Raw genomic sequence first — 107893 nt, 5'->3', positions numbered from 1 at the left:
AAAATAGAATTGATTGGTAGCGGGAGCTGGATTTGAACCAACGACCTTCGGGTTATGAGCCCGACGAGCTACCAGACTGCTCCATCCCGCATCAACAGAGTTTTGCTGCATACACCAACTTATGTTCTGGATTATAAGTTGGTGCGGAAGGGGGGACTTGAACCCCCACGCCCGAAAGCACTACCACCTCAAGGTAGCGTGTCTACCAATTCCACCACCACCGCAGCTGTGACGCATTCTAGTCGCAACACGTCAAAAAAGAAAGTGCTAAATAAATTATTCAGCGCTTTTTGGTGCAGTTGGCGAAGTTTCAGCCGATTTTGCAGGCGCAGTCGGTACTGAAGAAATCGCATTCAGACTATAAGCATCTGTCGTTTGTTTCTTTGCAAACACAGCAAGTGTCAAGCTCGTAACGAAGAACAAAGCCGTTAAAATCGCAGTCAAACGGGTCATAAAGTTACCCGAACCCGATGCACCAAATACAGTTGCAGCACCGCCGCCACCAAAAGATGCACCCGCATCTGCGCCTTTACCATGCTGAACTAAAATCAGCACGATCATTAAAATCGCTAAGATAATATGTACCACCAGCACAAACGTATGCATGCTGAACTCCTAATTATTTTGTATTTGCAAATGCTTGAGCAATTTTATAAAACGACTCTGCATTTAATGATGCACCACCGACCAGCGCACCATTGATATCCGGACAGGCTGCCAACTCTACTGCATTTTCAGGTTTTACACTACCACCATAAAGAATCGCAGTATGAAGTCCCATTGGGGTGATTTGGCTTAAACCTTCACGAATTTTAGCGTGCATCGCTTGCGCATCTTCAGGTGACGCTGTTTTACCTGTGCCAATAGCCCAAATTGGCTCATAAGCTACCACAATTTGTTTCCACTGCTCTGCTTGTACAACAGCAGCAATATCACATATTTGTTGTAACACAATCTGTTCTGCTTGGCCGCTTTCACGTTGTTCTAAGCTTTCACCCACACAATAAATCACAGTCAAACCTGCGTTTAATGCATTTTTTACTTTTTCATTAATGATATGCGGTTGATCAGCGAATATTTCACGGCGTTCCGAATGACCAATCAGCACAAATTCAACACCATAATCTTTTAATAGCTCAGCACTGAGTTCACCCGTATATGCACCTGTACCTGCAACGCGAGAAACGTCTTGTGCAACGGTTATGATGTTACGGCTAGCTTGTGTTAATTCATTTTGCACCGTGGTCAGAGCAATAGCTGTTGGTGCAACCCCAATATGACATGCCGCTTCAGCAATATTTTGTTCATCTAATAATTGCTTAAAATTCTTAAGAAGTGCGCCAGCATCGGCTTGCAATGGGTTCATTTTCCAGTTACCCACTACCCAAGGCGTAATCGTCGAACCCGACATATTTATCCCACATGACAAAGATGAAATCGGGCACATTCTACACGTAATTCATAATTTTGAAGATAAATTTCAACACATTTGCAAGTTCGAAGCACGCCAGTCACTCCAAGATCTTCACTTTTCTGTAAAAAAATTAAGCAGATTTAAGGACTGGTTCATGCTTTTTACCAATTCTTAGCTAGTGACAACACTTTAAGATATGGTATTTTTGTGCAACAAAAGTATAATTTTGCTATACCAATTATAAACAGACTGAAGCATAGGCAAGTAAAAGCATGACAGCAGTTCAAGGTTCTTCAAGATTTACGGGGTTTATTCGTCGCTTAGTTGACGAAGGGCATCTGTCTGCCGAAAAAATGCAAGCAGCGCTGCAAAATTCAAAAAAGGCTCATCAAGATATCGTGCCGCATTTGATTCAGGAATATCGCCTTTCAGCACGCCTGATCGCAGAAACCATTTCGATAGAGTTCGGTGAACCGGTTTTTGATATTTCAACTTATGATACGTCTTTAATTATACGTGATGAATTTGAAGATAAACTCATTACCAAGCATCGTATTTTGCCTATTTTTAAACATGGCAATTTATTATTCGTTGCGATCAGCAATCCCACTAATATTGAAGCTGTAGATGCCATCCGATTTGGTAGTAAGCTGAATACCGAAACCATTATTGTTGAACATGACAAACTTGAAAAGTTAATTGAACAGAACTTCGCTGAAGAAAGTACTTTTGACTTTGATGATGACTTTGATCTTGATTTAGATAGTGAAACACCCGATCCATCTCAAGAAGATGAAGATGAAGCAACGGGTGATGAAGCGCCGATTGTTAAGTACATCAATAAACTACTAGTCGACGCCATTCGCATGGGTGCATCCGACTTACATTTCGAACCCTATGAAAAGTCTTACCGCGTCCGCTACCGTGTCGATGGCGTATTAAGAACAATTACCAATCCGCCCTTGCAGCTCGCGACTCGACTTGCTTCGCGTTTAAAAGTCATGTCACAAATGGACATCTCGGAAAAACGTATACCTCAAGACGGTCGTATCAAGTTAAAGCTGTCAAAGAACAAAGCAATCGACTTCCGTGTGAACTCTTTGCCGACCTTGTTTGGTGAAAAACTTGTTCTACGTATCCTTGACCCTTCTAGTGCGATGTTAGGGATTGATGCGTTGGGTTATGAACCGGATCAAAAAGAACTGTTCATGCAGGCTTTAGAAAAACCACAAGGCATGCTGCTCATTACCGGTCCAACGGGTTCCGGTAAAACAGTATCTTTATATACAGGTTTAAACATTCTCAACCGTGAAGATACCAACATTTCAACGGCCGAAGACCCTGTGGAAATTAACTTAGAAGGCATCAATCAGGTCAACGTAAATAATAAAGTCGGCCTCACCTTCTCTGCGGCCTTAAAATCATTCTTACGTCAAGACCCTGATATTGTGATGGTCGGTGAGATTCGAGATTTAGAAACGGCTGAAATTGCCATTAAAGCAGCTCAAACGGGTCACATGGTGATGTCTACACTGCATACCAATAGTGCACCTGAAACACTTACACGCCTACGCAATATGGGCGTGCCTTCATTTAACATCGCGACATCCGTGAACCTTGTCATTGCGCAGCGACTTGCACGTCGCCTATGTTCACAATGTAAAGAAACAGTAGAGGTACCAAAACAAAGTCTACTGGAACTGGGTTTTACCGAAGACGATTTAAATACACCAGAATTTCAAATATACCAACCTGTTGGTTGTGCCGAATGCCGTGAAGGCTATAAAGGCCGTGTCGGTATATATGAAGTCATGAAAGTGACACCTGAAATTTCAAGAATTATTATGGAAGATGGCAATGCCTTACAAATTGCCGAAGCTTCAAATCAAGCAGGTTTTAACAATTTACGCCGTTCAGGCTTAATTAAGGTCATGCAGGGGGTGACTTCACTTCAAGAAGTCAATCGTGTGACCAGTGAGTAAGTGAATTAGTATTTAAAAATAAGGATAAATTCATGGCTGTAAAAAAAGCGCAGATGATGCCAACCTTCAGTTATGAAGGCGTGGATCGCAAAGGGGCGAAAATTAAAGGAGAGTTGCCTTCGCGTAATATGGCTTTAGCTAAAGTCACTTTACGTAAGCAAGGCATTACCATCCGAACCATTCGAGAAAAACGTAAAAACATTCTCGAAGGCTTGATGAAAAAGAAAGTATCCACTTTGGATATCACGGTATTCACGCGCCAACTTGCAACTATGATGAAAGCCGGGGTACCGCTCGTTCAAGGATTCGAAATCGTAGCGGAAGGCTTAGAAAACCCAGCCATGCGTGAAGTGGTTTTGGGGATTAAAGGTGAAGTTGAAGGCGGCAATACCTTTGCAGGTGCACTCCGTAAATATCCGCAGTATTTCGACAACCTATTTTGCTCTTTGGTTGAATCTGGCGAACAATCGGGTGCACTTGAAACCATGCTGGATCGTGTTGCCATTTATAAAGAAAAAAGTGAATTGCTTAAGCAAAAAATCAAAAAGGCCATGAAATACCCAGCCACAGTTATTGTGGTCGCGATAATTGTGACCATTATTTTGATGGTGAAAGTTGTACCCGTATTTGAAGGCCTTTTCAGTTCATTTGGTGCAGAACTGCCAGCTTTTACTAAGATGGTTGTCAATATGTCAAATTGGACTAAAGATTATTGGTTTATCATGCTTGTGGTTATTGCAATATTAATTGGTGGGTTTCTAGAAGCAAAAAAACGTAGCAAAGCTTTCCGAGACTTCTTAGACAAAGCTGCACTAAAAGCACCAATTTTTGGTGATTTGGTTTATAAAGCGATTATTGCCCGCTATAGCCGTACCTTGGCAACCACCTTTGCCGCAGGTGTACCTTTAATCGATGCACTAGAATCAACTGCAGGTGCAACCAACAACGTGGTCTATGAAACAGCGGTCATGAAAATTCGTGAAGATGTCGCGACTGGTCAGCAATTGCAATTCGCCATGCGTGTTACCGATAAATTTCCACCTATGGCAGTCCAAATGGTCGCTATTGGTGAAGAGTCTGGTGCTTTAGATGCCATGCTAGATAAAGTGGCGACACATTATGAGAATGAAGTAGATAATGCCGTTGATGGCTTAACCTCGATGATGGAACCCTTAATTATGGCTATTCTCGGGATTTTAGTAGGGGGGCTTGTTGTCGCAATGTACCTCCCAATCTTCCAAATGGGTTCAGTGGTTGGTTAAAACCAAGAAAAGGAAATATTTTGTTTACTGATTTTTTTAGCTACTTAATCAACAACCCAACTGCGATGTATATCGCAGTTGGGCTTTTTAGTCTTTGCATCGGCAGTTTTTTGAATGTGGCGATTTACCGCACGCCGAAGATGATGGAACAAGAATGGCGCACGGATTGCCAACTGTTTTTACATCCAGACCAACCGATTATTAATGAAACAAAGATTACCCTAAGTATTCCTGCTTCAACCTGCCCAAAATGTAAAACGCCCATTCGTTGGTATCAAAACATTCCGGTTATCAGTTGGATTGTTTTACGCGGAAAATGTGGAAGTTGCCAAAATCCAATCAGTAGCCGTTATCCACTGATTGAATTACTCACCATGATCTGTGCGCTGATTGTTGTTGCAGTTTTTGGTCCAACTATCCAAATGCTATTTGGTCTAGTGCTGACTTATGTATTGATTGCCTTAACATTTATTGACTTTGACACCCAACTTTTACCTGACCGCTATACCCTTACTTTGGCTGCACTCGGGCTTGGCGTGAATAGCTATGCCATTTATACCTCTGCAACCTCAGCCATTTGGGGGTATATCATCGGGTTCTTATGCCTATGGATTGTTTACTTTTTATTTAAAATCATCACTGGCAAAGAAGGCATGGGCTATGGTGACTTTAAACTTTTAGCTGCCTTGGGTGCATGGATGGGCCCTTTCCTGCTCCCACTGATTGTATTACTCTCTTCACTGGTAGGTGCAATCATTGGCATTATTTTGCTCAAAGTTCGTAAAGAAAACCAACCTTTTGCATTTGGTCCCTATATTGCCATCGCTGGATGGATCGCCTTTTTATGGGGTGATCAAATTATGAAAATTTATTTGGGTCAGTAAGGTCGTTGTATGACATTTGTCTTGGGTTTAACAGGTGGTATCGGTAGCGGAAAATCTGCTGCAAGCAATTGGTTTGAACTCCAAGGCATCCAAGTCGTCGATGCTGATATCGTTGCTCGCGAGGTTGTCGAACCGGGGCAACCCGCACTGATTCAGATTCAACAACAATTTGGTGATTGGGTTTTACTTGCGAATGGTGAGTTAAATCGGCGTGCATTACGTGAGCATATCTTTAAAGATCCTACAGCACGTCAAGCACTTGAAGCCATTACCCATCCTGCAATACGTCAGTCCATTACCCAACAGTTAAATGAAGCCACCAGTCCCTATGTCATCTTGGTTTCGCCGCTGTTATTTGAAACCAATCAACATGAATTAACCAATCACACCTTGCTTATTGATGCCACGGAACAATTGCAAATTCAGCGTGCATCACAGCGTGATGGTCAAACTATCGAGCAAATCCAAAAAATTATTCACGTACAAATGTCACGTCAGGAAAAGCAAAAAATCGCCGATGATATCGTGCTGAATGATGGTCATTTAGATCATCTTTATGCGCAGCTTCGGCCATTGCATCTTAAGTACTTAGCGCACGCTGAAAAAAGCTAAATAAAAAGCAGTCTTACTCAGACTGCTTTTTTTGTTGTTCGAGTTGCTGCTCTAGACTGTCCTTTCGTCCCAACCATTTCCAAGGTTGAATCGCTCCAATCCCCATCCCGACCAATCCACACACAATTGCAAAACTTAAGGGTTCATTCAGCAGCGGTACCGCTAAAATTGCAGCAATAAAAGGTGCCAAAGTTACGATACTTCCGGCTTTAAATGCACCCAGACGCTTGATCGCCTCTACATACGTTAAAGTCGCAATAATCACCACAAAAATACCGTGAAAGATAACTTGTCCAATGAGTTGCAATGGCTCTGGGTCAGACCAATGTTTAGGGAAAAATAGTAGATAAATAGGCACGAATACCACGGCAGACCAAACCGCAACCCCCGCCATGGCATGCCAAGCAGAGAGCCTCCATTGCTTAAGCAATACCGTAAATATCCCCCACCAAATGGCACTGATAAAAAATAGCAAATCACCTAAACCAAATGCCACACCAGTCTCGACGTACATTAAATAGCTCATTAAGCTAATGGCAGAGACCATAATCACCACACTGATCCACGTATGCTTATCGATCGGCTGTTTGAAGATCAGAAACGCGGCTATGGCTGTACATAAGGGAATACAACCATTGAGAAAAATTGCAGCATGGGCCGCAGGAGCATAATGAAACGCACTATAGGCCGTTAAGCAATAGGTCACCCCGCCGAGCATGGCAAGGATAAAAGGCTCTTTCTTCCATAAAAAAGCCGTATCTTTTTTATAAATCAAAATTGGCATTAATATACAAAATGCCAAAGCAAACCGAAGTGCGGTAATGTCCCAAGCACTGATTCCCCAATTGGCGCTTAAACGTGCTGTTAAGGTGAATCCGCCCCAAATACACATGGTAATGAAGACATATAAATAACCTTGCTTTTGGGGAGACATCATCACTTCTATTTCAATTCATTATTACGTTGACGACATGCTTCATACAATGCCATACCGGTTGCGACACTGACATTTAAGCTTTGCAAGTTACCAGCCATTGGAATGAAAACAGTTTGATCACATTGCGCCTGCGTAATAGGACGCAAACCTGTATCTTCAGCGCCCATCACCACACATACACCCGTACCAGTGAAGTCAAATTTTTGAATCGGCAACGCTTTTTCATCTAGCATGGTGCCGACCACACGCACGTTAAAATCTTCTTTGATTTGAGCCAATGTACGTGCCAAGTTGGTCACCTGAATAAACTTCACTTTTTCAGCACCACCAGCAGCAACTTTACGGGCTGTTGGGGTAAGTGTCGCTGAACGATCACGCGGTGCAATCACGGCTTCAACGCCCATAGCTGCCGCTGTACGGATACATGCACCAAGGTTATGTGGGTCTGTAATATGATCTAAAGCCAATAGCAACGCATTGGGATTGGCTTGTAATAAAGCCTCTAAATCTTTTTCGTTTAAGACTGGATGGGGGCGTACAGCCGCGACCACACCTTGATGGAACGGTTGTCCCGCAAGTTTTTCCAAACTATCACGGCTAGCTTTTTGAATGCTGACACCAAACGGTTCTGCCAACTCAAAAATACGTTTTAAACGCTGATCATCACGTCCTTTTAACGCAAATAAAGTTAATACGCGTTCTGGCTCAAGTTCCAGTAATGACTCCACTGAATGAACACCATAATAATATTCCGGTTTCGCCATGAACGACCTCTAATTTGCAAACTTCGATAAACTTTTAAACAGGGTATGATCACCCAGCGCACAGCTTAGGTTATCAAAAAGAAAAATCCTGCAAAGCAAGCTTTACAGGATTTATGCTATGACACATAGTTTAACCGATTTGAAGTTAAAAAACTGTGCCTAAATGGATTGAATTATTAGCCTTCTAAGTGGCACACATAATCCAAGACTTCATCTGTTTCAATTTTAAAACGGCTATTACCTGGCACGTAGAATGATTGACCCGCACGGAATAGTTCGCTTTCTTCGCTATCAGCAATTTGAACACGACATTCACCTGAAATAATTTCCATACGTTCAGGTACATGGGTTTCAAAAGTCAGCGCTTGTTCAGTTGGAAGCAACACACCCAGTGTTTTCTTGGTTCCATCTTCAAATTGCACAGTGTGGCTGATACATAGACCGCCAAAATAAACATTTGATTTTTTGATGACTGATACATGATCAAACTGTGCTGACATGCGTTTTCTCCAGATAAAGCATATTTATAATATTTTGATCAAAGTAGTTTAATTGTGCTGCAAAAACTAATCAATCAGTGTTGAAAATTTTGAGATAGATAATTACAAAAATCTGAGAAGTGGATATGTCCCAATACCATCTCACTATCTTGACATTGAGAATCTAAAACAAACTGTACTTTTGTACAAAATACTTTTTTTATTTCATCCACTAAAGTCCTAGTTAGGGTCTATAGAAACGCTGCAAAATCATTTCACAGATATACATGGATAATGAATTATATGGACGGATTTAAGAGACCAAATCATGACGTTTTAAGGCAATAACACTTTAGATTAGATACAAGAATACATACACAAACGTGTTTTGTGAGAACTTAGCAAAATGTTGGATGGTTTAAGCTCACGTTATGCAAGATCATTTACTCTTTGCATCACTACACTGCGTACTTACGGCAGATACGAAACTAATTTCTTATTAAACTGAAATTTAGGATAGAATTATGAGGTTTTTCGTCATCTTAAAATAAAACTTATCTTGTGACCAAAACAAAACTTAATTATCTTTAACTAGAACTTTTCGCAGCTCGGATGCGTGTATGCTGACACATTTAACTCTGATCAATTTTGCATTAGCCGACCATTTAGCCATCGACATTGAACAAGGCTTTAACGTCCTGACGGGTGAAACAGGTGCAGGTAAATCTTTGCTGCTAGACGCACTATCAGCATGTTTAGGTGAACGAACAGACACCAACTATGTGCGCTATGGATCAGACAAAGCCGATGTGACAGCGACCTTTAGCTACCAAGAGCACAGTCCTGAAGCGCTTTGGCTCAAAGAACACGAACTGGATGATGAGTCTGGAGAAATCCATTTACGTCGCGTGATTTTTGCAACAGGTCGTAGCAAAGCATGGATTAATGGACGTCCGAGCAGCTTATCTGAGTTAAAAGAAATTGGCCGCTTATTGGTACAACTCTATAGCCAACACAGCCAACAACAACTCTTAGAACCGCCCTATCCAAAACATTGGCTAGATCGCTATTACAATTTTTATCAGCCGGCTCAAGCCGTTCGTGATGCCTATGGCAAGTGGCAAAAGGACATTCGACAGCACCAAGCAGCACTCGACGCCCAAGCCACACGTAAGCAACGGATAGAAACGCTTGAACTTCAATTGGAAGAACTTGAAGACCTTGTGCAAACGGACTACAAAGAAATCGAGCAAGAATTTGACCGTCTCAGTCATCATGAACATATCATGCAGGATTGTAGCTATGGTCTAAATGCCCTCGATGACGCCGAGCAAAATATCAATCAAGAAATGGGCGCGATCATTCGTCGAATTGAATCGCATGCAGGACGTAGTGAACAACTTTCTGAAATTTATACGTCGCTACTGAACGCTCAAAGTGAAATTGAAGATGCCACCGCAAATTTACGTCAGTTTATTGATCGTCAAAGTTTCGATCCTGAACGTATGGACGAATTAAATACCAAACTGGAAGTTTTTCATCGCTTAGCGCGTAAATATCGTACTCAGCCTGAAGATTTAAAACAAGAATACGAAGCGTGGCAACTTGAGTTAGAGCAACTGCATCAGCTGGAAGATCCTGAAACGTTGGCAGAACAAGTGGAAGTGTCTCATCAAGACTTTTTAACCAAAGCACAGCATTTGGATGATATTCGTCGTGAAGCATCTACCCCATTGGCGAAGCAGTTGACTGAACAAGTGAAGCAGCTCGCGCTCCCAGAGGCTCATTTTGAATTTAAATTTGAGCCTCTAGAACAAGCTTCAAGTGAAGGTTTAAGCTTTATTCAGCTGTTATTCACAGCCAACAAAGGGATTCCTGCTCAGCCTCTAGCACGCGTGGCATCGGGGGGTGAATTGTCACGTATCGCCTTAGTCATGCAAGTGATGAATGCTGAAAAAACCGAATCCGAAGTGTTAGTCTTTGATGAAATTGATGTCGGGATCAGTGGCGGAACGGCAGAAATTGTCGGGCGTTTATTGGCAGACCTTGCGCAGCATGTTCAAATTTTATGTATTACTCACCAAGCCCAAGTCGCTGCCCAATCTGACCAACATCTCTTGGTGAAAAAACGTCAAACGGATCCTGCAAGCAGTACCATTATCGAATTAGAAGAAGATGATCGGATCCAAGAGCTGGCTCGAATGACTGGTGGTGTGGAGATTAGTCAAACGACTTTACAACACGCAAAACAGTTGCGACAATTAAAATTTCAACATAGTTAATTTTTGATGCTTTCAAAAAAGCCTGTGTATTCAAAGTACACAGGCTTTTTTCTTAAATACACTATTTGACAATCCCCTGATACACAAAGGCTTTCGAGCCTAAGCTATAGCGTATATATTTATACTGCGGCTGATGTTGTTGATTGAGTAACATAACATCCACGTGTTTCGGACTGATTTTGAGATATTCATTACCGCTACGACGATCAGTTTCATAATGGCAGTCATAATCTACCGAGATTTGATCTAGTTTCTTTTGCTTAGTTTGAAATACATAAGATTTAAGTAACTGTTTTGGTCCAACTTCAACAGCTCTTAGATGATGTAGTCCACTGCAATTATCACCTTTATAATAACTCTTCACCAAATATACGGTTTTATTTTGGATGTTGACCGGCAAAATTTGATTGATATGGCCTGAGTCAAATTGATCTAAATGTTGCGTTTTTCCCGTTGCATATTGCACATAGCTGCTCCACTCCCCCATGGTGCCTCCACCAGACACATCAAAACTATAAAATTTAAGTTTTTTATCTGGTGAATATTGCACATGAACAAAACCTTGCTTTTCGAGTTGCGTAAATCCGTAGTGAAAACTGCTCGGATCTGCCGCAATGACATCCACAATTTCACGTTCTATCGCTTCATTGACCTCATAAAAATTTAAGTTTTTATATTTTTTAATCACCTGAGATTCATGTTTTTGTAAGTCAGCGCTTCCTGCAAAGCCTGAAATAGGTAGGCTTGCACAGAGTGCCATCCCTATTATTTTTGAATAATGTGTCATTGTTTTACCCTCAGTTTATCCTGCTATTTTAGGCAATCTCAGTCATCCATCACGTATATCTTCTCCTCACTTTTGTACTGCTGTTGTTCAAATCACCAATCATCGCTTCACAATTCACCACATTGCAGACCCGCCTGCACGATGAATATTTTTAGCATGTCCCTCACTGGTCGAGCATGACAAATATTGAATTTGCAGAAAAACTCATTGTTGAAAACTTGTGAGTCTAGTATGTTGATAAATACAACGTTATTCGAATGCAATTCCCCCCAAGAATCAAACTTACCCCAATAAGGAGAAGCCATTAGGTGACTAAACAATACCTCACACACCGCTGCCTGATTGCTCCACCCGAAATGAACGATGAATTCTTTGCCAATACGGTGATTTATTTAGCGCGACATGATGAAGATGGCGCTCAAGGCATCATTATTAATCGTCCTTCGGGCTTGCAGATCAAAGAACTATTGAATGATTTAGAAATTGAGGCAGATAATGTGCATCCTCATGAAGTGTTGCAAGGTGGTCCTTTGCGCCCAGAGGCAGGTTTTGTTCTTCATACCGGTCAACCGACATGGCATTCGTCTATTGCTGTAGGTGAAAATGTCTGCATTACCACGTCTAAAGATATTTTAGATGCGATTGCACACAATGAAGGTGTTGGTCGTTATCAGGTGGCTCTAGGCTATGCCAGTTGGGGTAAAAGCCAATTAGAAGAAGAAATTGCTCGGGGTGATTGGCTCATTTGTGACTCAGACATGGATTTAATATTTAACTTACCTTATGACGACCGCTGGGACGCTGCCTATAAAAAAATGGGCGTAGACCGCACGTGGTTATCATCTGAGATTGGACATGCCTGATTTACCACAATATCAAATGATTATGGCCTTTGACTTTGGCACACAAAAAACAGGAATAGCTGTGGGACAAGCCTTGATTGAAAGTGCAAATCCCCTGCCACTCTTTCCCATGAAAGATGGCATTCCCAATTGGGATAATCTACTCAAGATTGTGAAACAGTATCAGCCGGATTTGTTCATCGTGGGTCTACCGCTCAATATGGATGATAGCGAATCTGAACTCTCCACACGTGCGCGTAAATTTGCACGACGCCTTCGCCACCAAACCAATATTGAAACCTTGATGGTCGATGAACGCTTAACGACACGTGAAGCGCGTGATGAATTAGATCATTATCAAGCCCAAGGCCGTGCGAAGAATCTTTCTGCCGACAGCCTTGCTGCAGCATTGTTTATTGAAAGTTGGTATCGAAATCCAGTTGGACTGAAACCTTAAGCGCTTTCAACAAACAGGCAAATAAAAAAGCATCCAAAAGAGGATGCTTTTTTATGCGCAAGATTGATCACTCAATGCTGCGCAAATGAAATGATTGGGGATAACTTAGTTTTTATCCACAATATGAATCGTGGTGGTTCGACCCGCGACAAAAGCCAACTGATCATGCGGCACTTCATCCAGTACAATTTTCACTGGTACACGCTGTGCCAAACGGACCCAACTAAAGGTTGGATTAACATTAGCAAGCAAACCATCAGTCGATGTACGTTCACGGTCTTCAATCCCTGTTGCAACGCCTTGTACATGGCCTTTATAAACTTCAGAACTTCCCATCAGTTGGATTGTTGCAGGTGCGCCAACATAGATTTTATCCAGTTTGGTTTCTTCAAAATATCCCACAACATACAATTGTTGACGGTCAATTAAGGCCGCTACGGCTTGGCCTACTTTGACATAACTCCCCTCTTTGAGTTCAAAGTTAGACAAAGTTCCATCTGTTGGGGCAACCACTTCCGAACGTTTTAAATTCAACTCAGCCAAATGTAAACTGCTATTCGCTGCTTCAATTAGGGCTTTTTGCTGCACCACACTGGCTTTGGCTTGTTCAATCGCGGCCTGAGTTTGCTCATGTTCTGCATGTGATTGATCACGTACTGCAAACATTTGATCTTGTTCTTGTTTTGAAATCGCACCGTCCATCAAACTTGCATAACGATTTGCATTTTTATCTGCAAGGTTGATATTGGCTTGTGACTTCACTAGATTGGCTTTGGCTTCAGCAAGCTGCGCTTCAGCCCCTGCCAGTCCTGCTTTGGCTTTCGCCAGGTCAGATTTGGCTTGCTCAACATCCAACGCTTGACGTGCCACATCTATACGAAATAACACTTGGCCTTTTTTCACTTGTTGGTTGTCTTGAACCAAAACGTCTGTGACCAAACCTGAAACATCCGATGACACTTGAATTACATCACCACGTACCCGTCCATCACGCGTCCATGGTTCCGAATTGTAATAGTCCCAAATATGTTTCAGCGCAAGTAATGCGCCAGATAGCACAATTATTAGCAATACAGGCCGAATATATTTTCGGACATTCAAATTGGTCATACGATTACCTCAATCATTTCATTTTTTTAGGGGCTTAGAACTGGCAGAAAATAAAGATTTCATGCACCAGCCAAAGCAACATCACAAATACACCCAAATAAAAAATATTGGGCATCGGCACCCAATCTTGCGCCATCCATCGGTCAAGCAAACGCATGATGACCCGCAATAACAGATAGGCCAATACCGCTTGAATCAATAGAATGGGCACATAAATGCCATATACATTTAGCTCACCCATGTTGTGCCTCGACCTGTAAATGATTTGGAGTCTGCTGTGTTAGAACATGACACAAACTGCTTTGAATATTGTTCAGTGAATACTGAATTCGATGCATAACATCGTCGTTTTCAATACCCTGAACGGCCTGATTCAATCGTTGAATTCGCTCTACAATTTGCTGTTTCAAGCTCATATACACATTCTTTTGCCCTTGTTCCATGGCCCGAAAATAGTCATCTAAATCTTGTTGTAACTCTTCGAGTTCGCTGACCAGTGCATCATTCGGATCGAGTTTATTCATCAGCTCTTGTAAGCGGGTCAAATCAATCACCGAACTAGCTTCCACCAAAGCCCACTCGATCTGTTGTTTCAAATTTCCTGATTGCACCATTTTGCTGTTTAGGATGCCGATTCGGTCCAACATACTGCGTAAATGCACCCGAAACGGTAAGCCGTACGGTAGATATAAAGCCTGACGCAGTGCCTTATAATGCTGTGAAAGTATGCGTTGGGCCGTCATATCTGGTGACATTGCACGCACTAAATGAATAATAAACACCGAAATAATGGGTCCCAAAACCGTTCCAATCGATGCATCAAAGAAAAACACCTGATCGAGGCTAAAGCGGTTTTGAATATTCAGTCCCATAATCGCCCCCATCAGTAATGGCAAGCTAATTCCAATTAAAGGTGGATGTAAAAACAGCATCAGACAGAACATCACAAACGGTGCTAGCACCACGATCAACTGCCAAAAGGCGGTCACATGCGGGAAAATGCCATAGGCGTAGATAAATACCACGACCGCTGCATACATATTCGCGCGAATAAACATTTTCAATGCAGGAACAGGATTATCCATTGCAGTTAAAATACAAGCACTGATCGCAGCCATTTCAGCCATCATAAATCCAGCTTTCCAACCACTGGCGATCCAAAAACCCGTAGAAATTAAAATAATCAAACATGCAGACACCCCGCCACGAATAGCAACCCCCGCATCTCGGTGCAAAGTCGGATAATGACTATTGCCCAAGGCAGTCAGTGTAGCTGGTAAAGTGGAGTCGCCTTGTTGTACCCGCTGCCAAAGCAGACGAATCGCACGAATATTCTGAATAAAATGGCGAATATCCATTTTTAGACTGCCCAAAATCACCTGTTGTGATGGCAATGCCTGTGCCTGAATCTGTTGAAAATCTTGCTCAAACTGTTCAGGCAATTGATTAAGTTTACTTTCCTCAATCTGATGTTGATCTAATAAAAACGCGGCAATATGTTCATGGGCTTGCTTGAGTGCCGTCCGATAATGTGTGTCCAGAGCGTCTAATTGTTTCATCCGTTCAGACATGGCCACCAAGTTACTGACCAACAAACTCAACTGATGCAAGATTTCCTGCAACGGACGTGTCATGCCTTTTAAGGTGGATTTTTCATATGACAAATGCACCGCCATGACATGTATATCCGCGATATCTCGTGCAATATTGCCGAGATTTTTTGAATAATTTTCTAGTTCGGCAGGCTCTAATAAAATCTGATCAAAAATTTCTTTGGTATCGGCAAAGGTTTTGCTCACCCGTGTTTCGACTGCAGGACCAATATGCATTGGAAATAATGTCGTAGTCACGATGGCACTACATACCACACCCACCGTAATTTCGAGAAAACGCCCCAAGGCCATATCAAAAATCGAAGCGGTATCAATAAAATACACCACGTTAAAACAGATGATGACCGTGGTATAACCCGCCAACATGGAAACATAACTACGAGGCGTACGGTCTAGTAGTGACAAATACAGACAAAACCCAACCCAAACCGCCAAAAACACTGTAAACAGTACTGGCATATGGATGAGATGTGGCAGTGCCACCACCGACACTGCCGCCCCTAAGAACGTCCCTAATACACGATACAAACTTTTTGAAGACGTCATGCCTGAATATGGATTCGCGATCACGAAAACGGTGCCAATCGCCCAAATCGGATAAGCCAAATTCAGTACAAAGGCCACATACAATGCCAACATGCCCGCGATGAACGTTTTGGTCGCAAAAATCCAGTCCATTTTATTGGGCCGAAAAGCGAGTATTTGTTTCGTCAGCAGCATGATTGATCTCATCGGTTTGCTTCTTTTTAGTGAAAACGGCCTCGTATCGAATGCTTAAACATTCGACAGCACAACCTGTATCACGGCACAGGAATGACTAGAAATTTCAATAAGTAAAGAAGCGATTCAAATCGTGTTTCAAACTATTTGAATACAAAAAGTAATGTGCAACATTGCCTGCGCTTCGAAATAATGGGCAATATTTATTCAATATAGGATATTTTCACAACAATTTTGCTAAAAAAACAAATTAAAGTCAATATTAATATCTTATTTTGATAATTTACCTATATTTTAAATGCGTATTTCAATTTTTTATTATGCTTTTATCAGAATAACCCAAGAAACCCTGTGATATTTCAGATTTGTTTCATTTTCAATGTAGAAAAGCGCAACATCAGGCCGAGCAATTTGTTATAAAGTAACTTAACGATTCATTTTTATTGTGACCAAGCAGGTTCTTATGGCGCTTTCCAGTTTTGGTAAAATTCTCACCGTACTCGACTTATTTTCAGTTGCTCGTCCCATCATCAATGTCGACATTATTAGTGAAGAATTAGGCTTATCTAAACCAACGAGCTATCGCTATTTAAAAGAACTGGTTTCTGCTGAATTATTGCAGCGCCTCAGTGGGACTTCTGGCGATTACACACTGGGTTCAAAAATTGCTGTGCTTGATTTTATTTCTCGCACCACCGATCCATTGGTGCAAATTAGCATTCCCTTCATGAAAGAAATTGTGGAACGCACAGAGTCTTGTTGCTTATTGACGCATCTGAATATCGACTCATGTATTGATGTACATCATGAACTGTATAAGGACTATACTGCCTTGGCATATGGTCGAGGTAGCCCACGTCCAATGTACAAAGGCTCATCGTCTAAAGTGATTTTGTCGCAGTTACCTAAGCAACGGATTTTAGATTATTACCACCGTTTTGCGGACGAGTTATCTCAAGTTGGTTTTGCGCATAATGAAGAAGAATTTATGCAGCAAATGAAAAAGATTAAAAAGCAGGGTTACTATTTTTCCAATGGTGAAGTTGACCCGAATATGTCGAGCTTATCGATTCCGATTAAATTTTCCAGTAAAGAACCCCCGCTTGCTTTGACCCTATTGGCGTCTAAAAATCGTTTTGAATTTATGAATTTTCAAAAAGTCGTAGAAATGATGCAAGACTGTACAGCGCGTATTGAGAAAAAATACAGCAGTATGATGGAAGAATCGGACGCCATTTAAATCTGATCAGATTGCGCACAACTGATGCGATGTTGTAAAGATAATATTTAATTAATCTGATAAATTCATATTATTAATTGAATTTATTAATTATAAATATTAGATAAATTATCATAATATGATTATTGTTCTTTAGCAGTCATCTCAACCATGTGTTCCATGATTTCAGTTGATTGTCGCTATACTCTTCCTCAGAGAAAGAAAAAAGCTCATCTAGATATGGGCTTTTTTTACGGCTGTTGATCATAGAAATAACGAAAGGTTAAATTCACCCTCGGCTCGGTCACTTTCATCGACTTCATTAGGGCATGTTTCCAATACCGTTGGGTTTGCCCACGCATCACAATCAACTGTCCACTTTGCAGTAAAAGCTGTACTTTCTCTTGAGTGCTTTTATGTTTAAAGCAAAACTTTCGGCTTGCACCAAAACTCAAAGATGCGATCACCACCTGCTGTGTGGGTGAAAGCAAAGATGGCTCATCATCACTATGCCACCCCACCGCTTGCGTACCATTTTCGTATAAATTGGCCAAACAGGAATTAAACGTCTGACCCACCCGTTGCTCAATATATTTCTTTAAGCGCAGTAAAGCTGGATTCCAGATCAATGCCTGCTTTTGCATGCCTGAATAGTGATACTCATAATGAGCATCTCCATACCAAACCACTTTTCGTTCCGTTTGAAAATACTGTCCATGCAAAATGACTTCATCATGCTGCCAAGCCAACTGCGTGAGGAAATAGTGTAAATATTTTTCACTGTCTTCAGCATTGAAGATCAATCCATAATCTTCAACTTCACCATCATAGGGCAACAGATTTGCATGCGGTTCAGGCGTAAATAATTCAAAATTCATCGGTTCAACTCAACACTGTTTGGCACAGCAGCGTGATGCTGATGTCGTGAGCACATTTAAAAAATATCTTAGCCGAAAAACTCTCGTCACAAATCAAAACATTGTCATTACTTGTCGCATAGAATTTTCAGTCTTAGACTAAAGCTCATATTCACAATAAAAATAATTGCTTATGAACCTGTGGCAGCTTTTCCAAAAATTACGTCCATTCGTACAGCCATACCGCTGGCTGGTGGTCGTGACGCTGATCTTGACCTTAATTGGCTCACTCACGGCACAGGTGAATGCCCTGACACTCAAATATGCCGTAGACAGCATCAATCAGCTTTTACAGCAAGGCCTCGGTCTAGCCAATGGTTGGCATATATTAATCACCATCACCGTAGTTTTACTGGGAAAAGAAGTCATCAATGCCATCGTGCAATTTGGACAAAAATCGTTTGGTGAAAAATTACGTATTTTAATTTCTCAGGATTTGTCCCAAGGCATTATTGAAAAATTTATCACCTATCGATTGGCATTCTTCGATCAACAAGACAACCAAGCAGGTAAGCTCCAAACTCGAATTGATCGGGGTGTCAGCTCGCTCACACGACTAGTTCAAATCTTTTTTATTGATATTTTACCGCTTTTTACCAGTGCGATTATTGCACTGGGCTTAATGTATTATGCCAATGTTTGGGTTGGCGTGGTGGCCACAATTATCGTGCCGATTTATTTTTGGCTGACCTTTAAACAATCACAAAAACTGGCAGGCAAACGCCGTGCCCTACGCGATAATTTTGAAAAGAAAAATCAGGGTATTCTGAGTATTATCAATTCGATAACGGTCATTAAATCTTTTAACAAAGAAGCCGTCGAATCGAAAAAGCAATTAAATCTGCAAAAGTCGCTGACTGAAAACCAGATGCAGACACGGCAAACCAGTTATATCTTTGACGGACTCAAAACCTTTATTGAACAGGTCGGTGTAGTGCTGATCATCATTCTGACGGCCTATTTTGTTTTGGATGGGCAAATGAGTATCGGGATGATTATGTATCACGTGTTGTTATTTAATAATGTCTCTGCCCCGATTCGCTCGCTGCATCGTATCTATGATGAAATTAACTCTGCGATGATTTATTCAGAAAGCTTCTTTAACATCTTAGAAGCGGATCATGAAATTGAAACCAGTGGTACTGCCCAGCCTCCGATTCAAGGTCAATTTGAATTGAGCAATGTCGACTTTAGTTATCCCAATGGTTTTCAGGCATTACACCGTATCAATATGACCATCCAACCGAACAAAATCACCGCCTTGGTTGGTTTATCTGGGGCTGGTAAATCGACATTAATTAGCTTACTGGATAAGTTTTATCATCCTCAAGCGGGCAATATCAAACTCGATGGCATCGATTTAGAACAGATTGATACGCAGTATTTACGTGAAAATATTGGTTTGGTTTTACAAAAAAATCATATTTTCCCAGGTTCAATTTTTGAAAATATTCGCTACGGCAAAAGTACAGCTACAGAACAAGAAGTCTTTGATGCAGCACGAAAAGCCTCGATCCATGATCAGATCTTAAAACTTCCGCATGCCTATGAAGCAGATGCCTTACTGCTTTCGGGTGGACAGCAACAGCGCATTGCCTTGGCACGCATGTTCCTGAAAAATCCGCCGATTATTTTCTTGGACGAACCAACTGCAAGTTTAGATGCGATCGCGGCTGAACAAATTAAAAATAGTCTGGATCAAATTAAGCAAGGGCGTACCGTCATCATGATTTCGCATAGTTTGTCACAAATTATCGATGCTGATTACACCTATGTGATGAAAGACGGACAAATCGTAGAACACGGGGAGCATCATGATTTGTACCATCAAGAAGGTGCCTATAAGCAAATCTTCGATGCGATGGCGAAAAGTTTAAATATTGACAAAATTGCCCGTACTTTTGAAGAAGACGAAGAAACACATAGTTAATTTAGACCGAAAAAAGCCCATCATTTGATGGGCTTCGTTCATCTTGATGTTAATCAATTAACGCTGAACTTTTTGCTCAATTTCTTCAACACTGGTGTGACGGACATCTAGACCTTTCACCATATAAATCACTTGTTCAGAGATATTTCGAGCATGGTCACCAATACGTTCAAGTGAACGCAGCACCCAAAGTACATTCATGACCCGAGTAATGTGGCGTGGATCTTCTATCATATACGTCATGAGGGTACGGGTTGCCGATTGGTACTCGCGGTCAATATCAGCATCGGCCAAAAGGACACGTAAAGCCTGATCTACATCCAAACGTGCAAAGGCATCAAGCGCATCATGAATCATCACGCGGACTTGGTTGCCAATATGCCGTGTTTCCATATAACCACGCGGTGAACCACCCTCTTCACACAAGCTTTGTGCAATACGGGCAATTTTTGCCGCTTCATCACCAATCCGTTCTAAATCGGTGTTGGCTTTCGACATCGCAATCACCATGCGTAGATCAATCGCAGCAGGATGACGGCGCGCCAAAATCAGGGTAAGCGCTTCATCAATTTCAGTTTCCATACGGTTCACCGTATTGTCTTGAAATTGAACATCGATCGCCATCGTTGCATCCGTATCCAATAAGGCATGAATGGCATTTGCAACCTGCTGCTCCACTAAACCACCCATGGTCATAAATTTGGTATGCACATCCTGCAATTCTTCATTGAATTGCGAAGAAATATGATGGTTTAAAACAGGATTATTAGGCAAAGCGAGTCTCCACTACAACGTGAATCGGCAGATTTTAGTGCCATATTAAAGCATATTGATTGTGAAACTTTTATGACCATGGCCTATTTCTTTAGTAGGATCGATGGCTGATTTTTCTGATCGACCAACCATGCATTCATTTCCACTAAATCAGCTTCCGTTAATTTCCCAACGGAGGCTTTGAGTTGCAGTACATGTAATAAATAATCGTACTTAGAATTCAGATAATCTTGACGGGCTGAAAAGGCATTACGCTGTGCCAGTAGCACATCAACCATAGTTTTCAGACCTTCTTGGTACTGGGCTTGTGAGGCCAATGACACTTGCGCGGAAGAATCCATCGCGGCTTTACGTGCCTGTAATTTACTTTGATCCGTTTCGACTTGCATATAAGATTTTTTTACATCGGTTTGTGCTTTTCGAATTGCTGCATCCACCTGTGCTTGGCTTTTTTCAACATTGATCGCCGCTTGCTTAATGGATTTCTGTGTCCGTCCACCATTAAACACATTCCAGTTCATTTCAATCCCCACCTGATCAAATTGACCATCTTGCGACATGATGGATTGTGGACTTTGCTTGTTATACCCATAGGTCCCTACCGCTTCAATCTGAGGATATAAGGCAGCTTTTTCGACGCGTTTGCCATCTTCCGCATAACGTTGTTGCATACGCGCTTGTAAAATGCCTAGGTTCTGCTCCTGAGCCAGTTCTTCCCACGCTTGTACATTGTTTGGAATCGGTTTTTCAAACTGAAAATCTTCACGTAACACCGCCAAATTTTCTCGATATGGCCCAATCAACTGTTGTAATTGTTCCTGCGCCAAAACCAATTGAACATTAGTCGCCATGCGGTTGGCCCGAGCATTTTGATATTGAGCATTGGCTTCGCTGACATCACTTTTTGCCACCAAACCTTCTTTTAATTTAGCATTCATCATGCGCAGCTGTTCAGAAAGCGCCTGTTCTTCTTGTAAGTTGGCAACCGTCAATGCTTGCTGACGTAGGACATTAAAATAAGCTTCAGAGACATTTAAAATATGATCTTGTTTTTGAATCCGCAGATTGATTTCACTTAAATTAATCGAGGTCTTGACTTGCTTCAGCCCTTCCCATGCATCCCAACGAAAAATGGGCTGACGGGCAGTGAGCGCAATTTGTCTTGTTGTGGTGCTGTCTGGCATGATCAGCCCGGCTTGAGCGCCGCTTTGGTTGGAATTTTGATTTTTTCGGGTCACATTTCCGGAGATTGTTACCGTCGGGAGTAAGTTCCCATTGGCAATCCCCAAATTCAATTTATCCGCTTCATATTGTAGTTTATTGGCTTGCCAATTGGGGTCTTCTTGTTTTGCACGTTCATAAGCTTGCACAAGATCTAGCGCACACGCCCATTGACTCGTGAAAAGCAAACAAAGACCCACCACAACTTTTTTGTTCATTTTTTTTGTAAATTCCTAATATTCAAATGCCCGAGATTGAATATTCAAGCCTAAAACTAAGCAGATACTAATCATATCCTTGCAAATTTCCGTATGATTTTTATTAATTTTTTATATCAAATGCGACAAAACCGGATAATTTCAGTCGTTTTCGGACACTACTCACAACGCTATAACAAAGAACTGTACAATAGTACACATATTGCACGTGTTTCATCTATAAAATAGTCGACATTCCATCGGACAATACCACTTCTATAGCGCATCGAGTTCCTGTGTCAAAATTTTTTCAGCTGCCTGCAAAGTTTAGTGCAATGTTTTTATGTTTCAGTATGTTGAATGGATGCCAACAACAGCCTGAACCTCAACCTGCACCAGAGTTTCCCAACAATAAGACTGTTCAAAAAGAAGCAGTCGATTTGTCTTTGCTGTGCCAAAAACTTGAAAAAAACATGCTGGAAATAGACGATCAACGCACAACTTTCGCTTTAGAACAAATCAACCAAGATCTCAAAGTCTGCTTACCGCTGTTAAAAGCGGACGAACAAAAAAAATTACTGCGTTTGTCCAATCAAATGTATCGTAACTTTTTACATGTTGAACGTACAGCTCAACAGCAAATGGCGTTCGAACAATTTGCCTTTGATATGGCTCAGCATCCCACCATTCAACAAAATCATTATGAGCAGCTCACTGCCCGAGATCAGTATTTACTGAAACATAAAGGCCAAGCTTATGTGGAGTTGTTCGATGCAGGTGAAGGACAGTTACGCTATCGCCGCAGTCCTGAATATTTAGCCAAAATTTTTGCGCCTTATATGGAAGAACCTGAGCAGGTCTTCATTGAAAAACTGGCTGAACAAAATGCACAACCCGCCTTGCTACAAAAAAGTTTAGCCATTGAGCCGCAAGAGATTGCAACACGTGCTATTTTTTGGGAAGACTATCTGAAACAATATCCAGATAGCCCCTACAAAAAAGATGCACAACAATTGCTATATCAATATAGCCAGTTGTTATTTATTGGTTCGGCACATAGTCCCGTTTCTAATGATTTTTCAGACCGCCTCAGTATTCAAGCCAGTTCTTTAGAAGAAATTGAACGCTTGGCTCAATTAAAAAACTCCAAATTGGCAGATCAGGCGCGTTTATTTTTAAAATTATTAGATCAAAATACTGCTGCATCTAATCAGCGATCAGAAGCGCAGCTGTTGAATTTAATTGGTGTCCGCAATCCTGATCCGCATTATAAGAAAGACTGTTTTAGTGACGCCATCTGTGTAAATCAGTCCTCTACTTAGCCAATGCAAGTTCAATTGCACACGGGCCTTGCCAAAATTCTGCACTTGAAAATCGATGAAAAATAACACTGTTTTAAAACAGCCTTCATGCTAATATCCGCACAAAGCTTGACGGAGCGCAGGTAATTTCCTGCTGAGATCATCTAAATTTAGTTCGCTAAATTTAAGGATGAGTACCGTTGAACCTGATCAGGTTAATACCTGCGTAGGAATCAAGCCATCTAAAAACTTAAGCCCTTCTTATCTCTTGGTTTTACGCCTTTATTTTCAGGTGAATCCATCAGATAAACTGCCACGTTTTTGGTCGTGCTTGATTCGTTGATGTCATTCATAAGGATCATTGCAATGAACCAATTAACGAATCTCACCGCTTCAGATCGCGCTGCTCAGCATGAACAAGATGCTAAAGATCTCACTCGTATTCTCCCCGCGTCAAAGAAAGTCTATATCCAAGGCTCACGTCCTGATATTCGCGTACCAATGCGTGAGATCAGCCTTACAGATACGCCTACAGGTCTGGGTGGAGAAAAAAATCTACCCATTATGGTCTATGACACCTCTGGTGCTTATACCGACCCCAATATTCAAATTGACCTGAATCAAGGTCTACCTAATGTCCGTGAATCTTGGATTGAGTCTCGAAATGATACGGAAATACTCGATACCTTAACTTCAAAATTTGGACAAGAGCGTCTTCGAGATATTCGTACTGCAGAGATTCGTTTTGCGCATATTTCAAAACCGCGTCGCGCTCGTCGTGGACACAATGTCTCTCAAATGCATTATGCCAAACAAGGCATCATCACCCCTGAAATGGAATACATTGCGATTCGTGAAAATCAGCGCCAGCGTGAAGGTGTTGATATGCGCCAACATGCCGGTCAAAATTTTGGCGCACGCAATTTAACTGAAATCACCCCAGAATTTGTACGTCAAGAAGTGGCTGAAGGTCGTGCCATTATCCCTGCCAACATTAACCACCCTGAATGTGAACCGATGATTATTGGTCGTAACTTCTTGGTGAAAATCAATGCCAACATTGGTAACTCAGCACTTGGTTCAAGCATTGATGAAGAAGTGGCAAAAATGACTTGGGCAACTCGTTGGGGCGCTGACACCATCATGGATTTATCGACAGGTAAAAATATCCATGAAACCCGCGAATGGATTATTCGCAACTCCCCTGTACCGATTGGCACCGTGCCAATTTACCAAGCTTTAGAAAAAGTTGATGGTGTCGCAGAGGACTTAACCTGGGAAATTTTCAAAGACACACTGATTGAACAAGCCGAGCAAGGTGTCGATTATTTTACGATTCACGCAGGCGTACTGCTTCGTTATGTTCCACTCACCGCCAACCGTTTAACAGGGATTGTGTCACGTGGCGGATCCATCATGGCGCAGTGGTGCTTAGCGCATCATGAAGAAAACTTCCTGTATACGCATTTTGATGAAATCTGCGAAATCATGAAAGCCTATGATGTGTCATTCAGTTTAGGTGATGGTTTACGTCCAGGGTGTATTCAAGATGCCAACGATGAAGCTCAATTTAGTGAATTACGCACCTTAGGTGAATTGACTCACCGGGCATGGGAACATGATGTACAAGTCATGATTGAAGGCCCGGGCCATGTCCCAATGCATATGATCAAAGAAAATATGGATCTACAACTCGAGGTATGCAAAGAAGCGCCTTTCTATACCCTTGGACCACTCACCACCGATATTGCCCCGGGCTATGACCACATTACCTCTGCGATAGGTGCAGCAATGATTGGTTGGTACGGCACCGCGATGCTGTGTTATGTGACCCCGAAAGAGCACCTTGGTCTACCAGATAAAAAAGACGTCAAAGATGGCATTATCACCTACAAAATTGCAGCCCATGCGGCAGACCTTGCCAAAGGTCATCCCGGTGCGCAGGCTCGTGATAATGCATTATCCAAAGCACGCTTTGAATTCCGCTGGGAAGACCAATTTAATCTGAGCTTAGACCCTGATACAGCGCGTAGCATGCATGATGAAACTATGCCGAAAGAAGCACATAAATCAGCCCATTTTTGTTCGATGTGTGGACCTAAATTTTGCTCGATGAAAATCACACAAAATGTGAGAGATTATGCAAAAAATCAGCAAGATATGCAGCTTTCTTCAGAATCTAATCCTGAAATTGAAACAGGTTTACAAAGCATGAAAGCGGCCTATCATGAACATGGTCAAAAGTTGTACCACAAAGTGTAAAGCTTAAAAAAAATCTTTTGTATTCAACAAAATCTCGGTTAGGATGAAATGGAAGATTTCATCCTAATTAGCGCTTATGAATATTATTAAACAGGCCACATATAACAAAAAAGATTACAGCATTGAAGGGCGTGAACATCTTTATAAAGGCTTTATTCAAGTTGAAAAAGTTCAGCTTCGACACCGCTTATTCCATCAAGACAGCATGATTCCAACCATTCAGCGTGAATTGATTCATCGTCCTGAAGCAGCAGGTGTGCTGATCTATAGTCATCAACAACAAAAATTTGCCTTAATTGAACAATTCCGCATTGGGGCGATTGATGATGAAACTTCGCCATGGCAACTAGAGATTATTGCCGGCGTGCTCGATGGTGATGAATCTGCTGAAAGCTGCATCCGCCGTGAAAGTTTGGAAGAATCAGGCTGTGAATTAGATGCACTACAGCATTTATTTAGTTTTTATCCCTCTGCGGGTGCCTGCGCGGAATTATTCCACCTTTATAGTGCTGAAGCTGAACTTCCTGAACATGGCGGAGTCTTTGGCATGCCTGATGAAGGAGAGAATATTCAATTGCATATCTTAGATTATGCTGATATTCCTGAATTATTAACCAATGGTCGGCTAAAAAATGCACCTGTCATTATGGCCTTGCAATGGTTACAACAACAAATACATACTACAAGGAATGTCTAAGGGGAAGGACATGACTTTAAGGGATACACCACAATACGACTGGACACTGATCCAGATCTCGGACACACATTTAATGGATCAGGAAGATCTTGAATTTGTCCGCATGAATCCAGAGCAGAGTTTTCACGATGTGATTCAACAAATTCAGTTGAACCATCATCACATCGATACGCTTGTCCATACTGGCGATCTTGCACAAGTGCCGGTAGAGCGTACCTATGCGCGTTATCTCGAATATATGCAACAGCAGCCGTTTCCGTTTTATCAGATTCCGGGGAACCATGACGAAGCGTCTTGCTTCCCATTTCATCAACAGAAAGATCGTGCTCACTGCATCGCATTAGGCAATTGGTGTCTGATTTTACTGAACAGTGCGGTCAAAGGAAAAGTCGATGGTTGGGTATCACAACAGCAGTTGGAACAATTAGATCAGTTGCTCACAGCACACCCACAGCAACATATCATTGTGGCATGCCACCACCACCCTTTTGCCATGCAATCGCATTGGATTGATCAGCACAAATTAAAGAATGCTGAACATCTGATGGATGTGCTTTCACGCCATGACAATGTCAAAATTGTACTATGCGGACACGTACATCAAGACTCGTCTAATCAATGGCGCAATATTCAGTTTTTATCGACGCCTTCGACCAGTGTTCAGTTCAAACCGCATAGTGAAAATTTTGCCTTAGATGAGGCTTTACCAGGGTATCGTGCACTCTATCTGAATGATAATGGTGAATTTAAAACTGAAGTTGTTCGGGTCAAATTAAAACAACCTCAAATTAATGTTGAAATTTCAGGTTATTAACTTTTCAATTTGATTTTTTTGCTTTACTTTATGGCTTCTAAAGGAAAAGTGATAGTTAGAATCCAAACATCAAAGACTATCAATAAGCAGAAAAAGTCTATATGATGACGACCCCCACAGAAGGAAACTCTGTGTTGGGTGGATAAAAAACTTGCATATCACCATATTTTTTGCGTATAGATATATGCATATGATGAGGAATGCCCTACATGGCGAATGACAACCAAAATCAAGTCTTAGACGAACAAACTGATGTAGTAGACGAAAAGTCTACCAAACGCGTGCGCAAATCAAAGCCAAAGGCGACTGAAGGTGGTTCTACTGCAAGCTTATTTGGTATTGAACCTTATCAGCCTAAAAAGAATGAAGAATACATGTCTGAAGGGCAACTTGAGCATTTCCGTCACATCTTATTGGCGTGGAAAGCTGAGTTAATGTCTGAAGTAGACCGTACTTTGAATACCATGCAAGACGAAAATACTGCGCTTCCAGATGTGAACGACCGTGCAACGCAAGAAGAAGAATTTGCGATTGAACTTCGTACACGTGACCGTGAACGTAAACTGATCCGTAAAATTGAACAATCAATTGAAGCGATTAAAAATGATGACTACGGTTTCTGTGAAACGTGTGGTATCGAAATTGGCTTACGTCGCCTAGAAGCACGTCCAACAGCAACTTTATGTATCGACTGCAAAACACTTGCAGAGATCAAAGAGAAGCAAAATAACGGTTAATTCTGTGTTGAGTAATTCCTCTCTAGCCCTCCCTTTAGATAAGGGAGGGAAAGCTGCAGAGCATTACGTGGGTCGGTTTGCGCCATCGCCAACCGGCCCTTTGCATTTTGGCTCTTTAATTACAGCAGTCGCAAGCTACTGCGATGCCCGTGCCCATCAAGGGCAATGGGTCGTTCGTATCGAAGATACCGACATTCCACGTATATTTCCCGGCAGCGAAGAACATATCTTACGTTGTATTGATGCATTTCAATTCGAACCAGATACCGAGATCATTTTCCAAAAAGACCGCCTCGAAATTTATGAGCAAGTCATTACGCATTTGCATGCCCAAGACTTGGTCTATGCTTGTCAATGCACCCGAAAAATGCTCGGTTCGAATCATATCTATCAAGGTACATGTCGTAATCTTGGCCTTCCTCTTCAGGATCAGGCCATTCGAATCAAAGTCGATGCACAGAACATTTGTTTTACCGACCGCTTACAAGGGATGCATTGCTCCAATCTGCAACAGGATTTGGGTGACTTTGTCTTAAAACGCCGTGATGGCATTATCAATTATCAACTTGCTGTCGTGGTTGATGACTACCTACAAGGGATGACCCATGTTGTACGTGGGGCTGATCTTTTGGACAATACCGAACGTCAAATTTGGCTCGGACAAGTTTTGGGTTATCCGCGCCTTGAATACATGCACTTGCCATTGGCAATGAATGATCAGGGACAAAAACTGTCAAAACAGAATATGGCTCAAGCTCTTGATTTAAGCCAAGCGGCACCTTTATTACAACAAGCATTACAAGCCCTACACCAACCGCCAGTCGACTTGGATACGCCACGTATTATGCTACAACAGGCGATTGCGCAGTGGGATATTCAACAAATTCCCCATGGCACAGCATTGCCTCAAATCTATCAATAAACCCACATCCCTATCTGAGCCAATCACTCGATATTCAATTGAATTATGCTTTAATAAAGTGATCAATCGACCATTGGAGAGTCTAATGTTTTTTATTTGTGGAGTTGGTCCGAAAACCAAAGTCATTGAAAAGAGCCAATTTACTTGCCCTGTGTGCCGCAGCAGAACTCAGTATGAGTTGAAACAGCAACGTAATTATTTTTCTTTATTTTTTATTCCATTGATTCCACTATCTAAAGCCAAGGCGAGCTTGGTCAAATGTCTCCATTGTGGAACGGAGATGCCGGCGAGTGTACTGCACCATGCATCTCCCGATCCGCAACGAGATACGAATTTAGAAGCTTGATTCTTCTTTACTTGGGTTCACTTCTTTGGTCGTCGCATCGATCTTTAAGATCAGACTCACCATAACCGCACAGATAATCAGAGAAGACCCCCCATAACTAATAAACGGTAAGGTCAAACCCTTGGTAGGAAGCATGCCCATGTTCATGCCGGCATTCACCAAAATTTGCAGCAAGAAGATAATACTAATGCCATAAGCCAAGTAGCCTGCACGTAAGTATTGATGACGTAAAGCACGATGACCAATGCGAATACAGCAGATCAACATCACAAATGACAGCGTCAATACGGTCAAAATCCCAAAGAAGCCAAATTCTTCGCCCAAAACCGCCAACATGAAGTCAGTATGAGCCTCAGGTAAATACGACATTTTTTGAATACTATGACCCAAGCCGACACCAAACCATTCACCGCGACCAAAAGCCATTAATGCATTCGACAACTGGTAGCCTGCGCCTAATGGATCATTCCATGGATTTGAGAAGGACATCAAACGTTCTAAACGGTAAGGTTCAAATAAAATCAAGAACACAAAGGCCATAATGATCGCACCAAAGGCAATTGCGAACTGAATCAACGGTGCTCCTGCGAGGAAGAATACCCCTAGCATGGTTAAGGCAATCACCACCGTCGCCCCTAAATCGGGCTCTGCCATGACCAAACCGACAGTTGCAGCCATAATCACTGCCAAACGCACCAAGCCCTTAATATTATTACGGACTTCTTCGGCACGCCGTACCACATAGTCCGCGGTAAATATCGCCATCATGACTTTGGCGACTTCCGAAGCCTGTAAGGTGAAACCAGCAATACGAATCCAACGTTTAGAACCATTGACCTCTGTCCCGACAGCCAATACAGCAGCCAGTAAGATAATCGTGATAATCCATAAAAAGAAGGTGTTATTAAACCAAACATTCAACGGCACTTTATAGGCGATATAGGCGGCGGCGGCGGCAGCGGCAATCGAAATACCGTGTCGTGAAATGTAATGAAAGGCATTTTCATGCATGCGTTCTGCATAAGGCATAGATGCAGATGCCACCATGATCGAACCAATACACAACAATGCCAAAACACAGAACACCAGAACATTGCGCACGTTGACCTCGGCAGGTAACCGAGGAAGCCAACGCTCTACAACTTCATTTATTCTATTTATGGTCGTCTGAGCCAACCCAGCCATACAACTTTCCTTATCGTTCTTTTAAACGAGTGCATTCACACAATCAACAAATTGGTGTCCACGCTCACTGTAGCCTTTAAACATATCAAAACTTGCGCACGCTGGAGACAATAACACCACATCATTGGCTACCGCATTTTGTTGGCACAGCTCAACCGCTTGTTTCAAACTTTCAGCATGAATCAGCGTGGTTGTCCCTTCAATCGCTTTTTCAATAATTGGACGATCTTCACCAATCAATACCGCAACTTTGGCATATTTTGAAAGTGAATCACGCAGGGCAGTAAAGTCCTGCCCTTTGCCTTGACCACCTAAAATAATCGCCACTTTACCGCCTTTGGCTTCAATCGCAGCACCTAGACCATCAATCGCAGCTAAAGTCGCACCAATATTGGTACCTTTAGAGTCGTTATAATAACGAACGCCATTCACTTCTTTGACAAATTCACAGCGGTGCTCTAAACCTTTAAAGGTTTTCAAAGTTTCCAACATGCCTGCTAGTGGCAAACCAATCGCTTCACCCAAAGCCAAACATGCCAAGGCGTTTGCCACATTATGAGTCCCTTGAATATACATATCTGCACTTTTCAGTAAACGCTCACGACCACGTGCCAACCAAATTGTGCCATCAGTATCGCGTAAAATACCAAACTGATTCATATCCGGTGCATTTAAGCCAAAGCTTTGCATTGGAGTAGCATCTGGAACCAATGGACGTGTTAATGAGTCATCACGGTTATACACCACTTTTTTCACCGCTTGGAAAATACGATGCTTCGCAGTGTGATAGCCCATCATATCGCCATGACGGTCCAAATGGTCTTCACTCATGTTCAACACAACAGCCACTTCTGCTGCCAAGTTCGACGTGGTTTCTAATTGAAAACTTGAAAGCTCTAAAACATAAAGCTCTGGATCATCTTTGGTGAGATCCAAAGCTGGACGGCCCAAGTTTCCACCCACTGCCACTTTTTTGCCTGCATCTGCTGCCATAAGACCAAATAAAGTCGTTACGGTACTTTTCGCATTCGAACCTGTAATCGCGACAATTGGCTTATCCGTCGCACGACGTAAAATTTGAATTTCTGAAACCACAGGAATGTTGGCTGCAATGGCCGCCTGAATTTGCGGTAATTTTGGATCTAGCCCCGGGCTGATAATAATTTCTTCTGCTTGGAGTAATAAATCTTGATCCAACTGACCGAAACTAGTTTGTACATCATTTGGAATTTGATCATGACCCGGTGGGACTGCTCGTGAATCGGTGACTGCAACGCGGTAGCCATGGCTATGTAAGAAATTCACTGCGGAAACACCAGAAATCCCTAATCCGGCAACAACCTTCAATCCACCACGCTGTATTAACATTTTCGCCCCATTTTTTAGTCGGTTTTTAAATCTGACAAAATGTTAGCACTTTGCTGTTTTGAATGCTTTTTATGTTTTCACTTTCTCGCAGTTTTTTTGTGTCCGCTCGTAAAAAAACCGCCCATCTTGGGCGGTTTCTTCACGCAACGGGCGGTGAGCTTATTTCCACTTCACCGCTTGTACTTCAGCTTTTTTTGCAGATGAATTATCCGAAGCTGAACATCCACAACCGCCTGCACAGCCTGCGGCCATTTTTGGCTTTAACCATTTGGCTAAACTGTTCCAACCACGGTTTGCACAGTGCCCAGATAAAGTTGTGAAGACTGAGTTCGATGTTTTTGGAAATACCTTCTTAAACACCACGACAGCACTCCAAATCACCAATACCGCAATAATTATTGATTCAAGCATGTCTCTCTCCTTTGTTCAGCTTTTGCCATTCAAGATTCACTATCCAAAATAGCGTGTTGCAATTTGATACGTGATGAATGCCATTAGATAAGCCAAACCAAATAAATAGATAGTCATGAAACTCACCGTTTTCAAGGAGCCAGTTTCACGTTTAACTGTCGCCAGTGTCGCCAAGCAATGTGGCGCATAAATAAACCACACCAATAATGATAGACCGGTTGCCAATGACCAACCCAATGACCCATCGCTACTAATTAAATTTGCCAGACCTTGAGACATGGCATCCTCATCTGTTGCAGACAAGGCATACACCGTACCCAATGCCGCTACAACAACTTCACGTGCCGCCATCGCTGGAATTAAGGCAATACATATCTGCCAGTTAAAACCTAATGGTGCAAAAATCGGTTGTAGCACATGCCCAAGCATACCTGCCAATGAATAATCAATATCCGGCAAGGTTGCGCCTTCTGGCGGTTGCGGGAAAGTACACAAGAACCATAACAAAATCGATAAAGCAAAGATGATGCCACCGACACGTTTCAAGAAGATCTTGGCACGGTCCAGTAAACCAATCCAAACACTCTTAATATCTGGGAAACGGTAGCTTGGAAGTTCCATCAATAAGGCATGCTGTGATTTATCTTTTTGGAAGAATTTCAGCACTGTTGCCACAATTAAGGCACTCACAATCCCTGCTGCATATAATGCAAATAACACCAAGCCTTGTAAGTTAAAGACGCCCCAGACCATTTGCTGTGGAATAAATGCTGAGATCAGCAAGGCATAAACCGGTAAACGTGCCGAACAGGTCATCAATGGCGCAACTAAAATCGTTACCAGACGATCTCGAGGGTCTTGAATACTCCGGGTTGCCATGATGCCCGGTACAGCACAGGCAAAGCTCGATAGCAGAGGAATAAAAGCACGACCACTCAGACCCGCTTTAAACATCAACTTATCTAGTAAGAACGCTGCACGTGGTAAATAACCTGATTCTTCTAAAACCAAAATAAAGAAGAATAAAATTAAAATCTGCGGCAAGAACACCACTACACCGCCTGCACCCGCAATGATCCCATCAACCACCAAGCTGTTCAGTAGTGGATGTGAAATATGTTCACCAACCAATTCACCGAACCAACCGAAGAAGGTTTCGATACCATCCATAAACGGCGCAGCCCACGCAAATACCGCTTGGAAGATAATAAACATCATCACCGCTAAGGTAATTAAACCAAAGACTGGATGTAGAAAAATTTTATCGAGGAAGTCTGAGCGTTTATCTTCATGATCAACAAACATCACCACGTCTTTTAAAATTTGTTCAATTTTTTCGTGGTTAGTCCCAGAAAGATTGGTATCACTTAATGACGCATCTGGTTTTCTGAAACCTTCAGCATCCAAAGCACCCATTAAGTTTTCAATACCCGCATTACGTACAGCAACTGTTTCTACAACAGGCACACCCAAACGCTGAGACAGCTTTTGGGTATTGATTTGCATGCCACGACGGCGTGCTTCATCCATCATGTTGAGGACAAGTAAAATTGGACGACCCAAATCGATCATTTCCATGACCAAACCGAGGTGCAATTTTAAGTTTGTCGCATCAACTACACATAAAAAGACATCTTGATGCCCTTCTTCTGCAATTTTACCTTGCACGACATCACGCGTAATGGCTTCATCAGGACTCGTCGCTTCTAAGCTATACGTCCCCGGCAAATCCAAAACTCGAACAGATTTACCCGATGGCAACGTAAATTGACCCACCTTTCGCTCAACCGTTACCCCAGCATAGTTTGCAACTTTCTGACGTGTGCCCGTTAAATGATTGAATAATGAAGTTTTACCACAGTTTGGATTACCAACGAGGGCAATACGTAACGCATCACTCATGCTGATGCCCCTTCCATTGCTATTTCCACTTTTTCAGCTTCTACTTTTCGCAGTGCGAAACGAGTAAACCCAACTTGAATTAAAATCGGGTCACCACCAAAAATACCTTTGGTAATCACCTGTACTTTTGTTCCGGGAACAAAACCCAAAGTCTCTAAACGGCTAGCGACTAAATCAGCCGGAGCATTGTTGCCATTCTGGTTACGATGTACCTTATGAATGACTGCGCTTTGTTTCACTTTCAAATCAGATAATCGCACGCAACTAACCCTAAAAAATTTTGAACATTATACAAACAAATGAGAATAATTAACAAATCGGATTCGATTTCAATTCTCATTTAACAATCTAGCATCGACACGACTATTTTTTTAAATTACATTGCATTAAACCATTGTGATTTCTTGGTTTAATTTCGAAAATGAGCGGCACATGTTAAATAAAAAACCACGTATTCCTACCCCAGTCCAAATTCCAGAAACACTCAGTTTTTTACACGGATATCGTGATGATTTAATAGCTCAAACCGTCAGTCCACACACTCGAAATGCATATTTATCTGATTTAATTCAATGCAGTGAGTGTCATACGCATGTCATGACTGATTGGAGCAGTGACGACATTTCAGATGTCTTGCTTAGCCTGACTAAACAAGGAAAAAGCCCTCGCTCGATCGCCCGCTCACTTTCTGCACTGCGTTCATTTTTCAAGTTCTTGCGTGAACAAAAAATACGCAGCGACAATCCTGTTGCAATCCATAAAACACCCAAATTGGGTCGTGCCCTACCAAAGGATTTATCTGAAGCAGATGTTGAAGCCCTGATTAATGCCCCAGACCTCAACACCGCATTGGGTCTACGTGATCGTGCCATGCTCGAAGTGCTGTATGCCTGTGGTTTACGTGTCTCTGAGTTATTAAATTTAAGATTAGAACTGATCAATCTTAAACAAGGCTATTTACGAATTACCGGTAAAGGCAATAAAGAACGCTTAGTTCCTTTAGGTCAAATGGCGGTGGAATGGATCGAGAAGTATTTAGCTGAAGCACGTCCCGTCTTATACAAAAGCGCAACCGATGCTTTATTTCTCACTCAACTCGGTGGAATGATGAGTCGCCAAAACTTTTGGTACGCGATTAAACGCTATGCGCTCATTGCAGGCATTCAAGCCGAATTATCACCACATACCTTACGCCACGCCTTTGCCACGCATTTGCTCAGCCACGGTGCCGACTTACGTGTAGTGCAGATGCTGCTCGGCCACAGTGACTTGTCTACCACTCAAATTTATACCCATGTCGCGCAGATTCGTATGCAAAAATTACATGCAGACTATCATCCGAGAGCTTAACGGCAGGAAATATCAGACCAAGAAGTTCTATTGTGCCCGATATTTTTTGCTATGCTTACTCACCTGTTTGATAAAGCTAAAAGAAAAGGGTTGTTTATGTTATTTACCCGTTCAAAAATTTTTCTCGCATCGACACTTGTTGCCAGTATGGCGTTAGTGGCTTGTTCTAATTCAAATAATGACGAAAAGAAAGATGCGACATTAACGGCAAGTACGCCTGCAACTGGTGAAGCTTCGAATTTATCTGAACGTAATGCTCAGCAGCGTTTAATTGATACTTTGCAATCCAATCTGCAAAAAGCCAATATCAATGCCAAAGTCACTGGGGTGAAAGCGACTGAAGTTCCTAATTTGTTTTGGGTAAGCTTTGAAGGCATGCCTGCGGTCTATGCTACAGCTGATGGTAAATACATTTTCCAAGGCGACGTGGTTCGTTTAGGTGAAAAGCAACTCTTTAATGTAGGCGATACCCTACAAGCAGAAGCCAACAAAAAATTATTTGATCAATTAAAAACTGAAGACCTACTGATCTATAAAGCCAAAGGTAAAACCAAACACGTGGTTTATGTGTTTACCGATGTTAGCTGTCCTTATTGCCATAAATTACATGAACAAATGGATGATATTAATGCCCGTGGCATTGAAGTCCGTTATATCGCTTGGCCACGTGGTGAACAACACATGCCAATGATGGAAACTATCTGGTGTAGCAAAGACCGTCGTGCCGCATTTGATAAAGCCATTGCCGGTGAGCAAATCGAGCCTGCATCATGTCAAAACCCTGTGCGCAGCATGTATGAAATGGGTCTAAATATTGGTGTGAATGGTACGCCAGCGATCTATAACGCAGAAGGCAAACACATCGGTGCTTACATGTCGGCTTCCGAACTTGAAAGTGCGCTTAAATAACTAATTTTTATAGGCTAAATGAATGTTTTTTATGGGTAGGAATAAAGTGATTTCTACCCTAGAGTCCGAACGTTTTTTTAGCTATGATCTAAACTCACTTAAAGCAATGATGAAATAAATGGAGTGTGACGTGAAACCAGTTCGTCTGGCAATCCTCGGTCTTGGTACTGTGGGTGGTGGTGCCCTTAAACTACTAAAAGAAAATGCTGCTGAGATTAAACGTCGCACCGGTCGTGAAATTGAAATTACCCATGTGGGTACGCGTCGCCCTCGTCCTGATTTAGAACTGCCTGCTTCAGTGAAGCAAAGTGCTGATTTATTAGATATCGTCCGTCAACCCGATGTAGACGTTGTGGTTGAAGTTATGGGCGGCATTCACCCTGCGTATGAAGTGATTCGTGAAGCAATCGTTCATGGCAAACAAGTAGTGACCGCCAACAAGGCGTTATTAGCTGAACACGGTAATGAATTATTTAAATTGGCCGATGATCATCACGTTCAGATTGCTTATGAAGCAGCTGTCGCAGGTGGTATCCCAATTATTAAAGTCCTCCGTGAGGGTTTGGCAGCCAATAAAATTGACTGGCTTGCAGGTATCATTAACGGTACTGGTAACTTTATCCTGACTGAAATGCGTGAAAAAGGTCGTGCCTTTGCAGACGTTCTCAAAGAAGCGCAAGAACTCGGTTATGCCGAAGCAGATCCAACCTTCGACGTCGAAGGGATCGATGCAGCGCACAAGTTAACATTGCTGGCTTCTATTGCTTTTGGTATCCCACTCCAGTTTGACAAAGTCTTCACGGAAGGCATCAGCAAAGTTACTGCACAAGATGTCAAATATGCTGAAGACCTTGGTTTCCGTATTAAACATTTAGGTATTGCACGTCGTGCTGCAACTGGCATTGAGCTTCGTGTTCATCCAACGCTGATCCCTGAAGACCAATTGATTGCCAATGTAAATGGCGTTAAAAATGCCGTATTGGTTCAAGCCAATGCCGTTGGTCCAACGCTTTACTATGGCGCAGGTGCAGGTGCAGGCCCGACAGCATCAGCAGTGGTTGCCGACGTTGTCGATATTGTCCGTGACATCTCATATACCGAAGATGGCGCAGGTACAATTCCACAGCTTGCTTTTGAAGCCCTAACTGATTTACCAATTCTTCCACGTGAAGAAATGACCACTGGATACTACATCCGTATTAATGCCGAAGATCAAACTGGCGTTCTTGCCGATGTGACGACTATTTTAAGCCGTGCAGGAATCAGCATCGATGCGATCATGCAACAACCGCGCTTAAAAGACCTTATTCCTATCGTGATTCTGACTGATCCAGTCAAAGAATCTAAAATGGATGAAGCCCTTCAACAAATTCAAGCATTGCCTGTCATTCATGGCGAAATTGTACGAATTCGTTTAGAATCGCTTGATAATTAATCGGGTCGAGGGGAATATTTCAGTTCCTCTCGCCAAGCTCTACACACAATTGGAACATCATCATGTCTAATGCCAATCGTTATACTGGTTTAGTTGACCGCTATCGCGACCGTTTACCCGTATCTGCAACTACTCGCGCAATTTCTTTGGGCGAAGGTAATACGCCACTGATTAAGCTTGAGAACATTCCACGCATTATTGGCAAAAATGTTGAAATTTATGTGAAGTACGAGGGCTTAAACCCGACTGGTTCATTTAAAGACCGTGGTATGACCATGGCTGTAACAAAAGCAGTTGAAGAAGGCTCTAAAGCAATTATCTGTGCATCTACAGGTAATACATCTGCTGCAGCGGCTGCTTATGCTGCACGTGCAGGCATTAAAGCATTTGTGCTCATCCCAGAAGGCAAAATTGCCATGGGTAAAATGGCACAAGCGATGATGTATGGCGCGGTAACAATGCAAATTCACGGTAACTTCGATGACGGTATGCGTCTTGTAAAAGAAGTTGCAGATCAAGCACCAGTTACGATTGTAAACTCAATCAACCCATATCGTCTGCAAGGTCAAAAAACCATTGCTTACGAAATCGTTGACGAATTAGGTCGTGCGCCAGATTACCACTGCTTACCTGTAGGTAATGCGGGTAACATTACAGCACACTGGATGGGTTATACCGAAGCTGTGGCGAATCAGCCTAAAGAAGAATTTGTACAAGTCGTTTATGATCCTGAAACTGATCAATTCACAGGTCCAAAACCTGCGGGTCTACCAACAATGGTGGGTTACCAAGCTGCTGGCGCGGCACCATTCCTACGCGGTGCACCTGTAGAAAACCCTGAAACAGTAGCAACTGCAATCCGTATCGGTAACCCACAAAGCTGGAACCATGCTAAAGCAGTAGTCCGCGATTCAGAAGGCTGGTTCGATGAACTCCAAGATGCTGAAATCTTAGAAGCACAGCGTCTACTGTCTATGTACGAAGGTGTATTCGTAGAACCTGCTTCTGCAGCGTCTATCGGTGGCGCGATTCGTGACATTAAAGCAGGTAAAATTGCTGAAGGTTCTGTGATCGTATGTACTGTGACAGGTAACGGTTTAAAAGATCCTGACACTGCCATCAAGCAATGCCAAGATGCAGTAATGTTGTCGATTGATGCAACTATGGATCAAGTTCGCGATTCAATTCTGTCAAATATGTAATTCATATGCTGACTAAATAAAAAAGCCCTGCTCTTGCAGGGCTTTTTATATCTTGCATTCACTTCAGCATTTAAACGTTGAGTAAATCCAAATACTGAAAGAATGAAAAATCTGAAATCTTATTAAATACGTTTTGGTAACTGGCTCGCCCAATTCATTAAACGTGTCGCATCATTGGTTCGTGCAACTGAAGAATCCGCACCCAATAACACCACTACCGCTGGACGGTTATTCAATGTGGTATGCATCACTACACAGCGCCCTGCTTCATTAATAAATCCAGTTTTTGAAATATTAATATTCCAACCACCATTACGCACTAAAGCATTAGTATTGTTTGATTTCAACACGCGGTAGCCCAAATTAAAGTCATAACTTGGTGTGGTTGAAAATTGACGAATCAAACCATACTGCGAAGCGGTATTCACCAAAATACCTAAGTCACGTGCCGAAGCGACATTGCCTGGGTGCAAGCCAGTCGATTCTACATAATGAGTCGAGTTCATCCCTAATGAGCGTGCTTTCGCATTCATCGCTGCAATAAATGCAGAACGACCACCTGGATAAGTACGTGCTAATGCCGAAGCCGCTGGATTTTCAGACTTCATTAAAGCAAACAGCAATGCTTCTGCGCGGTTCATACTGTCGCCAGCACGAAGTGTTGAACTTGAGCTTTTACAACCTGAACATGAGAAATCAGACTGTTGTAAGGTAATCTTTTCAGACATGTTTAATCGGGCATCTGAAATCACTACTGCTGTCATGAGTTTGGTAATCGATGCAATCGGTAAAGCGGTATTGCTATTTTTGCTATATAGCACTTCACCAGTTTGACCATCCATAACCAGTGCTGCACGCGCATTTACAGAGGGCTGTCCTGCGTATTGATTGGTATCAATAATACGGACCGTTTTCGATGGTGCTGTCTGTACCACACCGCCTGTACTGCGTACAGAAGTAGTCACTTTCGTTGACCCTTGAGGAGATGGCTCTTCAGCGCTATAAGACACGTCACCGTTGAGTAACTGGTTTGCATCTTCAGATGACCAGCTAATATTTGACTGCTGATTTGCAGCACTATTCATCACAATTTCAGCAGAACTGAAACTGCTCATACTGAATAAAATTGACATGCCCAAAACGTGCATGAAGGATTTATTTAATTTTTTCACCATTGCTCACTCAACTCAGGATACTAAACATTTGCGCAAGACCAGCAATATGCCGTACATTGGTCACAACTACGAACATTTTTTGCTCACACATTGTGTATGAAGTTTTTCATTTCATATAAGAATAGGATTGCTAATTTTGTCGTTTCATTGCAAGCTTATTTTGCTTTATGTAACAAAAAAAACAGATTTTGATTTGAGGGAGAGTGTAGGTGATCACAGTTTTGGTGGTAGATGACCATGAATTAGTCCGTACTGGTATTTGCCGTATGCTCGAAGACCATGCAGATATCCAAGTCATTGGACAAGCCGAATCTGGTGAAGATGCGATTACACTTGTTCGCCAACACCATCCAAATGTTGTTTTATTAGATGTCAATATGCCGGGGATCGGAGGTGTAGAAACCACACGTCGCCTACTTCAAACAGCGCCAGATACAAAAGTCCTCGCAGTCAGTGGACTTGCTGAAGAACCCTACCCGTCTTTATTGTTAAAAGCAGGTGCCAAAGGCTATATCACCAAAGGTGCACCAGTTACTGAAATGGTCCGTGCGATTAATAAAGTGATGCAAGGCGGCAAATATTTCAGTGCAGACATTGCAGAACAACTGGCCAGCTCATATTTGTCTGATACCCAACAATCACCTTTTGACGCCCTGTCTGAGCGTGAAATGCAAGTTGCCATGATGGTGGTCAATTGTATAAGTGCACAAGAAATTTCTGATAAATTATTCGTTAGTGTTAAAACAGTGAATACCTACCGTTACCGCATTTTTGAAAAACTGAATATTGATAGTGATGTCAAACTAACTCACTTGGCAATTCGCTACGGGTTAATCAAACCTTAACACAACGTACATCCTGTTACTTATGACACAGCGTTCAATTCATAGTGAATTGAACCAGTATCATTTGGGTCTTTGGTACAGTGCTTATCGCTTTATCATCAGTGCCTGTCTGTTACTGGTCTTTTTACTGACCTACACTCAATTCACTTCAGATTATGAATACCCACGTTTATACCTATATGTATTGACGATTTATTTGCTGTTTACCAGCATTCAATTCATGTCGCTTGGACGCTTCAAAGTCCGTATTCCAAACCAGCTACTGCTGTTATTCATCGTAGATGTGATTTCGCTGAGCTTACTGACCTTAGCCATCGATGGACCCAATTTACATTTGAGTTTGCTGTTTGTGATTACGATTTTTGCAGCATCCCTGTTATTAGATGCCCAAAAAGCTTTGGTCATCACCCTCATCGCTGTGATTTGCGTGGTGTATCAACTGTTTTTAGGTTCAATTCTTGAATTTACCTCACTCAAAAATTTAACCAACAGTGCGATTTTGGCTTTTTTATTTTGTGTGGTGTATGGCAGTGCGCAAATTGCCGTGAAACGTTTCCAGTTATTGGAAAATCTGAATTTTTCGCAATCCTTAGAGCTCCATCGGCTACAAAACATTAATCGCTATATTTTAGAGCAGATTGACACGGGCTATTTAGTATTGGATGAAAACTGTCATGTAGTGCTGAGTAATCCTGCTGCTTGCCATTTACTCGGCATGCCAAATTCTTATCATCATGACCAATATCCGCTGTATACCACGCAGCCAGACTTATTTGAATTACTCAAATTTGAAGATTTAAAAAGCGGTGAAAAATTCCAATTTGAATCACAACAAAGCCAGTACCACATTCAGGTACTCGTACAAAAACTCGTTGTGCCGCATCAAATGCTGACCTTACTGATTTTACAAGATGCACAAAAACTCAATCAGCAAGTGCAACAACTAAAATTAGCCGCTTTAGGGCAACTTTCCGCCAGTATTGCCCACGAAATTCGCAATCCTTTAGCGGCGATTGTGCATGCCAATGATTTATATCCGCAAAGTGATACCGAACAACAGCACATGTTGAATCATATGATTTCACGTCAAGCAGTGCGGATTGACCGAATTATTCAAGACACCCTAAATATGGTGCGCAATAAGGAAACCCATCCGACTCGTCTGAATCTAGAACAATTTTTACCGTTGTTCCTGCACGAAGATCTGGCAGACATTCAACAGAACATTCGACTCAATGTACAAACCAAAACCTTAATCGATTTTGATGAGGCACAGTTCAGACAAATTTTAATCAACCTAATTCGTAATGCGATTCGCCATAACAATCCGGACATGTCGTATATCGAAGTGGTGGCGCGTATAGATCAGAAAAAAGTCCAGATCGATGTCCGAGATTTCGGCAATGGGGTTGCTTTACAAAACCGCACACAGTTATTTCAACCATTTTTTAGTACCGAAATTACTGGAACTGGTTTAGGATTATATCTTGCTCATAGCTTCTGTGAAGCGAATCAAGCACAGCTTTCCTATGTAGAACAAAAACAGGGAGCTTGCTTTAGGATTGAGTGCTTACAAGCTGTTATTTAATTGTTTTTAGGGGAAAACTGTGGATTCACAACCACTGGTATTGTTAGTTGATGACGAAGAAGACTTATGTATGCTGATGCAAATGTCTTTATCAAGGATGGGGGTTAAAACGCATGTTGCACATCGCCTCGACGAAGCTAAAAAAGCCTTGTCTACCTATAGCTACGATGCCTGTCTAACCGATCTCAACTTACCCGATGGTAATGGTCTACAGCTCTTAGATTGGATGAATGAACACTGTCCTGCCCTTCCAGTTGCTGTGCTAACAGCCTATGGCAACATGGATATTGCCATTGCCGCATTAAAGGCGGGAGCATTCGATTTTGTCAGCAAACCGATCAATCCGAAACATCTTGAACAACTGCTACAAAAAGCCCTGAATAAGCCTTTGGACGAAGACATTACTTCGCAAGATGCTTTAGAACATAAAATGTTGATTGGTGAATCGCTTCCAATCCAGCAATTGCGTCGAACTCTAAAGAAAATTGCACGTTCACAAGCACCAGTTTTTATTACGGGTGAATCTGGTACGGGTAAAGAGGTCGTGGCCAATCTGGTTCACCGTTTAAGCAACCGTAATGAAGGGCCTTTTATTGCCATTAACTGCGGGGCAATTCCCACAGAGTTAATGGAAAGTGAACTTTTTGGCCATAAAAAAGGCAGCTTTAGTGGTGCCACCCAAGACAAGCAAGGTCTGATTCAATCTGCACATGGTGGTAGCTTATTTCTGGATGAAATTGCCGAATTACCTTTAGCCATGCAAGTTAAACTGCTACGTGCGGTACAGGAAAAACGTATTCGCCCCGTAGGTTCAGACTGTGAAATTGATGTTGATTTCCGTGTGATCAGTGCCAGTCATCAGGACTTAGAAGCTCTCGTCCAACAAGGTCGATTCCGCCAAGATTTATTTTTCCGTATCCATGTGATGGATTTAGTGTTGCCTGCCTTACGTGAACGTGGCGAAGATATCCTCTTATTGGCGCAACATTTTATTCAAAAAATTAGCCATGAATGGGAAATTGCCACTAAGCCTCTGACTGAACGAGCGAAAAACTTCCTACTCAACCAATATTATCCGGGTAATGTCCGTGAACTCCGCAATATTATCGAACGTGCCATGACCCTCTGCGATGATGAGCAAATTGATCTTCAACATCTGCAAAGTGCGCCATTAAGACAACCGAGTGCTCAGTTCAATTCCGCTCCAACAACGAATGATTCTGCACAGCTTGCTGCAAACAGCAACGAACAGAGTGTGGTTCCTCGTAAAATACCTGAAGAAGGTTTAGAACTCTTTTTAGAAAATATCGAAAAAGAAGTGCTCATGAATGCGTTGAATTTGACTCACTGGAACAGAACACTTGCCGCCAAAAAATTAGGTATGTCATTCCGTTCATTGCGCTATCGTTTGAAAAAATTCGGTTTAGATACCGAAGACGAAGAGTAAAAGCTTTCCAGCGTATTGCTGTTATTTTTGATTCAGCAATAACTCTGCAACATGATCGACATAGTGATCTTCACGTGCATCATGTTGCAGCGGATAGTTATAGTCTGGCTGCACCCCAATTCCTTCAATCATTTTGCCATTCGGTGTCAGATATTGCGACACAGTCATTTGTAAAGCTGCACCATTACTCAATGGAAATAGTTTTTGAACCACACCTTTACCATAACTTTTCTCACCCGCTACCCATGCACGTTTATGCTCTTTTAATGCTGCGGTAAAGACCTCTGCGGCAGAAGCAGAACGATTGTTGATTAAGATGCCGACTTTCATATTTTGAAATTCAAAACTTGGTAAAGCCTGAAATTGTTGGTCACCTTCAGATCGACTTCGAGTCGACACAATAATGCCCTGATTCAAAAATAAATCGGCAGACTCCACTGCTGCTGACAGTAACCCCCCGGGGTTATTTCTTAAATCAAACAATACAGCTTTGACACGTGAACCATGACTTTCAATTAAACGCTTAATTTCATTGGCTGTATCTTGTTGAAAAACTTTTACGTGTAAGACTAAAACCTGATTATTTAATAATTTAGATTCTATATCTGTTTCAACTTTAGTGTTTCTGACCAAATTGACCGGTTGACTTGCAGTTATCAGCTGTAGATTCAGCGTCGAGCCGATACTGCCTGTGAGCAGGTGTCGCACTTGATCTTGATTAAGTTTTTTGAGTTCTTGATCATCAATTTTAAACACCGCCGCGCCATTTTTCAGACCTAGCTTTGCTGAATCGGCATCAGGCTTTAAATTGGTGATGACCCATTGCTGTAGACCTGCATCAAAGCGCAAATTGAAATCGACACTCGCAATATCCCCTTCGGTGTATTGCAAAAGCTGCTTATAGTCTTCAGGTGAAAGATATCGTGAATAGCGGTCTAAACCACTGACCATACCTTTGGTAGCTTGTTGGAATAATGCATCGTCATTTTTTTCAACGACATAATTTTCTTTGACAATGCCATAGATCTGAACAAATTGTTGGATCGATTCGACAGGTACTTCGGCATAACTTTGTTCATAGCTGCCATCAAATTCATCGAAAGCCGACTTTGCTTTGTCGGCTCCCCATGTCGAATGACTAGAACACAGCAGCAAGGCTGTAAGGCTTACAACTGACGTCCAGTGTGCTTTAGTCATTCATGCTTCCTTACATTTTAAGCTTCAAGAGTAATCAAGTTACGACCTTGCATTTCTGTTGGTACAGGAATGTGCATAAGCGTTAAAAGTGTCGGTGCTACGTCAGCCAAAACACCACCTTCTGCAATTGTTGCATTGGTCGGGCCAACATAGATAAACGGCACAAGTTCAGTGGTATGTTGAGTATGCACCTGACCACTTTGGTAATCCTGCATTTGCTCTACGTTACCATGATCGGCGGTCACGAGCATGTGACCTTTATTTGCCATCACAGCTTCATATACACGGCCTAAGCACGTGTCTACAGCCTCAACCGCTTTGACTGCTGCATCAAACACACCGGTATGGCCAACCATATCACCATTGGCATAGTTCACCACCAGTAAGTCGTACTCACCTGAATTAATTGCGGCAACCAATTCATCAGTGACTTCATAAGCGCTCATTTCTGGTTTTAAATCATAGGTCGCAACGTTTGGTGATGGAATCAAAATACGTTTTTCACCCGGATATTCATCTTCACGACCACCACTGAAGAAGAAGGTCACGTGTGCATATTTTTCAGTTTCAGCAATACGAAGTTGTGTTTTACCCAAATTAGACAGGTATTCACCAATCGAGTTATGCAACGCTTCTGGCATATAAGCCACTGGCGCATCAATTGTTGCTTGGTAACGTGTCAACATGACAAATTTTGATAAAGCGGGAACCACTTTACGTTCAAAACCTGCAAAATCTTTTTCCACAAAAGCTTTGGTAATTTCACGCGCACGGTCAGCACGGAAGTTCATGAAGACAACGCTATCACCATCTTGGATCGGTGCTAAATCACCAATACACGTCGCTTTTACAAATTCATCTGATTCTTCAGCAGCATAAGCCTGCTCTAAACCTTCAACAGCAGTCGCTGCTGTACGCACTGCTTCACCTTCAGTTAAAAGACGATAGGCTTGCTCAACACGATCCCAACGGTTGTCACGATCCATTGCAAAGTAGCGACCAATCATGGTGGCAATACGACCTTGACCCGGATACTGAGCAAACAGTGCATCTAATTTTTCAAGCGAAGGTTGTGCACTTTTTGGCGGTGTATCACGACCATCAAGGAATGCATGAAGATACACTTTTGCACCGCGTTTTAATGCCAATTCAGCCATCGCCACAATGTGATCTTCATGTGAATGCACACCACCTTCAGACAACAAGCCCATGATATGTACAGCACGATTTGCAGCTTTGGCTTTTTCAACCGCATCGACTAAAACGTCATGTTCAAAGAACGCACCGGTACGAATATCTTTGGTAATACGAGTAAAGTCTTGATACAGCACACGTCCTGCACCAAGGTTCATGTGGCCCACTTCAGAGTTACCCATTTGACCATCAGGTAAACCAACGTCTTCGCCAGAGCCTGAAATCAATCCATGCGGATGCTTTTCCTGCATTGCAGTCAAGTTTGGTCGTTTTGCTGCTAAAAAGGCATTGTCCTCGACCGCTTCGCGATGACCCACACCATCCATAATTACCAATACGTGTGGGATTTTGCCAGCAGTTGCATCCGTCATAATGAACACTCTTTCGTTTATAAATTAATCATACTATCTTACCGAATTTTCGGTGAAGACTCTATGTGACAACCATGGTTTATCTAGGTCATCAACATTGTTTTACTCAATCTTGCATGCACTTAACGTGCACGGTGCAGCAGATAGCCACCCGCTACAAACATCAAAATAATTGGTATAAAGACGAACCATGCAGGCGATGGCGCGTACACCAAACTTGCATAACCCAAGAAATCTTGTAAGTAGTAAAAACCCAGTCCAGCAAATAAGGCAATCACCAAGCGGAAACCCATCGACTGTTGACGTAAAGGTCCAAAAATAAATGAACACGCAATTACCACCAAGGCAATTAAAGCAAAGGGCGAACCAAACTTTTGCCAAAACGCCAATTGGTAAGTTTTCGGGACTTGGCTATATTCATGCATATAGCTCATAAAGCTCACCAATTGACTCGGTGATAGGTCTTCAGGGTCAATGGTAACCATATGCACATATTTAGGTTGCAACGCCAATGAAAGCGGCTGTTCAGCATTTTGCTTCGCTACAGCATCACCCGTCGCTAAGAGATCGACTTGGGTTGAATTTTGCAGCGACCAAGAACCATTTTGGACAAAATTCCCTTGCTCCGCATCCAAAGTGCCTCGCAAACGATATTTTTCATCAAAATCAATAACCTGAACATCTTTAATTTGACCTTGCGAATTGGCATAGTCAATATAAATAAAGCGCTGACCTTCACGCGACCAATAGCCTTTGACTTCGCCCAGTTCAGCCGCAGTGCGGTGACTTTTGACGCTTTTGGCTTGTTCATTGGTATAGGGAATGACCCATTCGCTTAATGCAAAGGATAAAACCACCAAAATGAGTGCCGAACGAATCACCCAGCCCACAATCCGCCAAAGGCTGATGCCGACCGAACGCATCACAATCAATTCACTGTTTGAAGCTAGAGTCCCTAAACCCAGTACCGCTCCAATCAAGGCTGAAATTGGTAAAATTTCATATAAATAATTCGGTGAACTCCATAACACATACTGCAAAGCATTCCATGCGTTATAGCCTTCTTTCAGCGAGCCCAATTCACCTAAATAAGTAAAAAGCACTTGTAAGCCAGCCAATACCGCGGTCGCACCAAGCATGGCTAAAGCAGTAGTTTTGGTCACATGTTTTGCAACTATACGACGTGCCAACATTTTAAGACCTCACTCGCTGAATTTGTTTCTTAATTTTGGGCGCTAATTTTTGTTTACGCGAGAACAATGCTGCTGCAATACCGTAAATCACTAAGACCAGTGGATAAGCCCAGATGCCCATTTCATCTTTACTGATCCGCGTTTTGATCGCCATTAAGGCTACGATTAAACTGGCAAAAATAAGTAAAGCTGGGAACAGTTTCAGGTAACGCCCTTGACGAGGACTCACTTCAGACAAAGCGGTAGCGAGTAATAACGCCACCAAAATAGCGAACGGCACAAATATCCGCCAACCGAGTTCACTGGCAACCACAGGATCATGACGGTTATCCCATAACTTCGAGGTTGGTAAAGCTTCTACTTCGGTACTTTCAAATTTTGCTTCTTTATCATTTTCTAAACGTAAACGATAACTTTGGAATTCAGCTTGAGAATAACGCGGTTGCCCCGGATAGATTTCGTAACGGCGGCCTTCAACCAAATCCACCACATTGGCATTATCATTGGGCACTTCGACGCGGGTCGCTTCTTTTGCCAAAATAATGACATCAGGCTTACCCTCCTTTTCTGCACGCTGATAGAAGAAAATATCTTTTAAGTTTTTACGGTCTTCTGACAAGTCCCCTGCATAAATGGTATAGGGCCCAGAGGAAATAAACTCTTTCGGTCGAACCAAGTCAAAGCCTGTTCGTACTGCTTGTGAAGTCGTTAATGCTTCAAACTGACGGATGCCCCAAGGCGAAGCCCACAGCATCAAAAATGCTTGAACAGCCATAAAGACCACGGTCATTGGCACCAATAAACGTGACAATTGATTTCGACTGACACCACTACCATTGAGCACAGCCATTTCATGATCGACATACAGACGACCAAAGACCAACATCAGACCAATAAAGAAACCGAGCGGAAGAATTAAGGTTAAAAATTCAGGCAAACGGTAGCCAATAATGCTAAATAAAATACTTGCATCTAAACGACCCTGCGCCGCCACACCAAAGTACTTGATCAAACGACCACCCATCATGATCAAGGTCAATAAGGCAATCACAACCAGTGATGTCGACACCACTTGCTTGACCAGATAACGCCGAATAATCAAATTAATTCTTCCAAAAATAGGGCCAATAAAAACTAGCGTTAGTTTACCCGAATGTAGAAAATATAAAACCTATACCCTTGTAGCTCATTGAAACTCTATTCATATAAATGTTTCAATGGTTTAATGGTTTATAAATTTAAAAAGGCATAAATACCGCACATGAAACTTTCTATTAATACGTCATTCCAAGCGAATGCGTCCAGCCAATATTTGTTGATATTAGTAGATTCTGAGCACGTTACAAATGCAGCTACTTCATATCAAATCAATGATTTAGATAATTTAATTGACGCGACTCAATTTAAAGCAGCACTCAATGAAAGCCTGCCTTTGGTGGCGAACATTGCCGCTTGTCGCAATAGCGCACTTTTAGGCCTCGGTAAAGTTGCTGAATTACAGGTCAATAAATTTGCAAAAATTGCACAAACCATTATTAAAGCGTCACAAAAAAAATTCAAACAGATCAGTGTCGATATCTCTGCCCTACCACAAGAACAACATTATTTATTTGCACTTAGCCTGACTCAAGCGGCTTATGCATTTGATGAATACAAGTCTAAGAAAAATGAATTTGTTTTGGAGCAGATCCATTTAATCGCTACTGAAAGTCCATTAACCACTGCACAGCTTGAATTAATTTCTGCAGTGCAATCAGGTCAAAGCTTTACCCGTGACCTAGGTAATCGTCCGGGCAATATCTGTTTCCCTGAATATTTAGCCGAACAAGCTCAAGCGCTTGCAGCTGAATTCCCTGATCAACTCAAAGTGACTGTACTCGATGAACAACAAATGGCTGATCTCGGTATGGGTGCTTTCCTTGCTGTGAGCAAAGGTTCTGACCGTCCAGGCCGTATTATTACTATCGAATACCTTTCAAACCGTGAAGAAGCCCCTGTGGTGCTTGTTGGTAAAGGCGTGACTTTTGATACGGGTGGTATCTCACTTAAACCGGGTGCAGGCATGGACGAAATGAAATTCGACATGTGCGGTTCTGCATCAGTTTTGGGTACCATCCGTGCGCTGTGTGAAGCGAAATTACCGATTCATGTGGTCGGCGCAATTGCTGCTGCAGAAAACATGCCGTCTGGTCATGCCACTCGCCCGGGCGACATCGTGACCACCATGAGCGGTCAAACCGTTGAAATTCTAAATACCGATGCCGAAGGTCGTTTGGTTCTGTGCGATACCTTGACCTATGTAAAACGCTTTAACCCTGCACTGGTGATTGATATTGCAACCCTCACTGGTGCATGTGTCGTAGCACTGGGTTCAGTCCTTACTGGTATGTTCACTCCGGATGATGAACTTGCGGCTGAATTGACTGCTGCGGGTCAACACAGCTTTGACCGCGTGTGGCGCATGCCAGTGATTGAAGATTATCAAGAACAACTTGATTCTCCATTTGCAGATATTGCCAACATTGGTGGTCCAAAAGCAGGTTCTGTGACCGCTGCATGTTTCCTTCAACGCTTCACGCGTGAATATCGTTGGGCGCATTTAGACATTGCGGGTACTGCATGGAACTCAGGTGTAAATAAAGGCGCAACAGGTCGTCCTGTGCCATTATTAATGCAATTCTTAGCGAATCGTGCTCAAGCGAATGGCTAAAGTTAGCTTTTATTTATTTGAAAAAAGTCCTGAACGACAAGTCGAAAGCACTTGTCGTTTATGCCGTAAGATCCTGCGTCAGCCTGTACGTATTTGGCTACATTGTGCTGACCCAGACTTACAGCAACAACTTGATGAACGCCTGTGGAGTTTCGATCACACAGGTTTCATTCCCCATGGTATCGATCAACCCCAGGCAACGGTCTGTATTTCTGCCCAATTGCCTGAGCAAACCGACTGGATTGTGTTTAATTTTAACGATCAAGCACTTGAACAGTTCGCAAGTTTTAGTCACATTATCGAAATTATTGAAAATAACGAACCCGCTAAAATTATCGGGCGTGAAAAATATAAACAATATCGACGTTTGGGCGTTCAACCGCAGACCCATAAACTTTAACGTGATATTGGTTTTACCCTATTTGCAAGGAGATGCACCATGGCATTGAATGTCGGTCCAGACTTTAAACAGCGCTGGTTAAAAGTACCTGAAGCTATTCGTCAGACCTTTATTGATGACCTTGGTCGCGTTTGCGATGTACTCAATCCCAGTACAGACATTCAACAATGGCTGGTCAATGACCAACAGCAGCAGCAAGTGTCTTTTGACAAAATTGAGTCTGCCTATGCAGATTTGAAAGCACAGCTGATTGAAGATGCTCGTATTCGCAAACAACTGGCTTTAGAAAAAGCCTTAGAAGAAAAACGTGAAGCTGAACAAGCCTATGCAGAACAACTGAAACGTGACGAAGAGTTACGCTTTGCTGCACAAACGCAAGCGCTCACCATGATGCAGCATAATCTTAATCGTGAAGTACAACACTATGCCGCTCGCTATCATAAAAATCCTGAAACGGGTTTAGCGGGATTAAGTCAAAGCTTATCGGTGAGCAAAGGACAGATGTTGTCAGAACTCGAAAGTGTACGCGTGCGTTTGGAACTTGAGGCAGAAACGCAAATCGAAATGGCCGTCAGTGATTTCCGTGCAAAATTGAAAGCAGCCGCACAAGAAGAAATTGACTATATCTTAGAAAACTCTAATTTTTCGACAGAATCTACATCGTCCCAAGCATCTTAAGCCGTGCATCGAAATCTGGTCACTGTCATTAAACTGACATGTATTTGCAACATGATGTTCATATGACTGAAGCATTGTTCCTCAAAATACAATGCTTCAGGCATCCTAAAAATATAATCATGCATCCAGATGGGAATTCAATATGGACATCATTCACCAGATTACCCAGAAAATATCCTCTCTATCTGCTGGAGAACAATGGGACATTCGTGCCAAAGATCTTTGGCTGAGTCATTCAGACTTTCACAGTATTTCGGTTTATCTCAGCCGTGAATCAGAAAAAGGTGGTTTTAGCATTCAGCAACCGCCCCACAGCTCGATTTTTCAAACCCTTGATGTAGTGACCGTTACAAAACACTAAGTGGTCATCTACTCCATAAAAAAAGCCCACAACTGTGGGCTTTTTTTATGTCTAAGTTTGGCTTAGACCAAATCTGCAACTGCAGAAACGGTATGTCCTAGGAAATAACCGATACCGAGTAATAATCCAATCCAGATTAAACCACCTAGCACGTTATAGAACATAAATGTGCCAAGGTTCATGCGTGCAGATCCAGCAGCAAAAGGCGCAAAAGAACGTACAAAGGGTACAAAGCGTGCGACTAAAATCGTTTTACCACCATGCTTCATAAAATATTTATTGGTTTTGACCATATATTCGGGCTTAAAGTAACGTGTGTGCTTATTAAAGTACTTAATGCCTAGCACGCTGCCCGTGTAGTAATTGACGCAGTAGCCCAAGACCGATGCGACAAATAACAGCAGCCCCATAGTGTGTAAATGCACCACTTCCGTCGTTGAGCATAATGCGCCGATGGCAAGCAACAGGCTGTCTCCTGGCAGGAAGAACATAAATACTGAACCCGTTTCTGAAAATATCACCAGAAATAAAATGGCATAAATCCACACACCATAATTTTCCAATAACATGGGTAACCACTGTTCCAGATTCAGTAAGAAATCAATCATTATCACCTGTCTGATTATTCATCATATATGTCATACCGCGACGCATTATCACCAAAAATAAAAAAACAGTCTAATTTTTCAATCAGACTGTTTGGTTTTCTTCGGTATCAACTTATTTCAAGAAGCCATTTTCAGCGAGAAAATCTAAGCTAATTTTAGATTGCGCTGTGGTCTCAGCGGCTTTATCGCCGAGCAATAAACGCTCAATATAACGTGCTAAAACATCCACTTCCAAGTTCACTTTCGCCCCAGCTTTCCACGTACCGATATTGGTTCGTTCAGCCGTGTGCGGAATTAAATTTAAGCTCAGCACATTGCCACGTAAATGGTTAATTGTCAGGCTAATACCATCCACGGTCACAGAGCCTTTTTCCGCTAAATAGCGTGCAATTTCTTTCGGTGCGGTAACTTCAAAATAAATTGAACGTGCATCTGAACGAACTTGAGTGATTTCACCCACTGCATCGACATGACCACTGACAATATGTCCACCAAAACGCGTGGTCGGCAACATGGCTTTTTCCACATTTACTGCCTGCCCTGCTTTCCAGTGTTCCAAAGTGGTCCGATTTAAACTTTCACGTGATACATCAGCTGCATACCAATTGCTACCAAAGTCAATCACGGTTAAGCAAATGCCATTGGTGGCAATCGAGTCCCCCAAATGCACATCCGACATGTCTAAATCTGTCTGGATACGCAAGCGGACATCGCCACCCACGTTTTGAATGCTTTCAACTTTACCTAGACTTTCAATAATGCCTGTAAACATGTTCAATCCCTGAAAAATATGGGGCGATGATTTTTACCACAAATCAAGTTGCGTGCTCACGCCAGAGGTATCGACACCACCTAATTCTGCAAAATGGTGCAATTGACTCAACAACTGACGGATTGGTGGACCTGATTTGGCATGCGTATCCGTGATGACAATAAACTCTAGTACGCGTGCACGTTCAGACTGACGCTGCTTACTCACGCGGTAACGTGGTACATCTTGCGTCAATAAGCTTACTCGGCCACGTTTTAAATTGGCTTGTAACAAATCTGTGGCGCTGATATTACCATCGGTTGAATAGCTCGTCAGGATGTAACGTGCATTGATGGTTTCTAATAATTTTTCATAAGCTTCTTTCGCATGCTTCGAAGAATTATATGGACTTGGACGTTCTTTACGCCATGCACGATCGATTCCGCTCTTAAAACCCTTGGTGTCTGGTGTTGGTAAATCCACCTGATCCCATAACGTTAAGGCATTCAACACATGGTAGTTACTGCTATAAGCATGTTGGTTATATGGTGGATCGAGATAAGCCACATCTACTTCAAAGCCGCTCATTTGATTGGCCAAATGCTGTGCGTCGACACACCACATTTCAGCGGCGGGTTTTTTCGGATCACCAATTTCACAAAAACGACTTGGGGTCAGCCATAACAATGAACCGATACGATCTAAGGCTGCTTGGGTTTTACCGCCCCAACCATGATGGAAACTTTTAAATACACCGCTGGTATTGCTGACAAAACTTGCTGAATACAATAACGGCGCTAACAAAGCACTCATTTCCACATCATCAATCGCGCCTTGAGCTTGCCAAGTTGCAATTTGCTGACGAATCGCATCGATACGCATACCGTTACGGCGTTTAAAGAATAAACGGTCACGTGCCGGATCGTAGATTTCATCATTACGTGGACACAAGTTATGGGTCACCCAACCTTTCACTTCTGGCAAACGGTTCAGATAATCAATCGCTTTCTGATAGCCACCCAACTCTTTAAACGCAGGTGCTTCAACGCAAGAGAGAATCGCGCTGTTCAAGGCATGGCTGTATGGTTCCCAGTCATTGGCAATAACACGATAGCCGTTTTGACGTGCCAACCGTGATACCACACCTGAACCTGCAAAAAAGTCAGCAAATATCGGCGCACGACCATCTTCGCGTTTTAAGGTTCCCGTTTGCTCAAGTGCTTCTAAAATCAGATGTAATAGACGGCGTTTGTTTCCCAAATAAGGAACCAACTGATGGAAAAGATATTCGTCTGTGGTACGAGCCGCATGACGACGTTTGTGATAAACCGTAGACTCTGAATTCATAGCGTCTCTTGAGAAGGGATTAACCTTAAGCGAATGTCATCACCCAATTGAGTGACATCTTTCAGCTTAAATCGAAGCTGCTCTGCCATGCGGTCAAATTCCGCATTAAACATCGCACGTGCTGACTGACCCAACAAGGTCGGTGCAACATAACTGATCATTTCATCGATCAAATGTTCTTGTAAGAAAGCGGTCGAAAGTGTCGCACCGGCTTCCACAAGTACATCATAAATTTGGAACTGTTGAACGCATGCTGCTAACAGATCGGCCAAAGGCTGAATTTCAAATTGTACCACGCCCAAGTCAGCAAGTTCCTGACGATATGGCCCCATGACCATCACGGTTTCAGGTTGCTGTAATATTTTTGCGCTTAATGGCAAGCGGCCTTGACGATCTAGCACGATACGTTTCGGCTGAACCACGTTACGCATGTCAACAGCGTCATCGAGCTGACGTACGTTGAGTAAGCAATCGTCGGCTAATACTGTTTCAATCCCAGTAATCACAGCACCTGATATCGCACGCCAATGCTGTACATCTTGTCGCGCCATCGCACCGGTAATCCACTTAGACTCACCCGAGGCCATGGCAGTACGCCCATCTAGGCTCGATGCGACTTTGAGCCGAACATAAGGCATGCCCGTCGCCATGGCTTTTAAAAAGCCCAAATTCAATTGATGTGCTTCTGCTTCACAAATACCTGTGATCACTTCAATGCCAGCATCACGTAAGATTTGTACACCTTTACCCGCAACCAATGGATTCGGATCGGGACATGCCACAACGACTTGAGCAACACCTGCTTCCACCAAGCCTTTGGCACAAGGTGGCGTACGTCCATAGTGTGCGCAAGGCTCCAAAGTCACATAAGCGGTTGCGCCACGTGCGGCCTCACCTGCATCACGCATTGCAAAGACTTCTGCATGCGGCTGACCCGCTTTTGGATGAAAACCTTCACCAACCAATTGACCGTCTTTGACAATCACACAGCCCACATTGGGATTGGGACGAGTGCTGTATTGCCCCTGCTGTGCCAATGCAATTGCACGCCGCATCCACTGTTGATGCTGCTGCAAAGTCACTTGATCTAACTCAGACATGTAATCACTCATGATAAAAATGGAAGCAGATGTGCATTAGTGCTCACGCTGCTGCATTTGCTCAATTTGACGACGAAAAGCTTCTACATCTTGAAAGTCTTGATACACAGAAGCAAAACGTACATAAGCCACATGATCTAAAGCAAACAAAGACTGCATAACAATTTCACCAATGGTGCGTGATTTCACGTCACGTTCACCCAAACGGCGAATTTGCAATTGAATATCACTGAGTACCGTTTCAATTTGCTCTTGCGTTACTGGACGCTTTTGCAAGGCATGCATCAGCGAGCGGCGGAGCTTGGCCTCATCAAAAGGTTCGCTCTTTGAATCCGACTTGATGACACGCGGCATCACCACTTCATAGCTTTCAAAAGTTGTAAAACGTTCACCGCAACTAATACATTCACGGCGGCGGCGTATCTGACAGCCTTCAGCAGCAAGACGTGAGTCAATCACTTTACTGTCTTCAGCGTTGCAAAATGGACAATGCATAGCGGTTAAATTGAACAAATCCGAATGGATTTAGAGTGTAGCAAAAATTTTGAAATTTGTAGAGCTTTACGCTAGATATGGAAAAAAAACAGCCCTTTCGGGCTGTTTTACACAATATATTGATTTACTGTGATCTTATTATTCTACACGTTCACCATGTTGACTTAAGTCTAGACCCATACGTTCGTCATCAGCTTCAACACGGATGCCAATCACTAGATCAATCACTTTCAAGATAATGAATGTCATCACAGCTGAGTAAGCGATGGTCGCTAGTACACCTTCGACTTGAACCCATAATTGATGCATTAAGTTGCTTGGTGCTTTATCACCCATGATGAATTCGCTGGCAAAGAATGCTGTAAGGATCGCACCCACGATACCACCGACACCATGTAGACCAAACGCATCCAAAGAGTCATCCGCTTTCAACGCACGTTTCAGCGCAGTAATACCCCAGAAGCAAACCACACCACCGATCAGACCCATCGCTAAAGCGCCGCCAACGGTTACGAAACCTGCCGCAGGTGTAATCACCACAAGACCTGCTACCGCACCAGAAGCACCACCCAAGACAGACGCTTTACCACGAACCACTTTTTCAGTAATTAACCATGCCACTGCTGCTGCAGCTGCTGCAACTTGTGTTACCACCAATGCATAACCAGCTGAACCATTTGCACCTAGTGCAGAACCACCATTGAAACCGAACCAACCCACCCATACAAGGCTTGCACCGATGACGGTTAACGTTAGATTATGTGGCGCCATTGATTCACGGCCAAGCCCCATACGTTTACCAAGCATGTACGCTGCAACAAGACCCGCAACACCTGAGTTGATGTGAACAACCGTACCACCCGCAAAATCAAGCGCACCGTCGTTACCTAACCAACCACCGCCCCATACCCAGTGGGTAATTGGTGCATAAACCACGACGCTCCAAATTGCGATGAAGGCAACGAAAGCACCGAATTTCATACGTTCTGCAATCGAACCGCTAATAATGGCAACGGTAATGATGGCAAATGTCATTTGGAAAATAACAAAAAGAATCTCTGGAATCGTACCGGACAAGGCTTCAGTGGTGATGCCCGACAACATAAATTTGTCTAAGCTACCGATAAAGGCATTACCTTCACCAAATGCTAAGGTATAACCCACAATCACCCACGTTAAGCTTACGACACCTGCCGCAACGAAACTGTGTGCCATGGTGCTGAGTACATTTTTCTTACGAACCATACCGCCGTAAAATAATGCTAAACCGGGAATTGTCATGAGTAACACAAGTGCAGTGGACACTAAAATCCATGCTGTATCACCTGTATCGAGCTTAGGCTCTTCTTCTGCAGGTGCTGGCGCTGCTTCAACTGGAACTGCAGCTTCTGTTGTATTTAGCGTTGTTGTATTTGCAGTATCAACTACTGTGACTTCTTCTGTAGGTGCTGTTGCGCTTTCTTCAGCCCACGCAACAGAACCACCTAAAAGTGCACTGGACAAGCCGAGTGCAATTAGCATCTTTTTCATTCGTATCCCCCGACCTGATTTTCTGAGTTATTAGCTACTCAGCAAACTTCATGCCAATTTTTTAAACGGCATCAGCACCTGTTTCACCAGTACGGATACGGATGACTTGTTCCAGATTGCTTACAAAAATTTTACCGTCGCCAATTTTTCCTGTGCTTGCAACACGAGTAATCGATTCAATTACGGTATCGACCATTTCATCACTGATTGCGATTTCGATTTTTACTTTTGGTAAGAAATCAACCACATATTCAGCACCACGATAAAGTTCAGTGTGACCTTTCTGGCGACCGAAGCCTTTAACTTCAGTGACAGTGATCCCTTGAACACCATTCTCAGAGAGTGCTTCACGCACGTCATCTAATTTAAAAGGTTTTACAATTGCAGTTACGAGCTTCATGTTTTGTTTTCCTTCGGCTTATTTCACCTGTAAGGTTTTATGTTCAATTTTCATGCCAATATGACTACAGTCGGGGGAAAATAGTCAGCTCAGCATGAGATTTCTTTATAACCTATTTTATACGGATAATCTTGCGTATGCTTATAAAAATAGACGTTTTTACTAGAAGAATTACGATTTAACTGATCGATTAAACGCATATTTAAATTAAAGCACTATGGTCATGAATGTGGCGATGTTAAACTGCTGCAACCAATTCACTGAGGATGGTCACAACAATGATTGAAACCTTATTACAAGCGATATTAGAACAAATCGATCAGCCGAAAAAAGACGTCGAACATAATCTTCGCAGCTTACTTAACGAAGCTGTGAGCAAAATGGATCTCGTATCTAAAGAAGAAATCGAACGCCAACGTACTGCACTGAATAATGCCAATTTACGTTTAAATGAATTGTTGAAACACGTCGAAGAACTCGAACAAAAAATTCAGAACAAAAAATAAGCACCTTTTTAGTGCAACAAAAGACGCATAACGATTAAAAATAATGCACCATAACGGAACAATAATATGTCTTTTGCCAAAATCTATACTCGGGGTTTGCTCGGCTTAAATGCACCCCAAATTGAAGTTGAAGTTCATGTCAGCCAAGGTTTACCTTCATTGACCATCGTTGGCCTACCTGAGGCTGCCGTCCGTGAAAGTAAAGACCGTGTCCGCTCCGCAATTATTAATAGTGGCTTTCAATTCCCGACCAAACGTCTGACCATTAATCTTTCACCCGCAGATTTACCCAAAGATGGTTCACGTTTAGATCTCGCCATTGCTTTAGGGATTCTGATCGCGTCGGGACAACTTCCTGAAAATGCAGCAGATGGTTTTGAATTTATTGGAGAATTGGCACTTGATGGTTATTTACGACCTGTCAGTGGCATCTTAAGCATAGCCATTGCCTGTCAGCATATCGGGCATCATCTGATTCTACCTGCACTCAATGCCGATGAAGCAGCGCAACTGCCTGAGTTCCAAGTCTTTCCTGCGCAGCATCTTAAGGATGTATGTGAACATTTAAGTCGTTCAGCCTTAATCAGTAGCCATCCCTCGACATCGTCAGCCAATCAACACAGTTACCCTTTTGATTTATCTGATGTGAAAGGTCAACTCAGACCACGTCGTGCTTTAGAAATTGCAGCTGCAGGCGGTCATTCCCTACTATTTCGTGGCCCTCCGGGCACAGGGAAAACTCTACTCGCCTCGCGTTTGCCCAGTATTCTACCGCCCTTAGATATGCAAGAAAATTTGCAAGTCGCGAGTATTTATTCCATTGCAGGTGCAAATCATCATTTTGGGCAGCGTCCATTTCGTGCGCCACACCATACCGCATCTGCGATTGCCCTCGTCGGTGGAGGATGTCACTTACAAAAATAAAAGCTAGTTTACAAAAATAGAAGCTAGTCAAATATATAAAAATAGACTATTAATAACTCATAATTTCTTTTTTATAATAACCTTTATTAGAGTATATTCTGATATGACCTCTATTGACTCATTTCCTGATGATGAAATCGAACGAGTTGTCTACCTATATAGTTGTTTAAAGTTAAATTCGAGTTCTGAATCTGACAATATATTAATTGAAGTTCTACTTGTTGAGCTTGATGCGGCAAACCCTAATCGTTTAAATGTATCTGAAAATTCTTACAACAAATATGATGTCACTTTTCGAGATTTGGATACAGTACAAATTGGCACAATATGGAAAGGCCAAACACGAATAGAGGGAAGAAAATTCTCTTTTAATAACTGTCTGAGAACAGTTAATTTTGAGTTTGATTTTTCCATTAACGAACCAAAGATCATTAGATTTGATGCTAAGATTCCTGATTCAGACGAATACTACTTATATAATGAAAAAATATTCATTCCTAAAAATGAATACAGTGCAAATGTGCCTTTTAGATATTACCCATTTTTAATGAGTAAATATTGTATTTTAAAATCAAATGATAATATCGAAGTACTTACAAGTTGTATTCATTCACTCCATGCTTTTTATATCCCTGCAAGAAAGGACATTAGAGGCCATATCATCAATGAAAATTACAGTATTTCACATATAGTTGATTTATTTTTAGAAAAATATGAAATTCAAAATGTTGAAAATGTTGAAAAAATATCTGTTGTACTGAAAAAAAATATGGTTAAAACCATAGGAAAAGAAGCGATCACATTTTTGGCAAATCTAGCACTAAACAAAAACACCCAAGAAAAAGTGCTAAATATACGAAATTCGTTAAATGACATAAAACTCGATAAAACTGGAAAGCCATATCCATCTAGATTTCCTAGTGTAATTCCTCCGCATTCAACAACAATGAGCTTAACTGCCGAAGGTATTTGGCTTGAAAATGGAAAACGATTTTTAATTACACACGTATCTAAAGTTTCTCCTATTGCTGATTTTCCTATAGTAGCTTATGCACCTGTAACAGAATCAGAGGAACAGATAGAAACCATTGATAAAGATAAAGTTCATAGACAAGGTCGAAACAAAAAAAAACGCAATAACACTCGTATCAACACCCAAGAAGACCCATCTCACAACAGAGGTGAAAATAAAAAACAGACTGATATTTCAGTAGATTTTACTGATTTCGATATTGAGATTATTGAAGAAGTAATTGAAACTGAATCAAATATACAATATATTGAAAGTAAAGAAAAAAATGAAAATAAAGATGAAGAATCATCAGGCAACCGTTATGGCAATAGAAAGAATAAACCTACAAAATCTGAAAATTCAGAAAAAAAACCGAATAAACTAGATGTAGATGATCTTGCTCTTATATTTAGTAGTTTAAAAAACATTGAAGCTAAAAAAGATTCTACTAAATTAACTAAAGTATCTTGCATTGATCAAAGTGGAAATCTTTCAGACACCTTTTCACTTTTACAGATAAAGCCCATCGTTAAATTCCCTATTCATAATACTTGGATTAACGATGACGTTGGAAGATTACTTTTGTTTTTAAAGTTAGAGTTAGCCGAATTTCATGATCATCTTTACCTTATTGATATTAAGAAAAATAACAAAAATAATGAAGCATTTTGTTTTTTTCTATTTATTACCAAAGAGATGCTTAATGAAAAAAATATAACCATGATTTGTGAAGCAATTGAGGGGAAAAAAGGAACAAAAAAATGGTTCGATATTTGCAAGACTAACTTCAATCAAAAAAGAGCCATGAAGCACATGCATACTGACCAAGCTGATTGGGTTGCAAGTTTTAATAAAATTTTCAAAATATTAATAAAAAAGAAAAAATTATAAATAGAGAATTAAATTTACTAAAATATGCTTCGTATTTATTGAAGAATTACGAAGCAGCTTGTTTTAAAACTTCTACTTCAAAATGATCCATTAGCTTCTTTATTACTTCTTTTTAAATAGATAACTCATATAAAGAATAGTATGAAATATATCTAAAACTTCCAACAGGTTTCTCAATCAACCAATATTAATAAAGTTATTATAAAACAATAATTTAGCTTAACAAAATCAAGTGTTTATTATTAATAATAGTTTCAGCCAAATTAAAATTACTTCCCATTTAACAGTTTTCTCCACACAATCTCCACATAACATTAGCAATTCATAAACACTGCTATTTCAAAATAGTAGCATCTAAAACTCTCTCTGAAAAAACATGCAAACATGTCATCATTTAATAAGTTCAATACTTATTACAACTGTACTTTTGATCGGCTGTACACAATCCAAAGATGCTGAACAGTCCGCAGCAGAAATGCCGCCGGTGGTGGTCAGTACCATCACTGTATTACCGCAATCTATGAATGTAATTGAAAATCTTCCCGGCCGTGTTACAGCTTACCGGATTGCTGAAATTCGTCCGCAAGTAGGTGGAATTGTTGATAAAGTGCTTTTTAAACAAGGCTCTTATGTGCAAGCAGGTCAACCACTTTTTAGATTAAATTCTGAAATCTTTCAGGCAGATGTAAAAAGCAATCAAGCTACTTTAAACCGTGCACAAGCTGAGGTGACACGTTTGCAGGTGCTGTTAAAACGCTACACTGAATTGGTAAAAGTAAATGCGGTTAGTCAGCAGGAATACAACAATACGGAAGCAGATTATAAAAAAGCAAAAGCCGATGTGGCGCAAATGCAAGCTATGTTAAGTAGACAGCAGCTCAATCTTAAATATGCCACTGTCACAGCACCCATCTCAGGAACGATTGGTGAAATCTTAGTGACTGAAGGTGCATTGGTTGGTCAAGGCGATAGCAATGCGATGGCCGTAATACAACAGATTAATAAAGTCTACGTCGATGTAAAGCAATCAATTAGTGATTATGAAAAGCTACAGGAAGCTTTGCAGCAAGGTGACGTGTCAAACATCAAACATACGGTTGAAATCCTGAATAGTCAGGGTAAACCTTATAATGTCACAGGTGAAATCCTATTTTCAGATACTAAAGTTGATCCTGACACGGGTGATGTCACGATTCGTATTCTAGTCAATAATCAAAATCAAAAACTTTTGCCAGGCATGTATGTTCGAGTCAATATGAGCCGAGCTCAAGTTGAAAATGCGCTGTTAGTACCTGAACAAGCGATTCAACATGATATTAATGGTAAAGCCAATGTTACGATTGTTAATCAAAAAGGTTTAGCGCAAAGCAAGCCTATTCAGCTTGGTCAACGTTATCAAAATAGCTATGTAGTAACACAAGGATTACAAGCAGGCGAAAAAGTTATTGTTGAAGGCGCTGATCGTATACAGCCTGAGCAAAAACTAAAAATTAAGCAGTGGCAACCTACAAATACTCAGGAAAGTGGAGGCAAGAAATAATGTCTCAATTTTTCATTAAGCGTCCTGTTTTTGCATGGGTGATCGCTTTATTTATTATTTTGTTAGGTGTACTCAGTATTCCCAAGTTACCTATTGCAAGATTTCCGAGTGTTGCGCCACCACAGATCAGTATTACTGCAATCTATCCAGGTGCTACCCCAAAGACACTGAATGATAGTGTTGTGACATTGATTGAGCGGGAAATGTCAGGTGTCAAGAACTTACTGTATTACAGTTCAAGTTCGGATAGTTCTGGAACAGCAACAATCACCGCAACCTTTAAACCAGGCACAGATGTAGAACTGGCACAAGTTGATGTACAAAACAAAATTAAAGCCATTGAGTCGCGCCTACCCCAAACAGTTCGACAACAGGGGCTGATGGTTGATGCTGCATCATCTGGTTTTTTAATGATGGTGGGGTTGAGTTCACCAAATGGCAAATATAGTGAAATTGATGTCAGTGACTATATGACTCGCTATGTAATTGAAGAATTAAAACGGGTCGAAGGTGTTGGTAAAGTCCAAAACTTTGGTGCTGAGAAAGCCATGCGAATTTGGGTCGATCCAGACCGCTTGGTCTCTTATGGATTGAGTATTCAAGATGTGAATACAGCCATCCAAAACCAAAACTTGCCGATATCACCGGGTCGTATTGGTGATGTTCCTGCGTTGAAGGGGCAACAAATCACCATTCCTTTGACTGCTCAAGGTCAATTAGAAACTGTAGAGCAATTCAAGAACATTAGTTTACGTGCTCAACAAAATGGTGCCATTGTTCGATTATCGGATGTTGCTCGTGTCGAAATTGGTGCGCAAATGTATAACTTTGCGATTTTAGAAAATGGTAAAGCCTCTACAGCTGTGGCGATACAAATGAGTCCTGGTGCCAATGCTGTTAAGACTGCAGAGGGTGTAAAAGCAAAAATTGAACAATTAAGTCTAGCATTGCCTGATGGTATGAAATTCTCTATACCTTACGACACTGCACCTTTTGTAAAAGTTTCGATTGAAAAAGTAATCATGACATTGCTTGAAGCTATGGCTTTAGTTTTTATTGTCATGTTTATTTTCTTACATAATGTTCGATACACCTTAATTCCAGCGATCGTTGCACCGATTGCATTGCTTGGCACATTTTCAGTCATGCTACTTGCAGGTTTTTCGATTAATGTGCTGACCATGTTCGGCATGGTGCTTGCGATTGGGATTATTGTCGATGATGCGATTGTGGTCATTGAGAATGTTGAACGAATTATGGCGACAGAAAGTTTATCTCCAGTTGAAGCCACATCTAAAGCCATGAAGGAAATTACCAATCCGATTATTGGTATTACCTTAGTGTTAGCCGCTGTATTCTTGCCGATGGCATTGGCGTCAGGCTCGGTGGGGATTATCTATCGCCAATTCACCATTACCATGTCAGTTTCCATTTTATTCTCAGCTTTCCTTGCATTGACATTAACCCCTGCGTTATGTGCAACAATGTTAAAACCGATTGATCAAGACCATCAGAAAAAAGGTGTTTTTGCATGGTTTGATCGCAGTTTTGAGAAGCTGAACAATCGCTACGAACGTAGTTTATTTAAAGTAATTAAACATAAAACCCTCGCAATGTTATGTTTCTTAGGCATTGTCATTGTGCTGATTTTTAGTTTTAAACACGTTCCGACTGCGTTTATGCCAGAAGAAGATCAGGGGTGGTTTATGACTTCAATTCAGCTTCCTGCGGATGCAACTCAAGAACGTACCCGTAAAGTCGTTGCTGAGTTTCAAAATCATTTAGACCAAGAAACGGGTATTAAAGACAATATGGCAGTCTTAGGTTTTGGTTTTAGTGGTTCTGGTCAGAATACAGCGATGTATTTTACTAATCTATTGCCATTCGAAGAGCGTACTATTACGGCACAAGAAGTCGTGAATAATGCAAATATAGCGATGGCTGAAAGTTCAGAAGGTCAAACCATGTCTGTGTTACCACCAGCCATTGATGAATTAGGTAACTCATCTGGTTTTTCACTGAGATTATTAGATCGTGGCAATATTGGCATGCCTGCTTTAAGAGAAGCGCAAGATCAGCTTTTAGCATTAGCAGCACAAAGTAAAATCGTGGCGGAGGTCTATCCTGAAGGTTTGCCAGATGGCAGTTCTGTACAGCTTAAAATTGATAGAGATAAATTGCAGGCATTAGGTGTTAATTTCAGTGATGTGACCGATATTATTTCAACCTCAATGGGTTCGATGTACATCAATGACTTTCCAAATCAAGACCGCATGCAGCAAGTCATAGTGCAGCTTGATTCCAAATCACGCATGAGTATTGAAGATATTCTTCAGATTAAAGTGAACAGTCAAAGCGGTAAATTGGTTTCAATGTCTGAAATAATTACACCCATTTGGCAACATTCACCACAACAATACAATCGTTACAACGGTCGTCCATCATTGAGTATTTCTGGCAGTCCAGCAGCAGGTGTATCTTCAGGACAAGCCATGACTGAGATGGAAAATTTGATTAAACAGCTTCCGAAAGGTGTGGGTTATGAGTGGACTGGGATTTCTCTAGAAGAAAAACAGTCGGAATCACAAACCTTGTTTTTATTACTGTTGTCGATGTTAGTCGTTTTCCTTGTCTTGGCAGCACTTTATGAAAGCTGGTCAATTCCATTCTCTGTGATGCTAGTTGTCCCTCTAGGGTTGATTGGCGCCTTTTTAGCAGTAATGTTACGTGGTATGCCAAATGATATTTTCTTTAAGGTCGGCATGATCACGATTATTGGTCTATCTGCAAAGAATGCCATTTTGATTGTTGAGTTTGCAAAAGCATTAAGAGAAGAAGGAATGGGTTTAGTGGAGGCAACCGTTGCAGCCGCTAAATTGCGCTTACGTCCAATCCTAATGACATCTTTGGCATTTACCTGTGGCGTTATTCCTTTAGTCATTGCCAGTGGCGCTAGTTCTGAAACTCAAAAAGCGATTGGTACAGGCGTCTTTGGCGGCATGATCAGCGCAACAATTCTAGCTGTTATTTTTGTACCGATTTTCTTTATTGTCGTCATGAGCATGGTTGAGAAATTCTCGAAACGTAAAGCGGCACATTAAGCATCAAAACTGAGAATAAAAGCTAAATATAAAAGCTGTGGGTTAACGAGTTTAGCCCACAACAAATCTTTCATTTACATCTTTATTTCAGAATTGATTTAATAAACCATCAATATAGGTTTGATCATGAAAGCTACGAATCTTGATCCGAAACGCTGGTGGATATTGCTCGCTGTCGTGCTTGCATTTCTGCCGATTGTGATTGATATGACTGTACTGCATGTTGCGGTTCCATCATTAACCCAATCATTGAGTGCCTCAAGCAACCAAGTCTTATGGATTATTGATATTTATCCATTACTTATGGCTGGACTTTTAGTTCCGATGGGAACTTTGGCTGATCGTGTCGGCAATCGTAAGATTCTGCTGATTGGCTTGGTTATATTTGGAATTGCCTCAGTCCTTGCGGCATTTTCCCAAACGGCTTCTATGCTGATTGCCGCACGTGCTTTATTAGCATTAGGCGGTGCCATGATTATGCCCTGTGTATTGGGTATTATTCGCAGAACCTTCGAAGACAGTCGCGAACGTGCCATTGCGCTGGGTATTTGGGGCACAATCGGATCAGCCGGTGCCGCCATTGGACCGCTCATTGGTGGTGGATTGTTAGAATATTTCTGGTGGGGGTTCAGTTTTCCTCATTAATGTCCCAATCATGTTAGTTGTCGCCCCAATGTGCTATTTCTTATTATCCAAAAATGAAGCTGTAACCTCTGGACATTGGGCATTTGGTCAGGCGCTATTGCTAATTTTCGGTTTGGTTTCATTTGTATATGCGCTCAAAGCAGGCTTAGGCGGTAAACAGTCGTTGTTAATTGTCCTTCCTTTAGTCATTTTTTCTATTGGATTATTAACCATATTTGTACGCAAACAGCTGAATTCTCCTCAACCGATGCTAGATCTTTCACTATTTTCACGCCCTGCTATTTTAGCAGGCATTATTATGGCAATGGTTGCTGCAGGCGCTTTGGCAGGTGTGGAATTAACCTTAGCGATGGAGCTGCAATATGTCATTCGTTTAACACCACTACAAGCTGGTCTTTTTATGGTTCCGATTATGGTTGCTGCTGCTATTGGTGGGCCTATTGCTGGATTTTTATCTAATAAATTCGGACTGCGTCTAGTTGCAACATTTTCATTAATATTGGCAGCAATTGCGTTGATCAGTTTGAGTTATTCAGATTTTCATCATCCGGGAATTATTGTTCCCTTTATTTTAGCTTCAATTGGACTCACTCTAAGTATCGGTTTAACAGCTTCATCCATTGCGATCATGGGCTCAGTACCTGCAGAAAAGGGCGGTGCGGCAGGTTCACTTGAAAGTACAGGTTATGAACTGGGTACAGGACTAGGTATTACTTTATTTGGTGTTTTCATGGCCTATATATTTGGCAGTCATCTTCAAGTGCCGTCAGATTTAACTGCTGTTTTAGCAGAAAAAGCCAGACTATCGATTGGTGATACCTATTTAGTGGCGAGCCAGTTACCCGTTGAACAAGGTACAGCATTGATTAACGCAGGTAAAATTGCCTTCAGTTCAGCTCATGTTAATTTATTATTAACAGCAGGGATTATCATCGGCATACTCTCCATTGTGGTATTTTTTATGTTAGCGAAATATCGAGATGAGAATTCATTGTGATGAAATTTATTTGAGGATCATCAAACAGAATGGTTAAGTTCAGACATCAATTTATCTTAAATTTATGGTTTAAATGAAGCCGTATTGATCTGAACTTAACACATTATAAATGAGTTGATGTCTTACGATTTATACGATTTAGTTGAATAGTAAAACAGCTGCCACCTAAGTTTTTGGATTTAGAATAATAAATATGACCTTGGTGTGCTTCAATAATTGCATCAATCACTGCCAAGCCTAATCCAGTACCGCCATCTAGACGTGATCTAGAGTCTTCCAGACGATAGAATGGCTTGAACAGATGTGCAAGATGCGATTCATCAATACCAGGACCTTCATCTTCAAACATTAATAGCCAATGTTCTGCTGTGGCCATCGTTGTAATATTGATTTGTCCAGCATTCGAATATCTTAGAAAATTAGAAAATAATGCAATAAAGACTTGTTCCATCCTTCTTATATCAACGCAAACCAATTTATCCGTCAAATTTAAAATAATAGTTAAACCTTTAACCTGAAACCGTTCATTAAACATCTGCAGACATTTTTCAATACTATCTTTTAAATTGGTCTTTTCTAGTTCTAAACGTAATTGTTTATTTTCAATAAGTGTCAGTGTCCGTAAATCTTCCACAAGGTAAGATATGCCTTCGACTTGGTTCAATAAGCTTAGGTGTAAAGCTTGATCGGCAATAAATATACCATCGACAATACCTTGCAAGCGACCTTGTAATATTGTCACAGGTGTTCGTAATTCATGTGCAATTGCAGCATTCCAAACAGTTGAATTCTTAACTGATACTTCAAGTTGGTTTGCCATTTCATTGAAGTTCTCAATAAGGGACTTGATTTCATGTGGAATATCATGATGTGGCTGTTTAATTCTGAGTGCTAAATTACCTTGTTGAATTTGTTGAATAACATCTGCTAAATCACTAATTGGCTGTGTATAGCGTTTTCCATATTTAAAGGCGAGGATAGTAGAAAGAAAAAAGCCTGTTAATAGCACTAAAAACAGCCAGATAAAGTCAACAGTGGTAACTGAAAATTCATTTGAATTAATAACTTGCGTATTTAGAAAACCTATTTTTATCGCCCAGCTATAAACAAAATAGCCAATCATGAAAGATAACAGCGTAATGCCTAAATTGAGTAGGCTCATCATGATAATAAACTGGAAGTTAATTCCAACTGAATTTTTAAAAAAGTTAAATTTCATGATTTTGATCTAAGCGATACCCCACGCCACGGACATTGATTAATAAACCATTTACATAATTTTCTTCAAGTTTTTTGCGTAATTTGCTGATATGGCTATCTACAGTGCGATCTAAAGCATCACTTTCAGGCATACAGTTTTGGATCAATTCATTACGTGTAAAGACTTTATTTGGTGTTTTTGCCATCAAAACCAGTATCTTATACTCAGTTAACGTAAGGTTGAGCAGCTGATTTCTTTGACCATTTGAAATGTAAACTTGATGATGATCTGGATTAATTTCAATATTTTTATAACGAATAATATTAGTTATTTCCGTATTTTGGCTTGTACTTCGTCTAAGTACGGCTTGTATTCGCGCAATCACTTCATTTGGGTTAAATGGTTTAATAATAAAATCATCAGCACCCATTTTTAGCCCCATGATCTTATTCACTTGATCATCTAAGGCAGTCAGCATAATGACAGGTAAATGACTTGTTTGACGGATGATTTGTAGAATTTCCCAGCCATTTAGTTTGGGTAATTTAATATCAAGGAGAATCAGGTCTATAGAGTTGGCTTTTAAGCACTCTAAAGCTTGTTGTCCATCCAATGCACGGATGACCTTCATGTTTTCATTTTTTATGTATTTTTCAAGAATGTCACCAATATCATAATCATCTTCTACAACGAGAATTACGCTATTTTCAAAGCTATGTTGTAAGTTCTGATACATACAAGTTATTCGGATAAAATCTTGGTAAGTAAATAGTTTAACAGTTTGAATTGTAAATTTCAGAATAACTGAATTCTACTTCTGCTTACCCAATACATTGAGAAAAATGTACCTGAGCTTCAATTACTCACTAGGTTTCTCATCTTTTTTCTTCTGAATCAAATCCCATATAGAGAAATCAGGCTTAGCTTTATCAGAATGTTCCGCAGGGTTAACTTTAAATGCTTCAAGATTGATTTCTAAAAGTTTTAATTTAAGCTCCTCTGAACCAGTAACTCCTAACTTTTCAAGCTCTTGAATTTCTGTTTTGTACCGTTCATAAGATTTAGCCAATGCTTCTTTATGAGAATATTCTTGCTCTAATTTAGAAAAACGATTTAAATTTATATTCGCAATTGTTGCAATCCAAATCAAAGGTGCGTTGATCAATAATTTGAATAAGAATGTATCCCACTTCATATTCAAAAAATCTGATTTATCAAACAAATAAAAATTAAATCCAAAAATTGCTAATACAACTAATACAAATACAATAATACTGATGAATTGTCCTTTTTTGGCTTCTTGTCCTTTTACAACAAAACCACCTGCAAGCCCTGCTTCACTTGATAATCCAATAACTGATTTTGCTCGCTCCTCAACATTTTTTAAATTTTCTAACCTTTTATCCAAATCTTCACTTAATGCAGTAATGTTTTTTTCTTCATTACCATAAATTTTGTCATAAAAATTTTGGACTCTCGATAACTGAAAATTTATCTGCTCATTTTTACTTTTATTATCAGGATCATCAGAAATAAATAAATCGTCATAGTATGCAACTAACTCATTAATTTTTCTTTCGTATTCTTTAACTTTCGTTTCACCATTATCATTTAGTTCATCAAACAATTTGTCATATTGATCTAAAATTTTATCAATTACATAATTTACTCGATCAACTTTAGAAGTATCCTCACCATTTCGATCAAATAATTGACTATAAGCTGTGTGAATTTTTTCGGACTCAACTTCCAAAATATCTAGATTATCTTCATTGGTTACTTCTAATATACGAGAATAAATAGAACTACCATTTTCATCATTAGCTAAAACAGATTGAATTTTTTCAATAGCAATTAGAGACTCATCTAATTTGGCTTTTAGTTGAGATAACTCATTCGTTTTATTAATTAAACTTTGTTGGTGAGCTTTAATCTTATCTAATTCACCTTGTAAAAGTGAACTAACAGTATGCCGATTATCTGTTAAATCTCTTAAGTCAGACCTCAAAGAATACATGGATGATAAATGATCATTTAAAGCCCTAAGTTGTGCTAATCCTTCACGTAGTTTTTTTTCATCACTTTCTTTCAGACCAAGCAAATCCTTTAAGCCCATTTTTTTCTCTTAATTAATGAATTATCAAAATATTAAACTAAATTATATATCGAAGTATTGAAACTTTAGACTTACTTTTTAAAAGATGGATCAATGTTCTTAGGCAACCAATAATTTTGGTTATTGTACAAAACATTATAGCCATCTTTTATTTCAACGATCATTTCCAACTTGATCTTCAATGAATCCTGATAACTCATCTCATGGAATAGTTGTAAGCCATTTTTAACCCATACCATGACATTGAAATCAGTATTTGGGCTGAGCATCGAGATCAATTCTTTTTCCAATTTCCGCTTACTTGCTTCTTTTATGAAGTTAGAATGCTTTAAGGAAATATAATCAATATCCGTATCATATTGATCGTTTAAGAAATTAATAAACCCTGTTAATGCAGCAGCCTGACCTGAATACTCATTTAAATAAGCTTTTACTTTTGCCAAATCTGGCAGTAATTGCTTATCCTGAATAGATAACATCAATGCAACAGCAGGCTTCATTGCAAGCCTTACAGATCGAGCAGATGTTTTTCCTTGATGCATTTTTTCATCGAGCTTTTGCTTATAAGCAAATACAACATCAAAAGCCAATGAGGGCTGCGGTAACTGATCAATCAACTTATTGGCTTGATCTATCTCAGAACATTCATTTTTATTTATAGTTGAGATTTTTACCCCATGCATTTGATCGAGCCACTGTGTTACTAATTCAAACTTTCTAAGTCCACTCGTCCGTAAAGTCAACAATAATTGGTCTGCATCAGGAATATTACTCTCCCATAACATTTCTGTTTTAATAAAAAAATGAGTATGTTTATTCAAATACAAAGCTGCTTGATGTGCTCCAACTAAATCGACCAACCAAAGCACGTAGTTTTCATATTGTTTTTTTAAAAAAGATGACTCGAACAAATAAATATTTTGATGGAACTTTGACCATAGATTTTTAATCCAGTAGCAATCATCACATAGATCACCGCATCCTGCTGAGATCATCGTTTTACATTCAATACAAGGTTTATTCGGTTGAGTTATACATTTTTTACAAACTTTATTTCCTTTTTCATCTAACTCTAACAAGCGATATTTATGACATGAAGGACATGTTTCATAATCCCTTGTTGAACATTTCGGACAAACTCTGAGGTCATCATTAAAGCGTGATATTTTCGTTAATTTTTGCGATTGAACATTGCATCGCTCACATCGTTCAACCTCTCTAAAATAAACAGAACAACTATTACAAACGACCCCATACTCTGTAAGCGTTCCTATCGGTCTGTTAACTTGATTGCATCTTATACAAGGTTGTTTTTTAATACATTCATTACAGATCGCTTGATCATCATTTTTAGGTAATCGAGCAGATAACCCACATTTTGGGCAAAGACATTTTTTAAAAATTCGAGCATAACAAGTTGAGCAATATTTTTTCCCTTTATATCTTTTTTTTAGTTGGGTAACTGATTTTTCACACCCATTACATAACTGCTCAATATTAATCTCCGCCAAGCTTATGACTCCGTTTCTTTCTTGATTTTCTTAACAAATTAAGCCACTTACGTTGCACGGTTTTTTTTGCTTTTGGTTTTCCATTATGAGAACTCACACGTTGTAAAGCATATACTCTTATAGGCTTGATCATTGCTGATTTCATTTGTTGAAGTTGAATCGGTAGTTTTTTACGCTTATCCCAAAAATTTGCACTACTAATCCCGTACTCATAAGAGCGGTCAATAATCAACTCACATGGGATTTTCATAATTTCATTCAAGATGGAAAGCAAAATTATACGTTCGTTTGTATTTAAATATTCGAAAGCAATTGGTGTGAAAGGAGTTATGGTATTTAAATTTATACCAAAGCTCTTAAACATTTCAATAAGTTGAATATTATCTGTATCTACAAGTAATCTGATTTCACTTATCCATGCACGAGCAATCGCAAACCATTCGGTAGCTGAAATATTTTGATTATTATATAAACCTGAGCCTTGTTTTAAAACGTTATCTGCATTTTTTTGAAAATCTAAAATTTGAATATTGCTAGGTTGTGGCTGATATAAAGTCAAATTAAAATGGCATGAGAAACATACTGCTAATGATCCATGCTCTAAATCTATTTTAAATGGCTGAATGACTACACCGCAATTCGGACAATGATCAATTAAATTTATTTGATGTTTTTCACAACAACAATGCCACCCCATTCGCCACATTAACCGTAAATAAGCTGATCTACCATCACTTTCAAAACATTGAGTACACACCTGCCGACCTGAAAAATTTGATCTACTACGCTGACCTAAACTTAAAACCCATCCACTATTTGAACTCTTAACTAGATAGGGAGCCACATTAGTTAGCATTGTTTTCAAAATTTTTTGTTTATCATCAAAAGAATGTACAAATAATAATTCAAGCCGATCTTCCGTCATACCTCGATCAAGATCAATCGTTAATGCTCTCCATCTACCCCACAATGCTTCTATAAGTGTTAAAGGGGAACATCCCATGTCTAAGGCTGAACGAATGAGCCATGATGATAATACTTCACCTTGTTCAATGGGGGTATGTATAAACCAATTTTGAGCATAATTAGGCATATTACACCCTCAATAATACTAAATAGAATTAAGCTGAATAGTGCGAATATTACGAGCACCCTCTGTTGGTTTAAGCCACTTGAATTTTTTAACAATTTCGAGGGTAATTTCTTCTTTACCAGTCAATATTGCTTCTTTTGCACATTCCACCAATAAACGATTTAAATCACCAAAATTACCACCTGAAATTTCATAGAGTAAGGTCGCAATTTCTTGTGATGCCAAGTTTGATAATTTTTTTAGGGGAAGTAAGCGAACATAACTTAAAAGAAGTCTTAAAAAATCCGCATCCAATTTCCATAAAGGCAAATCTATAATTTCAAAGCGACTGGCATACTGAGTATCCGTATGAAGAATAAGAGATGCATCACGAGTACCAACACCAATGATATTCATACTAAGTTCATTGCTTAGCGTTTTAAGTGTATTCATCACTTCTTGCCGTTGCCTAGCACTCCCACTTAAACAATTATGCAACTCATCAATAATTAACATTTTGGTTTCATATTTACGCAGTAGATGGGTTGCTTGATACCTTAATTTGCTTTCAGGATCAGTGACACGAAAAGGGACAAAAAAATGATCTAAGATATTAATATATAAATCTTTTACATTTGCCCTAGCAGGGGCTTGAATAGGAATGACTGGTTTAGTCAATGACATAAGCTGCATGTCCATATCATCAACTCTCTTAGTATAGTATTCTTTTGCAAACTCATGAATAATCTTAGTTTTTCCCATATTTGAATCACCAACAATTAAAAGACATTCTGGTCTTAATTTTCTAGGTCGTTTCAAAATATCAGTCAGTGTATTCAAAACTGCAATTGCTTTCTGATAACCAATCCACCGATCCTCATAAAGAATATTAATTCTTTCAGCATCACTAAGAATCATAGTGTCAAGGACATGCTCAGCAAGGTAATCATATTGTTTCATGGTCTTACCTCAAATCGTCAAAAGCAGTTAAATTTTGATCCCATAAACTATTTTGTGACTTTGGAGCATCTACATTTGTATAGATAACTGAATTATTTTTATTTTCATGGTGTAGTGCAGCAACTATCTTACCATTCTCTTTTTTTCTTTGATTCATTCGGCGTTGCTTTTTAGTTAAAGTCACGGCTTGATCTACTTTTTCACGGAGATAAATAATTGCTCTGTAAATAGCATCTTGATCAACTGTATCTAATCGCTCACTCTTAAGATATGCTTGGACTTGTCTATATTCATGCAATCCGATTGATGGAATTTCACGTTTGGCTGTAGGTACTTTAAAATATGTATTTGTATTCGGTTCATAAAACCAAATCATTGAAATATCACGAGGATCTCTTTTAAAAATAAACTTTCTTTTACGCTTTTTCTCATCGTCAGTTGGATCAATCGCATTGATCCAAGGTCTTAAACAATCAGCAAAATAAAAAAGTTTATCTTTTTTTACGCCCGTTCTTTGAATGGTTGATTCAAATTCAGGGGCGAAATCCAAAAATAGTGTTGCTTCATCCGCAACCCTTTCTTTTAAACCAGTACCAACTTTAAATTTTGTTCCCCAAATACCCTCTTCCCACATTTGTTGTGGCGGAATTTCAAGTATTGAATGCTTGCTTTTATGATAAACATTTACAATCCAATAGACGATGTAATGTTCTAATTCACGAAGTGTTAAACAAGCATTCTTAGCGGAATCATAAGTTCCTTTTTCAAAAATATTAGATTTAGTCGTTCCATCTAAAACATGCATTTCAAGATTTACGATTCCAAGTAAACGCTCAATATGCCCACCATATTTTGCACCACCAATAGGTCGATACTCCCAATTAATATCGTACTTTAGACATGCTTTATGCAGATGGTTTGTTCTAAAATCAGAACCATTATCAGAATGGACTGAATCCATAATACCTTCGATATCCCACTCACCATCCACATCTAACTCAAGCAGTTTTCTTTTCTTTGAAATAATGGCTGATGAAATACACATTGCTACCGATGTTGCACTTGGAGCTTCTAAAGAAAGGTAATAACCAACAATCATTCTACTAAAAACATCAATTGCTAATGTCAAATATGCCTTGCCTATTGTTTCACGGTATTGTTCATCAACGATTTCTATATCTAAAGGAGTGTGATCAATCTGCACATACGCCAAAGGATAGTCTGCATTCGGAAAAGTCCCTGCTGATGCTTCATACTTATCTTTAGCAGCCTTTTTTCCGTATCTTGCCTTAGTCACTTCATAGCCATTAAGGGCTTCAATTCTATAGCGAATCGTATTGTCATGAGGTGGTTCAATTTTTCTTTTGAAGCACTCAAGCTTCACTTCCAAAATTGTTTTGGCAACACTTGGCTTTAAACTTGTTAAATACTTAGTATGGATCGCTTGTTGAATAATATGATTTAATTCAGGCGACAACCTTGTTTTTTCTGTTGTCCAACCACGTTTTTTTGGGACTAAAGCTAAGATAGACTTGTTTTCTCGGTAAGCTTTAAGCCATTTCCAAATAGTATTTACATGAAGATTATGTTCACTTGCAGTCTTCTTAACCGCCTCAACTGTGGAATAGTCAATGAGTTCCCTAATAATTTCATAATGATCTAAAGCGATTTGCCATGACTCAGCAGAAATATCCTCACCTTGGTTAAGCTTAGAATTATCTTCACTTAAAACAGATAATTCCCTTATGCTCACTTGTAAACTTCGAGCAGATTCCAAATTTGCAATCACGACATCTTTTGCATTTAAAATATTGATAATTTTATATTTATCACCTTTATAACCAACAATTGCATTTGGTTTAATAACTAGGCGTTTTCTATCAATCTTTACTGAATCATCCTGTATCATTTAAATAACTCCTTGTGCTTTAGAGCCATCATTTACCCAAATAACAGTTTCAGTAGTAAAAGGGTTATATAGATCGCAAGCAAGTATATTTTTTGAAATTAAAACCCATATTTGGCGAATAGCCTTTAATACATTTTTTTCATCTTTAAAAATATAAGCAGGCAATTGATTAACTGTTGAAAAGCCTAGTTTTAATAAAGTTTCAATTAATACTCTCTGATCTACCTCATCAACATGAGAACGTCTGAATCTTTTTAAAAAATTGATATTTTCCCAATATTGATCATACAAACGAGACTCATCAATAATTTTGAATTTCCATGCCTTTTCAGAAGCTAAAGCATAAGCTGCCCTAAATTTTGGTCTAAGGGTATTCCAATCTTCCTTTAATTTTTTTCTAGGCTTAATTTCAATCAATAATGGTGCAGGAAAGAAATCAATATCATTATAAATTGCACTTGAAAATTGCACCAAATAATCAGGGGTATATACCGATTCATTTCCTAATTCAGTTATATAAGGAATAGAAATAGGCTGTTCAACCACATCAATAACATTACTGTTATATTCTTGCTTAAAAAGAAAATCACGCTCCAAAGTGGATTCAAACCAAATCGTTTTTTCTCCCCTAAAAGAGTAATTCCCCGAAATACTTCCGTAAACGGTTTGGGCTTTTCTAACGGGACTATATTCATCACTTATTCTTTTCATATCAGACCTCAAGAGTAATCTACTAGCCCCTATTATTGTAGTTTTGTAATCTACTAGCCCTTATTATTGTAAAAACTAGCTTTTATTTCTGTACAAAACGACATGCAACTAGCTGAATTTATATAATGCCACTAGCTTCTATTATTGTAAATGACAGAGGATCAAATCCTAAACCGGGTGAAATCACCTTGGCACATTTAGGAGTTTTATTTTTAGATGAGCTGCCTGAATTTGATCGAAAGGTTTTGGAGGTGTTACGGCAACCACTCGAATCCAAAGAAATTGTGATTTCACGCGCTTCTCGTCAAATCACCTTCCCTGCAAATTTTCAACTGATTGCGGCGATGAATCCTTGTCCATGTGGCTATGCCTTTAACCAAGACAGCCGCTGTCAATGTAGTGCTGAAAGTATTAAACGCTATCAAAACCGTATTTCAGGTCCATTATTAGATCGAATTGACTTACATATAGATGTCCCGCCACTGGCAGCGCATGAATTACAAAGTTCGCAAGAGGTTGAAAGTTCAAGTGTGGTTAGGCATCGTGTTATACAAGCTTATGAGTTACAAATAGAGCGTCAGCAAAAATCCAATATGGCGCTCACGCCGACGCAATTGGAGCAACAGGCGGTTTTGGATGCTACTGCACAGAATATTTTACAGTTAGCCCAGCAGCGAATGAATTTATCTGCGCGTGCCTATCATCGGGTATTACGTGTTGCCAGAACCATTGCCGACTTGGCTCAAAGTGAACACATTCAAGCTCAACACGTATCTGAAGCGCTGTCCTATCGAAGCCAACTCAATGCTTAAAAAAATGGCGACCCTAGGTCGCCATTTTTAATGCTTTTTAAAATTAGAATTCGTATTTCAAGCCAAATACGACTTTATTCTTTTGTTTTTCATCCAGACGGTCATAACCACCCACGATATAATCCATATTTACGCTCGCACCAGTGTCACCCAATGGATGACTTAAACCTGCTGTAAAATGACGGAAGCCAAAGTCTTCAGTGGTTTCTACAAATTCGTCATCATCACCATATGCATATAGGCCCAATGAAGTATTTAGGGTGAAATCTTTTGGCAATGCATAGCTGTAGCTACCTAAGATATACGTATCGCCCTTGTTACCCCAAGTCGTATTTTGCGTTAAGGTTTGCGCAGTTACGCTAAAGTCTTTGTAGTTCAAACCTAAAAGTGTTTCGAAACCATCTGAATCAACATCCGATTCATAGTAGTAATAATACGTACCACCGACGGTATAACCTAAATCTTCAGTAATTTTGCCGTTATAACCTGCATAAAAGTCATGTTCAAAAGAATCACGCCCTTCTTCACCAAGTGCATAATCTAAGGTTGAACCCCAGTAACCTGCATAGAAGCCTGACGCATGGCTATAGTCCAAACCACCTTGAATAGTTGCGCCGCTATTTTCAGGCACATTGGTAATACCACGTAAATTATAGCTAGACAGTACGCCGATATTTCCGGATACAGAATGCTCAGAAGCTGGCGCTTCAGCAAAAGTAAACGTCGATGCTGCTCCTAGTACAGCGATTGATAAAGCTTTAAGTGCAAATTTCATGGTTTGTTCCCCCACATCGTGCGACGACGTATTTTTTGGTTATTTCGTTGAACTCAATGAGGTATTAGCAAGCGCTGTGCCATGTTTAAAAATAAGCGCATATTTTTTTTATAAAAGTCTCGATTTTGGCTTACCAAAAACCAATATATTATTGTTTTTATTTATTATTTTTTAATTATCCTATTTAAACTTTTTTCTCTACAATTTTTTTTAGAATGCAGATTGTCAACTATTCAGATTATTTAAATCTTCGGGTTGATAGTTGTAACAGGATTTTAAAAATGCGCTTTTTTGAGTATATTTTTTCAACACCGATCTCAAAAATGCATAAAAAAAGTGCACAATCACCATTATGCACTTTCAAGAATATGACCGAATACGATCAACTCGTTAATGTTAGAAAGAATGGGTCAATCCAACCACAACGTTATCGTCTAATTGCTCACCTTCACGATCTTTACCGCCCCATACATAGTCAGCAGCAATTTCAAATCCAGTATCAGCAATCGGCTTACTCAAGCCTAAACGTGCTTCAGTGAACACCACATTTTCTGTGGTTGTTAATAGGCTGTCATCACGACTGTCATTAAAAACAGAAACACCAAGCGATGAATTTAATGAAACATCATAAGGTAATGCATAGCTATAAGCAGCATTCAGATATACATCACCTGCGTTGCCATAATTAACATCAGACAACAATACAGCCATGCTTGCAGTTAAATCTTTATAACTTATGTCCTGAATAAATTCGACGCCCGTCGTGCGACGCTTTTCAGATCGGTCGTCGTTATAAACAGTACCGCCACCTTGATAGACATAGGCCATCACTTGTGACTTATAGCTCCAATCTTCATTCAGTTCACGTCCATATCCAACATAGAAATCATGTTCAAAACCATGTGACTGACTTTCGTCCGTAGGGTCATAGTTGAGTGTAGACCCCCAATAGCCCGCGAACAGCCCACTGTTGTGTGCATATTCAAGTCCGGCTTGTAATGCCGCTTGATCATTTTCTTCACTCGCACGGTACACATATTTGTTTACCACGCCTAAACTTCCAGACCAATTCCCTTGTGCAGTTGTGGCTTGTTCAGTTTGTTCTGCAAATGCAGGGACTGTACCTAGGGTCACTAAAATACTTAAAATTGCTTTTTTATAAAATTGAATCATGTTTAGTCCCCACATCGGATCGATCGTGGATTGGGTTGAGTAAAATTTAGCGCCGATTTTAATCGATTTTACTGCACTGTATAGCCCCTTTTTTCTTATTTTGATCAATTAAATCATTTAAAAACAAAGCTAAGATTATATAAAACAGTAAAAACTAAGCTTTTGATTCATAAAATATCTTTTATAGCGTTCCAGTCTTTAACAATGATTTAATGCATTCATTTATATGTATTTATCACGATTAATATCATCTTTTATTGAGCTAGATTTTAAGGAAAACATTTCTGACGACTTCGCTAAAAGTCATTCTCTATTTACTAAAAATACGCCAACAGTGCTTACTGTGCCTGAACAGTGATGCCATGCACCTCAGCCATTGTTATACTTTTTGATCAAAATACGAATTTAGATTCAGCACAATTTGTCGCAAAGAATGATGATAAATCAGCAAGTTAAATGAAAGTTTTTACCATTTTTTATATTTTTTTATGATAAGCAATGAATAAACTTCTCTTTAGCTTAATATATATTCAATTTAAATAAACTATTTGTTAAACAACAATAACATACGAAACATTTGCTTATTACAGATTGACCGATGATCTGAATGTTTTCTAACTTTAGTGTAATAAGCGCATTAAAAATAGTGATTTTTTTAAGAAAAAATATACAATCGCACTACATATTAACCAAATTTGCATGAGGCTCTCTCCCAATGCTTAAAGCTCAACAACTAACACTTGCAGTATTAGTAAACGCTGCTCTTATTTCTACTGCTTTTGCTAGCGAACAAAGCGAATCTAAAGGCTTTGTGGAAGATGCCGAAGGCTCTGTATTGTTCCGTACAGGTTACATCAAACGCGATAAACAAGATGTAAATCGCGGTGACGATACAAGTTCTTTTGCGCAATCAGCAATTGTGAAATTAGAGTCAGGCTTCACTCAAGGTGTTGTTGGCTTTGGTGCCAATGTTGTAGGCGATGGTTCATTTAAAATCGGTGAAAATAAACATGCTGGTAATGGCATGATTCCACAACATAACGACGGCTCAGCGTATGATCACTGGGCACGTGGTGGCGCAAGTGTTAAAGCTCGAGTATCAAATACTACTGTTGAATACGGTACCCAAGTTCTTGATATTCCAGTGCTTGCATCTAATACAGCACGTATGGTACCTGAATACTTCACAGGCGTTTTAGCGACAAGTCATGAAATTGAAAATCTAGAAGTTATTGCTGGTAAATTCACTAAAAACCAATATTCAGACCAAATTAATTCTGACGGTAACGATCTAGATCGTGCTGTGGTTTGGGGTGCAAAATATAAGTTTAACGACCAACTTAATGCATCTTACTATGGCTTAGATAGCAAAAATGCGTTGGATCGTCATTACATTAATGCTAATTACACTATTCCGTTAGCTGAAAAACGCTCTTTAAATTTAGACTTTAGTGGTTATCACACAGAATGGGACAAAGCAGCTTCAACCTATTCTTCATCACTTGGTGATACAAATGTAGATGGCCGAAGCAACAATCTATGGTCATTGGCAGGTACATTAAATCAAGGCGCTCACTCAGTCATGCTGGCTTACCAACAAAACACTGGTAATACAGGTTATGACTATGGTAGCAATGCTGACGGTGCGCAATCTATTTATGTAGCCAACTCTTACCTTTCTGACTTTATTGGTAACCATGAGAAATCGGCACAAGTTCAATACAACTTAAACTTTGCTGATTACGGCGTGCCAGGTTTAAATTGGACGACTGCTTATGTATACGGTTGGGATATCAAAACTATTAAAAATGGTGTAGAGACATCAGACGATGCTAAAGAAAGCGAATTCTTTAACCAAGTGAAATATACTGTTCAATCAGGTTTCGCTAAAGATGCCAGCCTTCGTTTACGTTATTCACACTACCGTGCAGACCAAGCATACAATGACGTATATATGGCTGACACCAATGAATTACGCGTATTCTTAGACATCCCTGTGAAATTATTTTAATTTTGCAGCTACTCTAAGATAGCGAAAAAAAACCTGCACACTGTGCAGGTTTTTTTTATGAGCATCGATTTTATATAAAAACGATGCTCAGCTTAAAACAATATTATTTGTTCGCAGCTTTGTAAGCTTCAATTGAGCTAAGTACTTCTTGTTTCGCAACATCAGCACCTTCCCAACCACTTAACTTAACCCATTTACCAGGCTCTAAGTCTTTGTAGTGTTGGAAGAAATGTTCAATTTGATTAATCAATAATGCAGGAAGATCTGTATATTCTTGAACATCTTTATAAAGCGGAGTCAATTTGTCGTGTGGAACAGCAACGAGTTTTGCATCAACACCACCGTCATCTTCCATGTTCAATTTACCAACAGGACGGCAACGAATTACAGAACCTGGTTCTACTGGATGTGGAGTTACCACAAGTACGTCTAGTGGGTCACCATCCAAAGATAATGTATTTGGAACATAACCATAGTTCGCTGGGTAGAACATTGCAGTACCCATGAAACGGTCTACAAATAACGCATCAGAATCTTTATCGATTTCGTATTTGATTGGTGCTGCATTTGCAGGAATTTCAATAATGACATAGATGTCGTTTGGTGCATCTTTACCCGCTGGGATATTGCTGTAGCTCATAGCATCACTCTTTAAACAAAGTTAAATCTTTTAATCCGGCACAATTATAACGGTTTTATCGCTTTTTTTGTGATTTTAGCGATCATGCTGATAATTTAATCATCAAGCAGAACATTTAGCTTAATTTAATGACCAATAACATCAGGCAAATTGGGCATAACATCGACAAGGTCCAAATGATTGAACGTAAAGTTGCCCAATTGGCTAAATAACATAGCCCATAAATGACACGTAAAACGAGATAGGCAATCCCAAAGGTCATGATGTATTGTTGTTGAATCACCATGTATTCGGCCATTAGAATAGCCGCAATAAATAAAGGTAAACTTTCAAAACTATTTTGCTGCACTGCATGTGCGCGGCTCGCCAATCCTGTAGAGCGCGCTAAAACTTCACGTGGATTTTGATTATCACTCGACTTAAAACCTGCAGCTCGCTTCGCAATAAATGTAAATACATATGGCAATAAACAAGCGGCCAAAATGAGATAGATGATCCCACTGATGCTGTGCATGTGTTTTTTCTCAGGAAGATTTTTATGGCTGCTATAATACCATGGCATTTCGTGAATAATTTTTGTTAAATATAGTGTTTTTATAATCGGCAGATGAAAGGATCCTCTATGAGTACTTCTGATCAAGATCAATTATTTGAAGTTCTTGAAGAGCAAAAACGCCATCAGCTTCGCGTCGATCGTGTTTTAAAAATTGTCATTCCTGTGACTGCATTTTTACTTGCTGTGATCTGTGCCAACTTAAATGTATGGTCGACTGTTTTCAGCTTTGTCATCATGTGGATTGCATTCTATGCAGTTTCCATCAAGCAACTTCCCCTTTGGCATTGGGTCATTGTCATTGCACTATATTGTTTGGTCGACAATATTTTAACTTATGGCAGCTATAACCAATCTGGCTTTAGTCGTCAGTTCGGCGCGATGTTTATCTTCTTAGGTGTTTTTGGTGTAGGACGTCGCTACTTTGATCGCTGGTCGATGAATAAAGGCAAGCTTTAATGATCTAAATTAAAAGCGATAAAAAAGCGCCCGAAGGCGCTTTTTTTATGCATCATATTATGCTGTTTTACGCAAATCTTTACGTAGAATCTTACCAACATTCGATTTTGGTAATTCATCCATAAATTCAACATAACGTGGGCGTTTATAGCCAGTTAAGTTTTCTTTTGCGAATGCCAAAACTTCTTCAGTCGTTAAAGATGGATCTTTTTTCACAACGAATAATTTAGGTACTTCACCTGATTTTTCATCAGGAACACCAATCGCAGCAACTTCTAGTACTTTTGGATGTTTTGCAACAACTTCTTCAATTTCAGAAGGATAAACATTGAAGCCAGACACCAAAATCATGTCTTTTTTACGGTCTACAATCTTCACATAACCGCGTGGATCCATGACACCAATGTCACCTGTACGGAAGAAACCGTCCGCCGTCATTACTTTGGCAGTTTCATCTGGACGGTTCCAATAGCCTTTCATGACTTGAGGACCACGAATCGAAATTTCACCTTGCTCACCTTGAGCAACTTCATTGCCATCATCATCTAGAATAGCAACTTCAGTCAGTGGCAATGGAATACCAATCGTACCGCTGAATTCCATTGATGCTGGAGGGTTTGCGGTTGCAACAGGTGAAGTTTCTGATAAACCATAACCTTCGATGATATTGGTACCGGTAACTTTCTTCCATGCTTCTGCAGTCGAAGGAAGTACTGCCATACCACCACCCATCGCCATTTTTAGCTTGCTGTGGTCAAGTTGCTTGAACTCTTCATTGTTCACCAAAGCGTTGAATAATGTATTCACTGCTGGGAAGAATGAAGGTTGGTATTTACGTAATTCTTTCATTACCGCAGGTAGATCACGCGGGTTAGGAATCAATACGTTTGCCTGACCTTTGTACATACCGTAAAGTGCACACACCATAAATGCAAAGATGTGATACAGCGGTAATGCACAGAAGATACGATCATCTGGCTGACCATCTTGCTGACCAAATTTACTTTGGAAAATACCATCACACTGCAACATGTTTGACACAAGGTTACGATGGGTCAATTCTGCGCCTTTAGATACGCCAGTTGTACCACCAGTATACTGAAGTACTGCAGTATCACTTAAAGTTAGGTTTGGACGTTTGTAATTGTTTGCACTCACTTTAGACATTGCTGCATTAAAGCGAATATGACCTGGGATGTTCCAAGCTGGAATTTGTTTACGCACTGAACGTAATACAAAGTTAACCAATGTACCTTTCAGTGTACCGAGCATGTCACCCACAGATGCCACGATCACATGTTTTACTGGGGTTTTACCAATAATCGCTTGGTAAACAGATGCAAAGTTTTCAATGATAACCAATGCCTCTGAACCAGAGTCATTCAATTGATGCTCAAGTTCACGAGAGGTATACAGTGGATTCACGTTGACCAATACCAGTCCAGCACGGAATACACCTAATGCAACAACAGGATATTGAAGAACGTTAGGCATCATAACTGCAACGCGTGAACCTTTAGCCAAACCTAAACTTTGCAAATAGGTTGCAAATTTACGGCTTGCTTCATCAAGTTCTTTAAAAGTTAAGACTTTATCCATAAAGATAAAGGCATCTCTTGAGCCAAACTTCTGGAAATTACGCTCAAAAATATCGACCAATGAGGTATTTTCTGCGGGTAATTCTACAGTTTCTGGAATCCCTGTCTTTTGGTATTCAGCGAACCAAATCTTTTCCATAACGCCCAATTCTCCTGTCGTAATCCTTAATAATCCAACTGTTTTTTTTCAATATTAAGCGGTCATTATTTAACTTGTTTGTGCTTAATATTGCATCCATTTCACGAATAACAGCATATATAACGTATTTCGTTCCATGGATGCTAGTATTATCTTTGAATGAACAGTTTATTTGCTTTTTGATATCCACGTGGTAACAACACACCTTTCGATGCACGTTTGCCCACATATTTTTGCAGATCGTCGCCTTTAAGCTTTAATTGTTGATTTCCTGCAAGCACTTGAATTATTTCATCTAAATTCAAAGTTGTCATGGATACAATTTGATCTTTTGCCTCAAGTTGTATCAATTTATTACCTTTACCCTTATTCAATACTGGTAATTCATCAAGTTCAACCAACAGCAAACGACCCGCAGAACTGAGGAGTGCAAGATGTGTTGCATTCTCAATCGCCGTTAAATTCATGACCGCCGCGCCTTCAGATAAACTAAGGAAAGCTTTACCCGCTTTTGCATTGGTATCGAGGTTTTTGGCTTGGGTTTTAAAGCCATAGCCTTTACTACTCATCGCCAAGACTTCTGTTTCATCTTCGGCAATAAACACTTGTTTAAAGCCGACACCACTTGCAGGTGCAAGTTTAGAACTCAGAGGCTCACCTAAACCACGCGCGGATGGCAAGGTATTGATGCCCAAAGCATAGCTTCGTCCGGCATCATCTAATACATACACACGTTGATTCGATTTACCTTGCGCATGGCTGAGATATTGGTCACCTGCACGGAAATTTAAGTTCTCAGCATCGACTTCATGACCTTTCGCCGAGCGAATCCAACCCGCTTCAGACAACACCACAGTCACAGGATCTGCAGGAAGCATATCTTGTTCATTAATCGCATGGGCTTCTGCACGTTTCACAATTGGAGAACGGCGGTCATCACCAAATTTCTTCGCATCTTCTTTAAGTTCATTAATGATCAATGCTTTTAATGATTCAGGATTCGCCAATTGTTCACGAATAATGGCAGCTTTGGCTTCCAATTCTTCTTGTTCACGCCGCATTTCCATTTCTTCAAGTTTTGCCAAATGACGTAACTTGAGTTCTAAAATCGCTTCGGCTTGAATTTCATCGATATTAAAATGCGTCATCAACACCGGTTTAGGCTGATCTTCTTCTCGAATAATACGAATCACTTCATCAATATTCAGATAGGCAATGATTAAGCCTGCAAGTATATGTAACCGTTTTTCAATTTTATTCAGATGATAAGTCAAACGACGTGTTACGGTATTTTTACGGATTTCAATCCATTCCAACAAAATACGGCGGATCGATTTCACTTGCGGACGACCATCGGCGCCAATCATGTTCATATTGACACGATAGCTCGACTCTAGATCGGTGGTTGCAAATAGATGACTCATCACCGATTCAGCATCAATACGGTTTGAGCGTAGGACAATCACTAAACGTGTTGGGTTTTTATGATCTGACTCATCACGTAAGTCCGTGACCAATGGCAACTTCTTCGCCTGCATTTGATCTGCAATCTGCGTGATCACTTTCGAACCTGAAACCTGATACGGCAGCTCCGTAATCACGATTTCATTTTTCTCAATACTGTACACCGCACGAGTTCGATAACTACCGCGACCCGTGGTTTGAATTTTGAGTAATTCTTCTGGAGAACTAATAATTTCCGCACGTGTAGGCAAATCAGGTGCAGGAATATATTCTGCGACTTTTTCATCGGTTAAATTAGGATTGCGAATTAAGGCAATGGTACCCTTCACCACTTCACGTAAGTTATGCGGTGGAATATCCGTTGCCATACCCACAGCAATACCCGTTGTGCCGTTGAGTAAAATATTTGGAACACGTGCCGGTAAATTCACTGGCTCTTTCATCGAACCATCAAAGTTATCCTGCCAATCACAGGTTCCTTGTCCTAACTCAGACAATAATAAATCACTATAAGCAGACAGTTTTGCTTCGGTATATCGCATCGCTGCGAAGGATTTCGGATCATCTGGTGAGCCCCAGTTTCCCTGACCTTCAATAAATGGATAGCGATAACTAAACGGCTGCGCCATGAGGACCATGGCTTCATAACAAGCTAAGTCACCGTGAGGATGGTATTTACCCAGTACATCACCAACCGTACGTGCAGATTTTTTTGGCTTACCCGTTGGCTTTAACCCGAGCTCACTCATCGCATAGACGATACGACGCTGAACGGGTTTTAGACCATCACTGATATGTGGCAATGCACGATCCATAATCACGTACATGGCGTAGTTGAGATATGCTTGTTCGGTAAATTCTGCTACGGAACGGTTTTCTGTCGCATGATGCGCAAGGCTTGTCATAACAACCTGTAATCCTAAATTGTTCGTTCTTTATTGGGTTCTTATGCTATGTCGCAGGTGTCCCCTATACAAGGAGATGATCTAACACTCTGCGACAAATTGTGTCTTATGGCGTAAAAATATCCATTTTATTCACCATGATCAACTAAAAATTCAACAGTCTTTATAGACCAATGGATTCTAAAGTTTTGCCTTTGGTTTCTTCACCTAAAACCAAAATCACCACTGCAACTGCAATTAAGACTGCTGTAAACATCATAAAGACATAGCTAAAACCATGATCCATATCCATCATATGTGTCACAGCAAAAGGCGCGGCAATGCCCCCGATCCGACCAATGGCACCCGCCCAGCCCGAACCAAAGGCACGAATATTGGCCGGGTATTGTTCTGGTGTATAGGTGTAAAGTACGCCCCAAGCACCGAGATTAAAGAAGGACATTAAACAGCCCCAAATCACAATCTCTGTCACACTGCCAGACTGACCGAAGAAATATGCCGAAATGGCACACATCCCAATGAAGCCCGCCAACGTAGCTTTACGACCTAATTTTTCGACCAACCATGCAGCTGCAATATAACCCGGTAATTGTGCCAAAATCATGACCAAAACATATTCAAAGGATTGAACAATGGTGTAGCCTTCTTTGACCAATAAGCTTGGTAACCATGTAAAAATACCGTAATAAGAAAAGACGATACCGAACCAAATGAGCCACAGCATTAAAGTACGACGTGCAAAAATCCCTGACCATAACTGTGAAAAACTGATGTTGTGCTTTTCTGCAACCGGTTTGACTTCAAAGATTTCAACAACTTCCACACCACATTTGGCTTCAATCTTTTTCACCAATGCATGCGCTTCATCAAAACGTCCACGGTTGATTAAATAAGGCACCGATTCGGGCACCATTTTCCAAATCACGATTGCATATAACGCAGGAATACCGCCAATCAGGAACGCTGCATGCCAACCAAAATCCGGAATAATAAAGCGTGAGACCAACGCTGCAACCAACCAGCCCAGTCCCCAAAAACTTTCTAGTAAGACAATAAAACGACCACGCACATGCGCCGGAATATATTCACTGACCAAAGTCACCGCGACAGGGAGTTGCCCCCCTAAACCTAAGCCGACAATAAAACGAAATACCAACAACCAAGTTAGATTAGGAGCAAACGCACATGCAGCGGTGGCTAAGCTATAAATCACCAATGTCCATGCAAACACTGTTTTTCGGCCGAAGCGATCTGCCAGTCCTCCAGAAAACACCGCGCCAATCGCCATCCCAACAAAACCAATCGAGACCACCCAACTTTTATCATTTGGCGTCATGGCCCAATCTTCAGCCATTTTCGCTAAGATAAAGGAAATGAGTCCCGTATCCATGGCATCAAACATCCAGCCAAGGCCAATAACCCAAAGTAAAGTGTAGTGAAACTTACCGATGGGTAAGCGTTGTATACGTGAGACTAAGTCCATAACAAGATCTCTGAACTGGTGGAAGGATGAACACTGCTTTCCCAACAGGATGTATGATTTTGCGTTTTTTAGTATAGATCCATGCAAAAGACCGACCATTGATCCGTCTTTTTAGCATTTTAATGTGATGTTATAGCAACGCGGTTACGACAAATCTTTTGAAGATACCGACTGATCATCATCATCTTTATAAATGAATTTAGGCATTTCTAAGCCAAAGTAAATGGCGATCAGACGTAAGGTGAAACCGAAAATGAGCGTCGCAATGACGGTCAATTCTAGCGATAAGCCAATCTCAATGCAGAGCCAATAACAAATCACGGACACAAAAGAAATACTGGCATAAAGTTCACGACGGAACACCAGCGGGACATCGTTACACAGGATGTCTCGTAAAATACCGCCAGAGACCCCAGTTAACACCCCTGCTACTGCAGAGACGACAAAACCATGGCCCATTTCTAAAGCAATTTGACAGCCAATAATGGTAAAACCTATGAGACCAAGGGCATCGAGAACCAAGAAGATATTACGAAGATGACGCATCCACTTTGCAATCAGGATGGTGACAAATGCAGCAAAGCAGGTCAGCATGAGATATTCTGGATGCTTAACCCATGTCAGTGGATAGTGCCCAAGTAGCACATCACGAACCGAACCGCCCCCCAGTGCCGTGACACAGGCAATCAATGTTACCCCAAACCAGTCCATACTCCGCCGACCCGCAGACAATGCACCTGTCATTGCTTCTGCCGTGATTGCGATAATATAAATAACGGTAAGTAACATCGCCCTTCTTCCACTGAGGGTTGAGATGCGCGCTATTCTAAGCTAAATCTGCTCAAATGTTATAAAAATTGCGCACAACATTGTTTAAATTTTCGTCCAGAACCACAAATACAGGGTTGCTTCATGGTGATTTGCATCTCTGTGGTCGGATCAAGGAAATACCAGCGCTGCTCGAACTTCACAAAATGTGAAATTTCATGATGTACCTGCGCTTGCTGCCCATCGTGATAATGGGCTTTAAATTCAACTTGAGCATGGTTTTTATCGAGCTTTTCTTGAGCCTGTACCACTTCAAGCTTTAACCACTGATTGGCCTGACTCCACGCTGCAATGGCACTAATATCCAAGGCTTGCTGCTGTCCAAGTGCAGTTGTTTGTACAATATAATCAATCTCATGCTGTGCAAAAGCACTATAACGTGAACGCATCAACTGCTCTGCAGTCTGTGCATTTTCACCCCCCGCATGTAAGGGCTGACAACAGTTGGCATATTCACCTTTGCCACATGGACATTGGACTTGTGACATGTTTGTTTCCATAAAAAATAGCCTGACAATGCAGGCTATTTTAACGGATCTTTCCACACAATTTTCATCAGCAGTATGCGATTCCATACTGATCTATATAGATTAAGCTGAATGTTCTCTTGGCATCCACTTAATCTTCAGTTGGCATGGGAATGACATGCACTTTTTCGATCTTGTGGCCATCCATTGTGACCACTTCAAAGATGTGTTCATCCGCTTTGAATTTTTCACCATTGGCTGGTAAACGGCCCAAATGAAATAAGATATATCCGGACAATGTCGAATACTGTTCAGCATCATCCACCAAGTCACGACCCAACAATAAAGACACATGACGAATGTCGGTTGAGCCATCGAGTAACAATGAACCATCATCGAGACTTTCTGCTGCCGTCTCTGGTTCATCTTCATCGGGGAACTCACCTGCAATCGCTTCTAAGACATCAATCGGTGTTGCAATCCCTTCAATTGAACCGTATTCGTTTAACACCAAGGCCATTTGCAACGGCGCTTGACGTAGCTGTTCCATCACCATCAAAACTTGAGCATTTTCATGCACCACCACTGGCTCACGGAGATGTTTTTCGAAATCGAGTACGCCCGTTTCAATATAGTCATTCATGACTTTATGAGTCAGTACCGCACCCGCAATATTGTCAAGCTCACCATGTGCCACAATTAAACGTGAATGCGTGGTACTGAGTAATTGAGCACGAATCGCCTCAGGTTCTTCATCTAAATCAATCCATTCCAGTTCAGGACGAGGTGTCATCACGGACTTTACTGGACGCTCAGATAAACCCAGTACCCCTTGTACCATGACACTGTGGTAAACCCCGTTGTCTTCATCAAAGACTTCATCAGCAAAAGCACGTGTTGCAAGCACATCTTCATTTTCATTTTGATTGTCTGCAACATTTTTCCCACCGAGCATACGCATCACAGCTGAGGCTGTGCGATAACGTAAGTCTGTGGTTGTCACCATTTTTTCCTGATTATGACGCATGGTTTGGTTCAAGAACTCAATCATGACAGAGAAACCAATGGCCGCGTATAAGTAACCTTTTGGAATATGGAAACCAAAGCCTTCGACTAAGAGCGAGAAACCGATCATCATCAAGAAACACAGACACAGAATCACCACCGTTGGGTGACGGTTCACGAAGTTCATCAGTGGTTTAGATGCCCACAGCATAATGCCGACAGCAATAATGACCGCAATCATCATGACAGAAAGATGTTTCACCATCCCGACAGCGGTAATCACGCTGTCGAGCGAGAACACGGCATCAAGCACCACAATCTGCACAATCACCATCCAAAACGTCGCATGCACAGGATTTTCTTCCTTTAGCATCGGCTTGTTTTCAAGACGTTCACGCAGTTCCATGGTGCCTTTAAATAGCAAGAACACCCCACCAAACAGTAAAATCAGATCTCGACCGGAAAATGGATGGTCGAAAATATGGAACAGTGGATTGGTTAGAGTCACCACCCATGCGATCGAGGCCAGTAAGACCAATCGCATACACAGTGCAAGCAATAAGCCGACAATCCGTGCAGTATTACGCTGTTCTGGCGGTAATTTTTCCGCAAGAATCGCAATAAAAACCAGGTTATCGATACCTAAAACAATCTCAAGCACCACCAGTGTCAATAAACCCACCCATGCAGATGGGTCGGACATCCATTCAAAGATCATAATTGTATCTCCTGAATGTTATTCACACGTGGATCATGCTGATTTGAAGATGAAATGCATTGGACATGCGCAAACGCTTTTAATGGCGTTCTTTCTAATATTTTGATGTATGCTGAGTGACAACAACCACTACCCATGACGGTTCTTTAGCTTAAAATGAAGTTTTAAGTATAGCAAGTTAAGGTAAAAATTCACCCTTTTTTACCAAAGTACAATCTCTGTATGGAAGAATTTAAACCCAGTGATGACATTAAATCGTCATATTTAGCTGCCAATGTAGTGTCATAAAAAATAACATGCTAAGGTAAAATTAAAACGTAATGAATAGCGGATTAAAAATGACAGAAAAACGTGGTAATCCTTCTCCTGCTACAACACAACCTTTAATCGCACTGTATTGCGGCTCCCGCTCTGGTAACAATCCAATTTATCAAGAAAAAGCCATCGCATTAGCGCAAGGCTTGGCTGAACATGGTTTTGGTCTGGTCTATGGTGGCGCCAGTATTGGCCTGATGGGTCAAGTCGCTGACGCTGTGGTCGATCATGGCGGCGAAGCTGTGGGTGTGATTCCTGAGTTTATGTTGGATTATGAAATTGCACATAATCATTTGACTGAACTACACGTCGTGCGCAGTATGCATGAGCGTAAAGCCATGATGGCAGAACGTGCAAGTGCCTTTGTTGCTCTGCCCGGTGGTCTCGGTACATTCGAAGAAATTCTAGAAATCGCCACTTGGGGACAGTTGAATCAACACCAAAAACCGATGATGCTTTATAACGTCAATGGCTTCTATGATGCACTGATTGCACAATTAGACCATGCGGTCGCTGAAGGTTTCTTGCCGCCGCAGCATCGTGCCAAACTGATCGTATGTAATTCTTCTAAGCAGATCTTTAGTGCACTGAAAAATTTAGATTGCCCGAAAAATTTCGTGGTCTAACTGTATTTTAGATGTCAAAAAGGGGAATAAATCATTCCCCTTTTTTATTGCTCGATGTCCTAATTCAAATCGAGATCGTGTCGACTAACCTGACACCATACGATAGAACCATGGCAATGTTGTCGCTAAGAAAATACTCATCAACAAACCAAGCATCAATTTCATCGCATCTTTGCTGACATTTCGTGAAGTTCGATATTTATTCACTTCATGTAAATGCATGGACATGGCAAATTCACGTCCTGCGAGTAAACCCAAGAACACCCAAGTGGTACTCATTGGAATATTACTCCACTCTTTGAACACCAATAAAATCAAGGCATACATAAAGTCGATAATGGTTGCCGAGCGGATATCAGCCACACCCGTTTTGGTGTCGATAATGCCCTGAATCGCCCCGCCACGTTGGTACAAAATGATCCCAAGCAGTACGATAAACACCACAATTGCAAAAATCAGGAACTCCAGCGGCACCTGACGAGGGACGTAGACAAAAATATTGGCCAAATCCTGAATCAGCCACTGACTCCATAAAAATGCCGTCGAAACCCACTGTAGTCCCACCCAAATATTCGAGGGTGTTTCATCACGTGTTTTACTGAAATAAACCGAGATGCCTTTAATCACAAATCGATAAACAATAATCGCAACAACAAAAGCTACCGCATAACCCATCATCGACTTAGTTAACATCGACCCAAGACTACTCGGAGAGAAAATCGTTAACACTAAGAATGTGGTGCTGACCGGAATTCCGTAGCGAGTCAAAATGATCAGTAAGATCGGTGGCACAATATAGAGCCACGTGACCCCTTCTGCGGGAAATGGAATCGTTTCTAAACGACCATAAGATGCATCCCCCACGCCAGAACTGTACCAACCATAAACCAATACAATAGCTAGAATACTGCTGACATAGATCCACAACAGCCACCAAGGGCGATGCGCATTGGATGAAATAAAGGTTCCCAATGTCTGTGGCACATCATTACCGACAATAGAATAGGCCGCGAGACAGAAGCCTATGACCATCAGAATTTCGATTGTCATGAAAACAAAACACCTTTGCCATAAAGAAAAAGCCCTCCAATAAATGAAGGACTTGAGCGCATTATGACAGTTTATCTGGCGTTCATACAATTTTGTGCCGTGCTTTTCTCGACATTAAAATAAAAATTTTAGATAAAACAATAATTTAAAATTAAATTATTTCAATTTAATCTGATAAACCGCCGTGCTACCGTTCACTTCATTTCCAACCACCAACAAAGGTTGGGCATTGGGCGAATCTTTGGCCGCAATAAAAATCAGACCTTCAGGTCCCACATAGCCTTGTTTAACCACATCAGTACCGAAACTTGTAGTTTCATGTTTTCATTCGTCTTTTATTAAAATATGACCAATTTATAAACATTAGGTTGCATAGAGATGAAACTCTCATTGCATTTTTCTTGCAATTTTTTGGCTCAATTATGCAAAGCTTTTACTACATCCAAATGGCAATATTCATTTAAACTGTTTAAAAATCTCAGCTTTATTGACTTATGAATAGCACGCCAACGCATCAGGCTTTACAACCCGAATTTAGACTTCTAGTGCTATTGGTCTCTATTGGCTTTTTTATGCAAGGTCTGGATACGACCATCGTCAATACCGCAATCCCAGCGATGGCAAGAAGTTTGGGCGAAGACCCTCTACAAATGCATAGTGTGGTCGTGGCCTATGTCTTGTCCGTTGCGGCGTGTATTCCCTTAAGTGGTTGGTTGGCCGATCGTTTTGGCGTACGAAATACTTATTTCACAGCCATCATTATTTTTACGTTAGCATCGCTAGGCTGCGGTATGGCCAATAGCCTGAATGAGCTGCTAGTTTATCGGGTAATTCAAGGCATAGGTGGCGCATTACTGCTACCTGTTGGGCGTTTGGCAATGCTCAAAGTGATTCCTCGGACACAGTTTTTATCGGCCATGAGTCTGATGAGCCTTGCCGGTTTGATTGGCCCCTTAATTGGCCCTACCCTTGGCGGTTGGATGGTGGAAGTCGCAACATGGCATTGGATCTTTTTAATTAACATTCCAATGGGGGTGTTAGGGGTACTCATTACCTTTAAAGCCATGCCCAATGTGACCGAACCGAGCGTACAACGCTTCGACTTTATGGGTTTTTTCTTATTGGTCATCGCCATGGTGGGTTTATCGTTAGGCATTGAAAACTTTGCCAGCCCTCATCTTCCGCTATGGTGGAGCCTGCTTTTGGTCGCTGCAGGCATCATCGCCAGTTTGATCTATGCCTTTCATGCACATACCCACGCCAATGCGCTGTTTCGCAGTAAATTATTTCAAAATCGGATCTATGCTATCGGCATTATCGGCAACTTCTTTGCCCGCCTTGGCGGCAATGCCATGCCATTTTTGATTCCCTTAATGCTACAAGTGGCTTTTGGCTTTGAGCCCTTTATCACAGGTTTATTGATGATACCGACGGTACTCGGTTCATTGGCATCAAAACCGATTATTCGTCAAATTATTCAACGCTTTGGCTATCGCAAAGTGTTATTGGTAAATACCTTCTTGGTCGGTGCCTGTATTTGCAGTTTTGCACTCTCTACGGCTGAAACCCCCACTTGGTTACGTGCCTTACACTTTTTTATTTTTGGTATTTTAAACTCGCTGCAATTCGTTTCGATGAATACCTTAACCCTCAAAGATTTACCCCAACAAGATGCCAGCAGTGGCAACAGTTTCTTGTCGATGATTATGATGGTGTCGATGAGTATCGGTGTGGCTTTGGCAGGGACTTTAGTCAACGTATTTACGGCCTATTATGGTCCTGCACAAATCGAAACGGCATTCCATAGCACCTTGATTTTACTCGGCTGCATTAACCTGATTACCGCAGCGATTTTTTGGCAGATTCCTAAACATGTGGATGTCTAAACCTGTGTCATCGGGCAAATCTATGACAGATCAGCCCTTAAAGGGTTATGATAAAATGGATACTTGGATACATTTTCATGCCTAAAAAAGCCAAATCACGTACCTCTAAAAGTTCACTCAAAAAATACAGCCCAATTATTGCACTCAGCGCTATCAGCGGCGTCATGGTAGTGGCAGGACTAGGTTATTTAGCCGTGATGCCGCATCGCCCTGCATCTGCAGAAGAATATCCTGTCAAAGGCTTTGATGTTTCCCATCATCAAAAAGATATTCAATGGTCAAAAATTTCACCTAAAAAATACCAATTCGTTTATCTCAAAGCCACAGAAGGTGGCGATTTTAAAGATCGAAAATTTCAAGACAACTGGTTACAAGCACGGGAAAACGGCTTTTTAGTTGGGGCCTATCATTTTTACCGTCTGTGCCGTGATGGCAAAATTCAGGCAGAAAATTTTATTGCTTCCGTGCCGAAAAAAGCCGATGCCCTTCCTCCCGTGATTGATCTGGAATATGACACCAACTGCATTAACACCTACAGTAAAGAGCAGTTACTCAAAGAAATCAGCTATATGCATGATCGCTTGCACCGCCATTATGGCAAGCAACCGATTTTTTATACTTCGAAGTCTTTTTATAATATTGTCTTAGCTGGCGAGTTTAAACAGACGCCGCTGTGGGTCCGCGAATATAAAGGCCCACCCGATCTAAAAAACAATCCGAAATGGCTGATTTGGCAACATACTAATCAAGGAAAAATTCAAGGCATCTCGACCACCGTCGATTTAAATGTATTTTCAGGTGATGCCAAGGCTTGGACTGATTTTTTAGACAAAAATGGCGTTTCCCCGATCAAACCCCGTTGATTTATTCACCGACTCAGGACAACATCGAACAAAATAATCCGTGAAAACTGAGTCGCAGGATGCGTATTTTAAAAATTTTTCTTATTATATTTTCAGTCTTTATGATCCTCGCCATCGGGATATTGGCTTATTTGATCAAACCTTCAGGGACCTTGGCAGCGTTTAAAACTTGGCATTATCAACTTCCCACACAAAGCACTACAGATACTCACTCAGCGGCGCCCTATCACGTAAAGTTCTTTGGCGTTTCGACCTTACTTTTTGACGATGGTCAAGAGCAAATCCTCATCGATGGCTTCTTTAGTCGACCATCGCTCAGTCAGACCATATTCACTCAGATTCAAAGTGATCAGCCTTTATTAAAAAGCTATATCGACCAATACGACTTAAAACGTACACGTGCTATTTTCGTGACTCATTCACATTATGATCATGCGCTCGATATTCCAATGTTGGCCCACCAGCTCCCCAAGGCCATGATTATCGGCTCTAAAAGCACCTTAAATATTGCACGGGCAATGCCAATCGCTGAATCACAATTACACGAAGTTCAAGCTTGGCAACCGATGCAAATCGGTAAATTCACCATTACTGCCATCCCCTCGCAACATACTCCGCCAACGGCCGTTAATGATGATTTGGGGGAAGAAATTTCGCAGCCACTACAACTCCCTGCACATTTTAGTCAGTTTAAAGAAGGTGGATCATATGACTATCTCATCCAACATGGGCCGCATTACAGTTTAGTCAAAGCCAGTACAGGTGCTGTGCCCAAACAGTTGCAAAAACTAAAAGTCGATACCTTATTTTTAGGCATCGCTCAGCTTTCCAAACAAACGGCAGTGTTTCAACAGCAATATTTCAAAGAAACCTTAGCGACTCTTCAACCCAGCACCGTGATTCCAATTCATTGGGATAATTTTTTCAAACCACTGAATCCTGAGCTCGAATTTTTACCTCGCTTTGCCGATGACACTCCTCAAAGTCTAAATCTATTGATACAGTCGGCAGCAGCTCAAAACACCAAGGTGGTTTTACTCAGTCAACCTGTGTCGTTCGAGTTAAAAAATTGAGGAAAGCGCTAGATTGACTGTGCGATACTGACATTCAATTTTTAGGCACTGATCTAGCTAGGCATGAGGAAAATCATACATATCGACATGGATGCATTTTTTGCATCAGTAGAGCTGCGGGAACGACCAGAACTCAAGCAGCTTCCTGTTGTTGTGTCTTCACATCACCCTCGTGCAGTCATCTGTGCCGCATCCTATCCTGCACGTGAGTTTGGTTTACGTTCTGCAATGTCGATGGCACAGGCCCGTAAACTTTGCCCACAGGTCGTGGTGATCGAACCGAATTTTGAAAAATATCGTGCCGTTTCGGCGCAAATTCATACCATTTTTCAACGCTATACGTCGCTGATTGAGCCACTATCCTTAGACGAAGCTTATTTGGACGTCACAGTAAATTTACAACACATTCCGAGCGCCACCGAAGTCGCTATGCGAATTCAGGCAGAGATTTTACAAAGCACTGGTTTAACTGCCTCCGCAGGTGTCGCGCCCAATAAATTTTTGGCTAAAGTCGCTTCTGATTGGAACAAACCCAATGGCATTTGTATTATCAAACCTTCACAAGTTCTGCATTTCATCCATGACTTGGCACTGAAAAAAATTCCTGGTGTGGGAAAAGTGACTCAAGAAAAATTAAAAGCCATGCAACTCAATACATTGGGTGATTTACAACAAATTGAAGAAGCCGTTCTGATTCATCATTTCGGTAAATATGGACGACAACTTTATCTGTATGCACAAGGGATTGATGAACGACCGGTCCAATCTAGCCGCGAGCGTCAGCAGATTTCCAAAGAAACCACTTTTGATGATGATCTCACCCTGAACCAATGTCAGCCCTATTGGCCCAAACTGATTGACCAAGTTTGGTCTAGTTTAGAAAAAAAGCAGTTAAGCGCGCGCGGTGTATCGGCCAAATTAAAACTGAAGAATTTCCAAGTGCTACAGCACAGTAAGAGTTTTAAATCGTCACTGAATCATCGTGAAGACCTTGCGCAGGTGTTGCAGCAATTACTGCATGAAATGCATATTTCTGAGGACGATCAATTTCGTCTGATTGGCGTAGGTGTCTATCAATTAAGTGCGCAAAACCAAGAAGCACAACTTTCGCTGCTCTAAAAACTTCAAGAAGATCGTATTTGCTTAAGATTTAGGCAGAAGAACAAAATTAAAGCAATTTGCTATTCACAAAGCCTAAAATTAGAGTACTCTATCAGCGCACTACATTATCCGTGTATGCGCTGAGATGCTGAAAATCACCTTTACTTTCAGCATGCTGTCCTGTGATTGGCGTGACGATCAAATCCGAATATTACAGGGCAACTCTGTTGTCAATCATGGAATACCCCGCTGTATGCCTTCTGCAAAATCTGCTCTAAACCCTCAAAATATTTCACAAAATCAAGAACAACGCGCTCGTAAAGCCGCATTAAGTAGCTTCATTGGTGCCGTAGTCGATTGGTACGATTTTTTACTTTATGGCATTGTTGCCGCACTCATTTTCAAAGATCAGTTTTTCCCCAGTATTGGCAACAATATGGGCACACTTGCTGCTTTAGCGACCTTTGGCGTTGGCTTCTTGTTCCGCCCCTTAGGCGGCATTGTGTTTGGACATTTTGGTGACAAGCTGGGTCGTAAGAAAATGTTGGTGCTCACCGTCATCCTGATGGGGATTTCGACGGTCGGCATTGGTTTATTACCCAATTTTGCGGCCATCGGTTGGTGGGCCCCGATCCTGCTCGTGACACTTCGGGCAATACAGGGTTTTGCTGTCGGTGGTGAATGGGGCGGCGCTGCCCTGATGGCTGTAGAAAATGCCCCGAAAGGCAAAAAAGCCTTTTACAGTAGTGGTGTACAAATTGGCTATGGCGTCGGACTCGTTCTGGCAACAGGCGCTGTGTCTTTGATTATTGCTACTTTGGGTGAAGATGCTTTTGCCGATTGGGCGTGGCGAATTCCCTTTATTGCCAGTATTGTCTTGCTGGCTATCGCAATGTGGATCCGACGTGATCAAGACGAATCTCAAGAATTTGTCGACCATGTGGTCAAAGCTCAACAAACGCCACAAAAATTACCGATTCTGCAAGCGATTAGCCAACACCCCAAAGCCTTTTTCTACATTATTGCGCTGCGCTTGACCGAGTTACTCACCATGTATTTGGTGACGAACTTTGCACTGAATTATTCCACCGCTCAATTGGGCATGGACAAACAGTTCTTCCTCAATATCACCTTAATGGTTGGTGCCATTAGCTGCTTCAGCATTCCGCTCTTTGCGTGGCTAGCAGATCGATTTGATCATCGTAAAATGTGTGTTCTGGGTGGATTGATTGGTGCGCTTTCTGCCTTTCCCTTCTTCATGGCCCTTGATGCACAAAATACTTGGCTGATTATTGTCGGTGCAATTTTCCTTGCCAATATTGCCCATGATATGGTGGTGAGTGTACACCAGCCGATTTTTACCTCCTTGTTTGGTACCGCCTATCGCTACAGTGGCGCAGGTGTCGGCTATCAAGTGGCTAGCATTATCGGTGGTGGCTTTACCCCAATGATTGCAGCAGCTTTGGTGATTTGGGGTGATGGTTCATGGCATTATGTGGCAATCTACCTTGCTGTCGGCTGTTTATTGACGGCCTTAGTTGCAGCTACGATGCCTAAAACTCAAGATTAAGTGCTCTTTTTGCTTTCAGGATATTCCGCATGACCATCCAACGCCTGCATGTTTCAAAACGCTTTTCCGAAATCGCTATTTCTGGTCAATTGGTTCATTTGGCAGGTCAATTGGCAACAGACCTTGATTTAGACATCAAAGGACAAACACAGCAAACATTTGAGATCATTGATCAATTTCTTGCAGATGCCGGTACAGATAAAAGCCACATTATGTCAGTGACCATTTATCTTAAAGATATTGAACAGGATTATGCCGCATTCAATGAGGTATGGGATACGTGGGTGTCAGACATTGAAGCATTACCCAGAACTTGTGTTGAAGCCAAATTATACGACCCGCGTGTACTGGTAGAATTAACCGTCGTAGCCGTTAAGCCTGAATAATCATTAAAAAAAGCATGTATAAAGACATGCTTTTTTTGCAAAAGATTTTGCTCTTTGAATCCCTAAGATCCAATAATTTTGATCTTTTTACGTTCCAAATCTGAATATAAATGATATTTTTTCAGATCATTAACCGGTACAAATGGCGCTTGTACACGCTGCTCATTTAAGAAATCTTCGCGTAATTGAACGTACTCAGGCACATCATCATAACGAATGACCCGATAGCCTGCCAAAGCGAGCAAAGCATCTTGATATTGCGACTGCTGCATCCGTTTTAGCACCATCGGATCATCTAAAGCGACGATCGCCAAGATCTGATGCTGTTCATCTAAGACGACAAAGTCCGCCACCATATTTCGATACTTGTTCCGCGTACGATAATATTTCGTGGTCAACAGTGCATCAAAAGACACATGCGCGAGGATCGTATGCTTAGGCAAAATTTCTTTTAAACGCGTGTAGGTTAATTGCTCATTAATGTTGAAAATAGCACGTTGTTTCAATGCGCTATCTTGTTGCTTAGAATCACCTTCTAAACTTTTCCAAGCCATTATGAGCACACAGAAGAGTAAAATACTCCCTATTACTATGTATATAGTCATCTCATAATCCTTTATATTTCTTATATTTTTGGTTTTTGACATACTTCTTATGAAGACGAAGTATACAACCAGTATTATTTTTTTTATTTCCTATTAAAAAAAATAACTCTAACTTTCACACAATACGTATTTAAACTGACAAAAAGTTGCAAACTTAAAGCGTTAAACATCACATGCCACTTCGTTCAGAGTAATAGCATCCATTGCTATATACAAATACTTTAGATCATTCGCTAAAACGACAGCAAGTGCATTTCCTCTCACTGTCAGACAATTCCGATAAGCTGTCAAATTTTGCTCGTATTTCATTGAGATAACCGACACACATATGGCATTGAGCTTGTAACAGCATATAAAAATGCAAACTTTCTTATGCTGCCGAGCATAACACCCATAAAAAAAGACACCGAAGTGTCTTTTTTTATTTAATCATTTTAAGCGCGTGATTTAGGCTTCGATTTTCCTTTGGGTTTCGGACCGCCAAAAGGTTTTTTCGCATCACCCGTTTCACGCGGCGGCAGACCAGTATGCTGCGTCAAGATTTGACCGCGCTCAGGACGCTTCTTGGTATTTGAAGGACGCGATTGAGCAGCCTTCGTCCGATTACCTTGTTCGCCTGTACGTTTTTGTGAATCACCCGCAATGCTTGAATTCTTTTTACGTGCAGATTGGTATTGACCATCAGCACTGCCAGCCGGTTGATACGTCGGAATCAAATGCTGTTTTGAGTTACCAATCAGATCCTGACGGCCCATTTCTTTGAGCGCTTCACGCAGCAATGGCCAGTTGTTTGGATCATGGTAACGCAAGAAGGCTTTATGTAAACGGCGGCGTTTTTCACCTTTCACGATATCGACATTTTCGGTATAACGCGCCACTTTAGCCAGCGGGTTTTTACCGGTGTAATACATGGTGGTTGCAGTCGCCATTGGTGATGGATAGAAGGTTTGCACCTGATCGGCACGGAAACCATTCTTCTTCAGCCAAATCGCCAAGTTCATCATGTCATAGTCCGTCGTACCCGGATGCGCTGCAATAAAGTAAGGAATGAGATACTGCTCTTTCCCTGCTTCCTTACTGAAACGATCAAACATTTGTTTGAAACGGTCATAGGTCCCGATCCCCGGCTTCATCATCTTCGACAATGGGCCTTTTTCAGTATGTTCTGGCGCAATCTTCAGGTAACCGCCGACATGATGTGTCACCAATTCTTTGACATATTCTGGGTTTAACACTGCAAGGTCATAGCGTAAACCAGAACCGATCAGAATCTTTTTAATCCCCGGCAATGAACGCGCTTTACGGTATAACTGGGTTAAAGGCGCATGATCGGTATGTAAGTTTTGACATACACCCGGGAATACACACGACGGCTTACGACAGTTCTTTTCAATCTCAGGATCTTTACATGCCAAACGGTACATATTGGCCGTTGGTCCGCCTAAGTCAGAAATAATCCCGGTAAAGCCCGGTGCTGTATCACGAATTTTTTCAACTTCACGCAAAATCGATTCTTCAGAACGGTTTTGGATGATACGCCCTTCATGCTCTGTAATTGAGCAGAAGGTACAGCCGCCAAAACAGCCGCGCATAATGTTCACAGAGAACTTAATCATGTCAAAGGCAGGAAAACGCGCTTCACCATACGCAGGATGTGGCAGACGTGCATAGGGTAAATCAAACACGTAGTCCATCTCTTCCGTCGTCAATGGAATCGGTGGTGGATTTAACCAGACATCACGTTCACCATGCTTTTGCACCATCGCGCGCGCATTGCCCGGATTGGTTTCCAAATGCAAAATACGGTTGGCATGTGCATACAGCACAGGATCATTCGCCACATCTTCATAGGCAGGCAAACGAATCACCGCCAATTCACGCGGCGGCAATTTATGCTTAATGGCTTTTGATGCAGGTTGCAGCTGCACGATTTGCGTGTCGGCGTCTAAATTATCGCCTTCACGAACAATCGGATTTGCTACCGCCTCTTTTTGGAAGCCCTGATATTGCGTAACGCTGTCTTTGCCTTTCTCGATTTCACAGCCTTCAAGGTCTTCAGTCATCACGTACGGGTTAATGATCGGATCGACACGGCCAATCGCATCGACATCATTTGATGCGATTTCAACAAACTTCGCTTTTGAAGCCCGGTTATTTTTATTCACAATAAATGCAGTACCGCGGACATCCGTAATCTCTTGGATTTTTTCACCGCGAGCCAAACGATGCATGATTTCCGTGATTGAACGTTCACCATTACCATACATCAATAGATCGGCTTTCGAGTCCATCAATACTGAACGGCGGACTTTGTCTGACCAATAATCATAATGTGCAATACGGCGCAGCGAGGCTTCAATACCGCCCAATAATACAGGCACATCTGGATAAGCTTCACGCACACGTTGGCAATATACCGTTGCTGCACGGTCTGGACGTTTATTCGGTTGATTATCCGGAGAATATGCATCATCCGAACGGATTTTACGGTCTGCCGTATAACGGTTGATCATCGAATCCATGTTGCCGGCAGTCACGCCCCAAGCAATATTTGGTTTACCCAATACACGGAAGGCTTCTACATTGGTCCAGTCTGGCTGTGCAATAATACCCACACGGAAGCCTTGCGCTTCTAAAGTACGACCAATAATGCCTGAGCAGAATGATGGATGGTCAATATAGGCATCACCACAGACCAAAATAAAGTCACAACTGTCCCAACCGAGTTGATCCATTTCTTCGCGTGACATCGGCAAAAATGGCGCAGGGTCAAAACAAGACGCCCAATATTTGTCGTAATCAAACAACGCTTTTGGCGCAGTCTGCATAGTATAAGCAGTAGACATGGCTAGCAATTCTCGGCTGGCAGATGGAATGATCTGAAAAAAGATCAAAGAAGATGAAAGCCGATCATTTTACCATGAATTCCATTCATCATGCTTGATTATAATTTATACAATAGCTAGAGAATCATTGAATTGTTTTATATAGACATCAGATGTAATAGTGCTGTAGCACGACTATAAAACTAGATTTAAAAATCATTTGGATCTTTGTACAATTTAAATCAATCTAGAATGTGTCATGAGTTATCGCATTTTTATTCAACATTACAGCCTGCGCCTGTTGAAATTGAATATGCATTTCAGGTAAATATTTTTCAATATAAATCTTACGCTTATCTATACTGTCTTGAGTCATTAATGGTTTTACATCAAGCATTTGACGGCGTGTCGTTTCCTGCTGATATTTATGCCAAAAACTTAATGCTGCATTTGGATCAAAGCCTGTTTTCGACATCAGATCAAGTGCAAGGACATCAGCTTCTAGTTCAAATTTTGAAACTTTAGGTAGAAAAACAGCTTGCCCAGTCACACTACTGGCCGCAGTAGCAAGCGCGCCGATACCCGCAGTTGAAGAAATCATCGCCACCTGACTAGCAAACAGCAAGGAAATCTTCTCACGATGATGATCACGTAATGCATGTGCCATTTCATGCGCCATCACAAATGCCAATTCATCTTCAGTCAGCTTTAAACTCCAATACAAACCCGTGTTAATGACAATTTTCCCACTTGGAAAACCATGTGCATTTAAATCTTTATTTAAATTTCCCACTGACTTGCCAATCCCATTGACTCGAACCTTGACGGTAAAACTCCGCATTTTTTTTGAGTTTATTTAAAACCTGATCCAATTTCGGATCAATGATCAAAAGTTGTTTGTCTTTCGCTTGATGAATAAATTGTTGATACGATCTATCCGCCTGTTTAGTTAATAACTTTTGAGGAACGATAAAAAACTGTTTTCGCTCTGCACCTGCTGTCCCTAAATTCGTGGTATTTGCACAAGCTGAAATTAAGATAAAAACCAAAGCCATCATTAAAATAGTTATATTTTTCATAATCACCTTCAGTTTAAAACTAATGATGATCTATTTATAATTCCAACTAAAAATAAATGCAAAAAATACGCATAAATCATAAATATCAACAACTTGAAAATATATTAGATTTTAAAAAATGATAACCAAAATATTTTATTTATTATATTGTGATGTATTTCATTATTATAAGGCACCTTTTAAAAGAAATATTAGACCAAAGTTGCATAATCATAAAAATAGTAAATTCCGCCATTTTTACAGTGTTATTTATATTAAAAAATAGATGTAAAACGAATATTAAATAATAGCTTATTCACATATTTCTATTTTAATTTATTCAATTTTATTGCTAATAAGAAACCGATCATCAAGATAACAGCAATAAAGCTCGTCAACCCTATCCAACCAGACATTTCCCAAACCAAACCACTACTACTACCCAAAATACTAGAACCTAAGTAGTAGCAAAATAAATATAGAGATGAACCTACGGCACGGTACTGCATGGATTGAACCGAAACCCAACTACTTGCCGTGGAATGCGCTGCAAAAAAAGCAAAAGTGAATATAATCAGCCCCAAAATGACTGACCAAAATGCCGGAATGAGCATGATCAACAACCCCAACAGCATCATGATCAGCATCGAAGGTAAAACTTTTGCCCGGCCAAAGCGTTTCCCCCAACTTGCAGCCCGAGGTGAACTATATATTCCTGCCAAATATGCTATGGAGATTAGTCCAATCCATGTTTGAGAAAGTTGATAAGGTTCTTCTAATAGGTGGTAGCTCATATAGTTAAATATAGAGACAAAACATCCCATGAGGATAAAGCCTTGAAGGAATAAAATTCTCAGCTTTGGATCTGCTAAATTTTTAACGAAAGATTCATAAAATCGGTTGAAACGAATGGGATAAGCTTGAAAATGTTGAGATGCCGGAAGTAATAAAAAGAACGCTGTGGCTATACAGAGATTAATGATACCGATAATCATCATGGCATTTTGCCAACTAATATAGTCAATCAATACCCCTGCAATGAGACGACCACCCATTCCGCCAATAGCGGTACCTGAAATATACAGGCCCATTGCAAAGCCTATATCTTTTTGCGCAATTTCTTCACCTATATAAGTCATTGCAACTGCAGCAACGCCACTCACACTTAATCCGATCAGCACGCGATTCAATAAAAATATTTCCCAAAGCGGAAATATGGAACTGATAATTGAAAGTGACGCCGCCAAAAATAAAGCAGTGACCATCACAGGCTTGCGGCCGAATCGATCTGAAATCAAACCGGTGAAAAGCAGCCCTATTGCTAAGGCAATGGTAGAAAAAGATAAAGGAAAACTGCTATGTGTCGGACTGACATGAAAATAATCCGCAAGGATGGGCATCATCGGTTGTACACAATACAACGATGAAAAAATTGCGAAGCCAGCTAAAAATAAAGAAAATAAAATGGCAAGAAATGGCCGTGTGCCATATTCAATATAAGGAGAATTTGAGGCTAAATCAGACATGAGCTTTCCATCAATGACACGGATAGTATACGCCTTTCAACCTTTAATTTAAAAATCACATAAAAATGAATGAAGAATTCTTTATTTTCTTCTCCCTTCTCCATTTCTTTCCATTTTTTTCACACATAAAAAAACACCCCCTGAGATATCAGGGGGTGTTTTCGAATAATGAGCTGGCGATGACTTACTCTCACATGGGTAACCCCACACTACCATCAGCGCTAAGAGGTTTCACTTCTGAGTTCGGGA

97 protein-coding genes, 2 tRNA genes, 2 pseudogenes and 1 riboswitch are annotated in these 107893 nt (G+C 40.9%); of the genes and pseudogenes, 45 read left to right on the top strand and 56 right to left on the bottom strand.

Going from position 1 to position 107893, the window contains the following annotated elements; translation table 11 throughout:
- Nucleotides 1–14 precede the first annotated feature (14 nt).
- The 4 genes from FTV50_RS09390 to tpiA all read right to left on the bottom strand — a co-directional run bounded on the left by FTV50_RS09390 (nt 15) and on the right by tpiA (nt 1411).
- Nucleotides 15–91, bottom strand: a tRNA-Met gene (locus tag FTV50_RS09390).
- A 48-nt stretch (nt 92–139) separates the two neighbouring features.
- Nucleotides 140–224 (bottom strand) — tRNA-Leu (locus FTV50_RS09385).
- A gap of 52 nt (nt 225–276) precedes the next feature.
- A complete protein-coding gene (secG, locus tag FTV50_RS09380; RefSeq protein ID WP_078192560.1) occupies nt 277–606 on the bottom strand; it encodes a preprotein translocase subunit SecG in 330 nt (109 codons plus the stop codon).
- A gap of 13 nt (nt 607–619) precedes the next feature.
- On the bottom strand, nt 620–1411 hold the full coding sequence (tpiA, locus tag FTV50_RS09375) for a triose-phosphate isomerase (protein ID WP_078192561.1): 792 nt from the start codon (nt 1409–1411) through the stop codon (nt 620–622).
- A 275-nt stretch (nt 1412–1686) separates the two neighbouring features.
- On the opposite strand from tpiA, the gene pilB reads away from it, so the two are divergent.
- From pilB to coaE, 4 genes are all read left to right on the top strand, one after another.
- Nucleotides 1687–3396: a type IV-A pilus assembly ATPase PilB gene (pilB, locus tag FTV50_RS09370; protein ID WP_180024261.1), complete on the top strand. Its 1710-nt coding sequence runs from the start codon at nt 1687–1689 to the stop codon at nt 3394–3396.
- 32 nt (nt 3397–3428) lie between these two features.
- A complete protein-coding gene (locus FTV50_RS09365) occupies nt 3429–4658 on the top strand; it encodes a type II secretion system F family protein (protein WP_180024260.1) in 1230 nt (409 codons plus the stop codon).
- A gap of 65 nt (nt 4659–4723) precedes the next feature.
- Nucleotides 4724–5542 carry an A24 family peptidase gene (locus FTV50_RS09360; protein WP_180024264.1) on the top strand — a complete coding sequence of 273 codons (819 nt, stop codon included), beginning with the start codon at nt 4724–4726 and terminating at the stop codon, nt 5540–5542.
- Between the two features lie 9 nt (nt 5543–5551).
- Nucleotides 5552–6154 (top strand): dephospho-CoA kinase, encoded by a 603-nt coding sequence (gene coaE / locus FTV50_RS09355; protein ID WP_180024259.1) that lies wholly within the window; start codon nt 5552–5554, stop codon nt 6152–6154.
- 13 nt (nt 6155–6167) lie between these two features.
- Here the strand turns inward: coaE and FTV50_RS09350 are convergent, their stop codons facing one another.
- From FTV50_RS09350 to FTV50_RS09340, 3 genes are all read right to left on the bottom strand, one after another.
- Nucleotides 6168–7088 (bottom strand): DMT family transporter, encoded by a 921-nt coding sequence (locus FTV50_RS09350; protein WP_372491165.1) that lies wholly within the window; start codon nt 7086–7088, stop codon nt 6168–6170.
- A gap of 8 nt (nt 7089–7096) precedes the next feature.
- Nucleotides 7097–7855, bottom strand: coding sequence for a 23S rRNA (guanosine(2251)-2'-O)-methyltransferase RlmB (gene rlmB / locus FTV50_RS09345; protein WP_180024258.1), 759 nt, complete (start codon nt 7853–7855; stop codon nt 7097–7099).
- 176 nt (nt 7856–8031) lie between these two features.
- Nucleotides 8032–8355: a pyrimidine/purine nucleoside phosphorylase gene (locus tag FTV50_RS09340; RefSeq protein WP_067763086.1), complete on the bottom strand. Its 324-nt coding sequence runs from the start codon at nt 8353–8355 to the stop codon at nt 8032–8034.
- 599 nt (nt 8356–8954) lie between these two features.
- On the opposite strand from FTV50_RS09340, the gene recN reads away from it, so the two are divergent.
- The gene (recN, locus tag FTV50_RS09335) at nt 8955–10616 is read left to right on the top strand and encodes a DNA repair protein RecN (protein WP_180024257.1); all 1662 of its coding nucleotides are present in this window, start codon (nt 8955–8957) and stop codon (nt 10614–10616) included.
- Between the two features lie 61 nt (nt 10617–10677).
- Here the strand turns inward: recN and FTV50_RS09330 are convergent, their stop codons facing one another.
- The gene (locus FTV50_RS09330) at nt 10678–11403 is read right to left on the bottom strand and encodes a hypothetical protein (RefSeq protein ID WP_180024256.1); all 726 of its coding nucleotides are present in this window, start codon (nt 11401–11403) and stop codon (nt 10678–10680) included.
- A gap of 308 nt (nt 11404–11711) precedes the next feature.
- Here FTV50_RS09330 and FTV50_RS09325 point away from each other — a divergent pair, with 308 nt between their 5' ends.
- A complete protein-coding gene (locus FTV50_RS09325) occupies nt 11712–12266 on the top strand; it encodes a YqgE/AlgH family protein (protein WP_180022050.1) in 555 nt (184 codons plus the stop codon).
- Nucleotides 12259–12702, top strand: a complete 444-nt coding sequence (ruvX, locus tag FTV50_RS09320) for a Holliday junction resolvase RuvX (RefSeq protein WP_111884874.1) — start codon at nt 12259–12261, stop codon at nt 12700–12702. Before FTV50_RS09325 ends, ruvX begins: the two co-directional genes overlap by 8 nt.
- 105 nt (nt 12703–12807) lie before the next feature.
- Here the strand turns inward: ruvX and FTV50_RS09315 are convergent, their stop codons facing one another.
- Genes FTV50_RS09315 through FTV50_RS09305 form a run of 3 tightly spaced genes read right to left on the bottom strand, consistent with a single transcriptional unit; the run spans nt 12808 to nt 16145 of the window.
- Nucleotides 12808–13812 (bottom strand): HlyD family secretion protein, encoded by a 1005-nt coding sequence (locus FTV50_RS09315; RefSeq protein WP_180024255.1) that lies wholly within the window; start codon nt 13810–13812, stop codon nt 12808–12810.
- A gap of 34 nt (nt 13813–13846) precedes the next feature.
- The gene (locus tag FTV50_RS09310) at nt 13847–14053 is read right to left on the bottom strand and encodes a DUF1656 domain-containing protein (protein ID WP_180024254.1); all 207 of its coding nucleotides are present in this window, start codon (nt 14051–14053) and stop codon (nt 13847–13849) included.
- Complete coding sequence (locus tag FTV50_RS09305) at nt 14046–16145, bottom strand: FUSC family protein (RefSeq protein ID WP_180024253.1); 2100 nt, start codon at nt 16143–16145, stop codon at nt 14046–14048. The genes FTV50_RS09310 and FTV50_RS09305 overlap by 8 nt, the downstream gene beginning before the upstream one ends.
- Before the next feature lie 463 nt (nt 16146–16608).
- On the opposite strand from FTV50_RS09305, the gene FTV50_RS09300 reads away from it, so the two are divergent.
- Complete coding sequence (locus tag FTV50_RS09300; protein WP_180024252.1) at nt 16609–17385, top strand: IclR family transcriptional regulator; 777 nt, start codon at nt 16609–16611, stop codon at nt 17383–17385.
- Nucleotides 17386–17615: 230 nt separating this feature from the next.
- Here FTV50_RS09300 and FTV50_RS09295 read toward each other — a convergent pair whose 3' ends face one another.
- Nucleotides 17616–18242 (bottom strand): alpha-ketoglutarate-dependent dioxygenase AlkB, encoded by a 627-nt coding sequence (locus FTV50_RS09295; RefSeq protein ID WP_180024251.1) that lies wholly within the window; start codon nt 18240–18242, stop codon nt 17616–17618.
- A gap of 172 nt (nt 18243–18414) precedes the next feature.
- Between FTV50_RS09295 and FTV50_RS09290 the strand changes: the two genes are divergently transcribed.
- A complete protein-coding gene (locus FTV50_RS09290) occupies nt 18415–20211 on the top strand; it encodes an ABC transporter ATP-binding protein (RefSeq protein ID WP_078189432.1) in 1797 nt (598 codons plus the stop codon).
- 57 nt (nt 20212–20268) lie between these two features.
- Here FTV50_RS09290 and phoU read toward each other — a convergent pair whose 3' ends face one another.
- Together phoU and FTV50_RS09280 are read right to left on the bottom strand one after the other, a co-directional pair.
- Nucleotides 20269–20985, bottom strand: a complete 717-nt coding sequence (gene phoU / locus FTV50_RS09285; protein WP_078189433.1) for a phosphate signaling complex protein PhoU — start codon at nt 20983–20985, stop codon at nt 20269–20271.
- Nucleotides 20986–21068: 83 nt separating this feature from the next.
- Nucleotides 21069–22424, bottom strand: coding sequence for a TolC family outer membrane protein (locus FTV50_RS09280; RefSeq protein WP_180024250.1), 1356 nt, complete (start codon nt 22422–22424; stop codon nt 21069–21071).
- A gap of 314 nt (nt 22425–22738) precedes the next feature.
- On the opposite strand from FTV50_RS09280, the gene FTV50_RS09275 reads away from it, so the two are divergent.
- The 7 genes from FTV50_RS09275 (at nt 22739) to FTV50_RS09245 (ending at nt 29482) form a co-directional block, all read left to right on the top strand.
- Complete coding sequence (locus tag FTV50_RS09275; RefSeq protein ID WP_180024263.1) at nt 22739–23725, top strand: hypothetical protein; 987 nt, start codon at nt 22739–22741, stop codon at nt 23723–23725.
- A 102-nt stretch (nt 23726–23827) separates the two neighbouring features.
- Nucleotides 23828–23954, top strand: a riboswitch (TPP riboswitch).
- 116 nt (nt 23955–24070) lie between these two features.
- A complete protein-coding gene (thiC, locus tag FTV50_RS09270; RefSeq protein ID WP_078189435.1) occupies nt 24071–25966 on the top strand; it encodes a phosphomethylpyrimidine synthase ThiC in 1896 nt (631 codons plus the stop codon).
- A gap of 76 nt (nt 25967–26042) precedes the next feature.
- Entirely contained in the window at nt 26043–26663 is a 621-nt protein-coding gene (locus FTV50_RS09265; RefSeq protein ID WP_078192575.1) for an NUDIX domain-containing protein, read from the top strand.
- Between the two features lie 10 nt (nt 26664–26673).
- On the top strand, nt 26674–27477 hold the full coding sequence (cpdA, locus tag FTV50_RS09260) for a 3',5'-cyclic-AMP phosphodiesterase (RefSeq protein WP_180024249.1): 804 nt from the start codon (nt 26674–26676) through the stop codon (nt 27475–27477).
- Between the two features lie 209 nt (nt 27478–27686).
- On the top strand, nt 27687–28214 hold the full coding sequence (gene dksA / locus FTV50_RS09255) for an RNA polymerase-binding protein DksA (RefSeq protein WP_078189438.1): 528 nt from the start codon (nt 27687–27689) through the stop codon (nt 28212–28214).
- A gap of 4 nt (nt 28215–28218) precedes the next feature.
- Entirely contained in the window at nt 28219–29136 is a 918-nt protein-coding gene (gluQRS, locus tag FTV50_RS09250; RefSeq protein ID WP_373683684.1) for a tRNA glutamyl-Q(34) synthetase GluQRS, read from the top strand.
- 85 nt (nt 29137–29221) lie between these two features.
- A complete protein-coding gene (locus FTV50_RS09245; RefSeq protein WP_078192578.1) occupies nt 29222–29482 on the top strand; it encodes a zinc-ribbon domain-containing protein in 261 nt (86 codons plus the stop codon).
- On the opposite strand, the gene ftsW is transcribed toward FTV50_RS09245, so the two are convergent.
- The 5 genes from ftsW to FTV50_RS09220 all read right to left on the bottom strand — a co-directional run bounded on the left by ftsW (nt 29471) and on the right by FTV50_RS09220 (nt 34608).
- Nucleotides 29471–30667, bottom strand: coding sequence for a putative lipid II flippase FtsW (gene ftsW, locus FTV50_RS09240; RefSeq protein ID WP_078192579.1), 1197 nt, complete (start codon nt 30665–30667; stop codon nt 29471–29473). The genes FTV50_RS09245 and ftsW overlap by 12 nt on opposite strands.
- A gap of 21 nt (nt 30668–30688) precedes the next feature.
- Nucleotides 30689–32035, bottom strand: coding sequence for a UDP-N-acetylmuramoyl-L-alanine--D-glutamate ligase (gene murD / locus FTV50_RS09235; protein WP_180024247.1), 1347 nt, complete (start codon nt 32033–32035; stop codon nt 30689–30691).
- A gap of 159 nt (nt 32036–32194) precedes the next feature.
- Nucleotides 32195–32446: a DUF6587 family protein gene (locus FTV50_RS09230; protein ID WP_180004693.1), complete on the bottom strand. Its 252-nt coding sequence runs from the start codon at nt 32444–32446 to the stop codon at nt 32195–32197.
- Nucleotides 32447–32485: 39 nt separating this feature from the next.
- Nucleotides 32486–34348: a ferrous iron transport protein B gene (feoB, locus tag FTV50_RS09225; protein ID WP_180024246.1), complete on the bottom strand. Its 1863-nt coding sequence runs from the start codon at nt 34346–34348 to the stop codon at nt 32486–32488.
- Complete coding sequence (locus FTV50_RS09220) at nt 34345–34608, bottom strand: FeoA family protein (RefSeq protein WP_078189444.1); 264 nt, start codon at nt 34606–34608, stop codon at nt 34345–34347. Before FTV50_RS09220 ends, feoB begins: the two co-directional genes overlap by 4 nt.
- A gap of 172 nt (nt 34609–34780) precedes the next feature.
- Here FTV50_RS09220 and xerD point away from each other — a divergent pair, with 172 nt between their 5' ends.
- The 4 genes from xerD (at nt 34781) to thrC (ending at nt 39244) form a co-directional block, all read left to right on the top strand.
- Nucleotides 34781–35698, top strand: a complete 918-nt coding sequence (gene xerD / locus FTV50_RS09215) for a site-specific tyrosine recombinase XerD (protein ID WP_180024245.1) — start codon at nt 34781–34783, stop codon at nt 35696–35698.
- A gap of 96 nt (nt 35699–35794) precedes the next feature.
- The gene (locus tag FTV50_RS09210) at nt 35795–36607 is read left to right on the top strand and encodes a DsbC family protein (RefSeq protein ID WP_180024244.1); all 813 of its coding nucleotides are present in this window, start codon (nt 35795–35797) and stop codon (nt 36605–36607) included.
- A 130-nt stretch (nt 36608–36737) separates the two neighbouring features.
- On the top strand, nt 36738–38042 hold the full coding sequence (locus FTV50_RS09205; protein ID WP_078192857.1) for a homoserine dehydrogenase: 1305 nt from the start codon (nt 36738–36740) through the stop codon (nt 38040–38042).
- Nucleotides 38043–38104: 62 nt separating this feature from the next.
- Entirely contained in the window at nt 38105–39244 is a 1140-nt protein-coding gene (gene thrC, locus FTV50_RS09200) for a threonine synthase (RefSeq protein ID WP_078192584.1), read from the top strand.
- Nucleotides 39245–39366: 122 nt separating this feature from the next.
- On the opposite strand, the gene FTV50_RS09195 is transcribed toward thrC, so the two are convergent.
- Nucleotides 39367–40416 carry a serine hydrolase gene (locus FTV50_RS09195; protein WP_143221671.1) on the bottom strand — a complete coding sequence of 350 codons (1050 nt, stop codon included), beginning with the start codon at nt 40414–40416 and terminating at the stop codon, nt 39367–39369.
- A gap of 212 nt (nt 40417–40628) precedes the next feature.
- Between FTV50_RS09195 and FTV50_RS09190 the strand changes: the two genes are divergently transcribed.
- Genes FTV50_RS09190 through FTV50_RS09180 form a run of 3 tightly spaced genes read left to right on the top strand, consistent with a single transcriptional unit; the run spans nt 40629 to nt 44299 of the window.
- Nucleotides 40629–41264: a response regulator gene (locus FTV50_RS09190; RefSeq protein WP_180024243.1), complete on the top strand. Its 636-nt coding sequence runs from the start codon at nt 40629–40631 to the stop codon at nt 41262–41264.
- Nucleotides 41265–41286: 22 nt separating this feature from the next.
- A complete protein-coding gene (locus FTV50_RS09185; RefSeq protein ID WP_180024242.1) occupies nt 41287–42852 on the top strand; it encodes a PAS domain-containing sensor histidine kinase in 1566 nt (521 codons plus the stop codon).
- Nucleotides 42853–42871: 19 nt separating this feature from the next.
- The gene (locus tag FTV50_RS09180) at nt 42872–44299 is read left to right on the top strand and encodes a sigma-54 dependent transcriptional regulator (protein ID WP_180024241.1); all 1428 of its coding nucleotides are present in this window, start codon (nt 42872–42874) and stop codon (nt 44297–44299) included.
- Between the two features lie 21 nt (nt 44300–44320).
- Here FTV50_RS09180 and FTV50_RS09175 read toward each other — a convergent pair whose 3' ends face one another.
- The 4 genes from FTV50_RS09175 to lptF form a co-directional block, all read right to left on the bottom strand.
- On the bottom strand, nt 44321–45496 hold the full coding sequence (locus tag FTV50_RS09175) for a S41 family peptidase (protein ID WP_180024240.1): 1176 nt from the start codon (nt 45494–45496) through the stop codon (nt 44321–44323).
- Between the two features lie 17 nt (nt 45497–45513).
- Entirely contained in the window at nt 45514–47061 is a 1548-nt protein-coding gene (gpmI, locus tag FTV50_RS09170) for a 2,3-bisphosphoglycerate-independent phosphoglycerate mutase (protein ID WP_180024239.1), read from the bottom strand.
- Between the two features lie 122 nt (nt 47062–47183).
- Complete coding sequence (lptG, locus tag FTV50_RS09165) at nt 47184–48254, bottom strand: LPS export ABC transporter permease LptG (protein ID WP_180024238.1); 1071 nt, start codon at nt 48252–48254, stop codon at nt 47184–47186.
- A gap of 1 nt (nt 48255) precedes the next feature.
- Complete coding sequence (gene lptF / locus FTV50_RS09160; RefSeq protein WP_180024237.1) at nt 48256–49356, bottom strand: LPS export ABC transporter permease LptF; 1101 nt, start codon at nt 49354–49356, stop codon at nt 48256–48258.
- A gap of 159 nt (nt 49357–49515) precedes the next feature.
- Here lptF and FTV50_RS09155 point away from each other — a divergent pair, with 159 nt between their 5' ends.
- From FTV50_RS09155 to FTV50_RS09140, 4 genes are all read left to right on the top strand, one after another.
- Entirely contained in the window at nt 49516–50964 is a 1449-nt protein-coding gene (locus tag FTV50_RS09155) for a leucyl aminopeptidase (protein ID WP_180024236.1), read from the top strand.
- A complete protein-coding gene (locus FTV50_RS09150; protein WP_180024235.1) occupies nt 50957–51364 on the top strand; it encodes a DNA polymerase III subunit chi in 408 nt (135 codons plus the stop codon). The genes FTV50_RS09155 and FTV50_RS09150 overlap by 8 nt, the downstream gene beginning before the upstream one ends.
- 39 nt (nt 51365–51403) lie before the next feature.
- On the top strand, nt 51404–52042 hold the full coding sequence (locus FTV50_RS09145) for a hypothetical protein (RefSeq protein WP_180024234.1): 639 nt from the start codon (nt 51404–51406) through the stop codon (nt 52040–52042).
- A 142-nt stretch (nt 52043–52184) separates the two neighbouring features.
- Nucleotides 52185–52403 (top strand): hypothetical protein, encoded by a 219-nt coding sequence (locus FTV50_RS09140; RefSeq protein WP_078192596.1) that lies wholly within the window; start codon nt 52185–52187, stop codon nt 52401–52403.
- 62 nt (nt 52404–52465) lie between these two features.
- Here FTV50_RS09140 and FTV50_RS09135 read toward each other — a convergent pair whose 3' ends face one another.
- The 7 genes from FTV50_RS09135 to glnK form a co-directional block, all read right to left on the bottom strand.
- A complete protein-coding gene (locus tag FTV50_RS09135) occupies nt 52466–53011 on the bottom strand; it encodes a VTT domain-containing protein (RefSeq protein ID WP_180024233.1) in 546 nt (181 codons plus the stop codon).
- Between the two features lie 112 nt (nt 53012–53123).
- Complete coding sequence (locus tag FTV50_RS09130; protein ID WP_078192598.1) at nt 53124–53783, bottom strand: riboflavin synthase; 660 nt, start codon at nt 53781–53783, stop codon at nt 53124–53126.
- Nucleotides 53784–53816: 33 nt separating this feature from the next.
- Nucleotides 53817–55109 carry a DNA adenine methylase gene (locus FTV50_RS09125; protein ID WP_078189462.1) on the bottom strand — a complete coding sequence of 431 codons (1293 nt, stop codon included), beginning with the start codon at nt 55107–55109 and terminating at the stop codon, nt 53817–53819.
- Entirely contained in the window at nt 55106–56209 is a 1104-nt protein-coding gene (ribD, locus tag FTV50_RS09120) for a bifunctional diaminohydroxyphosphoribosylaminopyrimidine deaminase/5-amino-6-(5-phosphoribosylamino)uracil reductase RibD (protein WP_180024232.1), read from the bottom strand. Before ribD ends, FTV50_RS09125 begins: the two co-directional genes overlap by 4 nt.
- 36 nt (nt 56210–56245) lie before the next feature.
- Nucleotides 56246–56704 (bottom strand): transcriptional regulator NrdR, encoded by a 459-nt coding sequence (gene nrdR, locus FTV50_RS09115; RefSeq protein WP_067763170.1) that lies wholly within the window; start codon nt 56702–56704, stop codon nt 56246–56248.
- 138 nt (nt 56705–56842) lie between these two features.
- On the bottom strand, nt 56843–58234 hold the full coding sequence (locus FTV50_RS09110; RefSeq protein WP_078189464.1) for an ammonium transporter: 1392 nt from the start codon (nt 58232–58234) through the stop codon (nt 56843–56845).
- Between the two features lie 61 nt (nt 58235–58295).
- The gene (gene glnK, locus FTV50_RS09105; protein ID WP_067763174.1) at nt 58296–58634 is read right to left on the bottom strand and encodes a P-II family nitrogen regulator; all 339 of its coding nucleotides are present in this window, start codon (nt 58632–58634) and stop codon (nt 58296–58298) included.
- Between the two features lie 278 nt (nt 58635–58912).
- Between glnK and FTV50_RS09100 the strand changes: the two genes are divergently transcribed.
- The 7 genes and pseudogenes from FTV50_RS09100 to FTV50_RS09075 all read left to right on the top strand — a co-directional run bounded on the left by FTV50_RS09100 (nt 58913) and on the right by FTV50_RS09075 (nt 68250).
- Entirely contained in the window at nt 58913–59140 is a 228-nt protein-coding gene (locus FTV50_RS09100; protein WP_078189551.1) for an accessory factor UbiK family protein, read from the top strand.
- A 66-nt stretch (nt 59141–59206) separates the two neighbouring features.
- Nucleotides 59207–60046 (top strand): annotated as a pseudogene (locus FTV50_RS09095) (YifB family Mg chelatase-like AAA ATPase); the annotation flags it as partial.
- 121 nt (nt 60047–60167) lie between these two features.
- Nucleotides 60168–61967 carry a hypothetical protein gene (locus tag FTV50_RS09090; protein WP_020752729.1) on the top strand — a complete coding sequence of 600 codons (1800 nt, stop codon included), beginning with the start codon at nt 60168–60170 and terminating at the stop codon, nt 61965–61967.
- 376 nt (nt 61968–62343) lie between these two features.
- Complete coding sequence (locus tag FTV50_RS09085; RefSeq protein WP_180024230.1) at nt 62344–63507, top strand: efflux RND transporter periplasmic adaptor subunit; 1164 nt, start codon at nt 62344–62346, stop codon at nt 63505–63507.
- Nucleotides 63504–66608 carry a multidrug efflux RND transporter permease subunit gene (locus FTV50_RS09080; protein ID WP_269465455.1) on the top strand — a complete coding sequence of 1035 codons (3105 nt, stop codon included), beginning with the start codon at nt 63504–63506 and terminating at the stop codon, nt 66606–66608. Before FTV50_RS09085 ends, FTV50_RS09080 begins: the two co-directional genes overlap by 4 nt.
- A 126-nt stretch (nt 66609–66734) precedes the next feature.
- Complete coding sequence (locus FTV50_RS16710) at nt 66735–67253, top strand: MFS transporter (RefSeq protein WP_257223888.1); 519 nt, start codon at nt 66735–66737, stop codon at nt 67251–67253.
- A 10-nt stretch (nt 67254–67263) separates the two neighbouring features.
- Entirely contained in the window at nt 67264–68250 is a 987-nt protein-coding gene (locus tag FTV50_RS09075) for a hypothetical protein (protein WP_257223887.1), read from the top strand.
- Nucleotides 68251–68353: 103 nt separating this feature from the next.
- Here the strand turns inward: FTV50_RS09075 and adeS are convergent, their stop codons facing one another.
- The 8 genes from adeS to FTV50_RS09035 form a co-directional block, all read right to left on the bottom strand.
- On the bottom strand, nt 68354–69469 hold the full coding sequence (gene adeS / locus FTV50_RS09070; RefSeq protein ID WP_180024229.1) for a two-component sensor histidine kinase AdeS: 1116 nt from the start codon (nt 69467–69469) through the stop codon (nt 68354–68356).
- The gene (gene adeR / locus FTV50_RS09065; protein ID WP_020752724.1) at nt 69459–70187 is read right to left on the bottom strand and encodes an efflux system response regulator transcription factor AdeR; all 729 of its coding nucleotides are present in this window, start codon (nt 70185–70187) and stop codon (nt 69459–69461) included. Before adeR ends, adeS begins: the two co-directional genes overlap by 11 nt.
- Before the next feature lie 123 nt (nt 70188–70310).
- A complete protein-coding gene (locus FTV50_RS09060; protein ID WP_020752723.1) occupies nt 70311–71567 on the bottom strand; it encodes a hypothetical protein in 1257 nt (418 codons plus the stop codon).
- Nucleotides 71568–71638: 71 nt separating this feature from the next.
- Nucleotides 71639–73078, bottom strand: coding sequence for a hypothetical protein (locus tag FTV50_RS09055; protein WP_020752722.1), 1440 nt, complete (start codon nt 73076–73078; stop codon nt 71639–71641).
- Nucleotides 73065–74171 (bottom strand): TniQ family protein, encoded by a 1107-nt coding sequence (locus FTV50_RS09050; protein ID WP_020752721.1) that lies wholly within the window; start codon nt 74169–74171, stop codon nt 73065–73067. The genes FTV50_RS09055 and FTV50_RS09050 overlap by 14 nt, the downstream gene beginning before the upstream one ends.
- Before the next feature lie 18 nt (nt 74172–74189).
- The gene (locus tag FTV50_RS09045) at nt 74190–75110 is read right to left on the bottom strand and encodes a TniB family NTP-binding protein (protein ID WP_020752720.1); all 921 of its coding nucleotides are present in this window, start codon (nt 75108–75110) and stop codon (nt 74190–74192) included.
- 4 nt (nt 75111–75114) lie between these two features.
- Nucleotides 75115–77019 carry a Mu transposase C-terminal domain-containing protein gene (locus tag FTV50_RS09040; RefSeq protein ID WP_120368140.1) on the bottom strand — a complete coding sequence of 635 codons (1905 nt, stop codon included), beginning with the start codon at nt 77017–77019 and terminating at the stop codon, nt 75115–75117.
- Nucleotides 77020–77730: a TnsA endonuclease N-terminal domain-containing protein gene (locus tag FTV50_RS09035; protein ID WP_038346575.1), complete on the bottom strand. Its 711-nt coding sequence runs from the start codon at nt 77728–77730 to the stop codon at nt 77020–77022.
- A 158-nt stretch (nt 77731–77888) separates the two neighbouring features.
- Here FTV50_RS09035 and FTV50_RS09030 point away from each other — a divergent pair.
- Nucleotides 77889–78542: pseudogene (locus FTV50_RS09030) on the top strand (ATP-binding protein); the annotation flags it as partial.
- A 43-nt stretch (nt 78543–78585) separates the two neighbouring features.
- On the opposite strand, the gene FTV50_RS09025 reads toward FTV50_RS09030, so the two are convergent.
- Both FTV50_RS09025 and FTV50_RS09020 read right to left on the bottom strand, forming a co-directional pair.
- Nucleotides 78586–79317 (bottom strand): TorF family putative porin, encoded by a 732-nt coding sequence (locus FTV50_RS09025; protein ID WP_180024227.1) that lies wholly within the window; start codon nt 79315–79317, stop codon nt 78586–78588.
- A 396-nt stretch (nt 79318–79713) separates the two neighbouring features.
- Nucleotides 79714–80490: a TorF family putative porin gene (locus FTV50_RS09020; protein ID WP_180024226.1), complete on the bottom strand. Its 777-nt coding sequence runs from the start codon at nt 80488–80490 to the stop codon at nt 79714–79716.
- 715 nt (nt 80491–81205) lie between these two features.
- On the opposite strand from FTV50_RS09020, the gene FTV50_RS09015 reads away from it, so the two are divergent.
- A complete protein-coding gene (locus FTV50_RS09015) occupies nt 81206–82501 on the top strand; it encodes an OprD family outer membrane porin (RefSeq protein ID WP_078189468.1) in 1296 nt (431 codons plus the stop codon).
- A 103-nt stretch (nt 82502–82604) separates the two neighbouring features.
- Here FTV50_RS09015 and ppa read toward each other — a convergent pair whose 3' ends face one another.
- The gene (gene ppa / locus FTV50_RS09010) at nt 82605–83141 is read right to left on the bottom strand and encodes an inorganic diphosphatase (RefSeq protein WP_078189469.1); all 537 of its coding nucleotides are present in this window, start codon (nt 83139–83141) and stop codon (nt 82605–82607) included.
- A gap of 115 nt (nt 83142–83256) precedes the next feature.
- A complete protein-coding gene (locus tag FTV50_RS09005; protein ID WP_180024225.1) occupies nt 83257–83655 on the bottom strand; it encodes an MAPEG family protein in 399 nt (132 codons plus the stop codon).
- 108 nt (nt 83656–83763) lie between these two features.
- Between FTV50_RS09005 and FTV50_RS09000 the strand changes: the two genes are divergently transcribed.
- On the top strand, nt 83764–84153 hold the full coding sequence (locus FTV50_RS09000) for a hypothetical protein (RefSeq protein WP_078189471.1): 390 nt from the start codon (nt 83764–83766) through the stop codon (nt 84151–84153).
- Nucleotides 84154–84210: 57 nt separating this feature from the next.
- Here the strand turns inward: FTV50_RS09000 and FTV50_RS08995 are convergent, their stop codons facing one another.
- The 6 genes from FTV50_RS08995 to FTV50_RS08970 form a co-directional block, all read right to left on the bottom strand.
- A complete protein-coding gene (locus FTV50_RS08995; RefSeq protein WP_180024224.1) occupies nt 84211–85890 on the bottom strand; it encodes a long-chain-fatty-acid--CoA ligase in 1680 nt (559 codons plus the stop codon).
- Nucleotides 85891–86039: 149 nt separating this feature from the next.
- Nucleotides 86040–88259 carry a DNA topoisomerase IV subunit A gene (parC, locus tag FTV50_RS08990; protein ID WP_180024223.1) on the bottom strand — a complete coding sequence of 740 codons (2220 nt, stop codon included), beginning with the start codon at nt 88257–88259 and terminating at the stop codon, nt 86040–86042.
- Nucleotides 88260–88422: 163 nt separating this feature from the next.
- A complete protein-coding gene (locus tag FTV50_RS08985; protein WP_078189474.1) occupies nt 88423–89742 on the bottom strand; it encodes an MFS transporter in 1320 nt (439 codons plus the stop codon).
- A 144-nt stretch (nt 89743–89886) separates the two neighbouring features.
- Nucleotides 89887–90531: a trimeric intracellular cation channel family protein gene (locus FTV50_RS08980; protein ID WP_078189475.1), complete on the bottom strand. Its 645-nt coding sequence runs from the start codon at nt 90529–90531 to the stop codon at nt 89887–89889.
- Nucleotides 90532–90590: 59 nt separating this feature from the next.
- On the bottom strand, nt 90591–91058 hold the full coding sequence (locus tag FTV50_RS08975) for a YchJ family protein (protein ID WP_180024222.1): 468 nt from the start codon (nt 91056–91058) through the stop codon (nt 90591–90593).
- Nucleotides 91059–91188: 130 nt separating this feature from the next.
- Nucleotides 91189–92760: a TerC family protein gene (locus tag FTV50_RS08970; RefSeq protein WP_180005207.1), complete on the bottom strand. Its 1572-nt coding sequence runs from the start codon at nt 92758–92760 to the stop codon at nt 91189–91191.
- Between the two features lie 320 nt (nt 92761–93080).
- On the opposite strand from FTV50_RS08970, the gene FTV50_RS08965 reads away from it, so the two are divergent.
- Nucleotides 93081–93701 (top strand): TIGR00730 family Rossman fold protein, encoded by a 621-nt coding sequence (locus tag FTV50_RS08965; protein WP_078192607.1) that lies wholly within the window; start codon nt 93081–93083, stop codon nt 93699–93701.
- Between the two features lie 84 nt (nt 93702–93785).
- Here the strand turns inward: FTV50_RS08965 and FTV50_RS08960 are convergent, their stop codons facing one another.
- Both FTV50_RS08960 and FTV50_RS08955 read right to left on the bottom strand, forming a co-directional pair.
- Complete coding sequence (locus FTV50_RS08960; protein WP_180024221.1) at nt 93786–94751, bottom strand: hypothetical protein; 966 nt, start codon at nt 94749–94751, stop codon at nt 93786–93788.
- A gap of 156 nt (nt 94752–94907) precedes the next feature.
- Nucleotides 94908–95045, bottom strand: coding sequence for a hypothetical protein (locus FTV50_RS08955; protein WP_180024220.1), 138 nt, complete (start codon nt 95043–95045; stop codon nt 94908–94910).
- A 200-nt stretch (nt 95046–95245) separates the two neighbouring features.
- Here FTV50_RS08955 and mdtD point away from each other — a divergent pair, with 200 nt between their 5' ends.
- From mdtD to FTV50_RS08925, 6 genes are all read left to right on the top strand, one after another.
- The gene (mdtD, locus tag FTV50_RS08950; RefSeq protein ID WP_180024219.1) at nt 95246–96637 is read left to right on the top strand and encodes a multidrug transporter subunit MdtD; all 1392 of its coding nucleotides are present in this window, start codon (nt 95246–95248) and stop codon (nt 96635–96637) included.
- A gap of 77 nt (nt 96638–96714) precedes the next feature.
- Nucleotides 96715–97500 carry a GH25 family lysozyme gene (locus FTV50_RS08945; RefSeq protein WP_180024218.1) on the top strand — a complete coding sequence of 262 codons (786 nt, stop codon included), beginning with the start codon at nt 96715–96717 and terminating at the stop codon, nt 97498–97500.
- 59 nt (nt 97501–97559) lie between these two features.
- Nucleotides 97560–98573, top strand: a complete 1014-nt coding sequence (locus FTV50_RS08940; protein ID WP_180024217.1) for an MBL fold metallo-hydrolase — start codon at nt 97560–97562, stop codon at nt 98571–98573.
- A gap of 63 nt (nt 98574–98636) precedes the next feature.
- Complete coding sequence (gene dinB, locus FTV50_RS08935) at nt 98637–99692, top strand: DNA polymerase IV (RefSeq protein ID WP_180024216.1); 1056 nt, start codon at nt 98637–98639, stop codon at nt 99690–99692.
- Between the two features lie 235 nt (nt 99693–99927).
- Nucleotides 99928–101244, top strand: a complete 1317-nt coding sequence (gene shiA / locus FTV50_RS08930) for a shikimate transporter (protein WP_180024262.1) — start codon at nt 99928–99930, stop codon at nt 101242–101244.
- Between the two features lie 29 nt (nt 101245–101273).
- Nucleotides 101274–101630, top strand: a complete 357-nt coding sequence (locus FTV50_RS08925) for a RidA family protein (protein ID WP_180024215.1) — start codon at nt 101274–101276, stop codon at nt 101628–101630.
- Between the two features lie 62 nt (nt 101631–101692).
- Here FTV50_RS08925 and FTV50_RS08920 read toward each other — a convergent pair whose 3' ends face one another.
- The 5 genes from FTV50_RS08920 to FTV50_RS08905 form a co-directional block, all read right to left on the bottom strand.
- Nucleotides 101693–102235, bottom strand: coding sequence for a DUF2726 domain-containing protein (locus FTV50_RS08920; RefSeq protein WP_078189487.1), 543 nt, complete (start codon nt 102233–102235; stop codon nt 101693–101695).
- Between the two features lie 434 nt (nt 102236–102669).
- Nucleotides 102670–105081 carry a YgiQ family radical SAM protein gene (locus FTV50_RS08915; RefSeq protein WP_180024214.1) on the bottom strand — a complete coding sequence of 804 codons (2412 nt, stop codon included), beginning with the start codon at nt 105079–105081 and terminating at the stop codon, nt 102670–102672.
- A 226-nt stretch (nt 105082–105307) separates the two neighbouring features.
- Nucleotides 105308–105853: a M48 family metallopeptidase gene (locus FTV50_RS08910; RefSeq protein WP_373683683.1), complete on the bottom strand. Its 546-nt coding sequence runs from the start codon at nt 105851–105853 to the stop codon at nt 105308–105310.
- Nucleotides 105837–106139, bottom strand: coding sequence for a hypothetical protein (locus tag FTV50_RS16705; RefSeq protein ID WP_257223885.1), 303 nt, complete (start codon nt 106137–106139; stop codon nt 105837–105839). The genes FTV50_RS08910 and FTV50_RS16705 overlap by 17 nt, the downstream gene beginning before the upstream one ends.
- A 305-nt stretch (nt 106140–106444) precedes the next feature.
- Complete coding sequence (locus FTV50_RS08905; RefSeq protein WP_180024213.1) at nt 106445–107644, bottom strand: MFS transporter; 1200 nt, start codon at nt 107642–107644, stop codon at nt 106445–106447.
- 65 nt (nt 107645–107709) lie between these two features.
- Here FTV50_RS08905 and FTV50_RS16590 point away from each other — a divergent pair.
- On the top strand, nt 107710–107893 hold a 184-nt coding region (locus FTV50_RS16590; RefSeq protein WP_218950729.1), incomplete at its 3' end, for a hypothetical protein.

The organism is Acinetobacter sp. YH1901134 (assembly GCF_013416965.1).
GTDB classification, from domain to species: domain Bacteria; phylum Pseudomonadota; class Gammaproteobacteria; order Pseudomonadales; family Moraxellaceae; genus Acinetobacter; species Acinetobacter amyesii.
The sequence above is the reverse complement of the archived record's forward strand: the minus strand, read 5'-3'. Positions and strand labels throughout refer to the sequence as shown.

What these genes read in the sequence shown, in the direction of transcription:
- ruvX (WP_111884874.1), top strand. Translation starts at nt 12,259, where the DNA reads ATGCCTGATTTACCACAATATCAAATGATTATGGCCTTTGACTTTGGC.
- FTV50_RS08920 (WP_078189487.1), bottom strand. Translation starts at nt 102,235, where the DNA reads ATGACTATATACATAGTAATAGGGAGTATTTTACTCTTCTGTGTGCTC.
- adeS (WP_180024229.1), bottom strand. Translation starts at nt 69,469, where the DNA reads ATGAAATTTAACTTTTTTAAAAATTCAGTTGGAATTAACTTCCAGTTT.
- ppa (WP_078189469.1), bottom strand. Translation starts at nt 83,141, where the DNA reads ATGAGCTACAGCAATATCCCAGCGGGTAAAGATGCACCAAACGACATC.
- gpmI (WP_180024239.1), bottom strand. Translation starts at nt 47,061, where the DNA reads ATGACGGATGCAACTGCTGGCAAAATCCCACACGTATTGGTAATTATG.
- FTV50_RS09150 (WP_180024235.1), top strand. Translation starts at nt 50,957, where the DNA reads ATGGCTAAAGTTAGCTTTTATTTATTTGAAAAAAGTCCTGAACGACAA.
- coaE (WP_180024259.1), top strand. Translation starts at nt 5,552, where the DNA reads ATGACATTTGTCTTGGGTTTAACAGGTGGTATCGGTAGCGGAAAATCT.
- FTV50_RS09110 (WP_078189464.1), bottom strand. Translation starts at nt 58,234, where the DNA reads ATGAAAAAGATGCTAATTGCACTCGGCTTGTCCAGTGCACTTTTAGGT.
- FTV50_RS08915 (WP_180024214.1), bottom strand. Translation starts at nt 105,081, where the DNA reads ATGTCTACTGCTTATACTATGCAGACTGCGCCAAAAGCGTTGTTTGAT.
- FTV50_RS09360 (WP_180024264.1), top strand. Translation starts at nt 4,724, where the DNA reads ATGTATATCGCAGTTGGGCTTTTTAGTCTTTGCATCGGCAGTTTTTTG.
- FTV50_RS08975 (WP_180024222.1), bottom strand. Translation starts at nt 91,058, where the DNA reads ATGTCACAAGTCCAATGTCCATGTGGCAAAGGTGAATATGCCAACTGT.
- FTV50_RS09305 (WP_180024253.1), bottom strand. Translation starts at nt 16,145, where the DNA reads ATGCTGCTGACGAAACAAATACTCGCTTTTCGGCCCAATAAAATGGAC.
- FTV50_RS09130 (WP_078192598.1), bottom strand. Translation starts at nt 53,783, where the DNA reads ATGTTTACAGGCATTATTGAAAGTCTAGGTAAAGTTGAAAGCATTCAA.
- FTV50_RS08925 (WP_180024215.1), top strand. Translation starts at nt 101,274, where the DNA reads ATGACCATCCAACGCCTGCATGTTTCAAAACGCTTTTCCGAAATCGCT.
- FTV50_RS09365 (WP_180024260.1), top strand. Translation starts at nt 3,429, where the DNA reads ATGGCTGTAAAAAAAGCGCAGATGATGCCAACCTTCAGTTATGAAGGC.
- FTV50_RS09085 (WP_180024230.1), top strand. Translation starts at nt 62,344, where the DNA reads ATGCAAACATGTCATCATTTAATAAGTTCAATACTTATTACAACTGTA.
- FTV50_RS09210 (WP_180024244.1), top strand. Translation starts at nt 35,795, where the DNA reads ATGTTATTTACCCGTTCAAAAATTTTTCTCGCATCGACACTTGTTGCC.
- nrdR (WP_067763170.1), bottom strand. Translation starts at nt 56,704, where the DNA reads ATGCATTGTCCATTTTGCAACGCTGAAGACAGTAAAGTGATTGACTCA.
- dinB (WP_180024216.1), top strand. Translation starts at nt 98,637, where the DNA reads ATGAGGAAAATCATACATATCGACATGGATGCATTTTTTGCATCAGTA.
- FTV50_RS08970 (WP_180005207.1), bottom strand. Translation starts at nt 92,760, where the DNA reads ATGATCTTTGAATGGATGTCCGACCCATCTGCATGGGTGGGTTTATTG.
- lptG (WP_180024238.1), bottom strand. Translation starts at nt 48,254, where the DNA reads ATGTTGGCACGTCGTATAGTTGCAAAACATGTGACCAAAACTACTGCT.
- rlmB (WP_180024258.1), bottom strand. Translation starts at nt 7,855, where the DNA reads ATGGCGAAACCGGAATATTATTATGGTGTTCATTCAGTGGAGTCATTA.
- parC (WP_180024223.1), bottom strand. Translation starts at nt 88,259, where the DNA reads ATGACAAGCCTTGCGCATCATGCGACAGAAAACCGTTCCGTAGCAGAA.
- FTV50_RS09280 (WP_180024250.1), bottom strand. Translation starts at nt 22,424, where the DNA reads ATGAACAAAAAAGTTGTGGTGGGTCTTTGTTTGCTTTTCACGAGTCAA.
- FTV50_RS08980 (WP_078189475.1), bottom strand. Translation starts at nt 90,531, where the DNA reads ATGTTACTTACCGTTATTTATATTATCGCAATCACGGCAGAAGCAATG.
- thrC (WP_078192584.1), top strand. Translation starts at nt 38,105, where the DNA reads ATGTCTAATGCCAATCGTTATACTGGTTTAGTTGACCGCTATCGCGAC.
- FTV50_RS16710 (WP_257223888.1), top strand. Translation starts at nt 66,735, where the DNA reads ATGAAAGCTACGAATCTTGATCCGAAACGCTGGTGGATATTGCTCGCT.
- FTV50_RS08965 (WP_078192607.1), top strand. Translation starts at nt 93,081, where the DNA reads ATGAATAGCGGATTAAAAATGACAGAAAAACGTGGTAATCCTTCTCCT.
- cpdA (WP_180024249.1), top strand. Translation starts at nt 26,674, where the DNA reads ATGACTTTAAGGGATACACCACAATACGACTGGACACTGATCCAGATC.
- FTV50_RS09230 (WP_180004693.1), bottom strand. Translation starts at nt 32,446, where the DNA reads ATGCTTGAATCAATAATTATTGCGGTATTGGTGATTTGGAGTGCTGTC.
- FTV50_RS09025 (WP_180024227.1), bottom strand. Translation starts at nt 79,317, where the DNA reads ATGAAATTTGCACTTAAAGCTTTATCAATCGCTGTACTAGGAGCAGCA.
- FTV50_RS09015 (WP_078189468.1), top strand. Translation starts at nt 81,206, where the DNA reads ATGCTTAAAGCTCAACAACTAACACTTGCAGTATTAGTAAACGCTGCT.
- FTV50_RS08985 (WP_078189474.1), bottom strand. Translation starts at nt 89,742, where the DNA reads ATGGACTTAGTCTCACGTATACAACGCTTACCCATCGGTAAGTTTCAC.
- FTV50_RS08905 (WP_180024213.1), bottom strand. Translation starts at nt 107,644, where the DNA reads ATGTCTGATTTAGCCTCAAATTCTCCTTATATTGAATATGGCACACGG.
- pilB (WP_180024261.1), top strand. Translation starts at nt 1,687, where the DNA reads ATGACAGCAGTTCAAGGTTCTTCAAGATTTACGGGGTTTATTCGTCGC.
- FTV50_RS08995 (WP_180024224.1), bottom strand. Translation starts at nt 85,890, where the DNA reads ATGGAAAAGATTTGGTTCGCTGAATACCAAAAGACAGGGATTCCAGAA.
- FTV50_RS09035 (WP_038346575.1), bottom strand. Translation starts at nt 77,730, where the DNA reads ATGAAAAGAATAAGTGATGAATATAGTCCCGTTAGAAAAGCCCAAACC.
- adeR (WP_020752724.1), bottom strand. Translation starts at nt 70,187, where the DNA reads ATGTATCAGAACTTACAACATAGCTTTGAAAATAGCGTAATTCTCGTT.
- FTV50_RS09100 (WP_078189551.1), top strand. Translation starts at nt 58,913, where the DNA reads ATGATTGAAACCTTATTACAAGCGATATTAGAACAAATCGATCAGCCG.
- FTV50_RS09125 (WP_078189462.1), bottom strand. Translation starts at nt 55,109, where the DNA reads ATGAATTCAGAGTCTACGGTTTATCACAAACGTCGTCATGCGGCTCGT.
- FTV50_RS16705 (WP_257223885.1), bottom strand. Translation starts at nt 106,139, where the DNA reads ATGAAAAATATAACTATTTTAATGATGGCTTTGGTTTTTATCTTAATT.
- FTV50_RS09300 (WP_180024252.1), top strand. Translation starts at nt 16,609, where the DNA reads ATGGCGCTTTCCAGTTTTGGTAAAATTCTCACCGTACTCGACTTATTT.
- mdtD (WP_180024219.1), top strand. Translation starts at nt 95,246, where the DNA reads ATGAATAGCACGCCAACGCATCAGGCTTTACAACCCGAATTTAGACTT.
- feoB (WP_180024246.1), bottom strand. Translation starts at nt 34,348, where the DNA reads ATGAGTGATGCGTTACGTATTGCCCTCGTTGGTAATCCAAACTGTGGT.
- FTV50_RS09075 (WP_257223887.1), top strand. Translation starts at nt 67,264, where the DNA reads ATGTTAGTTGTCGCCCCAATGTGCTATTTCTTATTATCCAAAAATGAA.
- tpiA (WP_078192561.1), bottom strand. Translation starts at nt 1,411, where the DNA reads ATGTCGGGTTCGACGATTACGCCTTGGGTAGTGGGTAACTGGAAAATG.
- FTV50_RS09185 (WP_180024242.1), top strand. Translation starts at nt 41,287, where the DNA reads ATGACACAGCGTTCAATTCATAGTGAATTGAACCAGTATCATTTGGGT.
- thiC (WP_078189435.1), top strand. Translation starts at nt 24,071, where the DNA reads ATGAACCAATTAACGAATCTCACCGCTTCAGATCGCGCTGCTCAGCAT.
- murD (WP_180024247.1), bottom strand. Translation starts at nt 32,035, where the DNA reads ATGTTAATACAGCGTGGTGGATTGAAGGTTGTTGCCGGATTAGGGATT.
- FTV50_RS09050 (WP_020752721.1), bottom strand. Translation starts at nt 74,171, where the DNA reads ATGCCTAATTATGCTCAAAATTGGTTTATACATACCCCCATTGAACAA.
- FTV50_RS09315 (WP_180024255.1), bottom strand. Translation starts at nt 13,812, where the DNA reads ATGACCAATTTGAATGTCCGAAAATATATTCGGCCTGTATTGCTAATA.
- FTV50_RS09135 (WP_180024233.1), bottom strand. Translation starts at nt 53,011, where the DNA reads ATGATTGATTTCTTACTGAATCTGGAACAGTGGTTACCCATGTTATTG.
- FTV50_RS09340 (WP_067763086.1), bottom strand. Translation starts at nt 8,355, where the DNA reads ATGTCAGCACAGTTTGATCATGTATCAGTCATCAAAAAATCAAATGTT.
- FTV50_RS09005 (WP_180024225.1), bottom strand. Translation starts at nt 83,655, where the DNA reads ATGCACAGCATCAGTGGGATCATCTATCTCATTTTGGCCGCTTGTTTA.
- FTV50_RS09295 (WP_180024251.1), bottom strand. Translation starts at nt 18,242, where the DNA reads ATGAATTTTGAATTATTTACGCCTGAACCGCATGCAAATCTGTTGCCC.
- ftsW (WP_078192579.1), bottom strand. Translation starts at nt 30,667, where the DNA reads ATGGCTGGGTTGGCTCAGACGACCATAAATAGAATAAATGAAGTTGTA.
- FTV50_RS08960 (WP_180024221.1), bottom strand. Translation starts at nt 94,751, where the DNA reads ATGACAATCGAAATTCTGATGGTCATAGGCTTCTGTCTCGCGGCCTAT.
- glnK (WP_067763174.1), bottom strand. Translation starts at nt 58,634, where the DNA reads ATGAAGCTCGTAACTGCAATTGTAAAACCTTTTAAATTAGATGACGTG.
- FTV50_RS09060 (WP_020752723.1), bottom strand. Translation starts at nt 71,567, where the DNA reads ATGGGCTTAAAGGATTTGCTTGGTCTGAAAGAAAGTGATGAAAAAAAA.
- FTV50_RS09140 (WP_078192596.1), top strand. Translation starts at nt 52,185, where the DNA reads ATGGACATCATTCACCAGATTACCCAGAAAATATCCTCTCTATCTGCT.
- FTV50_RS09330 (WP_180024256.1), bottom strand. Translation starts at nt 11,403, where the DNA reads ATGACACATTATTCAAAAATAATAGGGATGGCACTCTGTGCAAGCCTA.
- FTV50_RS09145 (WP_180024234.1), top strand. Translation starts at nt 51,404, where the DNA reads ATGGCATTGAATGTCGGTCCAGACTTTAAACAGCGCTGGTTAAAAGTA.
- FTV50_RS09350 (WP_372491165.1), bottom strand. Translation starts at nt 7,088, where the DNA reads ATGTCTCCCCAAAAGCAAGGTTATTTATATGTCTTCATTACCATGTGT.
- FTV50_RS09020 (WP_180024226.1), bottom strand. Translation starts at nt 80,490, where the DNA reads ATGATTCAATTTTATAAAAAAGCAATTTTAAGTATTTTAGTGACCCTA.
- FTV50_RS09000 (WP_078189471.1), top strand. Translation starts at nt 83,764, where the DNA reads ATGAGTACTTCTGATCAAGATCAATTATTTGAAGTTCTTGAAGAGCAA.
- FTV50_RS08945 (WP_180024218.1), top strand. Translation starts at nt 96,715, where the DNA reads ATGCCTAAAAAAGCCAAATCACGTACCTCTAAAAGTTCACTCAAAAAA.
- dksA (WP_078189438.1), top strand. Translation starts at nt 27,687, where the DNA reads ATGGCGAATGACAACCAAAATCAAGTCTTAGACGAACAAACTGATGTA.
- recN (WP_180024257.1), top strand. Translation starts at nt 8,955, where the DNA reads ATGCTGACACATTTAACTCTGATCAATTTTGCATTAGCCGACCATTTA.
- FTV50_RS08940 (WP_180024217.1), top strand. Translation starts at nt 97,560, where the DNA reads ATGCGTATTTTAAAAATTTTTCTTATTATATTTTCAGTCTTTATGATC.
- FTV50_RS09265 (WP_078192575.1), top strand. Translation starts at nt 26,043, where the DNA reads ATGAATATTATTAAACAGGCCACATATAACAAAAAAGATTACAGCATT.
- FTV50_RS09310 (WP_180024254.1), bottom strand. Translation starts at nt 14,053, where the DNA reads ATGGGTGAGCTAAATGTATATGGCATTTATGTGCCCATTCTATTGATT.
- FTV50_RS09275 (WP_180024263.1), top strand. Translation starts at nt 22,739, where the DNA reads ATGTTTTTATGTTTCAGTATGTTGAATGGATGCCAACAACAGCCTGAA.
- ribD (WP_180024232.1), bottom strand. Translation starts at nt 56,209, where the DNA reads ATGTCTGAGTTAGATCAAGTGACTTTGCAGCAGCATCAACAGTGGATG.
- FTV50_RS09175 (WP_180024240.1), bottom strand. Translation starts at nt 45,496, where the DNA reads ATGACTAAAGCACACTGGACGTCAGTTGTAAGCCTTACAGCCTTGCTG.
- FTV50_RS09245 (WP_078192578.1), top strand. Translation starts at nt 29,222, where the DNA reads ATGTTTTTTATTTGTGGAGTTGGTCCGAAAACCAAAGTCATTGAAAAG.
- FTV50_RS09040 (WP_120368140.1), bottom strand. Translation starts at nt 77,019, where the DNA reads ATGATACAGGATGATTCAGTAAAGATTGATAGAAAACGCCTAGTTATT.
- secG (WP_078192560.1), bottom strand. Translation starts at nt 606, where the DNA reads ATGCATACGTTTGTGCTGGTGGTACATATTATCTTAGCGATTTTAATG.
- shiA (WP_180024262.1), top strand. Translation starts at nt 99,928, where the DNA reads ATGCCTTCTGCAAAATCTGCTCTAAACCCTCAAAATATTTCACAAAAT.
- FTV50_RS09090 (WP_020752729.1), top strand. Translation starts at nt 60,168, where the DNA reads ATGACCTCTATTGACTCATTTCCTGATGATGAAATCGAACGAGTTGTC.
- FTV50_RS09155 (WP_180024236.1), top strand. Translation starts at nt 49,516, where the DNA reads ATGAAACTTTCTATTAATACGTCATTCCAAGCGAATGCGTCCAGCCAA.
- FTV50_RS09045 (WP_020752720.1), bottom strand. Translation starts at nt 75,110, where the DNA reads ATGAAACAATATGATTACCTTGCTGAGCATGTCCTTGACACTATGATT.
- FTV50_RS09290 (WP_078189432.1), top strand. Translation starts at nt 18,415, where the DNA reads ATGAACCTGTGGCAGCTTTTCCAAAAATTACGTCCATTCGTACAGCCA.
- xerD (WP_180024245.1), top strand. Translation starts at nt 34,781, where the DNA reads ATGTTAAATAAAAAACCACGTATTCCTACCCCAGTCCAAATTCCAGAA.